The organism is Mesorhizobium sp. B2-3-14 (assembly GCF_006442175.1).
Taxonomy (GTDB): Bacteria; Pseudomonadota; Alphaproteobacteria; order Rhizobiales; family Rhizobiaceae; genus Mesorhizobium; species Mesorhizobium australicum.
In genome coordinates this window covers 1-115343 of record NZ_VFVP01000002.1, presented here as the reverse complement: position 1 = coordinate 115343, position 115343 = coordinate 1, and the positions used below count along the sequence as shown (strand labels likewise).

Here is a 115343-nt window from a genome sequence, read left to right as displayed (position 1 = left end):
TTTCCAACCGCATGATCTCGGCTTACCGGCTGAAGCAAGGTGCCGCGAACATGAAGAAATACGCCGACATCTTCGCCCGCGCCGACCAGCAGTTCGGCGTCCAGGCCCCCGTCATCACCGCCTTCTGGGCGCTTGAAACGGATTTCGGCGCCGTGCAGGGCGATTTCCATACGCTGAGCGCATTGGTGACGCTGTCGCATGACTGCCGCCGCCCGCAGCTTTTCCGCCAGCAACTGGTGCCGCTCCTGGAACTGATCGATCGCGGCGTGCTGCCGGCCGACGTCACCGGCGCCTGGGCCGGCGAGATTGGCCAGACGCAGATCCTGCCATCCGACTATCTCGCGCGGGGCATCGATGGCGACGGCGACGGCAAAATCGATCTGCGCGGCTCCGTGCCCGACGTGATCATGACCACGGGCAACAAGGTGCTGTCGCGCGGCTGGAAGCGGGACGAACCCTGGATCCAGGAAGTGCGTGTGCCCGAGGAGATGCCGTGGGACCAGACCGGGCGCACCAACAAATTGCCGCTGACACAGTGGGCGCAGTGGGGCGTCACCAACCCCGACGGCTCGCCGCTGGCCGACAAGGGGCTGAAGGCCGGCCTGGCGCTGCCCATGGGCCGCAAGGGCCCGGCCTTCCTCACCTACGAGAATTTCGACGTCTATCTCGAATGGAACCAGTCCTTCACCTACGCGCTGACCGCGGCCAATCTCGCCGCGCGGCTGGCGGGCGCGCCGCCGCTTGACCCGCGCAATCCCGAGCCCGGCCTCAACAATGAGCAGATGAAAGAACTGCAGACCAAGCTCGAAGCCAGGGGCTACGACGTCGGCACCGTCGACGGCATTTTGGGCACCAACACCCGTGAAGCCATCCGCAAGGAGCAGATGCGCCTCGGCATGCCGGTCGATGGCTGGCCGACGCCGGAGCTGTTGGGAAAATTGTGAAGAGAGCGAGTAGTGGGTAGTGGGTAGTGGGTAGTGGGTAGTGAGATATAGAGATTCCCTGCTGACTACTCATGACTACTGACTACTCACCCCTTTTTCCTAATCCGCCATCGTCTCCAAACTCGCGAACCCCACCGGCGCGTCGCCCTCGTCGAAGGGCGTCGTGACCTCGACGAAGGTGTCGGGATAGAAGCCGTTGAAGCGGGTCCTGAGCGACAGCGAGTAAGCGCCGATATGGCCGATCTCGATCCAGTCGCCGGTGTCGACGGTTTCCGGCAGCCAGAACGGCCGCGACAGGATGTCGACGGAATCGCAGGTCGCGCCGCAGACCTTGAACGGCACGATGTTCTTCTCATCGCCATTGCGCGTACGGATCGCCGGATCGGGAATGAACCGCGCCGGCAGCGTGATCTTGCCGGTCCACGAATCCGACAGCGACGCCCAGATACCGTCATTGATGTAGAGCCGCTTGCCCTTGCGCAGCAGCACGCGCACGATCAGCGACAGGCAGCGCGCCACGATCACCCTGCCTGGCTCGGCCACCAACGGCATCTGGTCGAACTGATATTCCTTCAGGTCGCCGGAGAGCCGCGACATGATCTGGCCGAGCGACGGCATTTCGATCTGCTTGCGGTTGGGATCATGGCCATATTCGGCCGGGAAACCGCCGCCGACATCGAGCCCGGCAATGTCGAAGGTCAGCCGGTTGCGCACCCAGTCGGCCGAGGCCAGCGCCCGCTCATAGGTGTCGGGATCCTCGATCTGGCTGCCGACATGGAAACACAGGCCGACCTTGTAGCCGGTGCGGTTCAGCCGCTCGGCGAGTTCGACCGCATAGGCAGGCCCGGCGCCGAATTTCTTGGACAACTCGTAGGCGGCATGGCCCTTTGTCTGCACACGAACGAAGACGCTGACCGCGCCCGGGTCGATATCGAGCGCCCGCACCACGCGGGTCAGCTTGGTGATCTCGTCCTCATGGTCGAGCGAGATGACGCGAATGCCGTATTTCTCCAAAGCCAGCTTGATGTCCGACTGCGCCTTGACCGGATGCATGTAGAGCATCTCCGCATCGGGCGAGACGGCGCGCACGGCGGCGAACTCGCCTGGTGAAGCGACGTCGAAGGCGGTGACGCCGGCCTCGACCAGCGTCTTCAGCACGATCTGCTCGCCATTGGTCTTGACCGCGTAGGCGGTCTTGCCGGGGAACATGCCCATGAACTGCTTCGCATCCGCCTTCAAGACCTGCGGGCGAAAGCAGTAGACCGGGTCGTCCGGGCGAAGCGCCAGTGCAGCCTCGCTTGCATTCTCGAATCGCTGCATGGACGAATCCTCGACTTCAGCTCGCACAATTAATCCAAGCTAGCGGCTAGCGCATGACCCCGAAAGTTAATTTCGACTTCGGAAGGGATCATGCGCCAGGGATGAGCCTTGCAAGCGTCCTTTGCGCATCTCTGGAGGCGCGCGGCGCTGCAACGAAAACAATTCTGTGTCTCGTGCTCCTGACGGCACGGCACTGGCCTTTGCCGAAAGGCTTGGCTGCCGGTCGGGTTTCGGGTGGCCCTTGCCCCCGGACCAGATATGGCTTCCGCCTGTCGGCTGGCATTCCGGCTGTCTGGAGAGGATTCATATGGCAGTGACCGCTGCATCTGCGCCACGCGGACCGATGACGCTCAGGGACTGGGGGCAATTGCTGCTGCTCGGCGCCATCTGGGGCGGCTCGTTCTTCTTCGCCCGCATCGCGGTGGCGGAGCTTCAACCGCTGGTGCTGGTGCTGTTTCGCGTCGCCATCGCGGCGATAGCCCTGCAGCTCTATCTCGGCTTGCGCGGACCGTCCTTCCGCGCCGCTCTGCCGCATGCCGGCCTGTTCTTCCTACTGGCCTTCACCAACAATGTCGTCCCGTTCTCGCTGATCTTTGCCGGTCAAACCCAATTGGGGGCCGGCGTCGCTTCCGTCCTCAATGCCACGACGCCGTTCTGGACGCTGCTCCTGGCCAATGCGTTGACATCAGATGAAAAGCTGTCCTGGAACAAGCTCGCCGGCATTGGGCTCGGTGTCGCCGGCACCGCTGTGATGATCGGTCCCGGCCTGCTGGCGGGGCTCGGCGGCCCTGTCTGGGCCAAATTCGCGCTGATCGGCGCCTCGCTGTCCTACGGTATCGCGCTGATGGTCGCCCGCCGTTTCAAGGGCGTGCCCTCGCCAGTCGTCGCCACCGGGCAGTTGACGGCTTCGACCATCATCATGATCCCGATCGTGCTCTTCGCCCATGGCCCGGCCGGCCTGTTCTCCGCCTCGGCGCCGGTGTGGGCGGCGGTGTTGGCGCTGGCGCTTCTTTCGACGGCCTTCGCCTACATCCTCTACTTCAACCTCGTCGCCTCGGCCGGGGCAACCAACGCCTCGCTGGTCACGCTGATCGTGCCGGCCAGTGCCATGCTGCTCGGCTTTCTTTTCCTTGGCGAGCGGCTGGAATCGTTTGAGATCGGCGGTGTGGTGCTGATCGGACTTGGTCTTCTGACAATCGACGGGCGAGTGTTCGGACGGCGTTAGAGCTCGGCATGTGCAATCGCGAAAGTCGAAGGCGACTTTTGCGAGGGTAGCGCTGCCATGACACAGCATCGACACGCCACCGCCATAATTTATTCACAGGCATGAAGCGGGTTTTTGCCAAGGAGTTTCAACGGCTAACGGCGAAACCGAAGTCGCAAAATCCACAATCACGTCGCAATGCAGCACATTTTCCGCTTGCCTGTGGCACAAATGAACCTAGACTCCAGGGCATAGCTCTTTAAGAGGAGGCTATGTCATGGGACTTACGAGGCCAATCAACGCATTGATGATTTGTGCTGCGTTTGCTTTCATCGGCGCCCTCATTATGGGCGTCCTTCCCTGAACCCGCCAAGACGGGGAAGACCAGCACCAAATAGTCCAACCGATTCGAAAGGCCGGGTTTTTACCCGGCCTTTTGCTTACCCGACTGACCCTCAGGCAGCAGCGGAGCCCGCCACCTCATGCGAGCGGATGCCGATCATATGGCAGACCGCGAAGACGAGGTCGGCCCGGTTCATTGTGTAGAAGTGGAAATCGCCCACGCCGCGCTCGACCAGGTCCAGCACCTGTTCGGCGGCCACGGCGGATGCCACCAGCGCATGCGTCTGAGGGTCGTTCTGCAGGCCGTCGAAACGCTCGGCCAGCCATGCCGGCACCAGCGCGCCGCAGCGCGCCGAGAAATTGGCGACCTGGGTGAAATTGTGCACCGGCAGGATGCCGGGAACGATCGGGATGTAGATGCCGGCGCGGCGCGCGCGCTCGACGTAACGCTCGTAGAGATCGTTGTCGAAGAAGAACTGGGTGATCGCCCGCGTCGCGCCGTTGTCCACCTTGCGCTTCAGCATGTCGATGTCGGTGGCGAAGTCAGGGCTTTCCGGATGCTTTTCCGGATAGGCCGAAACCGAGATGTCGAAATCGCCGGCGTGCTTCAGCGCCCCGACCAGCTCGGAGCCGTTGGCGTAGCCGTCCGGATGCGGTCGGTAGGCGGCGCCGACGCCTTCCGCCGGATCGCCGCGCAAGGCGACGAAGCGTTTCACCCCCATGTCGGTGAATTCCTGGATCACGGCGTCGACCTGATGGCGAGCGGCGTCGACGCAAGTCATGTGCGCGGCCGGCGTCAGGCTGGTCTCCTTCAGGATACGGCCGATGGTGCGCGCCGTGCGCTCACGCGTCGAACCGCCGGCGCCATAGGTCACCGAGACGAATTTCGGCTGCAGCGGCTCGAGCCTTGTGACCGTATCCCACAGTCTTGCCTCCATCTCGTCGTTCTTCGGCGGGAAGAACTCGAACGAAACCCTGACCTTGTCGCCGATATCGGGCCGGCGGGAAAAACGAAACTGGTTCATCAGGCGATTTCCCCTATCGAGCTCACTCTGGTCTGCTGGCTGGCATTGGCAGGATCGGCGATCAGCAGGCGCCGGTCGCGGCCAAGCCAAAGCTTGACGGTGAGCCTGGCCTCGTTGCCGCCGCGCGGTTCGAACTCCTGGGCATCCTCGAGATCGAGGCCGGCTTCGGAGAACCACTCTCCGATCTGCCGGTCGGAAAAGCCCAGCCGCATATGCGCATGCTCGTCGCGCAGGAATTCCAGTGTGTGCGGCGCGAAATCGACGATGACGAGACGGCCGGCCGGCCGAAGCAGCCGCGCCGCCTCATGGATGGCGCGGGCCGGGTCGTCGAGATAGTGCAGCACCTGGTGGATGGTGACGAGATCGAAGGCATCGCGCTCGACCGGCGGCGAAAAGATATCGCCCTGCCGCACCTGCGCGTTCGAAACGCCGGCCTTGTCGAGATTGGCGCGCGCCACGGTCAGCATCTCTCGCGACATGTCGATGCCGACCCCCCGCCGGTAGAGCGGCGAGAAGATTTCGAGCAGCCGCCCGGTGCCGGTGCCAAGGTCGAGCATGGACTGGAACGGCCGCTTGCCGACCAGCTTCAGCATCGCGGCCTCCACCGCACGGTCGGGCACATGCAGCGAGCGGATATGATCCCAGCTTGCGGCGTTCTGCGAAAAGTACGCGGTGGCGCGGTCCTGGCGCTTGCGCTTGACCGAGGTCAGTCGCTCCAGATCACGCTCGACCTGCGGATCGGCGCCGCGAATGCCGGCAACCAGCCTCATCACGAAGTCTCGCGCCGAATCGGCGTCCGACAGGCGGAAGAACGCCCACGACCCTTCCTGGTAGCGGCCGATCAGCCCCGCCTCGAGCAGCAGCTTCAGGTGGCGCGAGACACGCGGCTGCGACTGGCCGAGAATTTCGGTAAGGTCGGAAACGGTGAGGTCGCCACGCGACAACAATGCCAATATGCGCAGGCGGCTGGATTCGGCCGCCGCCTTCAGCGTATCCACCATGGTGTCGAGCGAGACATGCATCAGCGTATTCTCTTTGAAAAGATATAAACATATGTTTATGTCGAATTCGGCGACCTTGCAAGCGCTATGTCGCTTCCGGACCAGAAAATGCCGCATGCGTGATTTCCCGGTCCGGATCAGCCCGAAACGTCTAGCGGTTTTGAGACAATGGCATGCACCAGCACAGAGACAGGCAATGACCGAACCGCGTGAGATGTTCGAGGCTCGCGAAGGCGAGCAGAGACTGGACCAGGATCCGGCCTTGATGCCGCCGGACGCCGGCATCGTCTTCATCGGCCGTATTGCCTCGCCGTGGATCACCCGGGATAGCTGCCCGAAGAACATGCGCGCCGCGCGCGAGGCGGGACAGCCCGCGGTGCTGGCCATCGATGCGCCCTATCGTGCGGGCCTGCGCGGGCTGGAGCGCGCCAGCCACGTCGTCATCCTGTCCTGGCTGCATCACGCGCCGCGGAATCTGATTGTGCAGAAACCCCGCCATGCGGCTGAAGCGAAAGGCGTATTCGGCCTGCGCTCCCCTGCCCGGCCGAACCCAATCGGCCTGCACATAGCCAAGCTCGTCGGATTGGACATCGGCACTGGGCGCGTCGACTTCGACGCCATTGACGTGCTCGACGGCACGCCGGTCATCGACATCAAACCATATTTCGCCTCGACCGATGCCATTGCCGAGGCGACCGTTGAGGGGCGCGGGGAGCAATGACCGCGCCCACCGGCCGCCGCCGCGCCATCGCCAAGGCTTTGACAGCACTTCTGCCGCTGGCGCCTTATGCCGACATGGAGAAGATCCGCACCGACGCCGGCTCGGTCCATATGAAAACCTTGCCGCCGACGATCGCGGTATGGCTGGCGACGATCGCCCACATCCGCCACATGCACACCGATTACGAAAAGCTGCTGGCCGAGGGCTATGACCGCGACTCCGCCCGTTTCTTCGTCATCGACCAAACCAACACCATGCTCACGCGCTGGCGCGCCACGCGCCTGCTCGACGCCGACGACGAGGAGGAATGAGGCCACTGCCGGGGAGATGGCGCTCTGCGTTTTGTTCAAAAAGATTCCCCCTCGCCTCTGGAAAATCACGGAACAGGCCGTATATGCCCGAAAGCGGAGAAGCCTCCGCTTCCATCCAGAAATTGCGCCCCGCAGGGGCAAGGATTCCACACATGACATCAAAGGTTTGGTTCATCACCGGATCGTCGAAAGGCTTTGGCCGCGTCTGGGCCGAGGCCGCACTGGCGCGTGGCGACCGCGTTGCAGCGACCGCCCGCGACACCGCCACGCTCGCCGATCTCGTCGATAGATACGGCGACAACATCGCCGCCATAAAGCTCGACGTCACCGACAAGAAAGCCGTCGATGCCGCTGTCGCCGAGGCGCACAAGCGCTTTGGCCGGCTCGACGTCGTCATCAACAATGCCGGCTACGGCCATTTCGGCGCCATCGAGGAAGTCAGCGAACAGGAAGCCCGCGACCAGATCGAGACCAATGTGTTCGGCGCGCTGTGGGTTACCCAGGCTGTCCTGCCGATCATGCGGGCGCAGCGCTCCGGCCACATCATCCAGATCTCGTCGATCGGCGGCGTCAATGCCTTTGCCTCGCTCGGCCTCTACCATGCCTCGAAATGGGCGCTGGAAGCCTTCAGCCAGTCGCTCAGCATCGAGGTCGCGGAATTCGGCATTCATGTCACGCTGGTCGAGCCGGGCGGCTTCTCCACCGACTGGTCGGGAGCATCGGCCAAGGTCTCCAAGCCGATCGAGGCCTATGCGCCCGCCCGCGCCAAGATGGCCGAGCGCCGCGCCAACTCGGTTGCTGGCGATCCCGAGGCGACCGGACCGGCGATGCTGGCCATCGTCGATGCGGCAGAGCCGCCGCTGAGGGTGTTCTTCGGCGATGGCGGCCTGCCGATGATACGCCAGGAATACGCCAACCGCCTCGCCACCTGGGACAAGTGGGACCACGTCTCCGTCATGGCGCAAGGCGTCAACAAGAACCGCAAGGGCTGACGCCGACCGTAATAGCTACGCCGCCTGCTGGGCGGCGTAGCTATGCCTTGTAAATCCATTGCTCCGGCACACGCACCGAAATCTCTTCGCCGACCCTGACCACGCCGGGTTTTTCAACCCAGGCGACAAGGCCACGCAGCCGCTTCGCCGTCTGCGGGAAGAGCAGTGCGGCTGCATCGCGATCCGATGCATGGACATGCGTGGCGATGGATTGCCCGGCGACCCGGCACGGCTTGTTCTGCGCGTCGATTTTGATCGTCACGCCCCCTTCGAAGAACATCAGTGAGCCGGCCGGCAGCATCGACAGATGTGGCACACCCTCGATCAGCATATTGGCGCCGATCCATTCCGGCTTGATCTCCTTCAGGCCCATGCGCTCGGCGACGATCGAAAGCTCGTCCGCGGCAACCAGCGACAATTGCCGCTCGTTGCGCATCTCCGTGCCGCGCGGATACCAAGGCTCGCGCCCACCGGAACGCCGCGTCATTCCGGAATGGAAGTCATTCGCGATTCCGTCGAAGCCAAGATCCAATTCCTCGACGGCTTTCGTCTCGAAATGATCGGACGGAGCGGCATAGAGCGCCACTGCCTTTGCCGTCAGCTTGCGGCCCGGGACGATGTCGATCGTGGGCTCGGCAGTTGGAAAAAGTTCTAGGTTTGTTTCCTGCATGCTGCTGGTCTAGAGGCCTCGGACAATGCGGTCCAGTCGAAAGCGCTGATGATCCGATCACTGCGTTTGATGCCGATCACGACGTTATTACCGGAAATGCCGTCATGTTGCAGCGAGCGCATCCCATTGCCGCCGCGCCGCCTATATATATTCGGCGCCAGTCGGGAGGAGGAGGTTCGGCATGCAGGTTGGACACGCCATCGCAGCGCTCTGGCTGTTCTGGGTGGTATCCTGGATCGTCGCTGCATCCTGGGCCGATCCAGCCCAAAAGCGCGCCACCATCGGAGCGGAGGCCCGCTATCGCGTCTTCTGGCTGGCCGGCACCGTCCTGCTGTTCGTTCCGGCGCACAGCTATCAAGGCAGGCTGAGATTGTGGACGCCGACCCTTGCCGAAGCCTGGGTCTGCGTTGCCCTGATCGCGGTCGGCATCGGCTTCGCATGGTGGGCACGCATCCATCTCGGGCGGTTGTGGTCCGCCACAGTCACAGCCAAGGCGGATCATCGCGTGGTCGACACCGGCCCCTATCGCCTGGTCCGGCATCCGATCTACACCGGGCTGCTGCTGGCTGTGGTTGCCACCATGGCGGCAAAGGGCACGGTCTGGGGCATTGCAGGTACGGCCCTGCTCATCATCGGCGTCGTCATCAAGGCGAGGCTGGAGGAGCGTTTCCTGCGCGACGAACTCGGACCCGCCTATGACGATTACGCCAGGCGGGTGCCGATGCTGGTTCCCTTCACGCCGGCCTAGCGCGGCATCACCTCAGAGCATTCTCAGCAGCGCGCCACCGATCGAATATCCCGCACCGAAGGCGCAGATCAGGCCGTGATCGCCCGGTTTCATGTCGGCATGGTTCTCCGACAGCGCGATGATGGCTCCCGCGCCGGCGGTGTTGCCCAGTCGTTCCAGCACCATCGGCGCGCGGTCATGGCCGACATCGTGGCCGAACGCCAGTTTCAGGATCATCGCATTCATGCGCGCATTGGCCTGGTGCAGCCAGAAGCGCCGCACCGCTTGCGGCGTCAGCCCGTGTTCGGCGAGGAATTCGACGATGAATTTGTGCCCGGCGACGGTGACTTCCTTGAACACCTTGTTGCCGACCTGCTTGATGAGGTTGCCTTCCAGGTCGATCCTGTAGGGATCATCCTGGGCGGTACGGGTATGATAGCCGAGATTGGTGCGGATGTTGTTCGACATCTGCGTCCATATGCGCGTGTCCAGCACCTCGAAGCGGCCCGGCCGCCTCTCACCCTGGGCCAGCCCCTCCACCACCATCGACACCGAAGCGTCCCCGAAGATGAAATGCGTCTGCCGGTCGCGGAAATTGAGATGGCCGGTGATGATTTCCGGCGTCGTCACCAGGATGCGCTTGTGCGCGCCCGAGCGCACCAGATTGACCGCCATGTGCAGCGCAGCCGCGGCCGACGAACAGCCAAGCCCCATGTCGAAGCCCGCGCCCCTCGTGCCCAGCGCCTCCTGCATTTCGATGGCGATCGCCGGATATGGCCTCTGCTGATGCGAGGACGAGCAGATCACCAGATCGATGTCCGAGGCCTCGACCCCGGCGTGCTCGATCGCCTTCCGAGCCGAAGCGATGCCGAATTCCGCCTGCAGCGAGAGCGCGTCGTCCGGACGCGCCGGAATGCGCGGCGCCATGCGGGTGGGGTCGAGAATGCCTTCACGCTCGACCACGTGGCGGGACTTCACACCTGAAGCATGAACGATGAAGTCGGCATCCGATTTCTGCAGCAGCGTCTCGCCGGTATCCTGGCGCCGCGCGTTCTCGGTGTCGACCCAGGCATTGAAGCTGGCGACCAGTTCCTCATTCGTGATGACAGGCTTGGGAATTTCAGCGCCGATGCCGCTGATGATGACGCGATGCATGTTTAAGTCCGTCCATCCGCGGGCGTTGCGGCTTGATGTGGGCGCCGAAACGTTCCGGCGCAACATTTTTCTCACTCGGCCGGTTTACGCCGGCTTAAACCAAGGTTTAGGCCGGCTTAAACCAAGGTTTTTCGCCAGCCTATCCCGCCCCCTTGGCGACGATGAAAATGCGGGGGAAACGCAGCAGCACCTTGCCATCGGCGGTCTTCGGATAGGCCTTGGCGATCTTGGCCGTGTAGCTGTCGAGGAACAGCTTGCGCTCATCCGCGTCCAGCGGATCGAGGAAGGGCTTCAGCCCTGTCGACTTCACCCACTCGACGATCGCCTCGGCATCGGCCAGCGGATGGTTGTAGATGGTGTGCCAGATGTCGAGCCGAGCCGAGAGCGGCGACAGCAGGTCGTAGTAGAACGACACCGGCGGCAGCGGCGCACGGGCCGCATCCCTGATCTTTGCCGCGAAAGGCGCTTCGGCGGCGGTCTCCCGCATCAGGCGATGCGAATCCTCGGCCATATTGTCGGGCATCTGGACGGCTAGCGCGCCGCCGGGGGCCAGAAAACCCATCAGGCGCTGGAACACCGCCGGATGCTCCGGCAGCCACTGGAAGACGGCGTTGGCGAAGATCACGTTGACCGGCTCGACCGGCTGCCATGTCGACGCATCGGCGAGGTCGAAGCTAACATTGGGCAGCCGCGCCCTCGCCTTCTCGATCATGTCGGGAGACGTGTCGAAGCCGCTCACTTGCGCATCCGGCCAGCGCTCGACCAGCAGTTCGGTCGAATTGCCCGGCCCGCAGCCGATATCGACAACCCGGCGCGGGAAGTCGACCGGAATCAGTGCCGCCAAGTCGCGCGCGGGCCGCGTGCGCTCGTCCTCGAATTTCAGATATTGGGCGGCGGACCAGTCAGCCATCCGGGCTCCTCATGTCAGCTTGAGAATTCGCCGCCCGGTGCCCCTTACCGCGTCAGCCTCTTGTAGGTCATGCGGTGCGGGTTGACGGCTTCGGGTCCGAGCCGGCGGATCTTGTCCTGCTCGTAATCCTCGAAATTGCCCTCGAACCATTCGACGTGGCTGTCGCCCTCGAAGGCGAGGATGTGCGTCGCCAGACGGTCGAGGAACATGCGATCGTGCGAGATGATGACCGCGCAGCCGCCGAAATTTTCCAGCGCGTCTTCGAGTGCCGCCAGCGTTTCCGTATCGAGATCGTTGGTCGGTTCGTCGAGCAGCAGAACATTGCCGCCGGTCTTCAGCATCTTGGCCAGGTGCACACGGTTGCGCTGACCGCCGGAGAGGTTGCCGACCTTCTGCTGCTGGTCGCCGCCGCGGAAGTTGAAGGACGCGCAATAAGCGCGGGTGTTGGCCTCGAACTTGCCGAGCTTGACCACTTCGGCGCCGCCCGAGATTTCTTCCCACACGGTCTTTGACGGATCGAGCGCGTCGCGGCTCTGGTCGACATAGCCGAGCTTGACCGTCTCGCCGACGCGGACAGAACCCGCATCCGGCTTTTCCTGGCCGGTGATCATGCGGAACAATGTCGTCTTGCCGGCGCCGTTCGGGCCGATGACGCCGACAATGCCACCCGGCGGCAGCTTGAATTCGAGGCCTTCGATCAACAGCGTGTCGCCGAAGCCTTTCGACAGGCCCTCGACCTCGATGACCACGTTGCCGAGCCGCTCGCCATGCGGGATGACGATCTGCGTATCCGTCGGCCGCCGCTTGTCGGCTGCATCGAGCAGATCCTGGAACGCCTGGATACGCGCCTTGGACTTGGTCTGGCGAGCCTTCGGGCTCGACTGGATCCACTCGCGCTCGCGGCCGATGGCGCGCTGGCGGGCGTCGTCCTCGCGGCCTTCCTGCTTGAGGCGCTTGGCCTTGGCTTCGAGGTACTTGGTGTAGTTGCCCTCATAAGGAATGCCGCGTCCGCGATCGAGTTCGAGAATCCAGCCGGTGACATTGTCGAGGAAGTAGCGGTCGTGGGTGATGATCATCACGGCGCCCGGATAGGCGCGCAGATGCTTTTCCAGCCACGCCGTCGTCTCGGCATCGAGATGGTTGGTCGGCTCGTCGAGCAGCAGAAGATCAGGCTGGCGAAGCAGCAGCTGGCAGAGCGCGACCCGGCGGCGCTCGCCACCCGATAGCTTGGTGACGTTGGCATCCTTGGGCGGGCAGCCCAGCGCTTCCATTGCCATCTCGACCTGCTGTTCGAGATCCCACAGGTTCAGCCGGTCCATCTCGTCCTGGAGCTTGGCCGACTCGTCGGCCGTCTCGTCGGAATAGTTCATCATCAATTCGTTGTAACGCTCGATGATGGCGGTCTTGGCCGCGACACCTTCCATGATGTTTTCGAACACGGTCTTGTCCGGATCAAGCGCCGGCTCCTGCGCCAGGTAGCCGACAGTGGCGCCTTCGGCGAGCCACGCCTCACCGCTCCAGTCCTTGTCGATGCCGGCCATGATCTTGAGGATCGTCGACTTGCCGGCGCCGTTTGGGCCCAGGATGCCGATCTTGGCGTCCGGGTAGAAGGACAGATGAACGTTCTCGAGCACCTTCTTGGTGCCATAGGCCTTGTTGAGGCCGGCCATGTGATAGATGAACTGGCGTGCCACGCGCGCTTTCCCTGAAAAATGACTGGATTTGTCGAATTGAATGGAGGTTGGCCGCTATGTAGGCGATGCGGCGCCGAACGGCAATCGCTTTTGCCATATCAGGCCAACCACACGGACAAGTGTGCACCGACAGCCAGGTTTTCAACCGGTCGATGGCGCGCGGAAATCTCCGGTTAACCCTTCCACGTCAAAACAGGATCGGAGTGGAATCGCTGGCTGGCCGCGATTTCGAACAGAGAGCGGATCGACGGCATTGCTGAACAGTTTCCTGCTCCTTGCCGAAGCGATCGTCTACTTCAGCGTCATGGTGACGCTTTTCCGCTTCCGCAAGCGCATCGGCCTGGGCGTCTTCATCTGCGCACTCGGCGTCATGCATTTCCTGGAAACCTATCTCGCCAGCGTCTTCTACGTCGCGCTGCCGTTCGGCATGGTCTCGCCGGGCTCGGCGGTGCTGTTTTCGGGCAAGCTGGTGATGCTCCTTCTGCTCTACATGAAGGAGGATGCCGCCACAGTGCGGCAGCCGATCTATGGCCTGCTGCTCGGCAATGCGCTGATGATCGGTCTGGTCCTGCTCCTGCGCCTGCACGCCATCGCTCCGCTTCCCGATGGCCGGCTCCCCGATATCGGCTTCATCGACGAGATGGGCTGGCTGATGGTTTGGGGCACGACGCTGCTGTTCGTCGATGCCATCCTGATCATCCTGCTCTATGAGAAACTTGGACGCGTCCTGCGCAAGGCGCGGTTCGCACGCATCCTGATTTGCGTCGCCTGCGTGCTGACTTTCGATCAGGCGGGGTTCTTCACCGCGCTGCATTTCGTTGCCGGCGCGCCGATCGCGGTCTTCTTCGGCGGCTGGTTCGCCAAGATGGCGGCGGCACTGACCTTCAGCGCCATGCTGGTCGCCTATCTCAAATGGTTCGAGGTCCGGGATGTCCAGATGCCGCGTGGGCTGACCGACATCTTCGAGACCTTGACCTATCGCGAACGCTACGAGGCGCTGGTCGAACATGTCGGCCGCGATGGCCTGACCGGACTGCTGCACAGGGGACGCTTCGATGCCGATGGCGAGGCCGCCGTCCAGTCCAGCCTGCGCACGGCGAGGCCGCTCAGCCTGCTCATCGTCGACGTCGACCACTTCAAGTCGATCAACGATCGTTTCGGCCATGCCGAAGGCGACAAGGTGCTGAAGGCGGTCGCAACCGTACTTTGCGAGGCGGCAGGCGTCGAGGACCAGGTGTTCCGGATCGGCGGCGAGGAATTCGCGATCCTGAGTTCGCGTCCGCATTCCGTCGCCAGGCTCTTCGGCGAAAGCGTCCGCACCGCGCTCAAGGCATCGGCCGCCACCAGCCGGTTCGATTTGACCGTCAGCGCCGGCGTTTCCACCGTCAGCGAAACGACGCAGTGCCTGGCCGACCTGTTCGCGCTCGCCGACCAGCGTCTTTACAAGGCGAAATCGACCGGACGCGACCGCGTCGTCGGTGAACCCGGCGGGCATGAAGCCGACGCCGATATCGCCTGGACCAGGTCCGCGCAGATCTAGCCAAAGTCAGTCCAGACCCAACCTTGTCGCTACGATTTCCCCTGCCGTGCCGGCGCGCTGCTCGTCATGCCACTCATGCAACCCCCGCTGAATGAACACCGCCATGCCAACATAACAGCAGGCACGGCAAGCGAAAGCCCGGCTGGCTGCCTAAATCCGTGCCCGTGCGTTACTGGAACCCGATCGCGTCGACCGTGCCGGTCGGGCAACCGGCCTTGTTGGTCGGCACGGAGGCCAGCAGCAGATCCTTGAGCGAGCTGTTCGGACCGATCGGGCCGGCAAGGCCAAGCGTCAGTTCCCCGATCAGCCGCCGGCCGCTCGACGGATCGATAAGGCAGGACACACGCACCCGGTCCCCTGCTCCCGCGCCGAAGGACTGGTCGAAGGCGCTGCGGATCTGGTCCGCGGTCAGCTTGCCGCCGATATTTTTGGCGAAGAGGTCGCGCACGGGCGAGCTGTTGACCTCACGCATCAAATGAAGGGCGTCGGAAAAATACTCCTGCTGGCTTTTGCCATAGCAGGTGCCGTGCTTGATCCATTCATGCCGTTCCAGCTTCGAGGCGGTGCCCGGCATCACCCTGTCGAGTTCGGCGCGGGTCTCGGCATCGAGGTTGACCGGTGGCAGGTCCTGCCAGTGAGCCGGATTGTCATTGGCCTTGTCGCTGGCAGTAGCCTGGCAATAGAAATTGCCGTTCGGCTGCGGCCACAGGCCGTGCAGCGTGAAATTGGTGGCGTCGAATTCGCCAGGGCTTTGCGCCTTGCATTCGGTCTTGTTCGACTTGGTCTCGCAGAAGGCCGGCTGCCAGCTCAGCGCGAAAACATATTCGGGTTTTCCCGAGGCCGCCGGCTTGCCTTGCCCGCCCGGTGCCGCCGGCGCGGTCACCGCACTGCTGCCCGAGAGATGGCCGCAGCTGACCTTCACCCAACGGCGCTCGGGATCGGCGCCCGGCACCAGGATGAGGTAGTGGGTCGGAGCGTCCTTGTTGCCGGCCAGCAATTGATAGGTCTTGCCCGCATCGGTCGAGACATTGCCGGGGTTCTTGGCGTTCTTGATCGCCTGCGTCGCGGGACAGGCAGCGTCGGCCACGAAGGTGCCGCTCATCTTGACGTCGGCATGCGCCGCGCCTGCCAGCGACCCCGCCAGCAAGGCCAATCCGAAAACAACAGCAATGCGCATGGAGAATCCCCTGCTGGAAAGTGGGCGACAGACTGAAACTGTCTCCATGTCAGAATTGCGATATTTTGCGGGCTCGTGGCAAGAAAGATCGTCGCGGAAAAGCCGGCAGGCCCGATTGACGCAAATCAGGCGCCGGCGCACACGTTGGACATTGCAAGGGCGGAACCAGGGGGAGGCCAGCCGGCATGCCATTCAGCCAGCAGCGCGTGGTCCGCTCGCCGACCGGCGCCGACCTCAATCTGTTCATCCGGCAGGCCGACAGCTCTCCGCGTGCGGTGGTCCAGATCAATCATGGCCTGGCCGAGCATGCCGGGCGCTACGACCGCTTCGCCGGTTTCCTGGCCGCTCGGGGTTTCCATGTCTATGTCCATGATCACCGTGGCCATGGGACGACCAGGGCGCCCGACGCGCCGCTCGGCAGATTCGCCGACAAGGACGGCCCGGCCAAGGTGATCGCCGATGTCGACGCCATCCGCGATCTTATCGCCCGCGAACAGCCTGACCTGCCGGTGATCCTTTTCGGCCACTCGATGGGCGCGTCCGTGGCGCTGAACTACTTGTTACGGCACTCGAATCGGATCCATGCCGCCGCCATCTGGAACGGCAATTTCTCGCAAGGCCTGCTCGGCCAGGTGGCGCTCGGCATCCTGGCCTGGGAACGGATGCGGCTGGGCTCCGATGTCCCGTCGCGCCTGCTGCCGAAACTCACCTTCCAGGCCTGGGGCAAGGCGGTCCTCGACCATCGCACCTTGTTCGACTGGCTTTCGCGCGACGAGGCGGAGGTCGCGAAATACATCGCCGATCCGCTCTGCGGCTGGGATGCCTCCATATCGATGTGGCGCGATGTGGTTGCCATGGCGCTGAACGGCGGCAAGGATGCGGCCTTTGCCGGCATCCGGCGCGACCTTCCCGTCGCCATCGTTGGCGGCGAGAAAGACCCTGCCTCGGACTATGGCAAGGGCATCACCCATCTCGCGAACCGCATGCGCAAGATGGGCTTTTCTAATCTGGTTTCGAAGGTTTACCCCGGCACCCGCCACGAGGGCCTGAACGAGGTGAACCGGGATACCGTCATGGACGATTTCGCCAACTGGGCGGACGCTGTCCTGAAAGCCTGACGGTTTGGCCCATCGCAAGAACCGTGACAGCCGCCGCCGGGCTTGATAGAGGCTCTGCTTTCGCAGCGATCAGGATGATTGCAGCAACCACGGTGATTTATGGCCGAACCCCCGCTGAAAGGCGTCCGCGTCGTCGAACTCGCCCGCATTCTTGCCGGGCCCTGGGCCGGGCAGTTGCTTGCCGATCTCGGCGCCGATGTCATCAAGGTCGAGAGCCCGGACGGCGGCGACGACACCCGCAAATGGGGTCCGCCCTTCGTCATGAGCCACGACGGCGAGAACCTGTCGGCCGCCTATTACCATTCCTGCAATCGCGGCAAGCGCTCCATCGCCATCGACTTCTCGACGCCCAAAGGCGCCGAGACGGTGCGCCGGCTGGTCGCGACGGCGGATGTGCTGATCGAGAACTTCAAGCTCGGCGGCCTGAAGAAATACGGGCTCGACCATGGCAGCCTGAAGGAAATCAACCCTCGCCTCGTCTACTGCTCGATCACCGGTTTCGGTCAGGATGGGCCTTATGCGCCTCGCGCGGGCTACGATTTCATTATCCAGGCCATGGCCGGCATGATGTCGATTACCGGCGAGCCCGGCCGCGAGCCGCAGAAAGCCGGCGTCGCCATCTCGGATATCTTCACCGGCCTCTATTCGGTCATCGCCATCCAGGCAGCACTTCGCCATGCCGAACAGACCGGCGAAGGCCAGCACATCGACATGGCGCTGTTCGACACCCAGATCTCGGCGCTCGGCAACCAGAACCTCAATTATCTCGTTTCCGGCAAGTCGCCGGTGCAGATGGGCAATGCCCATATGAACATTGCCCCCTACGAAGTGCTTCCGGTCAGGGACGGCCACATCATCCTGGCTGTCGGCAATGACGGCCAGTTCGCCAAATTCTGCGCCGCGGTCGGGCTGGGCGATTTGCCGGCCAATCCCGATTTCACCACCAATCCGGCCCGCGTCGCCAATCGCGTGGAACTTCGCGCACGCATCATCGAGGCGCTGAAGATTTTTGATCGCGATCCGCTGCTGGCGAAGCTCGAAGCCGCCAGCGTGCCGGCAAGCCCGATCAACACGATCGGCCAGATGTTCGACGACCCGCAGACCATTGCCCGCGGCATGCGGCTCGACCTCGACGACGGCCATGGCAACCGCCTGCCATCGGTGCGCGCGCCGATGGTGATGTCGGGCACACCGCTTACTTATGAACGCCCCTCGCCGCGCCTTGGCGAGCACACTGACGAAATCCTTGCCGAACTGGAGAAGTCTGGGAAATGAAGACCGGTGGACAACTGATCGTCGACGCCCTCGAAGCCAATGGCACCGACCGTATGTTCTGCGTGCCGGGCGAATCCTACCTTGCGGTGCTTGACGCGCTGCATGATTCCTCGATCCGCACCATCGTCTGCCGCCAGGAAGGCGGTGCTGCCATGATGGCCGACTGCCAGGGCCGGCTGACCGGCAAGCCCGGCATCTGCTTCGTCACCCGCGGACCCGGCGCCACCAACGCTTCGGCCGGCATCCACATCGCCATGCAGGATTCGGTTCCCCTCATCCTGTTCATCGGCCAGGTCGCCAGCCACGCCAAGGAGCGCGAGGCGTTCCAGGAAGTGGACTATGTCAGGTTCTTCGGCGACATCGCCAAATGGGTGGTCGAGATCGACGACGCCTCGCGCATCCCCGAATTCGTCACGCGCGCCTTTGCCGTGGCGACGTCGGGCCGCCCCGGCCCGGTCGTCATATCGCTGCCTGAGGATATGCTGACCAGCGTCGTCGACGCGCCGGAAGCACTTCCGCACACGCCGGTCGAAACCTATCCCGGCGAGGCCGAACTCGACGCACTGGAAATGCTGCTTGCCGGCGCGAAGCGTCCCTTCGTCATTCTTGGCGGCACGCGCTGGAACGCGGACGCGGTGGCGCGGATGCATGAGATCGCCGAGGCCTGGTCGCTTCCTGTCGGCTGTTCCTTCCGCCGCCAGATGCTGTTCGACCATCTTCATCCAAACTATGCCGGCGATGTCGGCATCGGCATCAATCCGAAGCTGGCGACGGCTATCAAGCAGGCCGACGTCGTTCTCTTGATCGGCGGGCGCATGGGCGAGATGCCCTCTTCCGACTACACGCTGCTGAAGAGCCCCTACCCCGACCAGGCCCTGGTGCATGTCCATGCCGATGCCGGCGAACTCGGCCGCGTCTACCGTCCGACCCTGGCGATCAATGCTTCGCCAGCGGCCTTCGTCGAGGCTTTCACCAAGCGCATGCCGGCCGGAACGCCATCATGGGCGGCCGAAACAGCCAAGCTGCATACCGCCTATCTCGACTGGTCGACTCCGCCTGAAAACGGTCCCGGCCCGGTCCAGATGGGACCTATCATGAACTACCTGGAAAAAGTGCTGCCGGACGATGCCATCCTCACCAATGGCGCCGGAAATTACGCAACCTGGGTACACCGCTTCCATCGCTTCCGCCGCTTCGCCACGCAAGGAGCGCCGACGTCGGGCTCGATGGGCTACGGCACGCCGGCGGCGGTCGCCGCCAAGGCGCTTTATCCGGAGCGCACAGTGGTCGCCTTCGCCGGCGACGGCTGCTTCCTGATGAACGGCCAGGAATTCGCCACCGCCGTGCAGTACGACCTGCCGATCGTCGTCATTCTCGTCAATAACGGTATTTACGGCACCATCCGCATGCACCAGGAACGCGAATATCCCGGCCGCGTCGTCGGCACCGATCTGAAGAACCCTGATTTTGCAGCACTTGCCCGCGCCTATGGCGGCCATGGCGAGACGGTGGAGAAGACAGCTGATTTCGCGCCTGCCTTCGAGCGCGCGCGAACCAGCGGCAAACCGGCGATCGTCGAGATCAGGCTCGATCCCGAAGCGATCACCCCGACCCGGACGATGACGCAGATACGCGACAGGGCTTAAGGGCCGGCAGAACAGAGGGCGGCGCTGTCCCGCCAGGCTTCAAGCGTTAGCCGCGCTTCGGGCTCTACATCGCCTTTTCGATCTGGCCGCGAATCTCGCCGTCCTTGTTGGCCGCCGTGTGCACATTGACGTAATACTTGCCGGCCTCGAGGTCAGCGGCCTGCGCATCGGTCAGCGTCGCCGATCCCTTGATCGGGCTCTTGAGCTTGCCTTTGAACGGGATCACCGGAGGCGCATTCTCGCCCGCCGCCGCCGGGCCGTGAATGTGCGCCGCTGTCGCCGGGCCGCTGAGGCCGGAATACTTCACGTTCCAGCTGAGCTTCTTCTTGGTGGTATCGAAGGTGAGAGTGGCCGTCCCCTTGCCCTTCGTGGTGACGGCTGGGCTCTGCTGGCCGCCATCGAGGGTCGCCTTGTATTTTACCATCTCGGCCATGGCCGGTGATGCGAACAGGAAAGCGGTGGAAATGGCGAGCGCCGATAGCGCCGGCAGGAAGGAGTGAGCGCGCATGAAGGACCTCCGATTGACAAAAGCGTGCGTCGCGGCTCCCCGACGCGCGCATGCTTCAATGCAACGGCTGGACGGCGCAATGTATCCCCGCACACGGTTTTGTGATTGGAGCGCATGGAAAAGGGGCGGTCGCCCGCCCCTTTGATCGTCAGACCCGGTCTCAGGCGCTGTTGATCGCGCCTGCGAGGCCTACTTGACCGCCTTGTCGGTGATGGCGGTGGTATAGGCGCCTTTCGGCTCCTTGGTGATGATCTTCTGGTCGAGCAGCGCCTTGGCGGTGCGTTCGTAGGTCGCCGGGTCGAGCTTGCCGTCGGCATTGTCGATCAGCTTGGCAACTTCGCTCATCATCCGCTTCTGGTGATTCTCGTCCTGGCCGCCGCCGTCCATGACGATGCTTGCGGCTTCGTCATTGTTGTCGACCGCGTATTTCCAGCCCTTCATCGAGGCGCGCACGAACCGCACCATCTTGTCCTCGAAGGCCGGATCCTTGAGCTTGTCTTCCGAGGCATAGAGGCCGTCCTCAAGCAGGTCGTTGCCCATGGCCGAGTAGTTGAACACGGTCAGCTGTTCGGGCTTATAGCCGGCGTCGATCAGCTGCCAGTACTCATTGTAGGTCATGACCGAGATGCAATCGGCCTGCTTCTGGATCAGCGGCTGCACGTCAAAGCTCTGCTTCAGCACGGTGACGCCATCGGGGCCACCCTCCGTCTTGAGGCCAAGCTTGTTCATCCACGCGTAGAACGGATATTCGTTGCCGAAGAACCAGACGCCGAGCGTATGACCCTTGAAGTCGGCTTCGGTCTTGATCGGGCCGTCCTTCGGGCAGACCAGCTCCATGCCGGCCTTCTTGAACGGCTGGGCGATGTTGACCAGCGGCACGCCCTTCTCGCGCGCGGCGAGCGCGCCGCCCATCCAGTCGACGATGACGTCGGCACCGCCGCCCGCGATCACTTGCTCGGGGGCGATGTCGGGGCCGCCTGGCTTGATGTCGACGTCGAGGCCTTCAGCCTCATAGAAACCCTTGGCCTTGGCGACATAGTAGCCGGCAAACTGCGCCTGCGTGACCCATTTCAGCTGCAAGGTCACCTTGTCGGCGGCCATCGCCTGGAACGCGGCCAGCGACATCGCGCCGGCCAGAACTGGAATAATAAGTCTTTTCATTTTTTACCCTCTGAAGTTAGTGCCCAAACCCACCGCCCCTATCCACCACGGACAGAGGGATGCCAAAACGTGACGGCCCTTTCGACAAGGGCGACCACGCCATAAAAGACCGAACCCGCAAGTGCTGCAACTGCGATTTCGGCCCAGACCATGTCGATGTTCATCCGCCCGACCTCGGTCGAAATGCGGAAGCCCATGCCGACGACGGGCGTGCCGAAGAACTCGGCGACGATGGCGCCAATCAGCGCCAGCGTCGAATTGATCTTCAGCGCGTTGAAGATGAAGGGAGCGGCGGCCGGCAGCCTGAGCTTGACGAGGGTCGGCCAGTAGCCCGACGCATAGGTGCGCATCAGGTCGCGCTCCATATGGCCGGACGCGGCGAGCCCGGCGACCGTATTCACCAGCATCGGGAAGAAGGTCATGATGATGACCACCGCCGCCTTGGATTGCCAGTCGAAGCCGAACCACATGACCATGATCGGCGCCACGCCGATGATCGGCAGCGCCGAGACCATATTGCCGATCGGCAGAAGTCCACGCCGCAGATACGGTACGCGGTCGGCGAGAACAGCGGTGATGAAGCCAGCGCCGCTGCCCACCACATAACCGAAGAGCACCGCCTTGAAGATGGTTTGCCGGACATCGGCGCCGAGCACCGGCAGCGAGCTGACGATGCGCGCGCCGATGGCGCTCGGCGGCGGCAGCAGGATGAAAGGGATGCCGGCGCCGCGTGTGACGGCTTCCCAGATGATCAGGATCCAGGCGCCGAAGATAGCGGGGATGACCAGACGCAGTGCGGTCCGGACCCATCCTGCCTTCGGCCGCAATCCCGAAAGCACCGCTACACAACGCCAGCCAAGCAGCCAGGCAGCCGCGAGCAGAAGAAAATACGGCGCCAGCGCCGTCCCTTCGAAACCTGCAATGCCCGAAATCAGCAGCCAGGCGACGAGATGGGCGCCTATGAAGAGCACCACGGCCTCCACTAGGGGCGTAATCCTGACCATGGAGATCAGCGCCGCCAGCACGGCCACGCCAAGCACCAAGCCCTTCATTCCGAGATAGGGGTAGTCGATACTGGCCGTCGGATCGGCAAGCGCTGCCGCTTCCGGCTTCGACATGGCGCCGAGCGCAATCGCGATCAGGCACAGCACGATCGCCAGCACGGCCTGCCAGGAAGGTTTCAGCCAGTTCATGCTGGCCTCCCACCCATGGCGCGGTCAACGACGCGGCCGGCGATGCCAACCACCATCACCAGCAGCGCCGCCACGATGGAGCCGGCGACCAGTGCTGACCAGATGTCGATCGACTGGCTGTAATAGGCGCCCGCCAACAGCTTGGCGCCGATGCCGGCGACCGCGCCTGTCGGCAGTTCGCCCACGATGGCGCCTACTAGGCTTGCCGCCACCGCGACCTTCATCGAGGTGAACAGGAACGGCACCGAGGCCGGCACACGCAGTTTCCAGAAGGTCTGCGCGCGGCTGGCATTGTAGGTGTGCATCAGGTCAAGATGCATGATCTCGGGCGAGCGCAGGCCCTTCACCATGCCGACCGTCACCGGGAAGAACGACAGATAGGTCGAAATCATCGCCTTCGGGATCAGTCCGGTAATGCCGATCGCCGCCAGCACCACGATGATCATCGGCGCCACCGCCAGGATCGGAATCGTCTGCGAGGCGATGATCCATGGCATCAGGCTGCGGTCGAGCGTCGCGACATGGACGATGCCGACGGCGATGACGATGCCGAGTGCTGTGCCGAAGGCGAAGCCGAGCAGCGTCGAGGACAGCGTAACCCAGGCGTTGTAGACGAGGCTGCGGTTCGAGGTGATGGGCCGCAGAAAAGTGTTCTCGAAGAAATTCACCGCCACCTGATGCGGCGCCGGCAGCGTTGGCTTGGGCTGCGACAGCGTCTTGCCGATGAGTTCGCCGAACGTGGAGGTTTCGTTGGCACGCCGGTCGAGATCGCGCTGGAACGGCGCGTTGAGGATAACGGCGAAGACGTACCAGAGCACGACCACGCCCAGAAGGATGGAGGTTACGGGGATGATCTTGGAGCGGAAGCTATCCATGGGCGAAGTCTCCTCCTCTCCCCCACGAGGAGAGGGTAGCCGGAGCGAAGCGAAGGCCGACCACCTTCGCCTTCGTCATCCTAGGGCGGAGCAACGCGAAGCGTCGCGCAGACCCTAGGATCCATTCCGTGACGTTGGCCGAGGGGTATAAGCGGTCGAGAGTGTTCGCCTTCGAACGCACGGCGTAAGGTGCATCGGTCTGCACCGCTGCGGAACGTTGAGGTAACGGCATGGATCCTAGGGTCTGCGCCGCGTCGCTTCGCTCCTTGCTCCGCCCTAGGATGACGAAGTCGCGATGGACCGCGCGCTTGTCGCTCCCCTCAATCATCATAACTATGCCCTGCCCTCAACCCATCGCGCACCCGCGCGGCGATCGCCAGAAACTCCGGCGTCTCGCGGATGTCGAGCGGCCGCTCTTTCGGCAGCGTCGATTCGATGATGTCGCTGACCCGGCCCGGGCGCGGCGACATGACGACGATGCGCGTCGACAGGTAGACGGCTTCCGGAATGGAGTGGGTGACGAAGCAGATGGTCTTGTTCGTCCGTCCCCATAGTTGCAGCAATTGCTCGTTGAGGTGATCGCGCACGATCTCATCCAGCGCGCCGAACGGCTCGTCCATCAGCAACAGGTCGGCATCGAAGGCCAGCGCACGCGCGATCGAGGCGCGCTGCTGCATGCCGCCGGAAAGCTGCCAGGGGTATTTCTTCTCGAAGCCACTGAGGTTGACGAGGTCGAGCGTGCGCTTGATCCGCTCCGCCTGCTCGGTCTTGGACAGGCCCATGATTTCCAGCGGCAGCCCGACATTGCGCTCGATGGTGCGCCAGGGAAACAGGGCGGCGGCCTGGAAGACATAGCCGTAGGCACGTCTCTCGCGCGCCTGTTCCGGCGTCATGCCATTGACCGAGATCGTCCCCGAAGTGGGCTTTTCCAGATCGGCGATGACGCGCAGCAAAGTAGTCTTGCCGCAACCCGAAGGCCCGATGAAGGAGACGAACTCACCCTTGCCGATGGTCAGGTCGACATTGGACAGCGCCTGTACCGGCCCGTCATTGGTCTGGAAGGTGAGGCCCAGTTTGCTTGCCGAAACGACGGCTGGCGAAGGTCCCGTCATCGGTTGCTGCCTGCCTTCCGCCGCACGAAACCGATTGCTTTTATCGTGATGTTGTTTTCCACTCGACCCGTCCCATTGGCCCCAGTCCTGCTGAGTTTGTCCCGCTCGGTCGACGCCCGGAGTTTCCCCGATGTCGCCTAAACCGACTTGTCATCTTATCCGCCCTGAAAGCACTTATGAAGGCAAGCAGGGCCTGACCTACTTCGCCGGCATCGCCACCGAGTCGGTCGGCTCCTCCGGCATCTGCATGCACGTGCTCACCATGCCGCCCGGTGCCCGCGCCAAGGCGCATCTGCACGAGAACCATGAAACGGCGATCTACGTGCTCTCCGGCGAGGTCCATACCTGGTATGGCGACCGGCTGGAGCATCACATCGTCGTCAAGGCCGGCGACCTCTTCTACATTCCCGCAGGCGTGCCGCATTTGCCGGCCAATCTGAGCAATGCGCCGTCCTCGGCCGTCATCGCCCGCACCGATCCCAACGAACAGGAAAGCGTCGTCCTGCTGCCGGAACTGGACGCGCTCGTCGCCTGAGGGTGGTATTGGCGGGTTCGCCGGCCGAGGCTCAATAGCTCCAGGTCCGCGCTGCCCCTCATCTGCCTCCCGGCATCTTCTCCCCGTAGAGAGACGGGGAGAAGGACGCCGTCGCGAAGGATTCCGCCAATCGCCAGCGTTGGCAAAAAGAGCGCCGAGGTTGCGCTCAGCCATCTTCTCCCCATCACTATACGGGAAGAAGATGCCGGCAGGCAGATGAGGGGCGGCGCCGACCTCGGCAATCATCTGCACCGAGACACTTCCCCGTATACGCTGCCGTCCTCGTCGGCGATCACCAATTTCTTGGCATTCTTGGCGCTGTGCTTGATCGTGAAGGTGGCCGGCGACTTTCCCTCCTCGCCTTCGGCTTCGCACTCTGCCTTGACCGTCAGCGAACCATCGGCCTCACCGTGTTTGCCGGTGAAGGCGCAGGCACTGGTCGCGGTGATAAAATCGGTGTCGGTCAGCAGCAGCATGTCTTCGGCATAGACCTTCTGGCCGTTCTTGTTGATGCAGCCGGACTTATTGCCATAGGGCTTGGACAGGTCGATGCCAGCCGCCGAGGCGGAGCCGGCTGCCAGAACAACAACGGCGGTGAGATAGAGCCCCGCGCACCTCACCTCAAACACCCGTCGCCGGAATGCCCGTCCGCTCGACCTTGCGTGGCGCGGTGATCTCCTTCCAGGTCGACAGCGCCCGATTGACGGCCGCGTTCGGTTCGCGGCCGACGAACTCACCATGGCCAGGCTTCGCCTTGACCTCGGCCTCCTCGACCGACAGCTCGCCGCGCGAGAACACGAAGCGCGGCAGGCCGGTCACTTCGACCCCTTCGAAGACGTTGTAGTCGATGACGGATTGCTGCTTCTTGGCGGAAATCTTCTTCTTGCGCTGGGGGTCCCAGACGATGATGTCGGCATCCGCGCCTTCGACGATCGCGCCCTTCTTCGGATACATGTTGAGGATCTTGGCGATGTTGGTCGAGGTCACGGCGACAAACTCGTTCATCGTCAGCCGGCCGGTATTGACGCCCCTGGTCCACAGCACCGGCAACCGGTCCTCAAGGCCACCCGTGCCGTTGGGGATCTTGGTGAAATTGCCGACGCCGAAGCGCTTCTGGTCGGTGGTGAAGGCGCAATGGTCGGTCGCCACCACTTGCAGCGAACCGGCCTGCAGGCCGGCCCATAGCGAATCCTGGTGCAGTTTGTTGCGGAAGGGTGGGCTCATCACGCGGCGCGCCGCATGGTCCCAGTCCTTGTCGAAGTACTCGCTCTCGTCCAGCGTCAGGTGCTGGATCAGCGGCTCGCCGAACACCCGCATGCCTTTCTGGCGTGCCCGGCGGATCGCCTCGTGGCTCTGTTCGCACGAGACATGCACGACATAGAGCGGCACGCCCGCCATGTCGGCGATCATGATGGCGCGGTTGGTCGCCTCGCCTTCCACTTCCGGCGGGCGCGAATAGGCATGTCCCTCGGGGCCATTATTGCCGGCGGCAAGCAGCTTCTGCGACAGGGCCGCGACCACGTCGCCATTCTCGGCATGCACCAGCGGCAGCGCGCCGAGGTCGGCACAGCGCTGGAACGACGCGTACATCTCGTCGTCGTCGACCATCAGCGCGCCCTTGTACGCCATGAAGTGCTTGAACGAGGTGATGCCCTTGTCGACCACGGTGGCCATCTCTTCGAACACCTGCTTGCCCCACCAGGTGATCGCCATGTGGAACGAATAATCGCAGGAGGCCCTCGAGGTCTTGTTGTCCCACATCTGCAGGGCTTCGAGCAGCGATTGCTGCGGCGCCGGCAGGCAGAAGTCGACCACCATGGTGGTGCCGCCGGCCAAGGCCGCACGCGTGCCGGATTCGAAATCATCGGCCGAATAGGTGCCCATGAACGGCATTTCGAGATGGGTGTGCGGGTCGATGCCGCCCGGCATCACATAGCAGCCGGTGGCGTCGTACTCATGGTCGCCATGCAGGTCCGAGCCGATGGCGACGATCTTGCCGTGCTGCATCAGCACGTCGGCCTTCCAGGTTCGGTCGGCGGTGACGATGGAGCCGTTCTTGATGACTTTGGTCATTTTGCTGTTCCCCTGTTCTTTCGCGCTTCTTTGCGAGCTGCGTTGCGAGGTGATTGGTCTAGTCGGTCATTCAGGCGGTCCCGATCATCGTCGATTCTTTTGCCGACAGCGCGTAGTCCCGCGCCAACTCGAAGAAACTGGTTGATCTGGCGTGCCCTTCGGCATCAGGCCTGACAACATTGATCGAAACGCCCTTCTCATATTTCCCATTCAAAAACGATACAGCGTCTTCGTATTTCCCTTCGTCCAGCAAAGACAGAACCTTCGTTGTCGAAAGCATCCCAAACGGGTCCTGATCTATCTTTTCAGCCAGAACGTCTGAGAAAGGTCTCGAAGAGAGATCTCGCATAGCTGACAACCCCTCGGATATTGCAAACTGCACAAAATCAGAGGCCATCTTCTCCGGAGCACCGCAGTCAACGATTGTCTCTGCGAGGGTCGGTGCTTCGCAAGTAAACGTACCCCACTTCCTAAACGACAACGGCTCTGTCTCGTTGTCCTTAGCTCCGATAATATTCCATAGAAGCGGGTCCAGCGTCATTGGCTTGGCCTGCAAAAGAAATTGCAGCCTGCGCGTCGGCCAGAGGAGAACGCATTCCGCGCAGATGAACCAAGGGCCATCCTGCCTCGAAATCGAACTCCAATACTTTCGCCATCCCTTTCCATTGATCGCGGACCGTAGCCCGGCCTCCCAAGCCTTTCCATAAGCCTTGCGCTGCCGATCATCGTCCCGGATGCCCAAGGGCTCACTCCACGATCCCCGCCGTTTCCACCACCGCATGGAACAGCACATCGGCGCCGGCCGCTGCCCATTCCTTGGTGATCTCTTCCGCCTCATTGTGGCTCAACCCATCCACGCAAGGGCACATCACCATGGCGGTCGGTGCGACGCGGTTGATCCAGCAGGCGTCGTGGCCTGCACCCGAGACGATGTTGCGGTGCGTGTAGCCAAGCCGCTCGGCCGCATCGCGGATCGCCTTGACGCAGCCCTTGTCGAAGGTGACCGGATCGAAAGCGCCGACCTGCTCGATCTTGTACTGGATGTCGAGCGCGTCGCAGATCGTGTCGATGCCTTCGCGGATGCGGCCATCCATGGCGTCGAGCACTTCCTTTTCCGGCGAGCGTATGTCGATGGTGAAGACGGTGCGCCCGGCGATGATGTTGCGCGAGTTGGGATAGACCTCCATGTGGCCGACCGCGCCGACGGCGTCGGGCTGGTAGTCCATGGCGATCTCGTGGACCAATTCGATCACCCGCGCCATGCCGAGCCCGGCATTGCGGCGCTTGGGCATCGGCGTCGAGCCGGTATGCGCCTCCTTGCCGGTCAGCGTCACCTGCAGCCATTTCAGGCCCTGGCCATGGGTGACGACACCGATGTCGATGTCCTCGTCCTCGAGGATCGGGCCCTGCTCGATATGCAGTTCGAAGAAGGCGTGGATCTTGCGATCACCGACCCTCTCGGCGCCCTTCCAGCCGATGCGCTCCAGTTCCTCGCCGAATTTCTTGCCGTTCTTGTCCGTGTGCTCGTAGACATCGGCCTGGTCGAGCACGCCGGCGAACACACCGGAGGCCATCATCGCCGGCGCGAAGCGCGCGCCCTCCTCGTTGGTCCAGTTGGTGACGACGATCGGATGTTTGGTCTTGATGTCGAGATCATTGAGCGAGCGCACAATCTCCAGGCCGCCCAGAACGCCGAGAACGCCGTCATATTTGCCGCCGGTCGGCTGCGTATCGAGATGGCTGCCGACATAGACCGGAGGCAGGCTGGGGTCGGTGCCTTCGCGGCGGGCAAACATGGTGCCCATCTCGTCGACGCCCATTTCGAGCCCCGCCGCGTCGCACCAGCGCTTGAACAGGTGCCGTCCCTCGCCATCCTCGTCGGTCACGGTCTGGCGATTATTGCCGCCGGCGATGCCGGGGCCGATCTTCGCCATCTCCATCAGCGAATCCCACAAACGGTCTGAATTGATTCGCAAATTCTCACCGGGTGCGGCCATTCAAAACCTCATCAATTGCGGGGCGTCCCCCTCCCCCTCGAGGGAGAGGGATATCGGCGCCCAGTTCTTCAATCGATCATCCTAAGCACTTCACGCACACGGTCGATCAGTTCGTTGATCTGGCCCTTGGTGATGATCAGCGGCGGCGACAGTGCGATGATGTCGCCGGTGGTGCGGATCAGCGCGCCGCGCTCGAACGCCTTGACGAAGGCCGAGAAGGCCCGCTTTGTCGGACTGCCGGCGATCGGCGCCAGTTCGATCGCACCGATCAGGCCGATGTTCCTGATGTCGATGACATGCGGTTCGCCCTTCAGCGAATGCAGTGCATCTTCCCAGTAAGGCGCCAATTCGTCGCCGCGCGTCAGCAGGCCCTCTTCCTTGTAGGTGTCGAGCGTGCCGAGTGCAGCCGCACAGGCGATCGGGTTGCCCGAATAGGTGTAGCCGTGGAAGAACTCGATCATGTGCTCGGGGCCGGTCATGAAGGCGTCGTGGATTTCCTTCTTCACGAACACCGCGCCCATCGGGATGACGCCGTTGGAGACGCCCTTGGCGGTGGTCATGATGTCGGGCGTGACGCCGAAATAGTCGGCCGCGAACGGCGCACCGAGACGGCCGAAACCGGTGATGACCTCGTCGAAGATCAACAGGATGCCGTGCTTGGTGCAGATTTCGCGCAGCTTCTCGAGATAGCCCTTCGGCGGCAGAATGACGCCCGTGGAACCCGCGACCGGCTCGACGATGACGGCGGCGATGGTCGAGGCGTCATGCAGGGCGACGATACGCTCAAGCTCGTTGGCGAGCTCCGCGCCATACTCCGGCACGCCTTTGGAGAAGGCGTTCTTCTCCGGCAGATGCGTGTGCGGCATGTGGTCGACGCCGCCCAGCAACGTGCCGAACATCTTGCGGTTGGTGACGATGCCGCCGACCGAGATGCCGCCGAAATTGACGCCGTGATAACCGCGCTCGCGGCCGATGAGGCGGGTGCGCGACCCTTCGCCCTTCACGCGATGATAGGCGATCGCCATCTTCAACGCCGTTTCGACCGATTCCGAACCGGAATTGGTGAAGAACACATGGTCCATGCCCTTGGGCGCGAGGTCGACCAGGCGGTTCGCCAGTTCGAACACGATCGGATGACCCATCTGGAAGGCGGGTGCATAGTCGAGTTCGGCGGCCTGGTGCTGGATCGCCTCGGTGATCTTGGGGCGGCAATGGCCGGCGTTGACGCACCACAGGCCGGCGGTGCCGTCCAATACCTTGCGGCCATCGCTGGTCGTGTAATGCATGTCCTTGGCGGACACGAACATGCGCGGCGCCTGCTTGAACTGCCGGTTTGCCGTGAACGGCATCCAGAATGCGCTGAGATCGTTCGGCGTGACTTTCAGCCGGTTGGACATGACCAAGACTTCCCCTTGTAACCTGTTTCGCTGCGTCCAACGCTTGGTCTTTGCCGCGCTTTCATGCTACGCAAATTTTGACCGATTGGACAAACGTTTAGCACCGCCATGTCGGCGGTCAATGGATTACTAGCGGAAATGCGGCTCCTGAAGTGCGTTCCACAGCTTAGGGAAAAACTGGTCCAGAGAATTGGTCCAGATGACCTTGAATGCGAGATTTGGCAATACGAGGGTCCGCAACGGTGACCGCGAGCACGCAAGCCCCTCGCCGCACCCGCATCCAGCAGGAAAAGCGCGAACTGATCCTGGAGGCCGCGCTCGAAGTGTTTTCCACCAACGGCTTCCGCGGTTCGACCATCGACCAGATCGCCGAAGCCGCCGGCATGTCGAAGCCGAACCTGCTCTACTATTTCCGCCGCAAGGAAGACATTCACGAGACATTGATGGAACGGCTGCTCGAAACCTGGCTGGCGCCGCTGCGGGAACTCGACGACATCGGCGATCCGATGACTGAACTCAGGAGTTACATCAGGCGCAAGCTGGAAATGGCGCGCGACTTTCCGCGCGAGAGCCGCCTGTTCGCCAACGAGATCCTGCAAGGCGCGCCGCGCATCATGCCGCTGCTGGCGGGCGAGTTGAAGACGCTGGTCGACGAGAAAGCCGCCGTCATCAAGGGCTGGATGCGCGCCGGCAAGATCGCCCGGACCGATCCCTGGCATCTGATCTTCTCGATCTGGGCGACGACGCAGCATTACGCCGATTTCGATGTCCAGGTCCGCGCCGTGCTGGGGCCAAACCGTGGCGGCGACGGCCGCTTCGAGGACGCTGCCCGCTTCCTGGAGCAATTGTTCCTCGATGGGCTGAAGCCGAAAGGGTAACAGGCGAAATCATGTCTAGATTGGCCGAAGCGCACATTGGCTTCGTCATTCTAGGGCGAAGCAAGGAGCGAAGCGACGCGGCGCAGACCCTAGAATCCATGCCGCGACACATGAGCGCCGCTACGGTCCAGAATTCTGCTCGGCTGCACTATACTGTCAAGGTAACGGCATGGATCCTCGGGTCTGCGCGTCCGCTTCGCTTCCGCTCCGCCCGTGGATGACGAAGTTGAGAGCGCGCCGGCAGATAACTTCACGCGCTGCGCCGTTCGGCCGGCATCGCCTCCAGCAATCTTTGAAGTTTGGAGATCGAGTTCTGCTCGGCGAGCGGCGTGTAGACGATCAGCCGCATGTCCGAGCCGTCGTCGATCGACAGGCTCATATGCTCGAAGGCCATCAAGCCCACCATGGGATGCCGGACATGCTTCACGCCGGTTAGCCTGCGCGCCACGTCGCGCCGGGGCCACCAGTCACGGAACTCGGGACTTGAACTCATCATCAGCGCGATCAGCCGTTCGAAATCCAGATCGCCGACATATTTGGCGCTTTCGGCACGAAACGAAGCAAGCACCACGCGGGCGAGTTCTTCCCAGTCGACCAGCAGGCGGCGATGGTGCGGGTTGGTGAACACCATGTGGACGATGTTTCTGCTATCGCCCTCGAGCAAGCCATAGTCGCCGAACACCGCCACGGCCGCGTCGTTCCAGGCAAGAACGTCCCAACGACGGCCGACGACATAGGCGGGCTGCAGCACCAGGCTTTGCAGCATGTGCAACAGCGTAGCGTCGACCTTTTCAGGTGCCGCCACACGACGCTCCGGCTGCTGGCGGCCGGCCAGGATGAACAGATGCCGCTTCTCGACGGCGTCGAGGCGCAAAGCCTCGCAGAGCGCCGCCAGCACTTCCACCGAGGGCCGCACGTCCCTGCCCTGCTCAAGCCAGGTGTACCAGGTGGTGCCGACACCGGCGATCATCGCCACTTCCTCCCGCCGCAGACCCGGCGTGCGCCGTCGCGGACCTGTCGCGATGCCGGTGGCCGATGGCGCCAGCCTTTCCCGGCGCGACCGCAGGAAGGCGCCGAGTTCGCGCCGGCGGCTCTCGTCGGCTGATCGGGTGGAGGCAACGGGAGCGTTCATACCGGCTATTATAGCAGTATTGATACCAGGATAAAGTTTGAACTGTTTGACATAGGCGAAGCGCTCCATCTTGCGTTCAGAGCAACAACAGGAGGCTCTGAACATGGAATTGAAAGACAAGACCATCCTCATCACCGGCTCGACCGACGGCGTCGGCCGCGTGGTGGCGCAAAGGCTGGGTACCGCCGGCGCACGGGTGCTGGTGCATGGCCGCGATGCCACACGCGGCGACGCCACTATCGCCGCCATCGAAGCCGCCGGCGGCAAGGCCGAGTTTTTCGCGGCCGATCTCGCTTCGCTGGCGCAGGTACGACGCCTCGCCGAAGCCGTGCGCGCCAGCACGAGCCGCCTCGACATCCTCATCAACAACGCCGGCGTCGGCACCGCTGGCGACAAACGACAGACAAGCGCCGATGGCTACGAGTTGCGCTTTGCCGTCAATTATCTCGCCGGCTTCCTGCTGACCTCGGAGCTTCTGCCGCTGCTGAAGGCGAGCGCCCCGGCACGCATCGTCAATGTCGCGTCCGCCGGCCAGCAGGCGATCGATTTCGGCGACGTCATGCTGACCCGCGGCTACAGCGGCGTGCGCGCCTATTGCCAGAGCAAGCTGGCGCAGATCCTGTTCACCGTCGATCTGGCCGGACAGTTGAAAGGCAGCGGCGTCACCGTCAACGCGCTGCATCCGGCGAGCTACATGAACACCACCATGGTCCGCCAGGCGGGCGTCACGCCATGGAGTTCGGTCGAGACCGGCGCCGAGGCTATCCTGAATCTCGCCACCTCGCCCGCGCTCGAAGGGCGCAGTGGCCTCTATTTCGATGGCCTGCGCGAATCCCGCGCCGATGCCCAGGCCTACGATGCCAAGGAAAGACAACAATTGCGAAGCCTGAGCCTCGACCTCGTCGGGCTGGCTTTCCCTGAAACGAAGGAACAGCATTCATGACCAACAGAACCGAACACACGGTGATCATCGGCGGCTCATCCGGCATCGGCCTGGCGACGGCGCGCAAACTGCTCGGCCCGGGCATGAAGGTCACGATCACCGGGCGCAACCAGGACAAGCTCGTCGGCGCCTGGAAAAGCCTTGGCGGAGCGGCCGACAAGGCGGCCTTCGACGCTTCGAAACCAGATGAAGTCCGCCAATTCTTCGAGCGCGTCGGCCCGTTCGACCATCTCGTTCTGGCGGCGAGCGGTGGCAAGGGCCTCGGCCCGTTCCAGACCCTCGATCTCACCGATATCGCCGGAGGCGTCGACGAGAAAGTGCGGCCTCAACTCTCCTGCCTGCAGGCCGCCTTGCCGACGCTGAACAAATCGGGGTCGGTCACCTTCATCTCGGCGGTATCGGCCCAGCTCGCCACGCCGGGCGTCGCCGGCATCGGCGCCATCAATGGCATGCTCCTGACCGTGGTGCCGATCCTGGCCATCGAGCTGAAGCCGCTGCGCGTCAACGTCGTGGCGCCGGGTGTCATCGACACGCCATGGTGGGATTTTCTGCCGGGCGAGCAGCGACAAGCCGTGTTTGCCGACTATGCCGGCAAGACCCCGGTAGGGCGCATCGGCCGTGCCGAGGACGTCGCCTCGGCGATAGCCTTCCTCGTCTCCAACGGCTTCATGACCGGCCAGGTACTGACCTGCGACGGCGGCCTGCGGTTCGCGGCGTAAAACCTTGGAGAGTTAAAGCGATTGCGCGATCAGCGACAAAAACCCTCCGCTCAGTGCGACATTGCCGACGAAGCCATTGATGCGGGATGCACGCTCCGGACCCTGATGATCCCAGAAATTGTGGAACATCGGCGTCGCCACGATCAGGAACAGCACCAGCACCACGCAGGCAATCGCGGTCCAGAGGCCGACCATCACCAGCACTCCCGCGATGATCTGCAGGACAATGCCCGCCCACAACGCCAGCCCGGCCTGGGGCACGCCACGCGCGGCCACCAACCTGGTCAGGAAATCCGCGTTTTGGATGTTGCGCAAGCCGGCGAAGACAAAGGCACCGCCGAGCAGCAGGCGACCGAGAAACAGCAAGGTCGAAGGCAAATCGACAGGCATTGAACTCCCCCTTTGAAACAGTAGGGGCGCCGCCTTTCCCCGGCGGCGCCCCCAACAGATGTCCGGACTGTCAGGCCGCCTTGGCGGCCGGCATCGGATGGATGGCGTGGAACGGAATGCAAAGTCGGTTCCATGTGTTGATCATGCCGATCGCGACGGAGAGCTTGACCAGTTCCTCTTCCGAGAAATGCTCCAGCGTGCGCGCATAGAGTTCGTCCGGCACGCCATCGTTGGCGATCAGCGTCACCGCCTCGGTCCAGGCCAGTCCGGCGCGTTCGCGCTCGGAGAACAGCGGCGATTCCTTCCAGGCGGCGACGAGATAGAGCCGCTGCTCGGTCTCGCCGTCGCGCCTGGCTTCGCGGCTGTGCATCTCCACGCAGAAGGAACAGCCATTGATCTGCGAGGCCCTGAGCTTGATCAGGTGCAGCAGGCTCACCTCCAGTCCACATTCGTCGACCGCCTTGTTGAGTGCCGACACAGCCTTCATGATCTCGGGCGCCTTGGCGAAGAACTGCAGCCTCTGTTTCATCGTCTTTCCTTTCGCATCCTTGGGGAGGTTAATTTAGGCTTGGTTGGTTGAACTGGGTTTCTGCCGCCGTTGATGGCGCTCGACAAAGGCGCAGCTCGCGGCAAACGATCTGGGATCGCCTTCCGCGGCGTAATCCGCCACGATATCGGACAACTTCACCTCGGCGAGCGCTGCCCGGTAGGCGCACTCCGCCTTGAGCATCGCGGCATTGATGCCGCAAGGTTTCACATAGGCGGAGGCATCGATCTTGACCGGACCGTTGCGGCGGATCTCGCCGCAGCGAAAAGCCGGCTCGCGCCCTTCGATGGCCAGCACGATGTCGAGCAGCGTGATGCGTTCGGCAGCCCGCGCCAGCCGGTAGCCGCCGGCGGGACCCGGCACCGATTCCAGAATGCCGGACGCCGTCAGCATGTTGAGGTGCTTCAGCAAATAGCTCGGCGACAGGCCGAAGGATTCCGCCAGCGCCGCGCCCGGCATGGTACTGTTGCCGTCGACGCTCGCCAGTGTCGCCGCGCAGTGGATGGCCGCCTCAACGCCCTCGCCCAGCTTCATAATGCTAGTCTCCAATTCGTAGATACATCATATCCTGGATAAAATTTATCTGCAATAAGAAAATGAAAAGGCGACGCCCGGAGAAGCCGCTTTTGAAAGGTTACCCCTACTCCGCCGCCACCTTGGCCATCGGGTTGTTCGGGTGCGTGGTCCAGTTGGCATAGACCGGCGACACAGGTCTGCCGGTGCGCTGGTCCAACGCGCCGGCCGCAAGCGGCTCCATGGTGATGCAATTGTCCACCGGGCAGACATTGACGCACAGATTGCAGCCGACGCATTCGGCCTCGATCACCTCGAAATGCCTGACGCCGTTGACCATGCTGGTGATCGCCTGGTGCGAGGTGTCCTCGCAGGCGATGTGGCAGCGGCCGCATTTGATGCAGGCATCCTGGTCGATATGCGCCTTGGCGACATAGTTGAGGTTGAGATACTGCCAGTCGGTGACGTTGGGCGTGGCGCGGCCGATAATGTCGTCGAGCGAGCGGTGGCCCTTCTCGTCCATCCAGTTTTCGAGGCCGGCGATCATCTCCTGCACGATCTTGAAGCCGTAGGTCATCGCCGCCGTGCAGACCTGCACATTGCCGGCGCCCAGCGCCATGAATTCGGCGGCGTCCCGCCACGTGGTGATGCCGCCAATGCCGGAGATCGGCAGGCCGCGGGTTTCGGGGTCGCGGGCGATCTCGGCCACCATGTTCATGGCGATCGGCTTCACCGCCGGGCCGCAATAGCCGCCATGCGAACCCTTGCCATCGATGGTCGGCATCGGCGCGAAACTGTCGAGGTCGACGCCGGTGATCGAATTGATGGTGTTGATCAGCGATACCGCGTCGGTGCCGCCGGCATGCGCTGCCCGCGCCGGCTTGCGGATATCGGCGATGTTGGGCGTCAGCTTGGTGATGACGGGCATGCGCGTATATTGCTTGCACCAGCGCACCACCATTTCGATATATTCCGGCACCTGGCCGACGGCCGCGCCCATGCCGCGTTCCGACATGCCGTGCGGACAACCGAAATTGAGCTCGATGCCGTCGGCGCCGGTCTCCTCGACCAGCGGCAGGATCGATTTCCAGCTCTCCTCGACGCAGGGCACCATGATCGAGGCGATCAGCGCACGGTCGGGCCAATCCATCTTGACCTGCTTCATCTCGCGCAGATTGGTCTGCAAATCGCGGTCGGTGATCAGTTCGATGTTGTTGAGGCCGAGCAGGCGCCGGTCGGCACCCCAGATCGCACCATAGCGCGGGCCGTTGACGTTGACCACCGGCGGCCCCTCTTCGCCCAATGTCTTCCAGACCACACCGCCCCAACCTGCCTTGAAAGCGCGGATGACGTTGTAGGCCTTGTCGGTCGGCGGTGCCGAGGCCAGCCAGAACGGATTGGGCGATTTGATGCCGACGAAATTGTTTCTGATGTCAGCCATGACAGGTCCCTTTCAACGGAGACGAAGGAGCATTTCCACGGGTGCAAGACTGCCGCCTTCAAGCGCGGCGGTGAGATTAGCGATCTTGGTGCGGGCATCCTCGCCCATGATCAGGCCGACGCCGGGCGGCGGCTTTTTGCCCTCGGCCTGCGCGGCGGCCATGCGGGCACGCATGGTGGCGAAGAATTCGATGGCGAAAGCGCCGCGCGGGCGCTCGGCGATTACTGAAAAGCCGCAGACGGTGGCGGCGGCTCGATAATCAGCAGGCGTGGCGACGAACGACATGGTCGCGTCGGAGGCCCATGGCAGCGGATAGGTCAGTGCTCCATCCTTGAGCCGCATCACGTCATAGACGGCAAAGACACCGCCGGGCTTCAGCACGCGGGCGGCCTCGCTCATCAGCTTGGCCTTGTCGGGAAGGTTCATGCCGACATGCAGGATCATTGCCGCATCGAAGCTGGCCTTGGCGAACGGCATGTCCAGCGCGCTGCCTTGCACGAAGCGCGTCTTGCCGGCCATTCCCACCCGCTTCGACAGGCTGGTCGCGATATCGACATAGCTTTGGGTCAGGTCGATGCCGGTGACATCGGCGCCGGCATTGTTCGCGGCAAAACGGGCCGGGCCGCCGATGCCCGAACCAATGTCGAGAAGCCGGGCTCCAGGCTTCAGCCCCATCTGATCGATGAGTTCCCTGGTGGCGGCCACGCCGCCAATGTGGAATTCGTCGACCACTGCGAGATCGTCGGCGCTCAGATGGGCAATTTCCACGCCGGTATCGGCAAGCGCGGCCAGAATCCGCTCCTCCAGGCCTGAAATCTCATAGTGACGGGCAATGCCCAGTTCCACCGTGGCCATGATCCTTATCCCTGGGTCAGGCTCCTGTGGATGCTTTCCGCCGCGTCGCGGCCTTGCGCCACGGCCGAAACGGTCAGGTCGTCGCCACCAAAAATGCAGTCGCCGCCGGCCCAGACCTTGGCCAGCGATGTGCGCCCTTCCGCGTCGACCTTGATACGGCCGGCTTCGAGATCGATCGACGCCCCGCTGCCGTTGAGTGCAGCCGGCACGAAACTCTGGCCGATGGCCTTGAACACCTGGTCGGCAACCAGCGTCAGCGTCTCGCCGGTGCCGGCAAGCCGGTCGCCGTCGAGTGCCGTGTATTCGAGTTCGATGGCACTGACCTTGCCGCCTTCGGCAATCACCCGCTTTGGCTGCAGCCAGTGACGGATGGTGACGCCATTGGCGGCGGCCAGGTCCTGTTCGAATTCGGAGGCGTTCATATGCTCCTGGCCGCGCCGGTAGCAGATCGTCACCTCCTCGGCGCCAAGCAGCTTCGACTGCACAGCGGCGTCGATCGCCGTCATGCCGCCGCCGATGACGACGACGCGGCGGCCGACCGGCAATCCGGAGAGGTCGCTGGCCTGGCGCAGTTCGGCAATGAATTCGACCGCATTGGTGACGCCGGCGGCATCCTCGCCATCGGCGCGCAGCGCGTTGACACCGCCAAGCCCCATGCCGAGGAACACCGCATCGTAATTGCGGATCAGGTCGGAGAGCTGGTAATCGCGGCCGAGCGCCTTGCCGTTCTGGATGTCGATGCCGCCGATCGCGGTGACATAGTCGACCTCGGCCTGGGCAAAGTTGTCGACGCTCTTGTAGGCGGCGATGCCATATTCGTTGAGGCCGCCCGCCTTCGGGCGCGCCTCCAGGATGGTCACGTCATGGCCATGGCGGGCGAGCCGGTGCGCCGCGGCAAGACCGGCCGGGCCGGCGCCGACGACGGCTACGGTCTTTCCTGTCGGCTCGGCGCGCGGATAAAATTGCCTGCTCTCGCTCATCGCGACATCGGTGGCGTAGCGCTGCAGGCGACCGATCTGGACCGGCTTGCCTTCCGCAACCTCGCGCACGCAAACCTCCTCGCACAGCGTCTCGGTGGGGCAGACGCGGGCGCACATGCCGCCCAAAATGTTCTGGTCGAAGATGGTCTTGGCCGAGCCGATCGGGTTACCGGTCGAGATCTGGCGGATGAACAGCGGAATGTCGATCGAGGTCGGGCATGCGTTCATGCACGGCGCGTCGTAGCAGAAATAGCAGCGATCGGATTCGACCAGCGCCTCGTGATGATCGAGCGGGGGATGCAGGTCGGAAAAATTATCCGCGTATTGGTCGGGCAGAAGTCGGCCGCCGACAATACCCTCTTTGAACTGGCCTTCTGGCATTCTCAGTTCCCCATGTTTTCGTTTTGGGGAAGGCTAGCACGTTTTATTTTTTTATCAATTGGTCAATTTTTGGCACAAACCGTTGAAAAGACTGGAAGAAAATATGATAATTGTATTCATGTTATGATGACGGTGACACTGGGATAAGGCCGCCACCCCTGCCGTTGCCGTGGATAGACCTGATCTCGTCGGCGACCAATTGCTGCAACGTCCAAAGATTGCGGTCGCGAATGCCGAATTCCTCGAGGTGGCTGACCGTGTTGTAAAGATATTCCGCCCCGGAGCCGACATGGCCGCAGGCGCGCGCCAGCACCCGTGCCACTGTCTCCAGCGGCTGCCCGAGCGAAGTGCCCCTGCCCGTCACCCCGACCCAGAAACCCAGCGCCCGCAGATGCCCTTGCGCCGTACGCACCGGGACCCACCTGACCGAAGCGACGCTCTCATGATCGTCGATCTCGCGCCGCAACAGCCTTTCGATCTGAGCAGCCTTCTCCCCTTCCGGCAAACGGTAGATCACACCATCGCACCGCCCGCCGCGTTCGAGCGCCATCATCAGTCCAGGCTGCGCGACGCTGCCGCGCCAGCGAACCATGTCGATGCAGAACGAGCGGTGCCAGCCATGGGCGGTGGCACGCTGGCGTTCGACGGACTCGAAAGCCGGCTTCCAGATCAGCGAGCCATAGGCGAACACCCATAGCGGCCCCGCATCTGCTTCATCGGCGAGCCGCGCGGAAAGGACCCGGAAATCCTCGTCGCTCAGTTGCGTCCAGCCGCCGCTGGGCCCGGGATCGGCCTCGTCGCGATGGCACAGTGCGACAAGCTCGGCTGTAAGTGACATCTGCCGCATGGAACGACGACCTCCTCCTCGAGGCCAAGCAAAGGCGAAAATCGCAAGACACGCAAGATTGCCAAGAGGGTGCGCCTTGCCGTTCCCGATTTCCAGCCCAGATGTCGGATTTCCGTCGTCAAGATCGTCCTAGGATGGATCGAACGACGATCGGCGCACAAAGGTGAGGAGACCGACCATGCCACAATCCCCGATGCCCTTCTTCTGGTACGAACTGATGACGTCAGACCTCGACGCCGCCGAGGCTTTCTACCCCGCCGTGGTGGGCTGGAAGGCCGAGCCCTTCGATAAGGCCCCAGGCATGCCGCGCTATGTCGTCATGAATGCCGGCGAGCGTGGCGTCGGCGGCCTGATGACGATGCCTCAGGATGCCGCCAAGATGGGCATGCAGCCCGCCTGGCTGGGCTACATCCACGCCAGGGATGTCGACGCGGCAACAGCGTCGCTGGAAAAGGCGGGGGGCGCCGTTCACCGCCAGCCCGACGACATTCCAGGCGTCGGCCGCTTTGCCGTCGTGGCCGATCCGCAAGGCGCGACCTTCATGCTCCTGCAGCCGAACGGCCCCGACCAGCCCGTCGTGCCGGCCAGCACGCCGGGCCATATCGGCTGGCATGAGCTTTATACGAGCGACTGGAAGGCCGCGTTTGACTTCTATTCCAGCCAGTTCGGCTGGGCCAATGCCGGCGAATTCGACATGGGGCCGATGGGCACTTACCAGACCTTTACCGCCGGCCCCGAATCCGGCGGTGGCATCATGAACAAGCCCGAGCAGATTCCGGTGCCGGTCTGGCAGTTCTATTTTAACGTCACCGGCATCGACGCGGCCGCAAAACGCGTCACCGACAATGGCGGCAAGATCCTGATGGGACCGATGGAGGTCCCCGGAGGCAGCTGGGTCGTGCAATGCCAGGATCCGCAAGGCGCGCACTTCGCTTTGATGGCGCCGGTGCGATAAGCGCCCGCGTCAACCGCTGATATCACGCTTGCTGGCGTCGGCTTATTCCGGTGCCAGCACCGCGACCTTGAGGGTCTCTTTCTTGGCACCGCTGAACTGGACGGTGGCTTGGCCGGCCGCGAGCTTGAAGCGCACGCTTTTGCGGATGCCGGGACACGTCTTGACGCCGCTATAGCCGGACGATTTCACGGCTTTGCCGTCCTGGATAACATCGACCCAGGCCTCGCCCGACAGGCTGATCTGGATGGTCCCCTCCGGCGGCACCGCCACACTGGCGACAGCGCCGAATGTGCCTTCCGCAGGTGCGCGTTCGGGCGGCACCGCAAAGCCGGCCTTCTCGGCCGGCACCAGCGCCAGATCCGCGGCCGCCCCTACTGCCAGTGTCGCTCCGGACGGCGTTGAGGGTGCCGTTGCAAACAGCGCCTGTTCGCGCGTCACCGGCCATCTGAAGGCCTCGCAGCCGGCGTCCTCGGCCATGGCTAAACTGGTACTCACAAGGATTGCGAACAGGCTGATGGCGACTTTTTTCATGACAAGGGGACCCACATGTGAAGAGCATCCAAATCGACGCCTACAACCAATACAACCAAACACACAAAAATGCAACCTTTACGAGAACAATATGAAAGGCGGGGAACATTTCCAATCACCAATTGTTGATGGCAGGCCATGGGAAGTGAATGGTCCACTGCCGGGCAATAACCTATGGCCGGTCCGAGAAGCCAAACGGAGTTTTGGATGAAGCTTTTCGATGGCCTTGCCAGATACCAGCCGCAGGCGCTTGGCGTTCTGCGCATCATGACCGCGCTGCAGTTCATCGAGCACGGCACGCAGAAACTGTTCAATTTCCCCGCCAGCGACCACGTAGCCAGTGCGTTGAGCGGACTGCCGCTAGCAGCCGGCATCCTCGAATTCGTCGGTGGCATTCTGCTGGCGCTGGGCCTTTTCACCCGCCCGGTCGCATTCCTTCTGGCCGGCGAAATGGCGATCGCCTATTTCATGGCTCACATGCCGCGCGACTTCTTCCCCGTCAACAACAGCGGCGATTCGGCGATCTCGTTCTGCTTCATCTTCCTCTATCTGGTCTTTGCCGGCGCCGGCGCCTTCGCGCTGGACAACCGCCGTAGCGCGTGAACCCCATGCGGGGGTGGTTCACCCCCGCATCCGTTCGAAATTCGCATCGAACAGCGGCGCCGCCTGGATTCGCGCCGCATGCCGTTTGCCGAGCAACTCGATTTCGAAGCCGTCGCTCTCCTCTGCGATCTCCTTCGGCACATAGCCGACAGCGACCGACTTCTTCGAATGATGGGCATAGCCGCCCGACGTCACCCAGCCGCGCACCGCGCCACCGAACCAGATCGGTTCGTCGCCGATGACATCGGCATCGTCGGCATCGACGATGAAGGCGCGCAGCCGCAACTTGCCGCCCTGTTTGCGCTCGGCCAGAGCCGCCGCCTTGCCGATGAAATCTGCGTCCTTGCCGTAGGCGACGAAACGATCGATGCCGGCTTCCAGCGGCCCATAGATCGGCCGGTATTCGCGCCCCCATGAGCCGTAGTTCTTCTCCAGCCGCAGCGCGTTGAGCGCGCGCGAGCCGAACAGACCGATGCCGAATTCCGCCCCCGCCGCCATCAGCGCCTGATAGGCGGCACGCTGATATTCCGGCGCCACCCAGATCTCGTAGCCGAGATCGCCGGTGTAGCTGACGCGGCCGACCAGGCACGGCGCCATGCCGACATCCATCTTGCCGACGGCCATGAAGGGAAATGCCGCGTTCGATATGTCGGAGCGCGTGGCTTTCGCCAGCACGTCCCTGGCCTTGGGGCCGGCAATCGACAGGCCGGTAAGCTTTTGTCCCAGCGCTTCGATTTGGACCGAGCCATCGTCGGGCAGATGCTGCTCGAACCAGCGCATGTGATATTGCTCGGCAATGCCGGAGCCGGCCAGGAACCAGCCCCCTTCTTCCCGACCTTGGGGGCTGAGATTAGCCAGCGTGAAATCGCCGATCAGCCTGCCGTCGTCCTTCAGCATCGGGGCGAGCGCCATCCGGCCGGGCTTCGGCAGCTTGCAGGCGAGCATCCGGTCGAGCCAGGCCGCGGCCCCCTCGCCCGTCACCTTGTATTTGGCAAAGCTCGATATCTCCGACAAGCCGACGCCAGCGCGAACCGTCGCGACTTCGGCGGCGACATGGCTGAAGTCGCTCGAGCGCCGCCATGAGAACTCGTCCTTGACGCCTTCCGGCGCGTACCAGAGCGGCACTTCCAGCCCGTAGGCGACGCCCCACTGCGCACCCTTGGCCGACAACAGGTCGTAGACGGGCGTCGTCTTTAGCGGCCGCCCGGCCGGCAGTTCCTCGTTGGGGAAGCGGATCGAAAAGCGCCGGGAATAGTTTTCGCGCACCTTGGCGTTGGTGTAGGCCATCGTCGCCCAGTCGCCGTAGCGCGCAACATCCATCGCCCAGATATCGGCGCCGGGATCGCCCTCGATCATCCAGTTGGATAGCGCCAGACCAACGCCACCGCCCTGGCTGAAGCCGGCCATGACGCCGCAGGCGACCCAGAAGCCCGGCAGGCCGCGCACCGGCCCGACCAGCGGGTTGCCGTCGGGCGCGAAAGTGAAGGGCCCATTGATGATCTGCTTGATGCCGGTGTTCTGGAAAGCCGGGAAATGCCGGAAACCGACCTCGAGCGACGGCGCGATGCGGTCGATATCCGGCGCCAGCAATTCATGGCCGAAATTCCACGGCGTCTGGTATTCTGACCATGGTTTGTTGGCTTTCTCATAGGTGCCCATCAGCATGCCGCCGCGCTCCTGGCGCAGATAGAGCTCGCCGTCGAAATCGACCGCATGGATGATTTCGGTGCCGGTTTTCTGGTTCCAGGCGGCAACCTCCGGCATGTCCTCGGTGATCAGGTACATATGCTCCATCGCCAGCACCGGCAGTTCGAGCCCAACCATGCGGCCGACCTCGCGCGCCCACAGGCCGCCGGCATTGACGACATGCTCGGCCACCACCTCGCCCTTGTTGGTGATGACGCGCCACAGCCCGTCGGGACGGCGCACGATATCCTCGACCTTGGTGAAGCGCTCCACCTCGGCGCCGAGTTTTCGTGCCGCCTTGGCATAGGCGTGGGTGACACCGGAGGGATCGAGGTGGCCGTCCTCCTTGTTGCGGACGGCGCCGACGAACTGCTTGGGATCGAGCAGCGGCATCAGTTCGGCCGCCTCTTTCGGGGAGATTTCCTCCAGCTCGATGCCGAGATAACGGCCCTTGCCGACCACCCCGCGCAGCCAGTCGAGCCGCGCCTCGGTGGCCGCAAGAAGCACGCCGCCGGTCAGGTGGACGCCGGTTGCCTGGCCCGACAGCTCCTCGATCTCCTTGTAGAGGTTGATGGTGTATTTCTGCAGCTTGGCGACGTTGGGATCGCCATTGATCGTGTGCATGCCGCCGGCCGCGTGCCAAGTCGAGCCCGAGGTCAGCTCGTCGCGCTCCAGCAGCACGACATCGGTCCAGCCATGACGGGCGAGATGGAACAGCACCGAACATCCGACGACGCCACCGCCGATGACCACGACCTTTGCATGCGATTTCATGGTTTCTTCTCTGATATCAGTTAGTTGGATGGGTGGGATGATTCAAAACGGGACGTTCGTGGCGCATCACGGCTCGCCCTGTCCGATCGCTTCCTTGCGCTTGGCCACATAGGCCTCGAGCGCTTCGCGCACGGCGATGTCCATCACCGGCTCGACATAATCCTCCAGCGCCTTCTTCCACAGTCGCGTCGCGCGCGCGGTCGCGTCGAGGCCGCCGGCCTCCTGCCAGGCTTCGTAATTCTGCCAGTTGGAGAGCATCGGCTGGTAGAAGGCGGTGGCGTAGCGCTCCAGCGTGTGCGGCTCGCCGAAGAAATGGCCGCCGGTCGGCACCGCGCCCAGCGCCTCGACGGCAAGTTCGGCCTCATCGACCACGATCGGGCGCAAAAACTCCATCATGTGCTGGATCATCTCGACGTCGATGATGAATTTCTCGAACGAAGCCGTCAGCCCGCCCTCCTGCCAGCCGGCGGCGTGGTAGACGAGATTGCCATGGCCAAGCACCGCGCCCCACAACGCCATCAGCGTCTCATAGGCGCCTTGCGCGTCGGCGACGTTGGAAGCCGAACCGGGCGTCGTCCGGTATGGCAGGCCATAGCGGCGCGCCAATTGACCCGAAGCAATGTTGGCCTTGGTGTTTTCAGGCGTGCCGAAGGCCGGCGCGCCCGACTTCATGTCGACATTGGAGGTGAAGGCGCCGTACATCACGGGCGCGCCTGGCCGCACCAGCTGCGTCAGCACGACGCCGAACAGCGCCTCGGCATTCTGCTGCGCCAGCGCCCCGGCCAGCGTCACCGGGCTCATCGCTCCCATCAACGTGAACGGTGTCACCGCCACCGACTGGCCGTACTCGGCCATGGTCATCAGCCCCTCGGCCATCATCTCGTCGAAGCGACGCGGCGAGTTGACCGAGATGATGGTGGCAATGCCGGGATCATCAGCCATCTGGGCCAGCGTCATCCCACGCGCGATCGCCATCATCTCGATGCCGTCCAGCGCCCTGCCCCGGCCGATCGCCGAGACATGAAAACTCTTGTCGGTCAGCGTCAGATTGGTGAAGTACGTATCGAGATGGCGTGAGTTGGCCGGCAGTTCGACGGGGGCGCAGACCTGGTTGCCAAGCATGTGGACGCAGTTGAAATGCTGCGCCAGCCTGGTCAGATCAGCATAGTCGCGCAGATTGCCGGCACGGCGGCCCCTCTCCATGTCATGCACATTGGGAGGACCGGCAACCAGCGTGAAATTGATGGTGTTGCCGCCGAGATGGATTGTGTTGGCCGGATTGCGTGGGGTCAGCGTATAGCCGGACCGCGTCGTCTTCAGCGCCTCGTCGATCATGCCTCGATCGACGCGCACATTGGCCGAGGCGTGATCGACCTTGGCGCCGGCCTTCTCGAACAGCGACAGCGCACGCGGGCTCATCACCTCGATGCCGAAATTCTCCAATATGTGCATCGACGCCTGATGGATCGCCTCGATCTGGTCTGGTGACAGCAAGGCCATCGGCGGATAGGGATTGATCACCCGCCTGGGCCGCAGCTGTGCGATGGGCGCTGGCCCCCGGTTGCTGGTGCGCTCGGCGCCGCGCTTGCGTCTTGGTTCGGTCATGCCGGCATCAAAGCTTCGGTAAACCGCGCAAGCTGTCAGAAATGCGCCGTTTACGGGCGTGATTTTAGCCAAGGCGGCATATGCTCAGCACGACTTTATAGAAGGCGACAATTGGCGTCGGAATACAGCTATGGCATTTTCTCACCTGACCGTGCCGACGAGGCGTTAACAGCGGCAGCAAGATTCCCTTTATGATTTCGGCCTATTGCTCATCCAATGCGTAGGTCGAGTTTTAGTAAAATTGTAGCGGTTGGCGTGCTGCTGGCACTTTCGGCCTGCGCCACGGCACCCAGTCACATCAACAATGTCTGCGCCGTCTTCGACCAGAACGATGGCTGGTTCGACAATTGGCAGTCGGGTGCCGAGCGCGCCTCACAGAAATATGGCGTGCCGGTGCCGGTGCTGATGGCGACGGTGCGCAAGGAATCCGGCTTCAAGAGCAACGCCCGGCCGCCGCGCACCAAACTGCTCGGCTTCATTCCGTGGAAACATGTCTCCTCGGCCACCGGCTTCTCGCAGGCGCTGGACGGCACCTGGTCGCAATATCAGCGCGAAACCGGCAACTGGGCGGCGCGGCGCACGAGATTCGCCGACGCCGTCGACTTCGTCGGCTGGTATCATTCCAAGACAGCCGACACATACGGCGTCGCGCGCAACGACACCTACAACCTCTACCTCGCCTATTACCTAGGCTGGACCGCCTATGGCCGCGGCAATCGTGGTGATGCGGGCGTCCAGGGCTACGCACGGGCCACCGACAAGATGGCCCGCGACTATGCTGTTCAGCTGCAGCAATGCGGGAGCTGATGTCCTGTCCGCGCTAGTGCGGCTTTGTCGTGTCCTTCGGTTTTGAATCACCGGTTTCCGACACCTCGTCGCGGACTTCGTGGCGACGGGCCCGCGAAACGGCGTCCGCCTCCTCGGCGGCCTCCCCGATCGCGTCGGCCTCAGCACCTGCCACCTTGCCATGTGGCCGCTTTGGCGGCTCGCCGGCAAAGCCCGGACCTTCGCCATGCGGCGCGTCGTCAGGCACGCCTTCATGGGCGGCATGTTCCCTGTCGAACTTGATCACCGGCTCCATGGTCTTGAGCACGTCGTCGGAGAGCCAGCACAGGCTCATATGGCCATCGCCGAGGTTCTTGACCGGCGGCACCTTGGTCTCGCACAGATTGTCAGGCACCAGCTTCTTGTAGCCGCAGCGTGTCTGGAACGGACAGCCGGACGGCGGGTTCATCGCCGAGGGGATGTCACCTTCCAGCACGATGTGCTTCTTGACCACGCTGGTGTCGGCAATCGGGATCGCCGAGAGCAGCGCCTCGGTATAGGGGTGATAGGGCGGCGCGAAGATCTGGTCTGTCGTGCCTTGCTCGACGATATAGCCGAGATACATGACGACGACGCGGTCGGCGATGTAGCGCACGACCGAGAGATCGTGGCTGATGAACAGCATCGTCGTCTTGTTCTTGCGCTGGATATCCATCAGCAGTTCCGTCACCGCCGCCTGCACCGAGACATCGAGCGCCGAAACCGGCTCGTCGGCCACCACCACCTTGGCGTCGCCGGCGAAGGCTCGCGCCACGCCGATACGCTGCTTCTGGCCGCCGGAAAGCTGGCGCGGCTTGCGGGTTTCGAACGCCCGCGGCAGTTTCACCAGGTCGAGCAGTTCCAGCATGCGCTTGCGCCTGTCGGCAACGGTCTTGCCGACGTTGAATTTTTCCAGCGTCCGGATGATCTGCGACCCGACCGAATGGCTGGGGTTCAGCGTGTCGAACGGGTTCTGGAACACCATCTGGATCGACGACACGGTGTCGACGCTGCGCTTCTCGATGCCGGTCGACTGGATTTCCTTGTTGCCGAGCGTGACGCTGCCGGAGCTGGCGGTTTCCAGCCCGAGCAATACCTTGGCAAGCGTCGACTTTCCGCAGCCGGATTCGCCGACGATGGCCACGGTCTCGGATTCGCGTGCCATGAACGAGATCGTCTCGTTGGCCTTGACGACGCGGCCTTCGCTCGAGCCGAACACCTCGCTGCCGCCAACCTTGTAGTATTTCCGCAGGTCCTCGATCTTGAGTACTGGCGCACCGGGCACGACGCGCTCATTCACCTTCTTGGCGCCGGGCGGCAATGCCTCCCAATCGATCTCGTTGAAGCGCACGCAGCGCGAGAAATGGCCCTCGTGTCCGGCGACTTCGATCATCGGGATTTCGGCGGCGTTGCAGACGCCCTCGACGAAATGGTGGCAGCGCGGGCCGAAATTGCAGCCTTTGGGCCGTTCGTGCGGCAGTGGCAATTGCCCCGGGATCGAGATCAGCGGCCGCGAGTTCTTGTCGGCGCCAGGCAGCGGGATCGAACGGAACAGCCCCTGCGTATAGGGGTGGCGCATCCGGTCGAAGACGTCCTTGATCTTGCCGGTCTCGACCGCCTCGCCCGAATACATCACCGTGATGCGGTCGCAGGTTTCCAGGATGAGGCCGAGATTGTGCGACACGAAGATCATCGAGGTGCCGAACTTCTCGCCCAACCCCTTGACCAGATCGACAATGCCCGCTTCCACGGTTACGTCGAGCGCCGTCGTCGGCTCGTCGAGCAGAAGCAGCGCCGGCTTCGACAGCAGCGCCATGGCGATAACGATGCGCTGCTGCTGGCCGCCGGAAAGCTGGTGCGGGTAGGAGCGCATCATGCGCTCGGGATCGGGAAGCTTGACCGAGCGCACCATTTCGAGCGCCCTGGAGTAGGCCTCTTTCGTCGACACCTTGTCGTGGATCAACGGCACTTCCATCAGCTGCTGGCCGATCTTCATCGCCGGATTGAGGCTGGCCATCGGCTCCTGGTAGATCATGGCGATCTTGTTGCCGCGGATGGCGCGCAGCTCCTCGTCGGAGAGCTCGCCCATGTCCTTGCCCTGGAACTTGATCTTGCCGCCAACGATCTTTCCGATGTTGGAGAGGTCGCGCATGATGCCGAGCGACACGGTCGACTTGCCGCAACCGGATTCGCCGACGATGCCCATCGCCTCACCCGGCATGACCGTGCAGGAAAAGTCCATGACGGCCGGTATCTCGCCCTTGCGGGTGAAGAAGGAGATCGAAAGGTTCTCGATCTCGATGATCGGCTGTGCCGGATTTCGAACTGCCTCGTTCATGGGTCGCTCCAATCCTTATTCTTGGCCAAGTGGGATCTGAGACCCCGCCGTCAATCCTTCATCGATTGCTCACGCAGTGAGTCGGCGAGCAGGTTGAGACCCAGCACGAACGACATCAACGCGATCGTCGGCGGCAGCGCCGGGTGAATAAAGGACCGCAGCAATCGGCTGGCATCCTTGATCGCCGTACCCCAGTCCGGGCTCTCGGGCGCGAGGCCCAGGCCGAAGTAACCCAGCGTGCCGAGCAGTATGGTGGTGTAGCCGATGCGCAGGCAGGCATCGACAATCAGCGGCCCGCGCGCATTGGGCAGGATCTCCCACAGCATGATGTACCAAGGCGATTCACCGCGCGTCTGCGCCGCCGCCACATAGTCGCGGGTCTTGATGTCCATCACCAGGCCGCGCACGATGCGGAACACGCCCGGGCTGGAGGCGAACACCACCGCCACGAAGATGTTTAGCTGGTTGGGATCGATGTGGACGATGTGCAGCGGGTCCCTGTCGAAGACGAGGCCGAGATAGATCCAGCCGCCTATGATCAGTGTCAGGCCGAGCAGGATGTAAATCCGGTCGGGCCGGTTCTTGTAGCGTGTCCAGAACAGCACGCTGAAGAAAATGATCGGAAACAGGAAGAAGACGCCGGCCAGCGCATAGGGGATCGGCGTGTCCATGATGCCCGGCGTCACCAGCAGGTAGAACAAGAGGATCACCGGGAAGGCCAGCACGAGGTTGGCCAGGAACGACAGGATGGAATCGATCTTGCCGCCGTAGTAGCCGGCCGGCAGGCCAAGCGTGATGCCGACCATCAGCGCGAAACCGGTCGCGGCGGGTGCGATGATCAACACGATCTGGCTGCCATAGACCATGCGCGAGAACACGTCGCGGGCGAGCTTGTCGCCGCCGAAGAGGTAGACGAGCCCCGATTGCGGTTCGATGGCGCCCGGCAGCGTGTCCTTCATGATCGGGATCTGGCCGAGCGGATCGAAAGGCGAGATGGTCGAGGCGAAAATCGCCGTGAACAGCCAGAACAGGCAGATGAACACGCCCGCTATGCCGACGCCGCTGTCGAACAACTGGCCGTAGAGCGCCAGCTTCTTCTTGTAGAGAAAGCTCGCACCCATGACGATGGCGAGCGCGGCCCAGACCGGCCAGAAGCGCCAGAGCACTTCGAGGATGATGGTGGAGGCGCCGATATATTGAGCTTGCATGCGCCTTCTCCCTACTGAACGCGGATGCGCGGATTGAGGAATGCATAGCCGACGTCGGAAATGAGCTGGGTGATCAGCACGATGAACACGGAGACCAGCGAACAGCCGAGCAGAAGATCGATGTCGTTGTTGCCGGCGGCCTCGACCAGCGTGTAGCCGAAGCCCTGGTAGCGGAACATCACCTCGACGATGACGACGCCGGTGAGCAGCCAGGGGAACTGCAGCATGATGACGGTGAACGGTGCGATCAAGGCGTTGCGCAGCGCGTGCTTGACCACGACGCTCTTGAAGGAAAGCCCCTTCAGGCGTGCCGTGCGGATATATTGCTGCGTCATCACCTCGACCATCGAGGCGCGTGTCATGCGTGCGATATAGCCGATGCCGTAGATCGCCAGCGTGATCACCGGCAGGGTGAAATTGTAAAAGGTGATGCCCTGGCTCGCGGACGCGGCCGACCCGTTCAGCCAGCCGAGCCACGAAGCGAAGATGACGGTGAAGATGACACCCGACACATATTCAGGCGTCGCCGTCGAGGCGATCGAGGCGATCGACAGCACGCGATCGGTGCGCGACCCCTCCCGCATGCCGGCAAGGATGCCAACCAGCAGCGACACCGGCACCATTACGCCCAGCACGCAGAGCATCAGAATGCCGGTAGCGCCCAGCGCAGGGAACAGCTTGGCCGCGACCGTGGTCTTGAACTTGGTCGAGCAGCCGAAATCACCCTCGATCACGCCGGAGAATGTCGGCACGGCCGGGTCATTGCAGAAGGAGAAGCGCTGCGTGGTCTTTCCGGTCGCCGGATCCGTGATCGGCTGCTTGGGCACGACGCCGAGCCACTGGCCATAGCGAACGAAGAAATTCTGGCGATAGCCGTGATTGACCAGCCAGCTTTCAAGTTGCTCCGCCGATGTGTGCATTTCGGTCTGGCTGATCGCCAGCTTTTTCAGATTGGGTTCGAGATTGACGAGGAAGAAGACGACCAGCGTCAGGCACAGCATCGTGAGCAGTATCGTGCCGATGCGTCTGATGATGAATGAGAACATTGTGCCCCCCTGCCGGCCGGGTTGGGGTCAGATATGGTCAACCCTGTGACGAAAACCCTGTAGCGTCCCGCCGCCGCTGCATCCAATGCAACGGCGACGATCCTGCGAATATGAGGGGCAGGCGCCCCTCATATTCATCAAGCAGCGGTCACGCCTGATCGAGCCAGACCTTGCCGAAATCGTGCTCGTAGGTGGGGTGCATCGAGTGGTTCTTCACCTCGGGCTTGATGTTGATGTAGAGCTTGCGCCAGTAAGGCTGGATGATGATGCCGGAATCCTGCAGCATCTGCTCGATGTCCTTCATCACCACCTTGCGCTTCTCCGCATCGGCGATGCCGAGCGCCTCGTTGACCTTCTTGTCGAAGTCCGGATTGGCATAGGCCGTCTCGTTCCAGGCTTCGCCCGAGCGGTAGGCGATGGCGATGACCTGGATGCCAAGCGGACGCATGTTCCAGTTGGTCTCCGAGAATGGGTACTTCGTCCAGTCGTTCCAGAAGGTCGAGCTCGGCAGCACGGTGCGCTTCACCTTGATGCCGGCCTCGCGCAGCTGGGCCGCGATCGCGTCCGTGGTGTTCTTGTGGTAGTCCTCGTCGTTGCTGATCAGCTCGTGTTCGAAATCGATCACGCCGGCTTCCGTCAGCATCTGCTTGGCCTTGGCGACGTCGCGCTTGATCTTCGGCAGTTCGACATATTCCGGATGGATCGGCGCGACATGGTGGTTTTCGGCCGGCGTGCCGGCATTGCCGTAGCCGAGCTGCAGGACCACCGAATTGTCGACGGCCAGGCACATCGCCTGACGCACCTTCTGGTCGCCATAAGGCTTGGCGTTGACGTTGAAGCGCGACACCACGGTAGCCGCGGTCACCACTTCCGAAGGCGGCGCGCCGACGTCCGCGATGATCTTGACGTAGTCGGCGGTCGTTTCGTGGTTGGTCTGCACTTCGCCCGATTCGAAGGCCGAAACGGTCGCGGCCGGATCGGTGCCGTAGTCGATGAACTCGACGCCGTCGAGGAAGGCTTCGCCTTGCCACCACTTGCCGGTCGTGCGGCGCTTGTAGACCACCTTCTGGCCGACATCATAGGAGACGAGCTCGAACGGACCAGTGCCGATCGGGCAGTTCTTGAAGTTGGCGCCCTTCTCGTCGAAGCTCTTGTGGACGACGAGGCCGGGATAGTCGCACAGGTTCGGGATGATGGCGATGTCGGGCTTCGACAGCTTCAGTTTGACGGTCATGTCGTCGACCTTGACGATCGACCCTTCGCGCAACTTCTTGGTCTTTTCGTCGACGAGGCTGCCGAGACGTCCAGGCATCGAGTTGCCTTCGGCTGATTTGTCGGCCCAGCGGGTGAAATTGTAGATCACGTCATCGGCGGTGAACTTGTCGCCATTGTTCCATTCGACGCCAGGCCGCACATGCAGCGTGTACTCGGTGGCGTCGTCGTTGATGTCCCAGCTTGCCAGCAGATATGGAGCGAATGTGTACTCCTTGGTGTATTTCACCAGCGGCTCGAGCGCCTGGCGCTCGGCGTTGGAAATCTCGGACCAGTCGGCGGTACGCGGATCCTTGGGATCCTTGACCGACATCGCCACTTTCAGCACGCCGCCCTTCTTGCCCTGGACGTCCTCGGCCTTGGCCGGGGTCGGAGCGGCAAGGCCGAGCAGGCCGTAGGCCATGGCGGTCGAGGCACCGAAGACGCTGGCGAGCGCGAGGAATTCGCGGCGATCGACTTTGCCCGACTTGGCTTCTTCGGCCATCGCCAGGATGTGATCCGGAACGCTGTCGCCGTTGCTCTTATAGATTGTCATGACTAACTCCCATTGTTGGCTTTCCGCCGATTAACATTCCGCATCCGGGCCATGATGTCAAAGACGGCATGGATTGGGAACATGTTAGCGAATGTGCAACTTTGGAAGGGGGGCAGTTCGCGTGATAGCGACAGTCTTGGCGCAAAATTGCTAGTGCGCCCAGATTTCGCCAAAATCTCTTCGGGCAATTAAATTGAGACATTCGCACTGGTTACGACAGCGCCAGTTGCGGCCAGGATGAAGGCCAGGCCCTCAATATTCCTTCTCGTAGAAGATGCCGCCCTTGGCTTCGCCGGCGTCCGTCGCCTCGCCGCGCAATTTGACGCCGCGCCCGACATTGAGATCGATGGTCGCCTTGCCGGAACCCGGCTTGTCGCCCTTCTGGATGGTCACATAGGTGCGGTCGTTCAGGTACTTGCCGGCCGAGACCGCCGTGCCGCCCTTATCATCGGTGGTCACGTCGAGGTCGTCAACGCCGATGGCGCTGCGCAGGTTTTCCAGAAGCGACGTCGAACCGCCGACGCCGGCCAATTGTCCGGCGGCCTCGGCCAGCTGTGCGATCTGCAGCGGCGACAGGTTCGACATCGACCGCCCGAAGATCAGCTGCGCCAGCACCTCGTCCTCCGGCAGCGCAGGCACCGAACTGAAGGTGAATTTGGGATTGGTCGCCTCGCCCGACACCACGATGGTGACGGTCGCGCCGGTCGTGGTCGTCGTCGCCGTCAGATTGAGGTAAGGCACCAGCGAACCCGAGAACCCGACCGTGCCTTCGGTGAAGGTCAGCCGCTTGCCAAGGATCGACAGCCGGCCGCGCTGCAAGGTGAAGGTGCCGACGGCTTGCGGCGACGAGGCCGGGCCGGTTAGCTTGAGCGAGCCACCGAATTCGGCGTCGACACCCCTGCCCTGGATGAAGATCTGGTTCGGCGCGTTGACCGTGACGTCGAGTGCAAGGCCGCTGCCACCGCTCTTGCCGCTGGTCGTGGCCGGGCGCAGCGCCTTGTCCTGCGCCCTGACCGGACCCGGCGCATTCTTGTGCTTGACGTCGAGCGCCGAGAGCGAGCCCGGCAATTTGTCCGGGACCGTGATGACGGTCTTGGCCAGGTTGACGGTTCCGGCAATCGCCGGTGCCGAAGTCAGCGGCCCCCTGATCGTCAGGTCGCCGCCAAGGTTGGCGGTCACCACGCGACCGTCCGTATAACGACCGTCCGTGAGCTTGATCGACAGGTCGGCCGGGAACCCTTGCGCCGGATTGATGCCGACCGTGCCACTGGCCGAAAGGCTGCCGCGCGTCGACAGTGTACCGGTCAGCCGGTTGATCCTGGCGACGTCGTTGCCGATCGAGACATCGAGGGCGATGTCGTTGACTGCGAGACCCGAATTGGCATCGACCAGGCGTGCGCCGGACGCCCTCACCGTACCACCGATGACAGGCGATTTCGCCGGACCACGCACCTGGACATTGACGTTGGCGTTGCCGGTCAGCGACAAGCCCTGCGCGGCAAGTTTCTCGCTGAGAAGGCCGAATGGCACCGCACCGTTGAAGTCGAGCGCCAGCGCCGGGGTGCCCACCGTCGTCACCGTGCCGCCGCCCTTGAGTCCAAGGCCGGCCCCGTCGCTGATATTGGCGTTGAAGGCCAGCTTGTTGCCGGCAAAGGTGCCGGACGAAGAAACGCTCACCGCGCCGACGCCCGCGCCACGGGTCTGCGATGTCTGCACGCCGGCCGCGTCTATGTTGAAGGCAACCGCGGGGCTCGCCGGTGCGCCCGTCACCTTCACCGTGCCGGAAATGGAACCCGCGGCATCGAGCCCGGGCGAAAAACTGTTGGCGAGCGACATCGGCACGCGTGCCAGCACCGCATTGATGTCGAGCGCCTGCCCGACCTTGCCGGTCACCGTCGCGGTGCCGCCGCCAAGGTTGAGCACCAGCCTGTCCAACGTCGTCGTGCCATTGGCGATGCTGACGGTCGAGGCCTGGGCGATGGCCGCCTTGATGCCCTGGACGGTCGCCTGGCCTGAAGCAAGCTCGATGGTGGTCGTCCCGTTGGCTACCTTCACCCGGCCTGCCGCCTGCGCCGGAATGCCCTTGACCGTCGCTCCACCGGAAAAGCCGGTCCAGTCGCCATCGCGCTTCAAATCGACATCGATGCCGCTGATCACCGTACCGCCCGAGGTGACGGTGTCGGCGCGGATCTTGCCTGAAATCACGGGAGCGGCGAGATAATTGGCGATCAGCGCATCGACCGAGACGGCCTTCGCCTGCAGGTCGCCGCGTATGATCGAGTCGGTCGTCGCCTTGATGGCGACCTGCGGCGCCGCGCCATTCCTGGAGAAGGCGATCGTGCCGCGAACGTCGCCTTCGGCCTTTTCCAGTGCCAGTGCGGCAAGCGGCCCGATGTCGGGGAGGTCGAGCGAAATGATGCCTTCAGGCACGAACTTGTCGTCCAGCGCCAGATCGCCCGAGATTCGGTTCTTGCCCAGCGACAGCAGCAGGCCGTTGATGGCGCTCTTGCCGTTCGCCGTTGCCAGCACGGCACTCCCCTGCAGCGCCTGCCCGGCGACATTGCCAGTGAGTTGGACATTGGCCGCCGGATTGGCGGCATCGGCCTTGCCGGTAGCCGTGAGCTTCAATCCGGTGATCTCGCGCGATGCCACCGACAGTCTGTCGCTGTTGACTGTAAGCGACAGGTCGGGCGCCATGGCCGGCCCTTGCGCGCTCAGCGCGAAGGCGATGGCGCCCGTGGCATCCTTCGACAATGGCGAGATGTCGCTCAGCGCCCCCCTGATATCGGCGGTCACTTTGTTGTCGGCAAGGCTTGCCTGTCCGTCGGCGCTCAGCGCGCCAGAAGTCAGCTTCAATCCACCGATGTGGAGATTGCCGTTGGGTTCGCGCTTCAGCATGGCGCTTATCTGGGCGCGGTCGCCAAGCATGCCGCGCGCCGCCGCCGGCAAGGCCGACGATGGCGCATCCGCCTTCAGGTTGAGATCGATGGCACCGTCACGCAGCGATACCTGGCCGGCCACCTGGCTGCTCAGCGCATCGCTTTTCAGCGAGCCGCTGTCGATAGCCACAGTGTCGGCGCTCAGCCGGGCGCTGAGCGCGGCCGTGACCTTGCCGGCGATAAGCGGCGCGATCGTTGGATTGTCGAGCCCAACCTTGTCCACCGATACCGTTCCGGAAACCGGCCCGGCGCGATTCCGGAGATCGAATGCGTCCGAGTGCAGTGCGAGGGTCAGTCCGTCCACCCTCGCCGGGCTGGTGACGACCGAGGGCAGGATCACGGAAAGGTCCAGTCGGGCATGCGTGCTTTCGCCCGCGATTTTAGCCGATACTGATCGGACCTCGATCTTGACGGGGCTCTCGGCGCTGCCGACCGTCAGCGGCAGGCTGGGACCCGACGAGGTCAGATCGATCGCAAAATCGCTCGCCCCGTTCGGATTGATGGTGCCTGTGGCCTGCCCAGAGACCTTGTCGCCGGACAGGGTTGCATGGTCGAGGGCGACGCCGCCGGCGATCGTGTAGCTGCCGGCCGCATCGACGGCGAGCGGTCCGAGCCCTGCCTGGCGGGTCTGGCTGGTCTCGGCACCGGCCAGTTTCGCGTTGAACCGGATATCGGGAGCTGCCGGCGCTCCGCTCACTTCGGCGATACCGTCAAGCGTTCCCGTGGCATCCAGGCCAGGCGAAAACGCATTGGCAAGCGCTGCCGGCAAGGCGGAGACCTGCGCCGCCAGATCGAGCGTCTCGCCAGCGCTGCCCGACAGCGCCACCTTGCCGCCGCCAATATCGAGCGCCAGCTTCTCGATCTTGGCCGTACCGTCGGCGATGGTCAGAGCCGACGGTTCGGCAATCGCCGTCTTGATGCCGCGAACGGTGGCGTCGCCCGAGGCGATCTCGACGCTGGTGGTGCCCTCGGCGATCTTCACCCGGCCGGCAGCGGTCGCAGGAATGCCTGCTATGGTCGCGCCACCAGTGAAATCGGTCCAGTCGCCGTCGCGCTTGAGGTCGACGCCGATGCTGCTGATTTCCGTGTTTCCCGAAGTGACCGCATCGGCCTTGATGGTGCCCGAGATCGCCGGCGCCTTGAGATAATTGGCGACGAGCGCATTGATGGCGATCGCTTTGGCCGTCACCTCGCCACGCGCGACCGACGTGCTTTTGGCATCGATGGCAATGGACGGTGCATCGCCGTCCTTGGCGAACAGGATGGTGCCGTTGATGTCGCCGGTCACCGCCTGGCCGGCGAGCGCGGCCAACTGGTCGATGGCAGGTGCGGCGAGCGTCAGCGTGCCCAGGGGCATGAACTTGTCGTCGAGCGCCAGGTCGCCTGAGACCTTGTTGTCGCCCAGCGACACCAGGAAGCCATTGATCGAACGCTTGCCCTCGCTGGTCACCAGGGCCGCCTTAATGTCGAGCGGCTGGTCGTTGACGGCGCCGGTCAGCGAGACGTTGGCGGAAGGGTTCGTTATGTCGGCCTTGCCGCTCGCGCTCAGCTTGATGGCCTTCACCGTGCGGCCCGAAGCGGTCAGGCTCTCGCTGTTGGCGCTAACGGTGAAATCCGGCGCGGTCATCGCGCCGCTTGCCGACAGCGCGAAATCGACCCCGCCGGCAACCGGCACGCCGACCGTCGGCGACAACACCGAAACGTCGCCCAATTTGCCCTTGATGTCGGCCTGGATGTCAGTGCCTTGCATGCTGGCCGTACCGCTGGCGCTGAGCGATCCTGAAGTGAGTTCGATGGAATTCGCGGCGAAAGATCCCTGCGGATCGCGCGATGCCGTGGCCGAGAACTTCACCCGCCCGCCGAGCACCGAGGCGATCTGCTGGGGAAACGCGGTCGCCACGGCATCGGCATTCATTTTGAGCTGCATCGACATGTCGGCGAGTGCCACTGTCGCCGTCAGCGAGGCATTGACCGCATCGGAGCGCAGCGTACCCTGATCGATGGCAATAACGGCGTCCTTGCTGATCGAACCGGCCAGATCGACATCGACCTTGCCGGTGATCAGCGGCGCCAACGTCGCCACGTCGGTGTTCAGGCCGCCCGCCTCCAGCTTGACGGCAACCGGGCCGGCGCGGTTCTGGATATCGAAACCATCGGAATGGATCTGCGCCGCCAGATCGTCCAGCCGCGTGCCGCCGGCGACGATCGAAACGAAGGAGGCGCCGATGTCGACGATCGGCGCCTTGCCGTCGCCGAAGGCGCGCGCGGTGGCGTTCTTGATCGCCAGCGTGATCGGCTGCGCCTTGCTGCCGACGCTGATCACCACGGGCGGGCCCTTGGCGGCGAGTTCGACCGACAGGTCGCTGGCGCCGGCAGGATCGGCAATGCCGGACGCGGTGCCGTGTACCGCATCGCTCTCGATGCTGGCCCGGTCGATGCTGATGCCGCCGACCGACGTGGCGGTGCCCGCGACATCGAAGTTGGTCTTGCCGGCAAACAACGGCTTCAGGTTTTCCGGCAGGAAGCGGGCAAAATCGCCGTCGCCCTTTGCCTCGACATGATTGCCCTTGTCGGTGAGCTGGTGACGGCCGGTGAGCTGGGTGACGATCCGATGGTCGACGAGGAAGGTGCCGACACCGCTCCAGTTGGCAAGCGGCCCACTGCCCGAAACCACGATATCTACTGGTGGCGCATCCGGCAGCTTGAGCAGGTTGGCAATGATGCCGCCGGCCGGCTCCGACGCCTTGAGGTCGAGGTCCAGCTTGTTATCGGCGGGTGCGAAATGGATCTTGGCGTCGACATTGCCCTGTTTGCCGTCGTGACGGGTGACATTGAGCACCGTCTGGACCGCCAGTGGCGCGGCATCGGCCTTGAGCATTCCCTTGGCCGCGAGCTCGGCGATGCCGCTGCCGGCCAGTTGCTGGCCAAGCGCGATTTCCGGCAGCTCGATCTGCTTGATGTCGATGGAGACCGGCAGCGTCGTCGTGCCGCTCTGCGCGGGCGGCTGCGTACCGGCCACCGGCAGGCGTGCCAGTTCGACGCGATCGGCGGCGATGCGATCGGCGCTGAAGCTTTTGGACAGAAGTGCCGTCGGCGACCAGTCGACGGCCACCTTGCGCGCCACCAGCCAGGCGCCCTCACGGTCCTCAAGCACGACATGGTCGACGCTGAGATTACCCGACCAGATGCCGTTGATGCCGCTGACGGTGACCTTGCGGTCGTCGCTTGAAGCCAGCCGCGAAATGATGCCGGCGAGGTTGTCGCGCCCGCGCTCGGTCTTGGTCAGCACGACCAGCGCGCCGATCGCACCCGCGACCACGATCAGCAGCGTGTAAAGGACAATGCGAAGGATGCGCCAGACCGTTTTCATCGTCAGAACGCCTGTCCGATGCCGGCATAGATGCCGAAATGCGGATCACCTGGGTCGCGGTTGAGCGGCACGGCCGCATCGATGCGCAGCGGCCCGAACGGCGTGACGTAGCGCAGGCCGACACCGGCGCCGACCTTGACGTCGGAGAAGTTGGGAACCGACTTGGTCGACACGGTGCCGGCATCGACGAACGGCACGATGCCGATCGTGTCGGTGACGGCGATGCGCATCTCGACCGAAGTCTCGAAGAAGGACAGGCCGCCGATCGGCTGGCCGGTGAAGTCCTTCGGGCCGATGCCCTGATAGGCATAGCCGCGCACCGAGCCGCCGCCGCCGGAATAAAAACGCCGGTCGGCCGGGACGTTCTGCAGCCCGGTACCGACGATCGAGCCTACGGCGACCCGTTCGGCCAGCACGAATTTCGAGGCCGTGTCCAGCGACTGATAGGCCGACCCTTCGCCCTTCAGCTTGAGGAAGGCCGCACCGCTCAAAATGTCGTAGCTCGGCTCGGCATAGGCCAGCAAACGGAAGCCGGTGGTCGGGTTGAGCCGGCTGTCTCTGTTGTCATAGACATACTGCAGCGGAACGCTGGCGATCAGGTATTTGTGCTTGCCGAAGGCGTCGTGAATGCGCGAATAATCGAGCGCGACCTCGGCTGACACGGTCTGCTTCCTGTCGAGTTCATAAGACAGGCCGGTGCTGCCCTTGACCGAGAAATGGTCGTAGGCGTCGGGATGTTCCAGCACCGTCTTGACGCTGGCGAAGAACTTCGACGCCGGCCCGATGACGCCGGGTTTCTCGAACATGATGCCGGCATTGTAGTTCAGTTCGGACAGATTGTTGCTGCCGATGCCGCTGATGGCACCGTCGATGCGCAGCTTCTCGGCACGGCCAAACAGGTTGCGATGGCCCCAGTAGCCCTCCAGGCCAAGCCCCTCGGTGTTCGAGAAGGTGCCGCCCAGCCCGAAATAACGCGGCTTGCGCTCGCTGACCTGGACGCCGATCGGGATGTTGCCGTCCGCGTCGAGCTTGTCGGCTTCCTTGAAGGTGACACTGTTGAACACCTCCAGCGCCAGCAGCCTGTCGCGCGCGTCGCTGATCTCCTGCGGCGAGTACTGCTTGCCGCGCTTCAGCCCGGTCATGTATTCGGTGAAGTCGCGGTCGACCTTCTCGGTGCCTTCCACCGTGGTCGCGCCATAGCCGGCTACCGGGCCGGCCGCGACCGTCAGCGACACGTCGAGCGTCGAGGTGGCATGGTCGGCGACGATCTGCCGGCCGGTCACCTTGGCCAGCGGCCTGCCCTGCTCCTTCAGCGTCCGCACGATCAGCGCCTCGGCCTTGAGCACAGCGCCCGATCCGGCGTCGCCGCCTGCTATCAGCCCATAATCGGCGCTCATCAGCCCCGCCGCGTCGCCTTCCAGCCTGATGTTGCCGAGCGTGAATTTGGGGCCGGCCGAGATGGTGATCGCCACCGGAATGGGCTGTGGCCCCTTGAATTCGGCGTCCGGCGGCAATTCGTCGAGCGGCTTGCCGTCGATGGTGACGGTGACGACGCCTTCATAACGGGCATCGGCATAAAGGGCGGCGACCAGCTGTTCACGGTCGCTGCGTGCCTTGGCCATCAGCCCGAGCGAGCCCGAAACCGGCCGGTCCTCGTCGCCTTTCAACGCCGAGGCGTTTTCGAGCTTCTTGACCAGGTCCTTGTCGGCATCGGGCGCGGAGATGGTCACCGCATAGCGCAGGGGATCGACAATGTCGGCGTCCTCGTCGCTGGACGATCCCCACAGCTTGATGCCGAAAAGCTCGAACGCGGCCGCGGGCCTCGATTCGCAAAGCAGCGCCATCGAGCACATCATGGCCAAAAGCAGGGCGCGCGGAAGCACGCGCCCTGGCGCGATCCCTCCTGACATCTGCTCTTCATACGCCGGCATTAAGACAACCTAGTTCGTAAAACTAAAATTGGAATGAAGTTCTGAAGCGCTCGTAAAGGGGCCACAATCCAATTGTCTGAAATAGGACGGGCTTGGAATTCACACCTTCTGCGTTTCCGCAAGAAAGCGTGATCCCCTTTCCCATGGAGGTTACTGTCCGCATACCGGTCCTTGGCCGGAAAATAAACCGTTGGCAGGCGGCACCTGCCGCGTTCGCGCGTTGACAAGCCCGACTGAAGCTTGATCATGCCCGGACGTCTGCAATTGTCTGGAGGGTGTAATGGCAATGCGCGCGGCTCGTGGTCTGTCGATTCTCGTCCTTTTTTTCCTTGCCTGGGGTAGCGTCGCGCAAGCGGCCGAGGCCCGGCGGATCGCGACGACGGACAATTCCGATTATTTCGGCTTCGATCTCCGGTCCGACCAGAACGTCACGCTCGACCAGTGCAAGACGACATGCCTCGGCGATCCGGCCTGCCGCGCCTTCACCTACAACACCAAGGCAAAATGGTGCTTTCTCAAATCCGACTATAACCAGTTGAAATCCTTCACCGGCGCGGTCGCCGGCAAGGTCGTCAACATGGACGGCGATCCCGACATCGGCGCGCCGCCGGAACTCGCCTTCTTTCCCAACTGGATGGCCGACCAGGCCCAGCAATACCGCAACAAGGTGCTCGGCCCGGCCTTCGACAAGCCGACAGAGGGCATGGCGGCGCTGACCAATGCCGCCGAACAGGCCGTGTTGACCGGCGACCATCGCTCCGCCATGCAGAAATACGAGGCCGCGGTCTCGGTCATGCCTGACGATGGCCAGCTCTGGCTCAAGCTGGCGCGCGAAACGCTGGCCGTGCAGCCTGCGGCCAACACCTCCGAAGCCTCGACTTTGCCGGCAAACGGCACGTCGGCCGCCTTCAACGCCTATAAGCTGCTGCGCACCACCAAGACGCGCGCCGAAGTGCTGGCGCTGCTCGGCAACGGTCTCGACAAGCGCGATCTCTACCGGCCGGCGCTGCAGGCCTATGAGGCCAGCCTTGCGCTGGAAAGCTCGCCCGCGGTCCAGGCCGACTATGCCGATCTGAAAGCCCGCAAAGGATTCCGCGTTGTCGATCACAGCATCGATGCCGACACCAGCGCGCCGCGCATCTGCGCGCAATTCTCCGAGGAACTGGTCAAGACCGGCGTCGACTACGCGCAGTTCGTCACCGTCGACAACGCGCCGCCCAAGGGCGTCGAGGCCAAGGACAAGCAGATCTGCGTCGAGGGCCTGGAGCATGGCCAGCATTACGACGTCACCTTCCGCGCCGGCCTGCCGGCGGCGATCGGCGAAGTGACCGCCGCCCCCGTGGTGCTGTCGATCTACGTACAGGACCGCGCGCCGTCCGCCCGCTTCACCGGCGACAGCTTCGTGCTGCCGGCCGGCGCGCGCCGCGGCATCCCGGTCGTCACCGTCAACATGAACGCCGCCGAAATGAAGCTCTACCGCATCGGCGACCGTTCGCTGGCGCAGCTTCTGTCGGGCTACCAGTTCCTGCACCAGCTCGACGGCTATGACATCTCCAACATTTCCGAGCAGATGGGCGCACCGGTCTGGCAGGGCCAGCTCGACATCGGCAACGACCTCAACAAGGAAGTCACCACCTCCTTCCCCGTCGACGAAGCGCTGCCGCAGCGCAAGCCCGGCGTCTATGTGCTGACCGCGCAGCCCGTCAACGACAAGAGTGACGACTACGGTTCGCTGGCCACGCAGTGGTTCGTCGTCTCCGACATCGGCCTGTCGACCTATACCGGCCAGGACGGGCTCAATGTCTTTGCCCGTTCGCTGGGCAGCGCCAAGCCGATTGCCGGCGCCGAACTGACGCTGGTTGCCAGGAACAACGAGGTTCTCGGCACCGCGACGTCGGATGCCGACGGCCACGCCGTTTTCAACCCCGGCCTGACGCGCGGTGACGGCGGCATGGTGCCGGCCGTGCTGATGGCCAAGCAGGGCGATAATGACTTCGTCTTCCTCGACATGGCCAAGGCCGGCTTCGACCTGTCCGACCGTGGCGTCACCGGACGCGCGGCACCAGGCGCGCTCGACGTCTATGCCTGGACCGAGCGCGGCATCTACCGCGCCGGCGAGGACGTCCATGTCGCCGCCCTTGCCCGCGATGGTGCGAGCAAGGCGGTCGAGAACCTGCCGCTGACCTTCATCTTCTCGCGCCCCGATGGCGTCGAGGACCGCCGCATCGTCAGTGACGGCGCCTCGGCCGGCGGCCATGCCGTCGACCTGCCGCTCGAACCCAACGCCATGCGCGGCACATGGTCGGTGTCGATCCACACCGATCCCAAGCAGCCGGCGGTGGCCAGCCAGATGTTCCTGGTCGAGGACTTCGTGCCGGATCGCATCGAATTCGACATGAAAGCCGACAAGCAGGAGATTGCGCGGGGCGAAACCGCCAACATCGACATTGACGGCCGCTTCCTCTATGGCGCGCCGGCGGCGGGCCTTGCGCTGGAAGGGGAGTTGACGCTGTCGACCTCTCGTGACTGGGACCGCTTTCCCAACTTTTCCTTCGGCCTCGCCGACGAGCAGTCGGCGGAGCCGACGGTCACGCCGCTCACCGACCTGCCGGTGGTCGGCGATGACGGCAAGGCGACCTTCCCTGTTACCGTCGACCAGTTGCCCTCGACCACCAAGTTGGTCGACGGCAAGGTGACGGTGCGCATGCGCGAAACCGGCGGCCGCGCCATCGAGCGCTCGCTCAACATCGGCATCCGCCCGCAAGGCCATATGATCGGCATCCGACCGGACTTCGCCGATGGCGAAGTGCCGCAGGGCGGCACCGCCAAGTTCAGCCTGATCGCCGTCGATCCCAACGGCAAGCGCGAGGCGCTGAAAGGCGCGCAATGGACACTGGTCAAGGTCGAACGCAATTACCAGTGGTACCGCTCCAACAACTCCTGGAACTACGAGCCGGTCTCCTTCACCAAGTCGATTTCCAACGGCCAGGTCGACCTCGGCGCCGACGGCGACGCCACCGTCTCCGTGCCGGTCGATTGGGGCCAGTACCGGCTCGAGGTCGAGACATCCGATCCCGAGGGGCCGGCGACCAGCTACGAGTTCGACGCCGGCTGGTATGTCGCCTCGACGACCACCGAAACGCCTGATGGCCTTGAGATCGCGCTCGACAAGGACAATTATGCCACGGGCGAAGTGGCGAAGCTGAAAATCTCGCCGCATTTTGCCGGCGAACTTCTGATCAACATCGGTTCCGACAAGCTGTTGAAGACCATCACGGCGACCGTACCGGCAGGCGGCGGCACCGTCGATATCCCCGTCGGTGACGATTGGGGTGCCGGCGCCTACGTCACGGCAACCCTGTTCCGGCCGGGCGATGCGCAGGAAACGCGCATGCCGGCCCGCGCCATCGGCGTGAAGTGGCTGACGGTCGATCCGGGCGCCAAGAAGCTCGCCATCACGCTGACGCCGCCCGACAAGACCGTGCCGCGCCAGCAGCTGTCGATCCCGGTTTCCGTGGCCGGAGTGCAGCCGGGCACGAACGCCTATGTCATGGTTGCCGCCGTCGATGTCGGCATCCTCAATTTGACCAACTACAAGGCGCCGGATCCGGAGAACTGGTTCTTCGGCCAGCGCATGCTCGGCATGGAGATCCGCGACATCTACGGCCGCCTGATCGATGGCTCGCTGGGCACCACCGGCAAGCTCCGGACCGGCGGCGACGGCGCCAACATGCAGGCGCAGGGCAGCCCGCCCACCGAAAAGCTGGTCGCCTTCTTCTCCGGCATCGTCCAGCTCGATGCCGACGGCAAGGCGCGGATCGACTTCGATATCCCGCAGTTCAACGGCACCGTGCGCGTCATGGCCGTCGCCTGGACCAAGGAAGCGGTCGGCCATGCCCAGGCGGACGTGATCGTGCGCGATCCCATAGTGATTACCGCCGGCCTGCCGCGCTTCCTGGCGCCTGGCGACAACGCCGTCATGCGCCTCGACGTGGCCGACACCGACGGCCCGGCCGGCGACTACGCGCTGTCGATCGATACGACGGGCGACCTGTCGACGGGCGACAAGCCCCTGCCCCAGAAGCTGACGCTCGCCCAGGGCAAGCGCCAGACGCTGACCGTGCCGCTGATCGCCAGGACAGCGGGCAATGCCTCGCTCACCATCAAGCTGGCGCACGCCGACGGCACCAAGGTCGAGCAGACGCTCTATGTGCCGGTGCGCCCGGCGCAATTGCCGGTCACCACGCGCCTTGTGGTCGACCTCAAGGGCAATGGCGGCGCGCTGCGCGTCGACAAGGAACTCTTGGCGGCCAGCCTGCTCGACGGCGCTTCGGTCAGTGTCGGCGTTTCGCAGGCGGCAGCCTTCGACGTGCCCTCGCTGCTGATGACACTTGATCGCTACCCCTATGGCTGCGCCGAGCAGACCACCAGCCGCGCCATGCCGCTTCTCTACGTCAACGAGATGGCATCCGGCGTCGGCATGGAAAGCGACCCTGACCTGCACGGCCGCGTCCAGGACGCAATCTACAAGGTCCTGAGCTACCAGTCATCGAGCGGCAGCTTCGGCCTGTGGGGTCCGGGCTCCGGCGATCTGTGGCTCGACGCCTATGTCAGCGAATTCCTGACCAGGGCGCGGGAGCAGAAATACGACGTGCCGGCTCTGGCGATGAACCAGGCCCTCAACAACCTGCAGAACTCGCTCGGCTACGACCAGAGCGTACAGGACCGCGGCAGCGAGATCGCCTACGCCCTTTATGTGCTCGCCCGCAACAAGAAGGCCTCGATCGGCGATCTGCGCTATTACGCCGACACCCAGCTCGAAGCCTTCTCGAGCCCGATGGCCGTTGCCCAATTGGCGGCGAGCCTGGCGCTCTACGGCGACACGCAGCGTTCGGAGGCGACGTTCAAGACCGCGCTGCAGCTCGCCAAGTCGAGCACGGACTACGACTGGTACCGCTCCGACTACGGTTCGGCGTTGCGTGACGGCGCGGCGATGCTGTCGCTGGCGGCGGAATCGAAGCCGGTATCGACCATCGTGCCCGAGCTGATCAAACTGGTGACCAGGGAACGCGCCGAAGCCCGCTGGACCAGCACCCAGGACGATTCCTGGATGCTGCTGGCGGCGCGCGCGCTGAAGGAGGGCAACGACTCCATCGCGCTCACCGTCAATGGCGCGCCGCATTCCGGCGGCTATTCCAACCAGGTCAACGGCTCCGAGCTTATCGACAGCCCGCTCGAAATCGCCAACACCGGCGAGACCCCGCTGCAGGCCGTCGTCACCACCGTGGCGTCGCCGATCCAGCCCTTGCCGGCCGGCGGTGACGGCTTCACCATCAGCCGCACCTACTACAAGCTCGACGGCACTGAAGCCAATGTGACCGAGGCAACCCAGAACGAACGCTATGTCGTCGTGCTCAAGGTCACCGAGCAGAACAGCTGGCCGTCGCGCCTGCTGGTCACCGACCTGTTGCCGGCCGGCTTCGAGATCGACAATCCAGGCCTGGTCTCCAGCGCCCAGTTGACGAACTTCTCCTGGCTGGCACAGACCGACGCCGCGCATCTGGAATTCCGCGACGATCGCTTCGTCGCGGCATTCAACCCGGCCGATGGCGACCACGACCACAATCTGACGCTTGCCTATGTCGTGCGCGCCGTGACGCCGGGCACCTACGCCCATCCGGCGGCAACGGTGGAGGACATGTACCGCCCGCAATATTCGGCCCGTACAGCTACCGGCATGATGGAGATCAAGGCACCGTAAGGTGCCTTGGCGGAAATGAACGTGAGGTTCGCGCCGCCCCTCATTGCCCTGCCGGGCATTTCTCCCCGTATAGAGACGGGGAGAAAGAAGCCTGCACCAAAGCTTTCGCCAGCTTTAAACGTCGCAGGAAAGGCGCCAATGCATGCCACAGCTCCCTTCTCCCCGTCACTAAACGGGGAGAAGGTGGCGGCAGCCGGATGAGGGGCGGCGCCATGCTTTCCAAGAAACTCCTCCGTCGCGCTGCCATCGCAGTTGCCTCCCTTGCCGCCTTCTTCACGATTGCCGCCGCCACCCTCTGGCAACTCGACCGCGCCTTCCCGCCCCCGCTTCCTGAAAGGCTCACCGTCTCCACCGAAGTCCAGGACCGCGACGGCCAGCTGTTGCGCGCCTTTGCCACGCCGGACGGCTACTGGCGGCTGGAAACCCGGCTCGACCAGGTCGACAAGCAGTTCGTCGACATGCTGGTCACCTATGAGGACAAGCGCTTCTGGGACCATGACGGGGTCGACGTGCTGGCGCTGGCGCGCGCCGCCGGCCAGTTCGCAACCAGCGGCCACATCGTCTCCGGCGGCTCGACCCTGTCGATGCAGCTTGCCCGCCTGATCGAGCCACGCGAGAGCCGCAGCCTCGGCTCCAAGCTCAAGCAGATGCTGCGCGCCGTCCAGATCGAGCGGCGGTTGTCGAAGCGCGAGATCCTCGAACGCTATCTCACACTGGCGCCCTATGGCGGCAATCTGGAGGGCGTGCGCGCCGCTTCGCTCGCCTATTTCGGCAAGGAGCCAAATCGGCTCACCGTTTCCGAAGCCGCGCTTCTGGTGGCCCTCCCGCAACTACCGGAAAAACGCCGCCCTGACCGCAACCTGCAGATCGCCCACGCAGCTCGCGACCGTGTGCTCACCCGCATGGTCTCATCAGGCCTGATCGGCGAACGCGAGGCGGCACGCGCGGCGCTTGACGATGTGTTGGGCCTGCGCCGGCGCTTGCCGGCGCTCGCCCCGCATGCCTCTTACGCGATGCTGCCCAAGGCCGTCCCCGGCCAGCCGCTCAAGCTGACGATTCGCAAAAGCGTTCAGCAAGGACTGGAACAGGTGGCCCGCGACGCCGCCACCAGGCTCGGGCCGCGTCTGTCGGTCGCCATGGTGCTGGCCGATGCCCGCACCGGCGACATTCTGGGCGAAGTCGGCTCGGCCAATTTCTTCGATTCCAGCCGTTCCGGCTGGATCGACATGACCAAGGTCGTGCGCTCGCCCGGCTCGACGCTGAAGCCGTTCATCTATGGCCTCGCCTTCGAACAGGGACTGGTGGCGCAGGAGACGCTGATCGAGGACAGCCCGGTCGATTTCAGCGGCTACAGACCCAAGAATTTCGACATGGGCTATCAGGGCGATGTCTCGATCCGCCAGGCGCTGCAATTGTCGCTCAACGTCCCGGCGATCCGGGTGCTCGACGCGGTCGGTCCGGCGCGGCTGACGGCGCGCTTCCGCCAGGCGGGCGTCAACCCAATCCTGCCGGTCAATGAGGCGCCGGGGCTGGCCATCGGGCTTGGTGGCGTCGGCGTCACGCTGCGCGACCTCGTCCAGCTCTATACGGGGCTCGCCAATGGCGGCAAGACGCACTCGCTGCGCGACGGCACCGAACCGGCCAATGCCGTGAGTTCGACCACCACCATCCTCAGCGACCAGGCCAATTGGCAGATCATCGACATCCTCTCCGGAGTAAAACCGCCGGAAGGTGCCTTGCAGCGCGGCATCGCCTACAAGACCGGAACCTCCTACGGCTACCGCGACGCCTGGTCGGTGGGCTTCGATGGCCGCTATGTGCTGGGCGTCTGGGTCGGCAGGCCCGATGCCGGCGCGGTGCCGGGCCTCTCCGGCTATGTCTCGGCCGCCCCGATCCTGTTCGAAGGCTTTGTCCGCTCGGGCCTCGCCACCGTACCGCTGCCAGGCAAACCGCCCGGTGCCTTCACACCCAAGCGCGAGGACCTGCCTGTGACGCTCGCCCGCTTCGGCGCCGGCGCGGATGGCCTGGTGCAGGCGACGCCGACCGAACCGGCGCCGAGCATCATCTTCCCGCCGGACGGCGCCCGCGTCGATCTCTCCACCAACTCGGCCGACGCCTCGCCGCTGGTGCTGAAATTGCAAGGCGGCCGCGCCCCGTTCCGCTGGCTGGCCAATGGCAAGCCCCTCATCGGCCTCGACCGCCGCCGCACCGCGACCTGGCTGCCCGACGGCGCGGGCTATTCGACGCTCACCGTCATCGACGCCGCAGGACGGGCTGCCAGTGTGAAGGTCTTCGTCCAGTGAAAGCGATCCTTGAATAGAATGCGCCACGCGATTCAGCGCATTGGCTTTTGTGCGCTGATGATCGCCGGCTCGGCCCTGCCGGCGCCTGCCGATCCCCTCCCCGCGGGTTTCGTTCGCCTCGCCGATGTCGCCCCATCGATCCGCCAGAACATTCGCTACGCCAACGCCGACAATTTTCTGCACCGCAAGGTGAATGGCTATGACGCGCCGGTCTGCATTTTGACCCGGGAGGCCGCCGAGGCACTTTCCAGAGTCCAGCGGGCGATGGCCACCAGAGGCCTGACGCTGGTCGTCTTCGACTGCTATCGCCCTGCCCGCGCCGTTGCCGACATGGGCGAATGGACGGCCGCGGGTGGACCGCCGGACCCGCAATGGTATCCGAAGGTCAAGCGTGGCGATCTCATCGCCAAGGGCTATGTCGGCGAACTGTCCAGTCATTCGCGCGGCTCCACCGTCGATGTTGCCATCGCGCCTGTCGACAGTACCCCCGTGCCGAAACCGGCCTGCGGCGCGATCGATGCCGACACCCTCGATTTCGGCACCGGCTTCGATTGTTTCGACCCGATGAGCGAGACCGCGCATCGCCCGCTCGGCGCCAAAGCTGCGGCAAACCGAAAGCTGCTCGTCGATGCCATGCGTGCTGGCGGGTTCAAGAACTACGCGCGCGAATGGTGGCATTTTGCGCTGGCCCGGGAGCCATTTCAAAAGCAGCGCTTCGATTTCCCGGTGACCGCTGAGTAACCTGCCCAACCACCCTTGCCCAACCAGCCTTGCCCGGCAACCGCGCATCCCTAGATAGGCCGGATGGTGGGCCGACTCCGGCGCGGAGCGACCGCGAGGAAAATATTTCTCATAACAGCGACAAGTCGTCGAAGATTTTCTTCAGGAGAACAAAAAAGGCAACATTCAATGCATCTTATTTCTATCAATTCGCTAGATTTGGCGCGGGTTCAACGGAGGCAGAAATGACCAAACCTCATTTCAGGAAACTGCTCGGCGCACTGGTCGCCACATCTATCCAGTTCGGCACGCTCGGTTTCGCGTTTGCCGACACCACCATTCTCAATGTGTCCTACGATCCGACGCGCGAGCTCTACAAGGCCTATGACGAGGCCTTCGCCGCGCATTGGAAGGCGGAGACCGGCGAGACGGTGACCATCCAGCAGTCGCATGGCGGATCGGGTGCCCAGGCCCGCGCGGTGATCGATGGCCTCGACGCCGATGTGGTGACGCTGGCGCTCGAAGGCGACATCAACGCCATCGTCTCCAAGTCAAAGAAGATCAATCCAGACTGGCGCACCAAATTCGAAAACAATTCGGCGCCCTACACTTCGACGATCATCTTCCTTGTCCGCAAGGGCAATCCCAAGGGCATCCACGACTGGAACGACCTCGTCAAGGACGGCGTCCAGGTGATCACGCCCAACCCCAAAACCTCGGGCGGCGCACGCTGGAACTATCTCGCGGCCTGGGCCTATGCCAACGCCAATGATGGCGGCGATGAAGCCAAGACCAAGGACTTCGTCGGCAAGCTCTACGCCAATGCTCCCGTGCTCGACACCGGCGCGCGCGGCTCGACCGTGACCTTCGCGCAAAAAGGCCTGGGTGACGTGCTGATCGCCTGGGAAAACGACGCCTATCTGGCGCTCGACGAGTTCGGCGCCGACAATTTCGACATCGTTTATCCGCCGACCTCCATCCTGGCCGAGCCACCGGTGGCCGTGGTCGACGCCAATGTCGACGCCAAGGGCACACGCAAGGTGGCCGAGGCCTATCTGAGCTACCTCTATTCCAAGGAAGGCCAGACCATCATCGCCAAGAACCATTATAGGCCGTCCAAGCCCGAACTGGTTCCGCCCGAGGATCTCGCCAAGCTGCCGCCGATCAAGCTGATCACCATCGACGATCCGCTTTTCGGCGGCTGGAAGAAAGCGCAGCCTTATCATTTCGGCGACGGTGGTATATTCGACCAGATCTACAAGCCGGCCCAGTGAGCTAAACCTAGATCGGGACGACATGACCACAGCACCCGCGCGGGCGGGGTGGCGGTTCAGACAGCCGAGCGTCATTCCGGGTTTCGGATTGACGCTCGGCTTCTCGCTTGCCTACCTCACCCTCATCATCCTCATCCCCCTATCCGGGCTGATCTGGCGTTCGGCCGCTCTCGGCTGGGTCGATTTCTGGGCCATCGCCACCGATCGCCGCACGATCAACGCCCTTCGAATCAGCTTCGGCACGGCGTTCATCGCGGCTGTCGTCAATGTCGTCTTCGGCACGCTCGTCGCCTGGGTGCTGGTGCGCTACCGTTTTCCGGGCCGCCGCATCGTCGACGCCATGGTCGACCTGCCCTTCGCCCTGCCGACGGCTGTGGCCGGCATCGCGCTGACCACGCTCTACGCGCCGAATGGCTGGATCGGCAAATTGCTGATGCCGCTCGGCATCAAGGTCGCCTACACGCCGCTCGGCATCGTCATTGCGCTGATCTTCATCGGCCTGCCCTTCGTCGTGCGAACCGTGCAGCCGATCATGGAAGAGATCGACAAGGAAGTGGAGGAAGCCGCCGCCACCCTCGGCGCCAGCCGCTTCCAGATCATCACCCGCGTGCTCTTTCCCGGCCTGGCGCCGGCCATCATCACGGGCTTCTCGCTGGCCTTCGCGCGCGGCGTCGGCGAATACGGCTCGGTCATCTTCATCGCCGGCAACCTGCCCTACAAATCCGAGATCGCGCCGCTTCTGATCGTCATCCGGCTCGAGGAATACAATTACCCGGCGGCGACCGCGATCGCCGCGATCATGCTGGCGCTGTCGTTCCTCATGCTGTTGATCGTCAATCTGGTGCAGACATGGAGCCGCAAGCGCTATGGCTGATCCCGAGATCAAATCCTACGAACCGTATCATGAGAGCCGCTCGGCGGCGGTGACCGAGAGCCGGCCGGCACGCGCCGTGCTGATGGCCATAGTCTTCGTCTTTCTCGCCGTCTTCCTGCTGCTGCCGCTGATCATCGTTTTCAAGGAAGCTTTCGCCAAAGGCGTTGGCACCTACCTGCAATCGCTAAGCGATGCCGACACGCGTTCGGCGATCCGCCTGACCTTGCTGGTGGCCGCGATCTCGGTCCCGCTCAACATCGTCTTCGGCATCTCGGCCGCCTGGGCGATCGCCAAGTTCGAGTTCAAGGGCAAGGCCTTCCTGACCACGCTTATCGACCTGCCCTTCTCAGTCTCGCCGGTCATTTCGGGTCTGGTCTACGTGCTTCTCTTCGGTGCTCAAGGGTTGCTCGGCGAGTGGCTGAAGGCACATGGCATCCAGATCCTGTTCGCCGTGCCGGGCATTGTGCTGGCCACCGTCTTCGTCACCTTCCCCTTCGTCGCCCGCGAACTGATTCCGCTCATGCAGGAACAGGGCAATGGCGACGAGGAGGCGGCGCTGTCGCTTGGCGCCAATGGCTGGCAGGCCTTCTGGTACGTGACCTTGCCTAACGTCAAATGGGGCCTGCTCTACGGCGTCCTCCTGTGCAATGCGCGCGCCATGGGCGAGTTCGGCGCGGTTTCGGTGGTGTCGGGCCACATACGCGGCCTGACCAACACCATGCCGCTGCATGTCGAAATCCTCTACAACGAGTACAACGCCGTCGGCGCCTTCGCCGTCGCTTCCTTGCTTGCCGGGCTGGCGCTCGTCACGCTGGTCTTGAAAACACTGCTCGAGATGCGCTACGGCGCCGAACTCGCCGCGACGCGCGGACATTAGAAGGTTCATTGCATGGAAGTTCGCGTTGCCAACGTGCGCAAGGAGTTCGAGCGGTTTCCGGCGCTCCACGATGTCTCGCTCGACATCAAGTCGGGCGAACTGATCGCGCTGCTCGGGCCGTCCGGCTCCGGCAAGACGACGCTGCTCAGGCTGATCGCCGGGCTGGAACGCCCGACGCGTGGGAAAATCTTCTTTGGTGACGAGGACGCTTCGCAGAAATCGATCCAGGAGCGCAACGTCGGCTTCGTCTTCCAGCACTACGCGCTGTTCCGCCACATGACGGTGGCCGACAATATCGGCTTCGGCCTCAAGGTGCGGCACGGGCCGACGCGGCCGCCGGCCGCCGAAATCCGCCGCCGCGCCTCCGAGCTTCTCGATCTTGTCCAGCTTTCAGGGCTGGAGAAGCGCTATCCGGCGCAGCTTTCGGGCGGCCAGCGCCAGCGTGTGGCGCTCGCCCGCGCCATGGCCATCGAACCCAAGGTGCTGCTGCTCGACGAGCCGTTCGGCGCGCTCGATGCGCAGGTGCGCCGGGAACTGCGTCGCTGGCTGCGCGAAATCCATGACCGCACCGGCCACACCACCGTCTTCGTGACCCACGACCAGGAAGAGGCTTTGGAGCTTGCCGACCGCGTCGTGGTGATGAGCCAGGGCCGCATCGAACAGGTCGGCACCGCCGACGACATCTACGACACGCCGAACTCGCCTTTCGTCTACGGCTTCATCGGAGAATCGAGCTCCCTTCCCGTCAAGGTCGAGAATGGCGAGATCTGGCTGGCCGACCGTCCGATCGGATTGTCGGCCCCGCATGCGCCCGAGGGCGACGCGATGCTCTACTTCCGGCCGCATGACGTCGAATTGCTGGACGGCTGCAGCGGCTGCATCGCCGGCACCGTGGCCGCCAGCCGCCGCGTCGCCGGCACAAGGCGCGTCGAGCTCGAGATCGGCGGCGAACGCCAGCGGGTCGAGATCGAACTGCCGGTCGATCATCCGGCGGCCCAGAAGAGCCGCGTGGCGTTCCGGCCGGGACGCTGGAAGCTGTTTCCGGCTGCGTAGCGAAGGACCGCCGTCAATCCCTATCCCGGTCGAGGGCGGCCGCCTACCCTTTCACCAGGCCTTTCAACGACAGCACCAATGTCATGGGATTTTTCGGGGAAGCCGCAAAGCCATGGCGCTCATAAAAGGCTTTCGCTTCGTCCGATATCGCATGAACAAAAATTCCGCGTATCCCGAGGATCGTCGCGGCTTGACCGGCGCGCAGGACGGCATCTTGCAGAAGCGCTGCACCCAGTCCCTTCCCTTGCCAGCCTGTGTCCACCGCGAGACGCCCGAGCACGACCATTGGAATGGGATCCGGCATGTTGCGCCGAACAATGCCGGGCGCTTCCGCCAGGTCAAGCCCGCCCGAAGACAGGCAGTAGTAGCCGACAACGCGTATGCCTTCCGCGACCACATAAGTACGAGATGCGCCACTGACCTGGTTGGCCCGCGCGCGGCGGCGAAGCCATTGGTCGAGACTTTCCGTTCCGCTTTGGAAAGGTTCGAGATCGTGGTTCTCGGCCAGCGGCGTGGGCGCCGACAGCATCAGTCCTGCCATGGCTTGGGCACGTTCATAAGACGCGCAAAACCTTCCCCGCTTGGCGGTTCATCGAGGATGTCGAGATAGTGCCGGTAACTCTGGGCATCCACCTTGATCAGTGTTTGGTCGAGGAGCGTATCCTCGGCCGCGCGGTAGGCGGCATCGATCATGAAATCGGAACGGGTTTTCCCGCGTAGCTTCGCGGCGCGGTCAATCAGTATGCGCATATCTTCGCGAATGCGCAGATTGACAGGCTTAGCGTGAGTTTCGGCTGCGGCTTTCGCCATGGAGGGCTCCTTTCCTTCACCATAACATGCCGCATACACAATGTGTATCTATTTGTCCTTTCCATTGGGAAAAGGTTGACGTGAACCGAGCTCCAATATGATGCCGCTCAAAAGAAAAACCTAGGATCAGCCTGTCTGGGAAACGGTTTTCTAGCAACGAGTGCCAAGCCCTGAATCTATGCCTCGCCGTCCCTTTGTACCCTCGCTATGCTCGAACGATAAAACATTACATCCGGAGCCATTTCATGAAGCGATTTTTCCTCGGCGTTGCCGCCGCAGCCGGCCTCATCCTCGCATCCTCCCAGGCCTGGTCGGCCGACAAGCTGCTCAATGCCTCCTATGACGTCGGCCGCGAACTGTTCGTGCAGGTCAACAAGGCCTTTATCGCCAAGCATCCGGGCGTCAGCGTCGACCAGTCCCATGCCGGCACCTCGGCGCAGGCGCGCGCCATCGCCGAAGGCCTCGGGGCCGACGTCGTCACCTTCAACCAGGTCACCGATGTCGACTTCCTGGTCAAGAAGGGCCTCGTCTCGACCGACTGGCAGAAGGATTTTCCAGACAACGCCTCGCCCTTCTATTCGCTGCCTTCGTTTCTCGTCCGCGCGGGCAATCCAAAGCACATCAAGGACTGGAGCGACCTGGTGCGCGACGACGTGCAGGTAATCTTCCCCAATCCGAAGACGTCGGGCAATGCGCGCTACACCTATCTGGCGGCCACCGCCTACGCCAAGGAAGCCTTCAAGGGCGACGACGCCAAGGTGAAGGAGTTCATCACCAAGCTGTTCAACAACGTGCCGATCTTCGACACCGGCGGGCGCGCCGCGACAACCACCTTCGTGCAGCGCGAGATCGGCGACGTGCTGATCACCTTCGAATCCGAGACGCGCGGCATCCGCAAGGAATATGGCGACGACAAGTTCGAGCAGGTCACCCCTTCGGTCAGCCTGCTGGCGGAATTCCCGGTGGCGATCGTCGACAAGGTCGCCGACGAACACGGCACGCGCGACCTCGCCAAGAGCTATCTCGACTTCCTCTATACGCCCGAGGGCCAGGGCATCGCCGCCGAGAATGGCCTGCGCGCACGCGACGCGGCTGTCGCGGCCAAATACAAGGCCGATTTTCCGGACGTGCGCCTGCTGACGGTGGAAGACGTCTTCGGCGGTTGGGACAAGGTCCAAAAAGAGCATTTCGCCGCCGGCGGCCTGCTCGACCAAGCTTATGGCAGCCGGTAAAGTTTCAGCGGTCCGATAGAAAGATCAGGAGAGCCGGCCCCGGGGCCGGCTTTTCTTGTTTAGGCAGACGATAGGGCAATCCGGCGCCTTCGTGCAAAACGTTACAAACAATCAACGCGTTTGTGCCAAACATGCCTTTCCAATGGCTTGTTTTCGCGAAACGGCAGGGTGTGGAAGCAATGCCGTCATCATTTGCACACAAACAGCCGCCAGATGCGGGGTGGTTGGGGCTTCAACGGGTTGACTCGGGCATGCTGACGAAAAAAGGCAAATACGGCCTCAAGGCCCTCGTGCATCTTTCCAATCTTCCGGTTGGCCAATTGGCCTTCGTCAACGACATCGCCGTCGCCAACAACATCCCGAAGAAATTCCTCGATGCCATACTGGGCGAATTGCGCAACGCCGGCTTCGTCCAGAGCCGCAAGGGCAAGGAAGGTGGCTATCGCCTCGCCCGCCCCGCTTCCGAGATCAAGATCGGCCATGTCGTGCGCGTGCTGGACGGTCCGCTGGCGCCGATACCTTGCGCCAGCCGCACGCAGTACCAGCGCTGCGAGGATTGCGACGAAGCGACCTGCCAGGTCCGGCACATGATGCTGGAAGTGCGCCAGGCGATCGCCGAGGTGCTGGACAACCGCAGCCTCGCCGCCATGCGCGATGCCGACAACGACGATTTTCCGGTCGAGTTGACATCCCAGATCTAGAGCCGGGCGAATGAGGCTGTCGAGGTTCACGAAATCCCGAAAAGTCCCCCGCAAGCCATCGGCAGCCAGCTTCCGCACCGAGATCATCGCCGACGTCTTTGTCCCCGAATGTGCCGAGGACGTGCGGTTCTTCAGCCGCAAGCAGCTTAACGCCGGCAAGCTCCGCCGCTTCTCCACCAGGGATCTTCGCGAAAGCCTGGCCGCCCTCTTCTACCTGGCGGTCGCGGCGGTGCTGCCGGTGCGCTGGTGGTCGCCGATCTGCGATTGGGCGTCGCGGTTTCGCCTGAAGCGTCATATGCGCAAGGATTTCCCCGGATATGCCGCCGCAACCCGCGCGGTGCTCGGCAGCGACATCGATGCGCGCAAGCTGTTCGAGGCATTGCTCGCGGCGCGCCATCGCCGCCGCATGCAGCTTGCCGCGCATCTGGTCGCCCGTCGCTGGACGCCGGCGATCCGGCTGGAAGGGCTTGAGGACTTGCAGGCCGCTTTGCAACGCGGCCATGGCGCGATCCTCTGGTGCGATCAGTTCACCGCCCAGACAATGATCGGCAAGCGCGCCATGCATGAGGCCGGCATCGAAGCGCATCAGGTCAGCGTCAACACGCATGGCGTTTCCGAGACGGCATTCGGCCAGCGCTTTCTCAATCCGCCAATGGTTCGTGTCGAGAACCGGTTCCTGAAAAGCCGGATCGTCTTCGACCGTGACGACGCCTATCAGGTCACCATCCGCATTCAGAAGATGCTGAGGCAGAACGGCGTCGTGATGATGACCAACACAATCCACGCCGGCTCGACCTTCACCGAAACCGCGCTTGGCGAAAGCGGCTGGACGCACCTTGCCTCGGCACCGGCGAATTTCGCCGCGCGCGGCAAGACGGCCCTGTTTGCGATGTCGACCTTCGAGGTCGTTCCCTTCCGGGAATATCGCGCCGTCTTGAGCCCCGAGCTGGTGCCGGCGGCACCGGCGCTCCAGGCAGCGGACACAGTCAGGGACGGCGCCAAGAACATGGCCCTGCAGGCACGCTACATCCTGCTCAAACGCGACCGCCTGCTGCAGGCGCTGAAAGAGTGCCCCGAGCAGATGATGTCCTGGTCGCGCCATGAGCGGTTGACGGAAGCCCAGGACGGCATCGGCATCAGCGCCGAAGAAGGCTCATGACGGGCGTATCAAGCGCATTGCCTGGGCGACGAGTTCGTCGACCGGCCGTGTCGCGTCGAGCGTCAATGCCCGCTCGTCTTGCCCCGGCGGCTCGAGGATGGCGAACTGGCTGTCAACCAGGCTTGCCGGCATGAAATGGCCCTTGCGGTTGCCAACGCGCCGCCGCGCGGTGGCGGGATCGATCTCCAGATAGAGGAAGACGATATCAGGGCAAAAACCGCGCAGGCGCTCGCGATAACCGCGCTTCAGCGCCGAGCAGGCGGCGACCACACCTTGCCGCTTGCCGATCGATGCCTGGATCTGCTCGCCGATCGCGTCGAGCCAGCCTTCGCGCAGTTGATCGGTGAGCGGCTCGCCGCGTGCCATGCGGGCGACGTTTTCGGGCGGATGCAGCCTGTCGCCCTCGATGAAGACGGCATCCAGTGCGGTGGCCAGCGCGATGCCGACGGCTGACTTGCCGCAGCCGGCAACACCCATCACCACGATGGCCGGAGGCGCCAAACCGGAAGCGCCCGTCGGCGCCTGCGCTGCGTTTTCGTCCACCGTCAGCGGCTCGCCGGCGCGCGGCCATAAAGCAGGAGCATGGCGACGATGACGACGCCATAGATGATCTGCCGTCCCGCCTCCGGCATCTGCATGACCGAGAGGATGGATTGCAACAGCGTGATCAGGATCACGCCGGCGACGGTGCCGAGATAGGAGCCGCGCCCGCCCAGGATCGAGGTACCGCCCAGCACCACGGCTGCGATCGACGGTAGCAGATACGCATCGCCCATCGACTGCGCCGCCTTGGAGGCGTAGCCGGCCAGCAGCACGCCGCCGAAGGCGGAAAGCCCTCCGGAGACGGCGAAGGCGATCATCACCACGCGTCTCGTGTCGATGCCGGAGAGATAGGCGGCACGCTCGCGGTTGCCGATGCCATAGACCGCGCGGCCGAAGCCGGTTCGCGTCAGCACGAACACCATCGCGATCCCTATAAACGCCCAGATGATGACGGCGTTGGGGACGCCCGGAATGGTGAAGCCGGTGGCCAGGTAGCGCATGGCGCCGGTCGCCGAATCCTGTGGCGAGAAGCCGCCGGTATAGACCACCATCAGCCCTTGCGCGACGGCATTGGTGGCGAGCGTGATGATCATTGAGGGAATGCGCAAATAGGCCACGCCGATGCCGTTGACGATGCCGATCAGCACGCCGCAGAAGATGCCGAACGGGATCGCCAGCACCACCCCGGCCGGACCGTAGGCGGCCGCCGCGCAGGCCATCATCGCGCCCGCCGCCACCGACCACGGCACCGACAGGTCGATCTGGCCGAGCAGGATGACCAGCATCATGCCGGTGGCGATGACGCCGAGGAACGAGGCCACCTTGAGCTGCTGCAGGAGATATTCAGGCGACAGGAAGCTGCGTGAATAGAGACTGCCGACCAACAGCAGCACCACGATGCAGGCAAAGGCGGTCAGCACCGCCGGGTCGGCGCGGCGGATGAATTTCGGCATGCGGCCGGCAATGCCGCCCAACGTCGTCTCGCTCACAGGAACCACTCCAGCCGGTTGCGGACCCGAAAAAGGGCGAAGGCGCCGAGGCTGACGGCGACCAGCAGGATAACGCCCTGGAACAGCGGCTGCCAGAGCGGATCGAAGTCGAACACGAACAACAGGTCGCCAATGGTGCGGAAGGCAAGGGCGCCGAAGATGGCGCCGATAGCGCTTCCCTTGCCGCCGAACAGCGACACACCACCCAGCACGACCGCCGCGATCGAGAACAACGTGTAGGAGTTGCCGCTCGCGTACGCAGCCTCGCCCGTATAGGTGAAGAAGGTGAGGAACAGCCCGCCGATCGCGGCCAGCAGCCCGGCCAGCGTATAGGCGGCGAACTTGCCGCGCCTTATCGGCACGCCGGACATGTAGGCAGCCGTTTCGGAAGAGCCGGCCGCGTAGGCGGCACGGCCAAGGATCGAGCGGCTGAACGGCACCCAGATCACCAGCACGATGGCGAGCAGCACCACCAGGCTCGCCGGCACAAAGCCGAACACGCGGCCGGTCAGCGCGTCGGCCAGGTCCTCATTGACCGAACCGCCCGGGAAAGGTCGCAACAACAGTCCGATGCCGTAGTAGACAGCCCCGGTGGCGATGGTGGCGACGATCGGCTGCAGCCGCCCATAGATGACGATGGCGCCGTTGACGGCGCCGCACAGAAGGCCCGCCACAAGCACGGCGATGACGCCGAGCGTGGTCTGCAACGGCGTGCCTACCACCAGCCAGGAGGCCAGGCAGTTGGTGAGCAGGAAGATCATGCCCACGGACAGGTCGATGCCGGAGGTGATGACGACCAGCGTCTGCGCCATGGCGACGAAGGCAAGCAGCACGCCCTTGTTCGCCGCCGTCTGCACGACATTGGCGGTGAAGCCCGCCGGGTGGTTCGAGGTGTAGATGACGAACATGACGATGAAGATGCCGAGCGCCAGCAACGTTCCGCGCTGCTCGGCCAGCCAGTAGCGCCAGTCTTTCACACGCTTGCTCCCAGGCCCACCGGGCTCTCCTCGCCATGGATGTTGAGCGCGCTCGCGATCAGCGCCCGCTCGGTGATCTCGCCGCCGACCAGCTCGCGCTTGACGGCGCCGTCATAGAGCACCAGGACCCGGTCGCAGCAGCCGATCAGCTCGTCATAGTCGGTCGAATAGAACAGGATCGCCGCGCCCGCATCCGCCAGCTTGCGCATCAGCTGATAGATCTCCTGTTTGGTGCCGACATCGATGCCGCGTGTCGGGTCGTTGAGCAGGATGATGCGCGGCTGGCGCATCAGCCATTTGGCGATCACCACCTTCTGCTGGTTGCCGCCCGACAGCGCGCCGACCGGAATGTCGAGGCCGGCCGTCTTGATCGCCAGCAGGCCGACCATGTCGTCGATCAGCCGCTGTTCGGCGGCGCGATCGATGATGCCGCCTTTCGACAGCCGATCGAGCGCGGCGAAAGACAGGTTTTCGCGCACCGTCATCGGCAGCATCAGTCCTTCGGTCTTGCGGTCCTCCGGGATGAGCGCCATGCCGACGCTATCCTCGCGGGCCGCTGCCGGGCTGGTGATCGTCACTGGCTTGCCGTCGATCAGCACCTCGCCGGAGAGGCCGCGCAGCACACCGAAGAAGGCGAGCAGCAATTCGCGCTGGCCCTGGCCGTCCAGCCCGCCGAGGCCGACCACCTCGCCTGCCCCGACTGTCAGCGAGATATCGTGCAGCCGGTCGGCCCAGGACAATTTGCGCGCCTCGAGCCGGGGGGCGGCGCCAGTGGGTGCCGCCGCCGGCTTGGGCGGAAAGATATGGCTGTATTCACGGCCTATCATCAGCTCGACCACCTCGTTGTCGCTCTTCGAGCCGGCCTCGTAGCTGGCGACATTGCGGCCATTGCGGAACACGGTGCAATGATCGGCCAGTTCGGCGATCTCATTCATGCGGTGCGAGATGTAGAGCAGCGCCAGCCCTTCCGAGCGCAGTCGTTTCAAGACGCCGAAGATCTTCGCGACATCCGCCGCCGTCAGCGCCGAGGTCGCTTCGTCGAGGATGAGGATGCGCGGTTTCCTGGCCAGCGCCTTGGCGATCTCCACCATCTGCCGTCGTGACAGCGGCAGGTCCTTGACCAGCGCCAGCGGATGGATGTCACCGGCACCCGCGCGCGCCAGCGCGTCCTCGGCGATGCGCCGCTGCGCCTTGCGGTCGATCATGCCGAAGCGTTTGGGCGGATCGGAAATGACGATGTTGTCGGCGACGCTGAGTTCGGGGATCAGCGACAGTTCCTGGAAGATGCAGACGATGCCGGCCTTGTTCGCCGCACCCGGCGACGCGAAGGTCACCTCGCGCCCGTCCAGCATCATGTGGCCCTCGTCGGGCGCCACGACACCGGCCATGACCTTGATCAGCGTCGACTTGCCGGCCCCGTTTTCACCGAGAATGGCGTGGATGCTGCCGGCCTCGACCGTCAGTTCGGCCTTTTCCAGCGCCCGCACGCCGCCATAGCGCTTGGACATGCCTTCCATGCGAAAGAGTGGAGCCGCACCGTCCATCAACCCTCCCAGGGCGATTGTGGGATTGCAGGCTGGCGCCGCGGGATCAGCCGCGGCGCCAGACGATAGAAAGCGACTACTGGTTTTCCTTGGTCTGCCCCATGATTTCCTGGGCGCTGAAATTGATGCCGCAGGTCGGGAAGGAATTGCCGACGAAGAAATTGTCGGACTCCTTCGGGAAGTAATCCGTGCCTTCCTTCATGTCCGGATCCGTGGCGACGGCCAGAGGCAGCTTCACCTCCTGCGGCACCACTTCGCCTTCGAGTGCCGCGATCGCCGTCTTGATGGCGACGGCGACCTGGGCCGGGCCCGAGCCGGCGGAGGTGCACTTCAGGCCATCGGCCGAATGCGCCGCGCAGAACTTGCGGAAGCCGTTTTCGGTCTCGCCGCCGAACGGCACGAACGGATGCTTGGCGTCCATCATCGCCTGCACGATGCCGGTGTCGCCGCCCTGGCCGGTGATGCCGTCGAACGGACCGTTGGTGGCGATCGCATCGGCGGTCACTTTCTGCGCCACGCCGTCATCCCATTTGCCGGCGACTTCGGTCACATCCCACTTCTTGCCGGAGGCGTCGAACACCTCATGGATGCCGTTGTGGCGATCGGTGTCGACGGAGGTGCCGGCGACGCCGCGCACTTCCAGGATCTTGCCGCCATTCGGGATCTTGGCGACCAGCCACTTGGCCCACAATTCGCCAAGTCCCTTCTGGTCGACATTGACGTTGATAGCGTCCTTGGTGTCGAGAATATTGTCGAAGGCGACCAGCACGATGCCGGCTTCCTTGGCGCGTTTGATGACCGGGCCGAAGGCGGTCGGGTTCTGCGCGTCGGTGACGATGGCGTCATAGCCGGAATCGATGAAGTTGTTGATCGCCGAAATCTGCGCCGGCACGTCCTCGCCCGTCGAGACGACCTTGAATTCCTTGATCTTTGCCTTCACGTCGGGCTGCGACGCATAGGCCTTGGCCGTCTGCACCATCTGGATGCGCCAGGTGTTGGCGATATAGCCATTGGCGAAGGCGATGCGGAACGGACCTTCCTTCTTCGGAAATTTGAAGAACTTGGTGTTCGCGTCCCAGGGCGCGAAACAGTCGGCCTGGGCGGCGGGACCGGAGACGATCTCCGGGCCGGCAGCCATGGCCGCCGAATTGAGCATGACGAATGCGCTGGCAGCAACGATGCCGCCGACAAGTGACTTGATCATCGATAATCCTCCCGATTGCAGTTCCGATTTGTCGGTTCAATTTTTATGCGATTTCGCGCTCCCGGCTGGCACCTCCCGCCTTACCCAGTCACGCCTGCCAGATGCCGAAGACCTCGGCGATCCCTCCCCTTGCCGTCTCCTTCGGTTGGGAAAAGGCTATCATATTATACATAATAAACAAGCATGAGCTGTTGCTTATGTATAATAAACAGGCCCAACAGTTGAGTGGCGAAGCTCTCCATTGGAAAATGGTAGCGCTACCATGACGTTGTGTAAAGCGTCATTCGCGGGTGTTCTCGAAAGCGTGTTCAGCGGGCTGTGCTCTCGCGGCGCTTGAGCTCGAAGCCAAGGTCGACGACCCGCTGCCGCGGCCTGTCACCCGATATCGCCGCAAGCGCCATGGCCACCGCGCGCCTGCCGATTTCGTAGCGATGGGTGCGGATGCTGGTGATCGAAGGAAACGCCACCTGCATCATGTCGAGATCGTTGAAGCCGACAATGCCGATGGTCTTCGGCACCTCGATCGAGGCACGATGGCATTCGAACAGCACGCCGAGCGCGATGTCGTCATTGTTGCAGAACACGCCGTCGAGCGTCGGCATCTTGGCAAGCGCATCGCGGAAGAGTTCGCGGCCAAGCGGCACGCTGGACAGCACCGGCGTGGTGGTGATCAGGCGCGGGTCCGAGAGCCCGGCCTTCTCCATCGCCACCCGGTAACCAGCCAGGCGCCGCTGCGAGCGCGGGTCCATGCGTGCACCGATGAAGCCGATCCGGCGATACCCGGCCTCTATCAGGTGCTCGGTCGCCGTCCGGCCGCCATCGAGATGCGAGAAGCCGACCATCATGTCCACCGGATCGGGTCCGGTCTCCATCACCTGAACCACCGGGCAACCGGCATTCTCCAGGAGTTTTCGCGAAGCAGGCGTCTGATCGATGCCGGCAATGATGAGCGCGGCCGGGCGTTGCGAACCGAACAGCTGCAGCAACCGCTCTTCCTCCAGTCCGGAATAATGCGTATTGCCGAGCTGGATGCGGAACGGGCTGTCCGACAGGCAGTCATAGATGCCGCGCACCACCTCGGCGAAGACGTTGTTGGTCAGCGAAGGCACCAGTACGCCGAACACTTCGGCGCGCGCCGAGGCCAATGCACGCGCATTGGGGTCCGGCACATAGCCGAGTTCGTCGACAGCGGCCTGGATCTGACGGCGCAGTTCCTCGGAAACACGTGCCGGGTCGCGCAGTGCGCGTGAAACGGTGATGGCGCCGACGCCGGCCTTGCGTGCCACATCCGACAGGGTTGGGCGGCCACCGCCCCGGCGCGAACGCGGCTTGATCACGGTCTTGGCCCATGCGCATGGCCATCGAAGCACGCCCGCAATGCGATCTTTCCAGCTGTCGCCATCTCACCGGCCTGTTGCCGCACCCATCCGCCCTGGCGTCGCGCAGTGACTGCCTGTTGTCAAGCCGAGCCACCAAGTGGCCGTGCTTGGCCTTCCTCAGGCGGCTACGGCAGCTCTGTGCCTTGCCTTCCACATGAACAGCCCGATCGCCAATATGTTAAGCAGGTTCCAGGCGATGCCGTTCAGGAAAGCGGCGGCATAGGAGCCGGTCAGGTCGTAGATCCAGCCCGACATCCAGCCGCCGATCGCCATGCCGAAAATCGTCGCCATCATCACGATGCCGATGCGCTGGCCGGCCTCCTTGGCGGGCAGGTATTCGCGCACGATGATCGCATAGCAAGGCACGATGCCGCCTTGCGACAAGCCGAAGACCAGCGACACGACATAGAGCGAGGCGAGCCCGTCGAACGGGATATAGAACAGCAGCGACAGGCATTGCAGCACGGAGCCGATAAGCAAGGTTTTGACACCGCCGATGCGGTCGGCGACAAAGCCCGAGGCGAGCCGGCTGACGACGCCCGCGGCCATCATGATCGACAGCATGTCGGCGCCATGCGCCATGCCGTAGCCAAGATCCATGCAATAGGCGACGATGTGCACTTGCGGCATCGACATCGCCACGCAGCAGCCCAGTCCCGCGACGACCAGCAGCATCTGCATCGCGGCCGGAGACATCGGCATCGGCTGCACGGGCCGGCTTCCGGCCGAGCCGGCGGCTGCCGCTTCCGGAGCGCCGCGGCGCAGCAAAAGCACCAGCGGCACCATGGTGACCAGGCAAAAGACGCCGATGGCGGCATAGGTGAAGCGCCAGCCTTCCGCCTTGATCAGCGTCGGCATGATGGTCGGCCAGATCGCTCCGGCGAGGTAGTTGCCGGCCGCGGCCGCGGTGACGGCGACGCCGCGCCGGCGATTGAACCAGTGCGATATATCGGCGATCAGCGGCCCGAAGATCACCGATGTGCCGAGACCGATCAGCACGCCTTGGGCAAGGGTGAATTGCAGGATCGAGGTCGACAGCGCCGCGAGCAGAAGGCCGGCGGAGAGCGCGATCGAGGAAAACAGCGCCGGAATCCAGTAACCCATGCGGTCGATGGCGCGGCCGACCAGCACATTGCCGGCGGCAAAGCCGACCATGGTCGCGGTGTAAGGCATGGATGCCGCGGCGCGGTCGACGCCGAACTCGGCCTGTACCGCCGGCAGCACCACGACAACGGCCCACATGCCGACCGCACCGATCGTCGCCAGCAGCATCGAGATGGCCAGGCGCATCCAGGCGTAGGAACTGTCGATACCGGGGCTGGGCCGGCCCAAGTCGGTTCGTGACAAAGGCGTTTCCTGTCGGCGGCCTCAACCGCTGCTGTTTTGGCCACTATCGACGCATTCTCGGCGCACAGCAGCGCCACGGCGGGCAAATCCGTGGCTCCAGGGAGGTACGAGCGCGGGAACCGGCGCCAGCATCTGGAGTTTCCGATCGATAACCCGCAAAGGAGTCCAGCCATGACCGCCACCAAGCAGAAATGGTCGGCCGAGGTGACCGAGCACAGCGATGCTATGGATCTCGAGGACCACGTGTTCGAATCCGACGACGCCAAGAAGATCGCCGCCTCGCTCAAGCGTTCGGCCGAACACAGCCACCGCCGCAAGGCCGAGCCCTTCCAGTCCGCCATGTCGATGCTGAATTTCTACATCAACAGGGCCGGAAAAAACCTGCCCGCGGCTCGCAAGAAGATCCTCGAGGACGCCAAGGACGAATTGCGTGCGGCATTCGGGCGGCCAAAGGAGGATTAGGCTTTCGCCGCCAATGGCTCCCCAAGCTTGTTCCTCACCCCATCAAAAACGAGGTGAGGAACCCGTTTATTACCGCTATCCAGCCGGTCGGCGCCCTATTGTCTGATCTCCGGTTCGACAAGCTTGGCCAGGTTGCGCAGCGACTCCTGCCAGCCGAGATAGCAGGCTTCGGCGGGAATGGCGTCTGGAATGCCGGCTTGTGTGATGTTCACCTCGGTGCCCACGGACACTTTCTTCAGCGTCACGGTCACCTGGATCTCGCCGGGCAGGTTGGGATCGTCGAACCTGTCGGTGTAGCGCAGGAGTTCGCCCGCGACGAGCTCGACATACTCACCGCCAAACGAATGGCTGTCGCCAGTGGTGAAGTTGCGGAACGACATCTTGAAGGTACCGCCGACCTTGCCCTCGAAGTGATGAACCGTGCAGGTGAAGCCGTTCGGCGGAAGCCATTTGGCAAGCGCATCGGCCTCGATGAACGCGCGGTAGACCTTCTCCGGGCTGGTGGTCAGGACGCGGTGCAGACGTACGGTGCTGGGCATGTCGATACTCCTTCGTGGTCTCTGTTCGATGCCCCAAGGACGGGTACCGCACAGCCGATCCGACACAGGCTTTTGAATTTTGTGCGGTCCGGCCCCGAATTGCTTCGAATTCCAAGGCGCGAACACCCGCGCCCAACGGCCGTGTCGCGGAAATCTATCGCGAACGGATGACGTTGTCGGTATTGGCCAGCAGCTTGCGCACGGCATTGCGCGCCGCATCCGGCCGCTGGAGGCGGATGTTCTTTTCGATTGCCTCGTGCATCTTCTGGGCGAGCTGCAAATCGTCGAGCTCCCGGGTCGTGTAGGCAAACAGGTGATCGAAGGCGGATTCGATCAGCACGCCGAGCGGCACCAGCAGATCATTGCCCGAGGCACGCAATATGGCGAGGTGGAAGCGGGTGTCGGCACGGGTCCGTTCCTGCAAGCTTTTCGCCTCTCCCATCTCCCGGCAGGCCTGGCTGATCTCGGCCATCTGCTCGTCGGTGCGCCGCATGGCGGCGAATGCGGTCGCTTCCGGCTCGATGATGTGGCGGAATTCCTGCACCGTCTTCAGGAAAACCTCGCGGTCGGGCGACGTCGCGTACCAGGCGAGCACATCGCGGTCGAGCAGGTTCCAGCGTTCCCTGGGTTCGACCCAGCTGCCGATCTTGGGGCGCGATGCGAGGAGGCTCTTGGCCATCAGCATCTTGATCGCCTCGCGCACCGCCGAGCGGCTGACGCTGAACGTCTCCGACCATTTGGCCTCATTGGGCAGGATGGTGCCGGGCGGATAATCGCCGCGCACGATCCTGAGCCCAATCTCGCTGGCCAGTGATGTGTGCACGCTGGAGCCCGGAATACGTGCCGCGTCGGCTCGCCGAACACCGGCCGGACGATCGGCGGCTGCAGCCTTTTTCGGCGATTTTTCCTTGTTCGGCTTCGCGTCCCGCATGCAGTCCAGAAAGGCCGGTTTAGGGAGGCTGTCAAGCGCGGTGCGGGCGTGGGGCCACAAAGCCGGCCTCTATGCACAACCCAGCCGCGATTCCACCACGCTCAGGCGGTCTTGACGTATTTGCGCCAGCTGTGCTCCGGGCGGAAGCCGAGCATGTCGCGCGCCTTGCGGTTCGACAGCAGCGTCTCGTATTCACCGAGTTCGCCCTTGACCGGCACGTCGGGATAGAACCGCTTCAGGAGTTCGGCGGTCGGCAGATCGGACGAGGTGTCGTCATTGGCGGCATTGAACACCTGGTAGCCCAGCCCATCCTTCTCGACGGCACGCAGCGTGATCTGGCCAAGGTCCCGGGCATCGATGTAGCTCCAGGCGATACGCCTGCGAAAACCAGGATCGGCGAACCATTTCGGAAACAGCGAATACTCATGCGGCTCGATGACGTTGCCGATGCGCAAGGCATAGATATCCGTGCCATTGCGCTGCGCGAAAGCGCGCGCGGTCTTCTCGTTGACGATCTTTGAGAGCGCATAGCTATCCATCGGGTCGACGTCATAGTCCTCGTCGAGCGGGAAATGCGTGGGGTGGCGCGGCTCGTTGGCGAATACCAGGCCGTAGGTCGTCTCGCTGGAAGCGATGATCACCTTGCGAATACCGAGCTTCACCGCCGCCTCGATGACGTTGTAGGTGCCCATTGCATTGATGCGGAACACCTCGTTGTCGGGCGTGATCATGATGCGTGGAATGGCAGCAAAATGCACCACGGCGTCCACTGGCTGCGGGCGTAGCGAGGGGTCGAATTCGTGCAGCCCCATATAGCTAGACAGCGCGTTGAACACCTGGCCGCTGTCGGTGATGTCGGTGATCAGCGTGCGCACCTTGGGATTGTCGAGCGGCCTGGTGTCGATGTTGAGCACCTGGCAACCCTGCTCCACCAGATATTGCACGACGTGGCGCCCAGCCTTGCCGCTGCCGCCGGTGAACATGATCCGCTTCGTCATTTCTGGTCTCCACGAAAGTCCTGGGATTTACGTGTATTGTCAGACAATATTGCTTTCTGCAACCGTCTATGGCTAAAACAGCGGCGACATTATCGATAATCACGCAACAGGACAGACAGCATGAACACGACCGCTACGGGTGAGAAGATCGGCTTTGTCGGCCTTGGATTGATGGGGCACGGCATCGCCAAGAACATCGTCGACAAGGGATATTCCCTGACCTTCCTCGGCCGCAAGAACCGCAAACCGGCGGAGGATCTTCTCGGCCGAGGCGCTCGTGAGGCATCGACTTCCCGCGATGTGGCGGCGGCATCCGATATCGTCTTCATCTGCGTCACCGGTTCGCGCGAGGTGGAGGCTATCATTCGCGGTCCCGATGGCCTCAAGGAGGGTTTGAAGAAGGGGGCGGTCGTCGTCGACTGCTCGACATCGGATCCGGTCTCGACCGTGGCACTTGCCGCGGAACTCAAGGCGCTCGGCGTCGACTATGTCGACGCGCCGCTCAGCCGCACGCCGAAGGAAGCCTGGGAAGGCACGCTCGACGCCATGGTCGGCGCGCCCGATGCCGTCTTTGCCAGGGTCAAGCCGGTGATCGACACCTGGGCCGGCCGCATCGTGCATATCGGCGATACCGGAGACGGCCACCGCATGAAGCTGCTCAACAATTTCATCTCGCTGGGCTACGCCGCCCTTTATTCCGAGGCCTTGGCACTGGCGGAGAAGGTCGGCATCTCGCCGCCGCGTTTCGACAGCGTCATCCGCAATGGCCGCATGGATTGCGGCTTCTATCAGACCTTCATGCGCTGGACGCTGGAAGGCGACCGCGACGCCCACAAATTCACCATCGCCAATGCCTTCAAGGACCTGACCTATCTGGAATCGATGGCGGGGGCGGCGGGCATCGCCAATCCGCTCGGCAACGCCACCAAGAACGCCTTCGCCGGCGCTCACGCAACCGGCCCGGCCGAGCAGTTCGTGCCGATGCTGGCCACGCACATCGCCAAGGTCAATGGCATCGACCTGATGCCGACGAAGGATGGAAGGAAGCAGACGATCTGAGACCCGGACGGTCGGCTGGCCTTAGCGCCGGCCCCTTCCGATCCCCTCATCGGTGTCGGCAAGCAGCTTGTGCACGGCGTTGCGCGCCGCGGCTGGCCGCTGCAGGCGGATGCTTTTCTCGATCGCCTCGTGCAGTTTCTGTGCCCGCCGTTGATCGCCGACCTGGCGTGTGGTGAAGATGAAGAGATGGTCGAGCGCCGATTCGATCAACACGCCGAGCGGCACCAGAAGGTCGTTGCCCGAGGCCCGCAGGATGGCGAGGTGGAAGCGCGTGTCGGCACGGATGCGCTCGGGCAGGTTGGCCGCCTCGCCCATCTCCCGGCAGGCCAGGCTGATCTCGGCCATCTGCTCGTCGCTGCGCCGTATTGCGGCAAAGGCGGATGCTTCCGGTTCGATGATGTGGCGGAACTCCTGCACGGTGCGAAGGAACGCTTCGCGATCCGGCGCGGTCGCGTACCAGGCCAGCACGTCGCGGTCGAGCAGGTTCCAGCGCTCCTTCGGCTCGACCCAACTCCCGATCTTTGGCCGCGACGCCAGAAGGCTCTTGGCCATCAGCATCTTGATCGCCTCGCGCACCGCCGAACGGCTGACATTGAAGGTTTCGGCCCATTTGGCCTCATTGGGCAGGATGCTGCCAGGCGGATAGTCGCCGCGCACGATCCTGAGGCCAATCTCGCTGGCGAGCGAGGCATGGACGCTGGACCCGGGAAAGTGCGCCGCATCCACCCTGCGCATGGCTGCCGGGTCGTGGCTGGCTTGCGCCTTGGCCCGGCCGGCTTTTTTCTTTGCCTTCTCGTCCGGCATCCACGTTCCAATAGGTCGGCCGCCAGTCACCCGGATTGATCCAAACCCGCGCGGCGCACCGATCCCGTTGCCGAAAATCCAAACCACTGACGCGTCAAAGCCGGGCTCCGATAGCCCCAACCAAGGCGTCCTGTTGAAGAATTGGAGGAAACGGGGCGCTCGTTGGCGAGCGCCCCGAAATCGCGGCCTATTTCTGGATGCAGGTGTCGACCGTGTCCTTGGTGCATTCGTCGAGACCGGTGAAGACCGGATCGTCAACCTTCTTGCCTTCGACCAGGTCGATCATCACCGATGGTGCCTTGTAGCCCATTTCGAAGGGCCGCTGGCCGACCAGCGCGGTGACAAGGCCGTCCCTGGCGATGGCCACCTCGTCGCCGATCGTGTCGGCGGCGCCGATGACGAAGTCGTTCTTGGCCAGCCGGTCCTTGAGCGGTCCGACCAGGTCGCGGTAGGGCTGCGGCGCGCCGAACAGCGGCCAGCCGCCCATGATGCCGAACGCGTCGAGCTTGGGATTGGCGGCGAGGATGTCGGTCATCGCCTGAACGCCCTTGGCTCCGTCGTCATTGGTGAATACCGGGCAGCCGGCGACTTCCGTCCAGCCGCCTTCGCCGGCAAGTGCCGTGAGGCCTTCCTTGCCCGTCAGCGCGTCGCGCATGCCTTGCGCGCGACGCAAGATGTTGTCGGCCGCCGGATTGCCCTCGATGGTGCAGATCGTGCCACCATTCGGCTTGGCCTTCTTGATGTACTCGCCGATTTTCTTGCCCATCAGGTAGTTGTCGGTGCCGAGATAGGTCTTGCGCAGTGCCGCGTCTTCCTTGGCGAGGTCGGCGTCGACGGTCATGATCGGGATCGACGGATTGGCGCTCTTGATCGTCTGTGCGATCAGTGGCGCGTTGGACGGCGAGATCGCCATCGCCACCGTGTCGGCCTTGCTCAGCATATCCTGCACGATCTGCGCCTCGCCGGCCTCGTCGGAAGTCGATGCCGGACCGGTGTAGAAGCATTCATATTCCGAGCTGGCGTTTTCCTTGTTCCATTTCTCGCAGCCCTGGTGGATGGCTTCGAAGAATGGATTGTCGAGACCTTTCACCACGATGACGAGCTGCTTCTTGGCCAAAGCCGGCCCGGCGCCCAACGCCATGGCGGCGACGGCGGCGAGCAATACTGTTTTCCTCATGTCAGTCCTCCCTTTGCAACCAGACGGACACGGCGTGCCCGCCACACAAACCAGCCGGGATGCGAGATGACTGAGACGCATGCGCCCATTCAAACCGGCCAGGCCGATAAGCATTTTCAGATACGACCCTCCCAGCGACGACGCTGCACGATCGCCAAAACCTTCCTGCCGTTGGCGCCGCCGATGGCGTCGTCAAAGCCGGCATGTCTTCCTCCGACGCTCAACTAATAACGGCTTGCCGCCAACGTCAATGCTATTTGTCCTACAAAACTGATTTTTCAAATTCCGCACGGCACTATTCGTCTGACAATTGCCCGTTCGACAATTGACGCCCGCGATGCCATTCGCGTAAATGACCGCATCGCTGCCCCCGGGAGGAGCTGGGGAAAGCCAATGGAAGCTGTCGCCTGTCCGCGTGCGGATGGGCCAGGCATGGGAGGCAAAGACGGGTGGCGGTTCTCGAACTCACCAACATCTCGAAGCATTTCGGCGCCATCCAGGCGGTCAACGACGTGTCGCTGTCGATCGAGCCCGGGGAGGTCGTGGGCCTGATGGGCGACAACGGCGCCGGCAAGTCGACGCTGGTCAAGATGATCGCGGGCAATTTCCGCCCGAGCCATGGCACGATGCGCATGGACGACAAGGAACTCATCCTGCACAAGCCGGTCGAGGCCCGCCAGCACGGCATCGAGATCGTCCACCAGGACCTGGCGCTCTGCAACAATCTGACGGCGGCGGCCAATGTCTATCTCGGCCGCGAACTGCGCCGTGGCGTCGGCCCGTTCCGCATCCTTGACTATGCGGCGATGTACAAGCGCGCCGGCCATATCTTCGCCGAGCTGAAATCCGAGACGCGCCCGCGCGATCTCGTCAAGCAGATGTCGGGCGGACAGCGCCAGGCCGTGGCGATCGCCCGCACCATGCTGTCGCAGGCCAAGATCGTGCTGATGGACGAGCCGACGGCGGCGATCTCGGTGCGGCAGGTCGCCGAAGTGCTCAACCTCATCCGCAATTTGCGTAACCAGGGCATCGCCGTGGTGCTGATCAGCCACCGCATGCCCGACGTCTTCGACGTCGCGGACCGCGTCATCGTGATGCGGCGCGGCAGGAAGGTCGCCGACAAGGCGATCGCGTCGAGCTCGCCCGAGGAAGTCACCGGGCTGATCACCGGCGCCATCGAGCAGGCGGCGTGAGAGCGATAAAACCGGGTTTCATTGCGCTGGCGCGTTTCGCTACCGGCAGGAAAGGTCGATAATGGCAGTCACCCTTGACCAGACGATCGCGCAGAAGCAGCACACTTTGCTATCGCGCCTGTTCTCAAGCCAGACTTTCTGGGTGGTGGTCGCCGTCATCCTGGCCTGCATCTTCCTGTCCTTCGCCACCGATGCCTTCGCCACCTCGAAGAACCTCTACAACATCACCCGCAACATCACCTTCGTCGCCATCGTGGCGCTCGGCATGACCTTCGTCATCATCACCGGTGGCATCGACCTGTCGGTCGGCTCTGTGCTGTGCCTGTGCTCGATGGTGCTGGCCGTCACCATGCATGCCGGCTATTCGATCGAGATCGGCATTCTGGCCTCGATCGCCACCGCGCTCGTCATCGGCGCCTTCAACGGCATTTTTATCGCCTATCTGGGCTTTCCGCCCTTCGTGGTGACGCTCGGCATGCTGTCGATCGCCCGCAGCCTCGCCATGGTCGCCTCCAACAACACCGTCGTCTTCCAGTTCGGCCCGGACCACGACAAGCTTCTGGCACTCGGCGGCGGCGCCTGGGTGTTCGGCATCGCCAATCCGGTGCTCTACACGATCCTTTTGGCCCTGATCACCGGTTTTGTCCTGCGCTGGACGAAGTTCGGCCGGCATATCTTTGCCATTGGCGGCAACGAGCACGCCGCGACGCTGACCGGCGTGCCGGTGCGCCAGATCAAGGTCGCCGTCTACATGATCTCCGCGCTGTCGGCCGGCATTGCCGGCATCATCGAAACCGGCTGGCTCGGCGCTGTCACCACCAATCTCGGCAACGGCATGGAACTGCAAGTGATCGCCGCCACCGTCATCGGTGGCGCCAATTTGGCCGGCGGCGTCGGCACCGCCTTTGGCGCCATCGTCGGTGCTGCCCTCATCGAGGTGATCCGCAACAGCCTTGGCTTGCTCGGCATCAACGCCTTCTGGCAAGGCACCTTCATCGGCGGCGCCATCCTGCTCGCGGTTCTGTTCGACCGTATCCGCAATTTCAGGCGCAGCGACTGAGAGCTCTTCGCCATCGAGGCGCTATTCATTCTGATCCTATCGCTCAGTCTGAAAATCGGCTGAAGCCGACCTCCATTGGTAGCGGCCAACAGCCGGTGCCTTGACGGATACCGAAAACCGGCCGCACAATCCTCCCTGCAAGCGAAGGGAGGCCAGTCGCTTGCGGGAGGATATGCCATGACGGAAGCGATCAGGCTCTACTGGGGCCGGTTCGGACATGTTTCTGTCCTGAATGTCGCGAGCGACTTCGTCACCCATGCCCATGTCGAGGCACATCTGATCATCTGGCTCGAAGGCACCGCCGGCGAGATGACCATCGGCCGCGAGACGGTCCGCCTCGGCCCTCGCACCGCCGCCGGCATCAATTCCTTCCAGCCCCACAGCCATGTCCTGGCGCAAAACGGGACGCCCGGTCTGTTTCTCGCCTTCTACATCGATCCCGACTGGGCCCGCCGCAGGCGCGACCTGCCATCCAGCGCGCCGCTGTTTTCGCGGGCGGCGATCGCGCTCGAGCCTTGGCTGCACCAGGCGGCCGCCAGCCTGCTCGACCATCTCACCGACAATGAGAGCGTCGACGATGTCGCCAATTACGAGATCGAGCGCTTCATCGACTCGGTGCTCGATGCCGCCGACGCGTCGGCGCCGCAGGAAGCGCGCGGCCGCATAAACACCGTGCAGGATTTCCGCGTTCGCAAGGCGATCCAGCTGATGAAGGCCAATGTCTGCGAACGCATCTCCTTCGACGACGTTGCCCGCGCCGTTGGCCTTTCGCGGCCGCATTTCTTCGCCTTGTTCAAGGAACAGACCAACCTGACGCCCAATGTCTATTGGAACACGCTGCGCATGGAGGAAGCGGTGCGGCAGTTGCAATGGTCGCGCGAGCCGCTGATCTCGGTCGCCTGCAATCTCGGCTTCACCACGCAAGGCAATTTCTCGCGCTTCTTCCGTGACCATGTCGGCGTGCCGCCGACGCTCTACCGCGAGGCCGCGCGGGCAATGGCCTGAGCCGGCAGCCATCTGTTTTTCAGACTGGTTGATAGATGCTCAAGACGCATTGATAAGCGCTGTGCGCGCTAGCGCCCTACCCTTGCCGCAACGAAATTCGCAAGGGAACATCTTATGCCCAAAGTCACCATTTCCAGCGTGATCGACGCACCGGTCGAAAAGGTTTGGGCGCGCATACGCGACTTCAACGGGTTGCCGGATTGGCATCCACGCATGGTCGAGAGCCATATCGAAGACGGCAAGGATGCCAGCACGATCGGCTGCGTGCGCAACTTCCAGCTGGCCAGCGGTGCCCGCCTGCGCGAAAAACTGCTCGACTTCTCCGATGACAATTTCCTCGTCAGCTATTCCATCCTGGAAACGCCGCAGCCCCTCACCAACCACAAGGCGACGCTGCAGCTCAGGCGCGTCACCGACGGCGACCGCACCTATGCCGAATGGACCGCCAGCTTCGACGCAGCACCCGAAGAAGCCGACAAGCTGGCCGAGGGCATGGGCGCCAATGTCTTCCAGGGCGGCTTCAACGCCCTGAAGAGCCATTTCGCCGAGCAAGGCTGAGCCAAACCACGGGAGCGCGCCATGGCGCTGGCATTGCAGACATTCTCGACCGTGAAGGACGCCAATGCGGCGCTGACGGTCGCTGGCAGCCGCTATCTCGGCGGCGGCACGCTTGTGGTTCGAGCCGCCAATGAAGGCGATATCTCCGTCTCCACTCTTGTCCGCGCCTCCGACCCGGCCCTGTCGGGCATCGCCCTGTCCGGCGGCAAGGTGCGCATCGGCGCTTCGGTGACAATGGCGGAGATCGCCCGCCATCCGGAACTCGGTACCCTCGCCAAGGCCGCGCGCGCCGTCGGCGGCCCGGCGATCCGCAACATGGCGACCATCGGCGGCAATCTGTTCTCGCCGGCGCCCTATGGCGATTTCGCCGTGGCCCTGCTGGCGCTCGACGCAACGGTCGCTGCCGATGACGGCGAAAGCCCTATCGAGACCTTCCTGGCCGCACGGGACGACAGCCGCGCCATCGTCACGTCGGTGGGTTTCACGCTTCCGAAGCCCGACAGCTTCCGCTTCCTCAAAGTGTCGCGGGTCAAGCCCAAGGGGGTCTCGGTGCTGAGCATCGCCATCGTTCTGGAACAGGCTGGAGACGGGACCGTGTCCTCGGCGCGGGTCGCGCTCGGCTGCATGGCCGATCGGCCGATGCGTGCCAAGGCAGCGGAAAAAGCGCTGCTCGGGAGGACGCTCGACCCGGATGGCATCGCACCGGCGCTGGCCGCCGCGGCTGAAGGCATCTCGCCCATCACCGACCCGATCGCCAGCGCCTGGTATCGCGCCGAGGTGCTGCCGGTGCATCTCGGCCGGCTGCTGCTGACCGAATAAAACCCGTGGGAGGGCGCGCGTCTGTCCGCTCCTCGGGCAGGCGCGCAAGGAGGAAGAATGGCAAAGGTCCCGGTTCAATTCACGCTCAACGGCTCCGAAAAAGCCGAATTCATAGAAAGCGGCACGACGCTGCTCAATGCCTTGCGCGACAAGGTCGGCGACACCTCGCCGAAGGGCGGCTGCCACCAAGGCACGTGCGGCGCCTGCTCCGTCATCATCGACGGCGAGTTGAGGCTCTCCTGCCTGACGCTGGCCGAGACCTGCAACGGTGCAACGATCACGACCACATCGGGCCTCGCCGAAGGCGGCGTGCTGCACCCGCTGCAGCGCGCCTTCCTCGACACATTCGCCAGCCAATGCGGTTTTTGCACGCCGGGCATGATCATGGCCGCCAAGGTGCTGCTCGACCACACGCCCAATCCCAGCCGCGAGGATGTCGTCGAGGCGCTGTCCGGGAACGTCTGCCGCTGCACCGGCTACGAGCCGATCATCCAGGCGGTGCTGACCGCCGCCCGCGCCAATTCGCAGAACGCGGCCTAGAGCCGGATGATTTCAGGTCGAACAGACCTGAAATCCGAATCCGGCTCTAAATCAAAGAGATAGAGCATGATGTCGCCCGAAAACCGCTTTACACTTTTCGGCATCATGCTCTGAGGGACCAAAGAAATGGAATTGCGCAAGAGCTACTTCGCCGATGTCCGCAAGGACGATCTGCATGAGATCGGCCAGGCGCGGCCACGCTCGGATTCGCCAGGCCACGTCACCGGCAAGACCGCCTATTTCGCCGACCGCAACTTTCCCGGCATGCTGCATTTGAAGATGGTGCGCAGCCCTCATCACCATGCCCGCATCCGCTCGATCGACACGTCGGAGGCCGAAAAACATCCGGGCGTGGTCAAGGTGCTGACGGCCAGGGACGTGCCGCACAATGTCTACACGATCCTGATCCTGATCCAGGTCGGACCGGAAGACGAGACGGTCCTGGCCGACGGCAAGGTGCGCTGGAAGGGCGAGGCCGTGGTGGCGGTGCTGGCCGATACCGAGCGTGCCGCCCAGGAAGCCGCCGCCAAGGTCAAGGTCGATTATGAAGTGCTGCCCGCCGTGTTCGACATGGAGGAAGCGCTGAAGCCCGGCGCGCCGATCGTCAACGAGTATCACGGCCAGAACTATTACCTCTATGACAGCGGCGCGTGCCGCAAGGTGCGCTTCGGCGATGTCGAGGCGGGCTTTGCCGAGGCCGATCACGTGCTGGAGCAAAGCTATCAGTCCTCGCCCATCGAGCACGCGCCGACCGAGACCACCGGTTGCGTGGTGGCGCCCGAGGGCAATGACCGCTTCACCTGCTACACCAACACGCAGGCGATGTTCTTCACCCTCGACAACACCTCGATCATCCTGCAGATGCCGGGCAGCAAGCTGCATTTTGTCGGCGGCACGGTCGGCGGCGGTTTCGGCGGCAAGGTCGATGTCATTGTCGAACCGATCGCCATCCTCGGCGCAAAACTAACCGGGCGACCAGTCTGTTTTATCTACAGCCGCGAGGAGGAGATGCAGATCTCCTCGCCCCGCGCGGCCGAAAAAGTCGTCATCAAGGACGGCGTCATGAACGATGGCCGCATCGTCGCACGGAAGGTCACCGGCTACACCGATGCCGGTGCCTACTCCCGCCACTCGCCCTATGGCGCGCAGAAGGGCGCCGGGCACTATCCCGGTCCCTACACCATCCCCAACGTCTGGATCGACACCTACTGCGTCTACACCAATCGCACGCCGTCGTCGGCCATGCGCGGCTTCGGCGTCACCATCGGCGATTTCGCGCTGGAGGTGCAGATGGACAAGCTGGCGCGGCTGATCGGCATGGATCCACTCGAATTCCGCTTCGTCAACGCCTATCGCGACGGCGACATGAAGGCGCATCGCCAGCCGACCGAGGGCGCGGCACTCATCGAATGCATGCAGGAAGCCTCGCGCGCCGCCCACTGGCCGGTGGCGGAGAAATACATGGCGATGTCCTCCTACAAGAACGGAGCTTGAGATGGCGATCAGGCGTGGACGCGGCGTCGCCGCGATCAACTATCCCACTGGCATGAACCTTGGCGGCGACCCGACCCAGGCGCTGGTGCATTCGACCCCGACCGGCAATTTCATGGTCACGCTTTCCAGCGTCGATCTCGGCCAGGGCATGAAGCAGATCATGGCTCAGATCTGCGCCGAGACGATCGGCGTGCCGACCGACCGCGTCGTCGTCGACACCGCCGACACCGACACCGGCCCGCACTGCATGGGCACCTTCGCCTCGCGCGGCACCCACCGCGCCGGCAACGCGGTCATCCAGGCCGCCAGGGAAGCCCGCCAGGTGATGCTTGAAGTGGCGGCCGAGGAACTGGAGGTGAATGCCTCTGACCTCGAAACCGACGGCCAGGGCAACATACTGGTCAAGGGCGCGCCGCAGAGATCGATCTCGATCTTCGATGTCGCCCTGTCGGCGCATTTCAAGCGCGGCCGCTCGATCTCAGGCCGCGGCATGTTTTTGATCCCGCGCTCCTATCCGGAGAAGGAAACCGGCGCGATGAAGCCGTCGACCTGTTACGCGCATGCCTGCACGGTGGCCGAGGTCGAAGTCGACGACGAAACCGGCGAGGTCACGGTGCTGACGGTCAAGAACGTCTTCGAGATCGGCCGCGCGTTGAACCCCAAAATGGTCGAGCAGCAGCTGGTCGGCGGCTCCTGGATGGGCATCAGCCATGCGCTCTACGAGACGACGGAACCCTATTATCCCAACCGCGACCATGGCGGCACCGACTTCAACCAGTATCTGATGCCTGGCCCCGGCGACCTCGCCGAAACCGAAATCATCGTGCTGGAGCGGCCCTCGGCAGATGGCCCCTATGGCGCCAAGGGACCGGGCGAAATGTGCGCCAACCCGCAAATACCGGCGGTCGCCAACGCCGTCTTCGACGCGGTCGGCGTGCGTATCGACACGCTGCCGATCACGCCGGAACGCATTTTGCGCGCGCTCAAGGCGCAAGCCGCGAACTGAGGACCGACATGCCCGAGGTAAACGCCGAAACGCTCGCGACCTCGCCGGAGGCGGTGGCCGAGCGCCTCGCCGCCTCGCGCTATCTGGCCGACGACAGCCTCGCCACCGCCATCTTTCTGGCGATCCGGCTGGGCAAGCCGCTGCTTCTCGAAGGCGCGCCGGGCGTCGGCAAGACGGAAGCCGCCAAGGCGATCGCCGAGTTGCTCGGCCGCGATCTGGTGCGCCTGCAATGCTACGAAGGCATCGACGCCGCGCATGCGCTTTATGAGTGGAACTATCAGCGCCAACTGCTCGCCATCCGCCATGCCGGCGAGCACGAGATCGACATCTATGACGACCGTTTCCTGATTGCCCGGCCGCTGCTGCAGGTGCTGAAGGCGCCGCAGCAGCGAGTTTTGCTGGTCGACGAGATCGATCGCTCGGATCATGAATTCGAAGCGCTGCTGCTGGAATTCCTGTCCGATTTCCAGATCAGCATTCCCGAGCGCGGCACCATCCGTGCCGCCGCACAGCCGATCGTCATCCTGACCTCGAACCGCACCCGTGAACTGGCCGAGGCGCTGCGCCGCCGCTGCGTCTATCACTGGATCGGCTACCCCGACGCCGAACGCGAGGCCGCCATCATCATGCTGCGTGCTGGCGATGTCGCGGAGGCTACCGCGCGCGCGGTGGCGGCCGCCGTGCAGACCATTCGCGCCCGTCCGCTCGCCAAGCCGCCCGGCATCGCCGAGGCCGTCGAATGGGCCAATGCCGCGACGATCCTGGAAAAGGGCGGCAGCCCATGGCCGGAAGCCTTCCGCCGCGCCATCGGCGTGTTGATCAAGGACGAGGAAGACCTCTCCTACATCGCCCCCGAGCTTGGCCGCATCGTCGAGGAGGCGCTGGCGTGAGCCGGGACGTCAACGATCCCTTCTCCCCGTTCACGGGGAGAAGGTGTCCCGAAGGGGCGGATGAGGGGCGGCGCCACGATGGCCAGAAGTCGGCGCTGCCCCTCACCTGCCTGCCGGCATCCTCTCCCCGTAAACGGGGCGAGGAGAGCGTACCTCCCGCCGCCACGCCCTTCCTTGGCTTCGGCCAACTGCTGCGCCGCTACGGCTTTATAATCGCCCCCGAACAAGTCTCCGGCTTCATGCAGGCGGTAACCTTGCTTGGCCCCCGCTCGATGGCCGACATCCGCGAGGCAGCGCTGGCCACCCTGGCGCCGCCACCTGACCGCCGTGAAGAATTCGAGGCGCATTTCCAAAGCCATTTTTACGGCAACACATCAGCCGTGGTGGAAGACGACAGCGACGAGGAAACCCGCGTCAAGGATGATGGCGGCGCCGACGACGAGCGGATCGAAGCCGAGCAGCGACAGGAAGGCGGCGAGCTATCCTCGGCGATCGAACAGTTGAGCAGCCGCGACTTCCAGCGCGACGACGACAGGCTGGCTATCTTTCGCCGCCAACTGTCGAGCGCCCTGCCCGCGCGCCGCTCCTTCCGCACGGTGCGCACTCATTCGCGCGGCAAGCTCGACCTGCGCCGCTCGCTCAGGGAAATCGTCAGCGCCGATGGCGATGTCCCCTCACCCTTGTTGCGCCGCCGCCAGACCGTGCCGCGCAAACTGCTGATCCTGATCGATGTGTCCGGCTCGATGAAACTGCACACGTCGGATTATTTGAAGCTCGCGCATGCCGCCGTGCAAGGCGCTGACCGGGCAGAAATCTTCACCTTCGGCACGCGCCTAAACCGCATCACGTCAGCGCTGCGGATCCGCGACAGGGACCAGGCGTTGGCGCGAGCGGCAGCCCAGGTCGACGACTGGGACGGCGGCACCCGCATGGGGCCAACGCTGCGTGCCTTCCTCTCCGTGCCGCGTTTTTCAGCCTTCGCACGTGGTGCGGCAGTGATCATCCTGTCCGACGCGCTGGAGCGCGGCGGCCATGCCGAACTGGAGACGGCGATGCGCCGGCTGAGCGCCCGCGCGTTCCGGCTGTCGTTGGCGACACCTTTGGCCGGCGACCCGCGCTTCCAGCCGGCAACGGCGGCACTTCGCGCCATCCTGCCCGACCTCGACGATCTGGTCGACGGCTCGTCGCTCGCTGGCCTCACCGATTTCATCCTGTCGCTCGCCCGCCCTGCTCCACGGGCGGCGACAATCTGGAAAAGGGTATCGTGATGCAGAAAGCCATCGACGCGCATTTCCACATCTGGCGCCAGCAGGACCAGCCCTGGCTGGTCGGGCCGATGGTGCCGCGCATCTTCGGCCCCTACGAGCCGATCCGCCGCGACTATCCGATCGAGGAGTTTCTCGCCGACCAGCAGGGTTCCGGCGTCGAGAAAGCGGTCTACGTCCAGACCAACTGGGCGAAGGAGGATTTCGAGAAGGAAGTCGCCTTCCTGCAGAAAACGGCTGACGAAACCGGCTGGCCGCACGCCATCGTCGGCTACACCGACATGACGGTGGACGATATCAGACCCCAGATCGACCGCTTGAAAAAATATCCGCTGCTGCGCGGCGTGCGCATGCAGTTGCATTGGCACGAGACCCCGGCCTTCCGCTTCGCCACTGGCCCCGATCAGGTGATCGATCCCAGAGTACGAGCCAATGTGGCGCGGCTGAAGGATTATGACCTGTCCTTCGACCTGCAGCTCTTTCCCGCCCAGATGAAAGACGGGTTGACGCTGGTCGGAGAAAATCCAGAGACCAATTTCATCCTCACCCACGCCGGCATGCTGACCGGCATGGATCAGGAAACCACCGAAGACTGGAAGGCTGGGCTGCGCACGCTGTCGGCGGCGCCGAACGTCTACGCCAAGCTGTCTGGCCTCGGCACCTTCGTCCACCGCAACGACCCGGCGCTGATCGCCTATATCGTCGACAACGCGATCGAGATATTGGGCGCGGATCACCTGATGTTCGGTTCCAACTTCCCCATCGAGAAGTTGTGGACGAGCCACGCCGAACTGATCAAGGCCCACCGCGCGGCTGTAGCGAAGCACGGTCCGGCGGCCGAGGCTGATATCTTCTGGAATACGGCGGAGCGGATCTACCGGCCGGCTTGACCGCCAGGGAGTTCGCCGCGCCATTGGCGCGGCGATGCCCTGGCAAGTCCTTACTGCGTCGGCAGCATGCCTTCGACGTCGCTTGCCGCGTCGGTGAGCGCTTCCGTGGGCGTCGCCGACTGGTCGACGATCCGCGACAGATTGTCGACGATGGTCTGCGTCACCTTCACACCGTTGGTGCCCGGGAAGGCATACCACGGAACCATCAGCGGCATCTGGCTGAGCCCGGCCTGGAACAGCGGGTTCTTCTTGTAGAAGTCGCCGAGATATTCCGGCGATTTCGCCGCGAGTTCATTGTTGGGGACATAGCCGGTGCCGGGCACGACGACCGACGCGCCATAAGGGCCGGCGGCGAATTTCGCGAATTTCCAGGCGGCGTCCTGCTTGGCGGAATCCTTGGTCAGGATGACCACGGCATTGCCGCCGGTCGGCAGATGGCCGTTGGCCGGATCGATCAGCGGGATCTTGGCCGTCCGCAGCGTGAACTTGTCGCCGACGTTCTTGATGGTGTTGACCAGCGCGCCGGTGGTCTGGAACTCGAAGCCAACCTTGCCGGCCGCGAACGCCTGCTCGCCAGCCGGCTTGGTGAAGACCGGCATGCCGCCCTCCTTCACCATCCGCTGCAGGATCTCGACTGCCTTCTCGCCCTCCGGCCCGTTGAAGGCGACCTTGCTTTCGTCCTCGTTCAGCATCTTGCCACCGGCGCCGAACAGCAGCGCCGAAAACATCCAGTCATCGCCCTGCCAGCGGAAGTCGATGCCGTCGACGCCATTGCCGAGCGCCTTGATCTTGCCGCCGAGCGCGATGACCTCGTCCCAGGTCTTGGGCGGATTGTCCGGATCACCGCCGGCGGCCTTCACCAGGTCGGCGTTGTAGTACATGATCGGGTTCGAAGTGGCGAAGGCGAGGCCGACCTGCTTGCCGTTGACCTGCGCCAGCTTCAGGATCGTGTCGGAGAAGCCGAGCTCAGCCATGTTGCCTTCCTTCTTGACCAGCGGGCCAAGATCGACGGCGACGTCGCGTTCGTTGAGCATGCGCAGACGGTTGAGACCGATGAAGGTGATGTCGGGCATTTCGTCGGTGCCGGCCTGGCGAAGGATGGTCTGGATGCCTTCCTCATAAGTGGCGGACGGGCTGGCGAACTGGATCTTGATGTCGGGATTTTCTTCCATGAACTTCTTCGAGATCGTGTCCATCACGTTCTTGAAGAAGCCGGGCATCGGATAATGGACCGTCAGCGTCGTGTCGGCATAGGCCGGAAGGGCTGTCGCCAGCGACACCGCCGCCGCGGCAAAAATCCTGGAGATATGCTTCATTGCCTCGTTGCTCCTTGTTGGCCCGGTCAGCCTTTGAGACCGGTCATGGTGATGCCTTCGACGAAGCGCTTCTGTGCGAACAGGAAGGCAACGACGAGTGGAAGGGTGATGATCAGCGTGGCGGCCATCAGCGCGCCGTAGTCGTCGCCGGCCTCGGCGGCGCGGAAATACATCAGGCCGAGTGGCGGCGTGGCGTAGGCCTGCTTGCTGACGACGATCAGCGGCCAGTAGAGATCGTTCCAGTGGGCGACCACCGAGAAGATCGCGAAGGCAGTGACCGCCGGCCACGCATTGGGGACGATGACTCGCGCGACGATCCCGAGCTCGGACATGCCGTCGAGCCTTGCCGCGTGGATGAGGTCGTCGGGCATGGCGCGGAAGAACTGCAGGAACATGAAGATCGCGAACACCGAGATGGTGAACGGCGCCACCAGCGAGGTGTAGCTGTTGAGCAGCGACATCCTGTCGAAGGCGACATAGAGCGGCAGCGCCGTGGCATGGATCGGTACCAGCAGGCCGAGCATGACCAGCACCATCATCAGCCGCGCGGCACGGAATTTCAGCTTGGCCATGGCGTAGGCGCAGGGAATCGCGACCAGCACCTGGAAGAAGAAGATCAGGCCGCACACGACGACGCCGTTCCACAGCAGCGTTGCCATCGGCACCTTGCTCAGCGCCTTGGCGAAATTCTCGGCGAAGTAGAAATGCTGGGGGACGAGCGACAGCGACGAGGTAAAGATGTCGCTCTGCGTCTTGCCCGCGGTCGAGATCATGAAGATGTAAGGCGCGAGGATCATCAATGCGCCCAGCGAAAGCAGCGCGAAACGGATGATGCGGCCGGCAGGCAGGCTGGTCATGTGTAATGCACCCGCCGGTCGAGTACGCGGTATTGGAGAAGCATCAGCACGACCAGGATCGCAAGGAAGACGACGGTCATTGCCGAGGCATAGCCGACGCGCAGGTAGACGAAGCCTTCCTGGTAGATGGTGAACAGCAGCACTTCGGAGGCCTTGTTGGGCCCGCCATCGGTCAGCATCTTCACGGTTTCGAAGACCTTCACCGCATTGGTGATGCTGATCGTGACGACGAACAGCGTCGTCGGCCCGAGCATCGGCCAGGTGACCAGGAAAAACCGGTCGAGCGCCGATTTCGCGCCATCGACGTGAGCAGCGGCGTAGAGCTCGCGCGGGATCGCCGTCAGGCCAGCCAGGAACAGCACCATGTTGAAGCCGACCGACTGCCAGACGCCGATGATCGACAGGCTGTAGAGCACGGTGCTGGAGGCGCCGAGCCAGTTCGGGCCAGGAATGCCGACCAGCGCAAGCAGCGCGTTGAGTGGCCCGATGGTCGGGTGGAAGAGATATTGCCAGACTGTCGCCATGGCGACGATCAGCGATGCGACCGGCAGGAAATAGACGGTGCGGAAGAAACCGCGCGCCCGAGGTTCGCCTTCGATCAGCAAGGCGACGCCAAGGCCAAGCACGATCGAGACCGGTGCGACGATCGCCGTATAGACCGATGTGTTCCACAGCGATTTGCGGAAGGTGCGGTCGGTCAGGAGATGCGCGTAATTCTCGAAGCCGACCAGGCGGAATTTGCCATAACCGAGTTCGAAATCGGTGAAGCCGAGGAAGATGACGGCGACCACCGGCAGCAGCACGAACAGCAGCAAGAGCACGATCGCCGGGGCCGCCAGCAGCCAGGCGGTGCGGTCCTCGCTGCGCCTGTGGAGGGCCGCGGCGCTCGGGATATTGCCAGCCAGCGCGACGCTAGACATAGGCCGGCTCCTGGCGTGCGGGCGCGGCGCTCGCCGTGCGCAGCCGCTTTCCCTCCGGCCCGAAGACCATGGCATGCTCGGGTGGAAGGAGGATACCCACCGGCATTCCCGCAATCAGGTCCCTCGCCTCGTGCGGCGCCAGCTTGGCGATGACGATGTCGTCGGTCGCATCGAGCCGGCAATGGGCAATGACTTCCGAACCGAGGAATTCGAGGCGCTCGATCCGCCCGGCAAGGCCGCTCCGCCCACTGGGAGACAGTTTGACGAATTCGGGCCGGATGCCGAGGCTGACCGGGCCGTTTGCCACCTTCTCCATCAGGGCCAACCGGATGCCTTCGAAGCTGACACCGCCATTTTCGGCAAGTGCCGGTATGATGTTGATCCTGGGCTGGCCGACGAAACGGGCGACCTCGATATGGGCCGGATCGTTGTAGATCGCCTCGGGCGCGGCGAGTTGCAGCAGATTGCCGCCGATCATCACCGCCACCCGGTCGGCCATCGAAAGTGCCTCGGCCTGGTCATGCGTCACATAGAGCGTCGGCACGCCGGCGCGGCGATGCAGTTCGACGATCTCGCCACGGGCGTGCACCCGCAGATTGGCATCGAGGTTGGAAAGCGGCTCGTCCATCAGGAAGATCGAGGGGCGCCGCACCATGGCGCGCGCCAGGGCGACACGCTGCCGCTGGCCGCCCGACATCTGACCAGGCTTGCGGTCGAGCAGATGATCGATCTTGAGTACCGTCGCCATATCGCGGACATCCCGCGAAATGCCGGCGCGGATTTCTTTCTGGCCCGGCAATGCGGAGCCGACCAGCGGCAGGCGCTGCGTCCGGCTCAGCCGCTTCATGGCCAAAGGAACCGCGATGTTCTGGCCGGCCGTCAGATGCGGGTAGAGCGCGTAAGACTGGAACACCATGGCGATGTTGCGATCCGCCGCGGCGACCGCCGACATGTCCTTGCCAGCAACGAAGATCTCGCCGCTGTCGGCATGATCAAGCCCGGCAAGAATGCGCAGCAAGGTGCTCTTGCCGCAGCCCGAGGGACCGACCAGGGCGATGAACTCGCCCGCTTCGACATCGAGGCTGACGCCGTTCAGAACGGCATTGCCACCAAAGGATTTGTTCAAGCCGCGAAGCGAGAGCGCGCTCATGACGCGACCTTCCTGCGGACCTTGTGCGCCTCGTGCGGGTAGACTTCCTCGACCACGTCATCGAGGACGTGGACGGTCATGCCGGGAACAGCGACGATCTCGCTGGTGACCGTGTCGTCGAATTCATGCACGACGGCGCCGAGCAGCCGCTCGCCCGGCATGTCGCGCTCCATGTCGCCGACGACAAAGGCGGCCGACGGACCCCAGACCAGCGCGGTGTTTTCGTATTTGCCTTGCCATGCCCGGTGCAGGTGACCGCTGGCGAAAAGCGCCACATCATGGGCACCGATGAGATCGTAGAGACGCTGCCGCTGTGCCGGGCGGACGCTCCAGTAACCGGTGTCATCTTCGCCGGGCGCGTCGATGAACAGCGGCTTGTGGGCGAAGAGCGCGACACGCCGGCCGCCACGGCTTTCCAGCGCCGCACGCAGCCATTCGAACTGGGCCTCTTCCTCGGCATCATCAAAGCCCATCAGCAGGCTGTCGAGACCGATAAATCGCCAGTTTCCGGCGTCCTCCGTCCAATAATCAGGACCAACCAGCCGGCGCCAGCGGTCCAGGCGTTCCGCATTGACCGGCTGCAACGAACCGGGGAGATGGCCGACATCGTGATTGCCGGGCACCAGCAGCATCGGGACCGAGATTTCCCGCATCAGCTCCATGCAGAAGCCGATGTCGTCGTCCTTGTCGGCGCCGTCGACGCTGAGATCGCCGGTGTGGATGACGAGATCGGCGCCGCTTTGCGCGATCCAGGCGGCCAGCGGCTGCCAATTGCCGTTGAAATGCGGCTTGGTCGGGCTGAAATGGGTATCGGTGATCTGGACGATTTTCATGCCGGCTCCACTGCGAGAGCCGGCTGCCGGGAACCCACCGGCGCGACTTCGCGTGGGTCTCCTTAGTGCCGTTACATGTCACTTCCTTAACAGGCAGGGGACAAATGTTCCCCGCCATGCCGATAGGCTGGCTGACGGCTAGCTTTTCACCTCGAATTGCGGATCGACCGGGATCTGCATGGCCGTGACCAGATGATTGGTCTGCCCGGCGAGCCCGATGATCGACACCAACTCGCCGTGCTGCGCGTCTGTCATGCCCTTGGCGCGCGCCGCCGCCGTGTGCGAATGCACGCAGTAGGAGCAGCCATTGGCGGTCGAAACCGCGATGTAGATCATCTCCTTGGTCAGCGGATCGATGGCGCTGTCGGCGACCATCACGACCTTCAACTGCTCCCAGATCCGCTTCAGCGCCGCCGGATCATTGGCCAGCCCGCGCCAGAAATTGTTGACGAAATCCGATTTGCGCGTCGCCCTGATGTCGTCGAACACCGCCTTCACCGCCGGGATTTTTTCCACCTCGGCATCGCTCAGCAGTCTTGTGGTGGCCATGGCATTTCCTTTCGTTGGATCGGCGGATCAGGTCGTTGATTCAGGTCTCGAGCAAAGGCGGCTAACCGGCTTTTCTGATTCAGTTTTCGATGCGCAAAAGCGTTTGCAGATTTGCCGAAGCACTAAACTTCGTCATCCCTGGGCGAAGCAGGCGCGAAGCGCCGTCGCGGAGACCCTGGGATCCATTCCGTGACGTCTATCGAAGTGTGCAGCAGAGCGAAATTCCGCACCGTAGCAGCGCTTCCGAGCCCCGGCATGGATCCTCGGGTCTGCGCCGCGTCGCTGCGCTCCTTGCTCCGCCCGTGGATGACGAAATGGCGGATGAAGCGGCTAACCTCCGGTGTTCCATCCAACGGTGCGATCATCCGCCTTCCCCGCCCCCTAGTGCACCGCCGCGTACATGATCTTCTCCTCCGTGGCCTCCGCCGGAGAAAACTCCTCGACGATGCGGCCTTGCCGGCATACGAGTATCCGATCCGACAGGTTCATGATCTCCGGCAAATAGGATGAGATCACCACCACGGCCAATCCCTCGTCGGCCAGCCGGTTGATGATCTGGTGGATCTCCGCGATGGCGCCGACATCGACGCCGCGCGTCGGTTCGTCGAAAATGACGATGCGCGGCTGCTGCACCAGCCCCTTGCCGATCACCACCTTCTGCTGGTTGCCACCGGAGAGTTCGACCACGCGCGCATTGTCGTTGATCGCCCTGATGTTGAGCGTCTTCGTCCATTCGGCCGATAGCACGTGCATCTCCTGCTGGTTGATCACCCAGGCCTTTTCACGGCCGGCCGCCAGCAGGCCACCAAACAGGTTCTCGGCGATGCTCATCGTCTCGAAGATGCCTTCGCTCTTGCGGTCCTCGGTGACATAGACGATGCCGTCCGCCACCGCTTCGCTCGGCACGAGATAGCGCACCGGCCTGTCGTCGAGTTCGATTGTACCACCGCGCAAAAAATCGCGCTTGTAGATGCCCGACACGATCTTGAAGGTCTCGGTGCGGCCGGAGCCGATCAGGCCGAACACGCCGGTGATCTGGCCCTCGAATATCGAGAAGGAGTTGTTGCGCACGACATTGCTCATCGAAATGTCCTGCACCGACAGCACTCTCCGGCCCGCCTTGCGCAGCTTGGCTTCGTCGCGCTGGCGGTAGATCTGCCCCGACAAAGTGCGCCCGACCATGGCGGCGACGATCCTGTCGCGGTCGAAGGCCGGCGTGTCGTCGGTGATGACCAGCTCGCCGTCGCGCAGGATGGTGATGCGGTCGGCAATCATCAATGCCTCTTCCAGCGCGTGGCTGATGAAGACGATCGAGACACCGTTCGCCTTCAGCCGCCGGATCAGCGCGAAGAAATGCCGTTTTTCCTCCGGAGTCAGCGTCGCCGTCGGCTCGTCGAAGATGATGATCTCGGCATTGTGGTGCACGGCGCGCGCGATCTCGACCATCTGCCGCTTGGCGGCACCAAGTGTGGCCACCATCGCGTTCGGATCGACGGGAAAATTCAGCGACTGCAGGAACTGCTGTGCTGAAATATACGTGCCGCGCAGCCGGTTGAGGAATTTTTCAGCACCGAGATAGAGGTTCTGCGCCACCGTCATCGACGGCACCAGGCTGGTCTCCTGGAACACCATGGCGATGCCGGCCTCGAGTGCGGCATGCGGCGAAGCGTAGGCGATCTCCCGGCCCTTGTGGAACATCCTGCCGGATGTGGCATCGACGACGCCAGCGATGATCTTGGTTAGTGTCGATTTACCCGCGCCGTTCTCGCCGAGCAGTGCGTGGATTTCGCCTTTGCGCAGTTCGAAGCTGACGTTCTTGACTGCCGGAACGCCGCGATAATTCTTGGTGACGTTTTCGAGGCGAATAATTGGTTCCATCAGAAACCTCCCGAGGCGAGGTCGACGGCCAGCACGCAATCGCCACCCCTGGAAGCAACGAACAGCTGGCCGCCCTTTTCCACCACGCTGCAAATGCCGTGGCGTGTGCCGTTGGCGCGGCTGTGCAGGCTGAATTGCGGCTGCATGTTTTGATCGAGCTTGACCACCAGCCCGTAGGAACGGCTCGGCGACCACGGCTTGTGGATGCCCATGGTTCTGATGCCGCCGCATTGCAGCGGTTCGAGGAAGCTGCGGCTGGATGCCATCGCCGGCGCGATCCAGTAAGCCGGCGGCACCTGGTCGATCATGTCCTGGCGGTAGTGCGTTTCCTGCAGCACGAATTCAATCAGCCGGTTGCGTGGCGCGAACAAGGTCAGCCACGCCCCGCCATCGCCGGCCGGCGACAGCCGAGCGGGATAGCCGGGAAGATGCGTCATCACGGTCGAACGGTTGCCGGTCGCACCGTCGAAGCGGACAAGCTGATGGCGCCAGCTTTCGCTGACCAGCACATCGCCGCCGATGGGGCGGAGCCCGTAGGGAAAGGCGAGGTCGCCGGCTATCTTGCGGAACTCGCCGCCTGCCGCGTTTCGCTTCCAAAGCGAACCGGATGCGCCCTTCTTCATCAGATCGGCGGCCCATTGCGATGGCGCATGCTCGGTCGACCCGTTGGCCAACCACAAAGTGCCGTCCTCGGCATAGGCAAGAGCGGTGATGCAGCTGACACCGGCCGGCAGCGACACTTCCTTGCCCGATATCAGCAGCCTGCCCCTTTCGAGCCCCACCGTCAGTTGGCCCGATGGCGACAGAGCCAGCGCCGTGATTGGGGAAGGAAAGGTCTCGACTACCTTCGGCTCAGTTCCGGCGGCAAGCGAATAGATGGCGTTGCCGCTGGAGGCCAGCAGCCCGCCATCGGCAACCAGCAGATTGTCCGGTTCGGTCAATCCGACAAAAGCCGGCGCCTCATCCAGCCGCGTATTCGGGCGAAAGGCGCCGTCGAGCGGCGGGATCGTCACCGCCTTGCCGCGAAACATATCCAGGATTGGGTCGAGGATCATGGCTGCGCTCCCCAATACGAGGCGGAGCTGGTCCAGTTCGGGTCGGCGCCGGAAACCTTGTAGCGGCCGATGCGGTTGTTGAGGATGCCGCCGACGAAGAGATATCCCTTGTGCTCGCGTATCGAGGTGACCATCGGGTGCGCGCCGCCCGTCAAGTCGCCCATCGCCTCCACGATGCCGCCCTTCTCGTTGAATTTCACCACGCCGCCGGTGTTGATGTTGGGGAACAGCCATTCGTCCTGCGGCAGCCGGCGCGTCATGCGCTTGCGCATGTCGGGGTGGCGCAGCGACAGGTCGAAGCTCGGCGTGCGCATGCCCAGCCACGCCATCCAGTAATTGCCGTCCGACGCGCGGTTGATGTTGTCGGGATAGCCCGGCATGTCGCGAATGACGCATTCGGCGGTGCCCGACTTCGGCCCTTCCAGCCAATAGCGATGCACCCGGCAGGCCCAGCTTTCGGCGAAGAACAGCGACTTGCCGTCATGCGCCATGCAGACACCATTGGTGTAACGGTAGCCGTCGAGCAGCGTCCTTGTCGACCCATCCCTGGGATCGTAGACCAGGAGGCGGCCGGTGGCGCGGTTCTCGATCGAGTCCAGCGCCCAGTCATGCGCGTCATAGCGCTTGGTCGAGTCCGTAAAATAGATGCGGCCGTCCGGCGCGATATCGCAATCATTGGGATCGCGCAGCCGCGCGTCGTCGACGATCGAGGTCCAGGAGCGCGACGTCTCGGCCGACAGCCTTTTGACCGCGCGATCCGGAGAGACGGAATAGAGCCCCATCGCGCCGACGCAGCTGATCAGATTGCCCCCTTTGTCAAAGGCCAAGCCCAGCGGAAAACCGCCAATATGGGCAAACACCTCCGACCTGACATAATCCGGCGCGAAGAAGCGAACGATCTCGCCATGGCGCGTGCCGCAATAGAGATTGTCGTCGCGGTCGAGGATGACGTCTTCCGGCCCTTCCAGTTCGCCGAGCCCGATATGGTCGGCCGCCGACAGCCGGTTGTCGAGCGCGTAAGGCGTGCCCGAGCCCGGCACCGCGGACTGGGTTTCGCCCATCCTGAGATAAACCGGCGCGACATAGACCTCGTTCAGCACCTTGTGGCGGTTCTTGAGCCAGCGAATGTCGATGGTCACCGCCACCGCCAGCATGATGCCGAGCACCATCTGGTTGGTACCGGTGCCATAGCCCAGCCGGATCAGCCCGTTGGTCATGGTCAGCACGATGATGGCGCCCATCAGCCCCTTGATGACCGAGCCGCGCCCGCCGCCGAGGCTGACGCCGCCGACCACCGCCGCCGTCAGCGCCATGATCTCGAGGTTGAGGCCGGTGCCTGGCCCCGCCCCGCTCAGGCGGCAGGCGATGAGAAAGCCGCCGATCGAGGCGCAGAAGCCGGAAAAGACATAGGTCATGAACACGGTACGGCGCACCCGGATGCCGGCATTGTGCGCCGAACGCCGGGAGCCGCCAACTGCCAGCACGTGCCAGCCCGGCCGCGAGCGCGTCAGCGCGATGTGGGTGACGATGGCGAGGATGATCGCCAGCCACACCGAGACCGACAGGCCCCAGAAAGTGCTGTCGCCGATGAAATCGAGCACGTCTGATGTAGCGGTCGAAAGCTGCACATCGGCGGCATAGGTGGTGACCAGGATATCGAACAGCGCCCGCCCGAAGATGAAGGTCACCAGCGTGGTGAGGAAGGCCCGCAGCCTGAGATAGCCGACAAGATAGCCGTTGATCGCGCCGAACACCAACCCGGTGGCGAGCGAGGCGGCCAGCGCCAGCCAGATCGACTGTTCGAGGATAAAGAAGACATAGACGGCGGAAAAGCAGGACAGCGCGAAGATCGAACCGACCGAGAGATCGATGCCGCCGCCCAGCATCACCACCGTCATGCCGGTGACGACCATCGAAAACTCGCCGAGCTGGCGGGTCGATTCCTGCAGGGAAGAGAGCTTGAAGAAGCCTGGAATGATCGAGCCGAAAGTCGCCAATGTCACCACCAGCGCCAGGAAGGGAATGGCGTTGTCGGTCCAGCGCTTGGTCAGGATCTCGCCGACAAGATGGTCGGGCACGAGATTGTAGCGCCAGGACTGGAGGCGTTCGCGAAAGCTCATCGGGTCACTGCTGCCAAGTCTGGGGCCACAAGAGAAAGAGGTGGTCGGACAATCCGGCCACCTCGTCGATATCGGTTGCAGACGATCAGCTTACTTCGCCGCTGCTTCGGCCTGCAGCGCCTTCAGGTCCCAGCAGCTGTCGGGCTTGAGGTCGGCCTTGGTCGTCGCCTTCTCCAGCGTGTAGATGTAGGTGTGGGAGGTGCCGGCCGGCTGGCCGCTCTGCAGCAGGAATTTGATGATGGCGTTCATGTCGCCCGATTGGCGGGCAAGATCGGTCATCACCACGGCGCCGTAGGTGCCGTCGTTCAGCTTGTCGCAATCGGCCGCCTTTTCGCCGCCGCCTGTGGTGACCAAAAACACCTTGCCGTCGAGCTTGGCGTCGCGGATCGCGGCCGACGCGCCGGTGGCATCGCCATCCCAGAAGTCGATGATCGAGCAGATGTCCGGGTTCTGCTGCAGCATGGTAGTGGTCACATTGCGCGAGGTCGTCGCATCCCAGTTGGAATCGGGCTTGGCCACGACCTTGAAGTCGGGATGCTTGTCCAGCACCTTCATGATGCCGGCATATTGGTAAAGGCTGGAGGAGTTGGCCTGGTCGCCCTGCACCAGCCCGATCTTCTTGGACGAGTTCTCGCCGCAGCCCTTGATCGCGGCTTCCGCCTCGAGCTGGCCGAGCCGGTCCCAGTCGCTGCCGACGAAAGCATCGGCGGGAAAATTCGCCGGATTGTCGACCAGGATCACATAGGTGCCGGCGGCCTGCGCCTTCTTCATAAGCTTGGAATAGGAGTTGAGGTCCGGCGCATGGATGATCAGCACATCAGGTCTGGTGTCGGACGAGATCGCGTCGGTGATCGCCTGCGCGCCGGCATCGACGACCCAGTTGGGATCGCGCGTTTCGAACGTGCCGCCCCAGGCTTCGACCTCCTTCTTCAGATAATGCGCCCAGCCCTGCGCCAGGTCGAAGCCCATCGCCAGCGGCACCAGCATGACGCGCTTGCCTTTCAGCGCTTGTGCATAGGCAGCGGGGCCTGGATCGTCGGCGGCAAAGGTCGGCGCCACGAAGGCGGTGACGGCCAGCGCCGTGGCCGCCGCCATGAGTGTTCTGATCAGTTTCATGTCTCATCCTCTGGTTCGGTTTTCATTGCCGGCCGATCGTCCCGATCGGACCGGGTACCCCAGAGCAAGATGGGCTAGCCCATCTGCTCTAAATGTCACCTTGTTGCGCGGTCTGTTCGTCGCGCGGATTGATGATGCCGTCGACGATGATGGCGCCGAGCAGGATCGCCGCCTTGATCAGGTTCTGGTAGAGCAGCGGAATGTCGATGATGGTCATGGCGTTGAGCAGGATGCCGATCAGCGCGGCGCCGACCAGCACATTGCGC

Annotated in this window: 99 protein-coding genes and 1 pseudogene (1 of these 100 running past the window's edge); 40 read left to right on the top strand and 60 right to left on the bottom strand. The window is 63.5% G+C overall.

What is annotated here, in order from left to right; genetic code table 11:
• A protein-coding gene (locus FJ950_RS05180) for a lytic murein transglycosylase (RefSeq protein WP_140615604.1) crosses the window boundary here: on the top strand, positions 1 to 944 show its 3' portion. 235 nt of this gene lie to the left of the window's left edge; 944 of the gene's 1179 nt are visible here — the last part of the coding sequence; the start codon falls outside the window, past its left edge; it ends in the stop codon at positions 942 to 944.
• A 99-nt stretch (positions 945 to 1043) separates the two neighbouring features.
• Here the strand turns inward: FJ950_RS05180 and FJ950_RS05175 are convergent, their stop codons facing one another.
• The gene (locus FJ950_RS05175) at positions 1044 to 2264 is read right to left on the bottom strand and encodes an alanine racemase (RefSeq protein ID WP_140615602.1); all 1221 of its coding nucleotides are present in this window, start codon (positions 2262 to 2264) and stop codon (positions 1044 to 1046) included.
• A gap of 307 nt (positions 2265 to 2571) precedes the next feature.
• Between FJ950_RS05175 and FJ950_RS05170 the strand changes: the two genes are divergently transcribed.
• Entirely contained in the window at positions 2572 to 3489 is a 918-nt protein-coding gene (locus FJ950_RS05170; protein WP_140615600.1) for a DMT family transporter, read from the top strand.
• Between the two features lie 434 nt (positions 3490 to 3923).
• On the opposite strand, the gene metF is transcribed toward FJ950_RS05170, so the two are convergent.
• Both metF and FJ950_RS05160 read right to left on the bottom strand, forming a co-directional pair.
• Positions 3924 to 4835 carry a methylenetetrahydrofolate reductase [NAD(P)H] gene (gene metF, locus FJ950_RS05165; protein WP_140615598.1) on the bottom strand — a complete coding sequence of 304 codons (912 nt, stop codon included), beginning with the start codon at positions 4833 to 4835 and terminating at the stop codon, positions 3924 to 3926.
• Entirely contained in the window at positions 4835 to 5857 is a 1023-nt protein-coding gene (locus tag FJ950_RS05160) for a metalloregulator ArsR/SmtB family transcription factor (protein WP_140615596.1), read from the bottom strand. The genes metF and FJ950_RS05160 overlap by 1 nt, the downstream gene beginning before the upstream one ends.
• 175 nt (positions 5858 to 6032) lie before the next feature.
• Here FJ950_RS05160 and tsaA point away from each other — a divergent pair, with 175 nt between their 5' ends.
• From tsaA to FJ950_RS05145, 3 genes are all read left to right on the top strand, one after another.
• Positions 6033 to 6557 (top strand): tRNA (N6-threonylcarbamoyladenosine(37)-N6)-methyltransferase TrmO, encoded by a 525-nt coding sequence (tsaA, locus tag FJ950_RS05155; RefSeq protein WP_140615594.1) that lies wholly within the window; start codon positions 6033 to 6035, stop codon positions 6555 to 6557.
• Positions 6554 to 6868 (top strand): DUF2293 domain-containing protein, encoded by a 315-nt coding sequence (locus FJ950_RS05150; RefSeq protein WP_140615592.1) that lies wholly within the window; start codon positions 6554 to 6556, stop codon positions 6866 to 6868. Before tsaA ends, FJ950_RS05150 begins: the two co-directional genes overlap by 4 nt.
• 152 nt (positions 6869 to 7020) lie before the next feature.
• On the top strand, positions 7021 to 7860 hold the full coding sequence (locus FJ950_RS05145; RefSeq protein ID WP_140615590.1) for an SDR family oxidoreductase: 840 nt from the start codon (positions 7021 to 7023) through the stop codon (positions 7858 to 7860).
• A gap of 40 nt (positions 7861 to 7900) precedes the next feature.
• Here the strand turns inward: FJ950_RS05145 and FJ950_RS05140 are convergent, their stop codons facing one another.
• Positions 7901 to 8530, bottom strand: coding sequence for an MOSC domain-containing protein (locus FJ950_RS05140; protein WP_140615588.1), 630 nt, complete (start codon positions 8528 to 8530; stop codon positions 7901 to 7903).
• A 181-nt stretch (positions 8531 to 8711) separates the two neighbouring features.
• On the opposite strand from FJ950_RS05140, the gene FJ950_RS05135 reads away from it, so the two are divergent.
• Positions 8712 to 9278, top strand: coding sequence for an isoprenylcysteine carboxylmethyltransferase family protein (locus FJ950_RS05135; RefSeq protein WP_140615586.1), 567 nt, complete (start codon positions 8712 to 8714; stop codon positions 9276 to 9278).
• A gap of 12 nt (positions 9279 to 9290) precedes the next feature.
• Here FJ950_RS05135 and FJ950_RS05130 read toward each other — a convergent pair whose 3' ends face one another.
• The 3 genes from FJ950_RS05130 to ettA form a co-directional block, all read right to left on the bottom strand.
• Positions 9291 to 10412 (bottom strand): beta-ketoacyl-ACP synthase III, encoded by a 1122-nt coding sequence (locus FJ950_RS05130; protein ID WP_140615584.1) that lies wholly within the window; start codon positions 10410 to 10412, stop codon positions 9291 to 9293.
• 139 nt (positions 10413 to 10551) lie between these two features.
• A complete protein-coding gene (gene tam / locus FJ950_RS05125; RefSeq protein WP_140615582.1) occupies positions 10552 to 11322 on the bottom strand; it encodes a trans-aconitate 2-methyltransferase in 771 nt (256 codons plus the stop codon).
• Between the two features lie 44 nt (positions 11323 to 11366).
• The gene (gene ettA / locus FJ950_RS05120) at positions 11367 to 13016 is read right to left on the bottom strand and encodes an energy-dependent translational throttle protein EttA (RefSeq protein ID WP_015317172.1); all 1650 of its coding nucleotides are present in this window, start codon (positions 13014 to 13016) and stop codon (positions 11367 to 11369) included.
• Positions 13017 to 13269: 253 nt separating this feature from the next.
• Here ettA and FJ950_RS05115 point away from each other — a divergent pair, with 253 nt between their 5' ends.
• Complete coding sequence (locus FJ950_RS05115) at positions 13270 to 14556, top strand: GGDEF domain-containing protein (RefSeq protein ID WP_140615580.1); 1287 nt, start codon at positions 13270 to 13272, stop codon at positions 14554 to 14556.
• A 169-nt stretch (positions 14557 to 14725) separates the two neighbouring features.
• On the opposite strand, the gene FJ950_RS05110 is transcribed toward FJ950_RS05115, so the two are convergent.
• A complete protein-coding gene (locus FJ950_RS05110) occupies positions 14726 to 15733 on the bottom strand; it encodes a ribonuclease (protein WP_140615578.1) in 1008 nt (335 codons plus the stop codon).
• 185 nt (positions 15734 to 15918) lie between these two features.
• Here FJ950_RS05110 and FJ950_RS05105 point away from each other — a divergent pair, with 185 nt between their 5' ends.
• The 3 genes from FJ950_RS05105 to FJ950_RS05095 all read left to right on the top strand — a co-directional run bounded on the left by FJ950_RS05105 (position 15919) and on the right by FJ950_RS05095 (position 19772).
• On the top strand, positions 15919 to 16851 hold the full coding sequence (locus FJ950_RS05105) for an alpha/beta hydrolase (protein WP_140615576.1): 933 nt from the start codon (positions 15919 to 15921) through the stop codon (positions 16849 to 16851).
• Between the two features lie 99 nt (positions 16852 to 16950).
• Positions 16951 to 18126: a CaiB/BaiF CoA-transferase family protein gene (locus tag FJ950_RS05100; RefSeq protein WP_140615574.1), complete on the top strand. Its 1176-nt coding sequence runs from the start codon at positions 16951 to 16953 to the stop codon at positions 18124 to 18126.
• Entirely contained in the window at positions 18123 to 19772 is a 1650-nt protein-coding gene (locus FJ950_RS05095; protein ID WP_140615572.1) for a thiamine pyrophosphate-binding protein, read from the top strand. Before FJ950_RS05100 ends, FJ950_RS05095 begins: the two co-directional genes overlap by 4 nt.
• A 64-nt stretch (positions 19773 to 19836) precedes the next feature.
• Here the strand turns inward: FJ950_RS05095 and FJ950_RS05090 are convergent, their stop codons facing one another.
• From FJ950_RS05090 to FJ950_RS05070, 5 genes are all read right to left on the bottom strand, one after another.
• Positions 19837 to 20280 carry a CHRD domain-containing protein gene (locus FJ950_RS05090; protein WP_015317166.1) on the bottom strand — a complete coding sequence of 148 codons (444 nt, stop codon included), beginning with the start codon at positions 20278 to 20280 and terminating at the stop codon, positions 19837 to 19839.
• 189 nt (positions 20281 to 20469) lie between these two features.
• Positions 20470 to 21441 (bottom strand): ABC transporter substrate-binding protein, encoded by a 972-nt coding sequence (locus FJ950_RS05085; RefSeq protein WP_015317165.1) that lies wholly within the window; start codon positions 21439 to 21441, stop codon positions 20470 to 20472.
• 38 nt (positions 21442 to 21479) lie between these two features.
• On the bottom strand, positions 21480 to 22634 hold the full coding sequence (locus tag FJ950_RS05080) for an ABC transporter permease (protein ID WP_140615570.1): 1155 nt from the start codon (positions 22632 to 22634) through the stop codon (positions 21480 to 21482).
• Positions 22631 to 23509, bottom strand: a complete 879-nt coding sequence (locus FJ950_RS05075) for an ABC transporter permease (protein ID WP_140615568.1) — start codon at positions 23507 to 23509, stop codon at positions 22631 to 22633. The genes FJ950_RS05080 and FJ950_RS05075 overlap by 4 nt, the downstream gene beginning before the upstream one ends.
• Before the next feature lie 320 nt (positions 23510 to 23829).
• Positions 23830 to 24621, bottom strand: coding sequence for an ABC transporter ATP-binding protein (locus tag FJ950_RS05070; RefSeq protein WP_015317161.1), 792 nt, complete (start codon positions 24619 to 24621; stop codon positions 23830 to 23832).
• A gap of 130 nt (positions 24622 to 24751) precedes the next feature.
• Here FJ950_RS05070 and FJ950_RS05065 point away from each other — a divergent pair, with 130 nt between their 5' ends.
• The gene (locus tag FJ950_RS05065; RefSeq protein ID WP_015317160.1) at positions 24752 to 25156 is read left to right on the top strand and encodes a cupin domain-containing protein; all 405 of its coding nucleotides are present in this window, start codon (positions 24752 to 24754) and stop codon (positions 25154 to 25156) included.
• 242 nt (positions 25157 to 25398) lie between these two features.
• Here the strand turns inward: FJ950_RS05065 and FJ950_RS05060 are convergent, their stop codons facing one another.
• The 5 genes from FJ950_RS05060 to FJ950_RS05040 form a co-directional block, all read right to left on the bottom strand.
• Positions 25399 to 25785, bottom strand: a complete 387-nt coding sequence (locus FJ950_RS05060; RefSeq protein ID WP_015317159.1) for a hypothetical protein — start codon at positions 25783 to 25785, stop codon at positions 25399 to 25401.
• On the bottom strand, positions 25778 to 27229 hold the full coding sequence (gene hydA, locus FJ950_RS05055; protein WP_140615566.1) for a dihydropyrimidinase: 1452 nt from the start codon (positions 27227 to 27229) through the stop codon (positions 25778 to 25780). Before hydA ends, FJ950_RS05060 begins: the two co-directional genes overlap by 8 nt.
• Positions 27230 to 27299: 70 nt before the next feature.
• Positions 27300 to 27770, bottom strand: a complete 471-nt coding sequence (locus FJ950_RS05050; RefSeq protein ID WP_140615564.1) for a hypothetical protein — start codon at positions 27768 to 27770, stop codon at positions 27300 to 27302.
• A gap of 205 nt (positions 27771 to 27975) precedes the next feature.
• Complete coding sequence (locus FJ950_RS05045) at positions 27976 to 29226, bottom strand: Zn-dependent hydrolase (RefSeq protein ID WP_140615562.1); 1251 nt, start codon at positions 29224 to 29226, stop codon at positions 27976 to 27978.
• Positions 29227 to 29294: 68 nt separating this feature from the next.
• Positions 29295 to 30623: an aspartate aminotransferase family protein gene (locus FJ950_RS05040; RefSeq protein ID WP_140615560.1), complete on the bottom strand. Its 1329-nt coding sequence runs from the start codon at positions 30621 to 30623 to the stop codon at positions 29295 to 29297.
• Positions 30624 to 30865: 242 nt separating this feature from the next.
• Here FJ950_RS05040 and FJ950_RS05035 point away from each other — a divergent pair, with 242 nt between their 5' ends.
• Positions 30866 to 31501 (top strand): TetR family transcriptional regulator C-terminal domain-containing protein, encoded by a 636-nt coding sequence (locus FJ950_RS05035; protein ID WP_140615558.1) that lies wholly within the window; start codon positions 30866 to 30868, stop codon positions 31499 to 31501.
• 250 nt (positions 31502 to 31751) lie between these two features.
• Here FJ950_RS05035 and FJ950_RS05030 read toward each other — a convergent pair whose 3' ends face one another.
• Positions 31752 to 32633 (bottom strand): helix-turn-helix transcriptional regulator, encoded by an 882-nt coding sequence (locus tag FJ950_RS05030; protein ID WP_140615556.1) that lies wholly within the window; start codon positions 32631 to 32633, stop codon positions 31752 to 31754.
• A gap of 103 nt (positions 32634 to 32736) precedes the next feature.
• Between FJ950_RS05030 and FJ950_RS05025 the strand changes: the two genes are divergently transcribed.
• Positions 32737 to 33576, top strand: a complete 840-nt coding sequence (locus FJ950_RS05025) for an SDR family NAD(P)-dependent oxidoreductase (RefSeq protein WP_140615554.1) — start codon at positions 32737 to 32739, stop codon at positions 33574 to 33576.
• Positions 33573 to 34295 carry an SDR family oxidoreductase gene (locus FJ950_RS05020; RefSeq protein WP_140615552.1) on the top strand — a complete coding sequence of 241 codons (723 nt, stop codon included), beginning with the start codon at positions 33573 to 33575 and terminating at the stop codon, positions 34293 to 34295. Before FJ950_RS05025 ends, FJ950_RS05020 begins: the two co-directional genes overlap by 4 nt.
• A gap of 12 nt (positions 34296 to 34307) precedes the next feature.
• Here the strand turns inward: FJ950_RS05020 and FJ950_RS05015 are convergent, their stop codons facing one another.
• From FJ950_RS05015 to FJ950_RS04985, 7 genes are all read right to left on the bottom strand, one after another.
• The gene (locus FJ950_RS05015) at positions 34308 to 34685 is read right to left on the bottom strand and encodes a DoxX family protein (RefSeq protein WP_140615550.1); all 378 of its coding nucleotides are present in this window, start codon (positions 34683 to 34685) and stop codon (positions 34308 to 34310) included.
• A gap of 70 nt (positions 34686 to 34755) precedes the next feature.
• Entirely contained in the window at positions 34756 to 35214 is a 459-nt protein-coding gene (locus tag FJ950_RS05010; protein ID WP_140615548.1) for a carboxymuconolactone decarboxylase family protein, read from the bottom strand.
• Positions 35215 to 35247: 33 nt separating this feature from the next.
• A complete protein-coding gene (locus FJ950_RS05005; RefSeq protein WP_140615546.1) occupies positions 35248 to 35766 on the bottom strand; it encodes an Rrf2 family transcriptional regulator in 519 nt (172 codons plus the stop codon).
• Positions 35767 to 35872: 106 nt separating this feature from the next.
• On the bottom strand, positions 35873 to 37186 hold the full coding sequence (gene preA, locus FJ950_RS05000; protein ID WP_140615544.1) for an NAD-dependent dihydropyrimidine dehydrogenase subunit PreA: 1314 nt from the start codon (positions 37184 to 37186) through the stop codon (positions 35873 to 35875).
• 12 nt (positions 37187 to 37198) lie between these two features.
• Positions 37199 to 38041: a methyltransferase domain-containing protein gene (locus tag FJ950_RS04995; RefSeq protein WP_140615542.1), complete on the bottom strand. Its 843-nt coding sequence runs from the start codon at positions 38039 to 38041 to the stop codon at positions 37199 to 37201.
• Positions 38042 to 38046: 5 nt separating this feature from the next.
• Entirely contained in the window at positions 38047 to 39402 is a 1356-nt protein-coding gene (locus tag FJ950_RS04990) for an NAD(P)-dependent oxidoreductase (protein ID WP_015317145.1), read from the bottom strand.
• Positions 39403 to 39523: 121 nt separating this feature from the next.
• Complete coding sequence (locus FJ950_RS04985; protein ID WP_140615540.1) at positions 39524 to 40249, bottom strand: gamma-glutamylcyclotransferase; 726 nt, start codon at positions 40247 to 40249, stop codon at positions 39524 to 39526.
• Positions 40250 to 40427: 178 nt separating this feature from the next.
• Here FJ950_RS04985 and FJ950_RS04980 point away from each other — a divergent pair, with 178 nt between their 5' ends.
• The gene (locus tag FJ950_RS04980) at positions 40428 to 41204 is read left to right on the top strand and encodes a VOC family protein (RefSeq protein ID WP_140615538.1); all 777 of its coding nucleotides are present in this window, start codon (positions 40428 to 40430) and stop codon (positions 41202 to 41204) included.
• Between the two features lie 42 nt (positions 41205 to 41246).
• Here FJ950_RS04980 and FJ950_RS04975 read toward each other — a convergent pair whose 3' ends face one another.
• Complete coding sequence (locus tag FJ950_RS04975; RefSeq protein ID WP_140615536.1) at positions 41247 to 41735, bottom strand: hypothetical protein; 489 nt, start codon at positions 41733 to 41735, stop codon at positions 41247 to 41249.
• A 207-nt stretch (positions 41736 to 41942) separates the two neighbouring features.
• Between FJ950_RS04975 and FJ950_RS04970 the strand changes: the two genes are divergently transcribed.
• Positions 41943 to 42338 carry a DoxX family protein gene (locus FJ950_RS04970; protein ID WP_140615534.1) on the top strand — a complete coding sequence of 132 codons (396 nt, stop codon included), beginning with the start codon at positions 41943 to 41945 and terminating at the stop codon, positions 42336 to 42338.
• A gap of 18 nt (positions 42339 to 42356) precedes the next feature.
• On the opposite strand, the gene FJ950_RS04965 is transcribed toward FJ950_RS04970, so the two are convergent.
• Entirely contained in the window at positions 42357 to 44798 is a 2442-nt protein-coding gene (locus FJ950_RS04965) for an FAD-dependent oxidoreductase (protein WP_140615532.1), read from the bottom strand.
• A 66-nt stretch (positions 44799 to 44864) separates the two neighbouring features.
• A complete protein-coding gene (locus FJ950_RS04960) occupies positions 44865 to 46403 on the bottom strand; it encodes a trimethylamine methyltransferase family protein (RefSeq protein ID WP_140615530.1) in 1539 nt (512 codons plus the stop codon).
• Between the two features lie 216 nt (positions 46404 to 46619).
• Here FJ950_RS04960 and FJ950_RS04955 point away from each other — a divergent pair, with 216 nt between their 5' ends.
• Positions 46620 to 47210: a transglycosylase SLT domain-containing protein gene (locus FJ950_RS04955; RefSeq protein ID WP_015317138.1), complete on the top strand. Its 591-nt coding sequence runs from the start codon at positions 46620 to 46622 to the stop codon at positions 47208 to 47210.
• Positions 47211 to 47223: 13 nt separating this feature from the next.
• On the opposite strand, the gene FJ950_RS04950 is transcribed toward FJ950_RS04955, so the two are convergent.
• The 6 genes from FJ950_RS04950 to FJ950_RS04925 all read right to left on the bottom strand — a co-directional run bounded on the left by FJ950_RS04950 (position 47224) and on the right by FJ950_RS04925 (position 61846).
• Complete coding sequence (locus FJ950_RS04950; protein ID WP_015317137.1) at positions 47224 to 49545, bottom strand: ABC transporter ATP-binding protein; 2322 nt, start codon at positions 49543 to 49545, stop codon at positions 47224 to 47226.
• Positions 49546 to 49595: 50 nt separating this feature from the next.
• The gene (locus FJ950_RS04945; RefSeq protein WP_015317136.1) at positions 49596 to 50753 is read right to left on the bottom strand and encodes an ABC transporter permease; all 1158 of its coding nucleotides are present in this window, start codon (positions 50751 to 50753) and stop codon (positions 49596 to 49598) included.
• An 11-nt stretch (positions 50754 to 50764) separates the two neighbouring features.
• A complete protein-coding gene (locus FJ950_RS04940; protein ID WP_015317135.1) occupies positions 50765 to 51799 on the bottom strand; it encodes an ABC transporter permease in 1035 nt (344 codons plus the stop codon).
• 148 nt (positions 51800 to 51947) lie between these two features.
• Positions 51948 to 53606 carry an ABC transporter substrate-binding protein gene (locus tag FJ950_RS04935; protein WP_015317134.1) on the bottom strand — a complete coding sequence of 553 codons (1659 nt, stop codon included), beginning with the start codon at positions 53604 to 53606 and terminating at the stop codon, positions 51948 to 51950.
• 252 nt (positions 53607 to 53858) lie between these two features.
• Complete coding sequence (locus FJ950_RS04930) at positions 53859 to 59915, bottom strand: translocation/assembly module TamB domain-containing protein (protein ID WP_140615528.1); 6057 nt, start codon at positions 59913 to 59915, stop codon at positions 53859 to 53861.
• Positions 59916 to 59917: 2 nt separating this feature from the next.
• Complete coding sequence (locus FJ950_RS04925) at positions 59918 to 61846, bottom strand: autotransporter assembly complex family protein (RefSeq protein WP_015317132.1); 1929 nt, start codon at positions 61844 to 61846, stop codon at positions 59918 to 59920.
• Positions 61847 to 62126: 280 nt separating this feature from the next.
• Here FJ950_RS04925 and FJ950_RS04920 point away from each other — a divergent pair, with 280 nt between their 5' ends.
• The 7 genes from FJ950_RS04920 to FJ950_RS04885 all read left to right on the top strand — a co-directional run bounded on the left by FJ950_RS04920 (position 62127) and on the right by FJ950_RS04885 (position 74708).
• Positions 62127 to 67607 (top strand): alpha-2-macroglobulin family protein, encoded by a 5481-nt coding sequence (locus tag FJ950_RS04920; RefSeq protein WP_140615526.1) that lies wholly within the window; start codon positions 62127 to 62129, stop codon positions 67605 to 67607.
• 212 nt (positions 67608 to 67819) lie between these two features.
• A complete protein-coding gene (pbpC, locus tag FJ950_RS04910) occupies positions 67820 to 69910 on the top strand; it encodes a penicillin-binding protein 1C (RefSeq protein WP_246671938.1) in 2091 nt (696 codons plus the stop codon).
• A gap of 18 nt (positions 69911 to 69928) precedes the next feature.
• Positions 69929 to 70651: a M15 family metallopeptidase gene (locus FJ950_RS04905; protein ID WP_140615522.1), complete on the top strand. Its 723-nt coding sequence runs from the start codon at positions 69929 to 69931 to the stop codon at positions 70649 to 70651.
• Positions 70652 to 70875: 224 nt separating this feature from the next.
• On the top strand, positions 70876 to 71904 hold the full coding sequence (locus FJ950_RS04900; protein WP_015317128.1) for a sulfate ABC transporter substrate-binding protein: 1029 nt from the start codon (positions 70876 to 70878) through the stop codon (positions 71902 to 71904).
• A gap of 22 nt (positions 71905 to 71926) precedes the next feature.
• Positions 71927 to 72778 carry a sulfate ABC transporter permease subunit CysT gene (gene cysT, locus FJ950_RS04895; RefSeq protein WP_140615520.1) on the top strand — a complete coding sequence of 284 codons (852 nt, stop codon included), beginning with the start codon at positions 71927 to 71929 and terminating at the stop codon, positions 72776 to 72778.
• The gene (gene cysW / locus FJ950_RS04890) at positions 72771 to 73655 is read left to right on the top strand and encodes a sulfate ABC transporter permease subunit CysW (protein ID WP_015317126.1); all 885 of its coding nucleotides are present in this window, start codon (positions 72771 to 72773) and stop codon (positions 73653 to 73655) included. The genes cysT and cysW overlap by 8 nt, the downstream gene beginning before the upstream one ends.
• Positions 73656 to 73667: 12 nt before the next feature.
• A complete protein-coding gene (locus FJ950_RS04885) occupies positions 73668 to 74708 on the top strand; it encodes a sulfate/molybdate ABC transporter ATP-binding protein (RefSeq protein WP_140615518.1) in 1041 nt (346 codons plus the stop codon).
• A 43-nt stretch (positions 74709 to 74751) separates the two neighbouring features.
• Here FJ950_RS04885 and FJ950_RS04880 read toward each other — a convergent pair whose 3' ends face one another.
• Entirely contained in the window at positions 74752 to 75237 is a 486-nt protein-coding gene (locus FJ950_RS04880) for a GNAT family N-acetyltransferase (protein WP_140616484.1), read from the bottom strand.
• On the bottom strand, positions 75237 to 75518 hold the full coding sequence (locus FJ950_RS04875; protein ID WP_140615516.1) for a DUF1778 domain-containing protein: 282 nt from the start codon (positions 75516 to 75518) through the stop codon (positions 75237 to 75239). The genes FJ950_RS04880 and FJ950_RS04875 overlap by 1 nt, the downstream gene beginning before the upstream one ends.
• 245 nt (positions 75519 to 75763) lie before the next feature.
• On the opposite strand from FJ950_RS04875, the gene FJ950_RS04870 reads away from it, so the two are divergent.
• The 3 genes from FJ950_RS04870 (at position 75764) to FJ950_RS04860 (ending at position 78610) form a co-directional block, all read left to right on the top strand.
• Positions 75764 to 76750, top strand: a complete 987-nt coding sequence (locus FJ950_RS04870; protein ID WP_140615514.1) for a sulfate ABC transporter substrate-binding protein — start codon at positions 75764 to 75766, stop codon at positions 76748 to 76750.
• A 251-nt stretch (positions 76751 to 77001) separates the two neighbouring features.
• Positions 77002 to 77451: an Rrf2 family transcriptional regulator gene (locus FJ950_RS04865; protein WP_023769580.1), complete on the top strand. Its 450-nt coding sequence runs from the start codon at positions 77002 to 77004 to the stop codon at positions 77449 to 77451.
• Between the two features lie 10 nt (positions 77452 to 77461).
• Positions 77462 to 78610: a hypothetical protein gene (locus FJ950_RS04860; RefSeq protein ID WP_140615512.1), complete on the top strand. Its 1149-nt coding sequence runs from the start codon at positions 77462 to 77464 to the stop codon at positions 78608 to 78610.
• On the opposite strand, the gene FJ950_RS04855 is transcribed toward FJ950_RS04860, so the two are convergent.
• From FJ950_RS04855 to FJ950_RS04825, 7 genes are all read right to left on the bottom strand, one after another.
• Positions 78605 to 79153: a gluconokinase gene (locus FJ950_RS04855; RefSeq protein ID WP_015317119.1), complete on the bottom strand. Its 549-nt coding sequence runs from the start codon at positions 79151 to 79153 to the stop codon at positions 78605 to 78607. The two genes, FJ950_RS04860 and FJ950_RS04855, sit on opposite strands and share 6 nt — an antisense overlap.
• Before the next feature lie 2 nt (positions 79154 to 79155).
• Positions 79156 to 80142: an ABC transporter permease gene (locus FJ950_RS04850; RefSeq protein ID WP_140615510.1), complete on the bottom strand. Its 987-nt coding sequence runs from the start codon at positions 80140 to 80142 to the stop codon at positions 79156 to 79158.
• The gene (locus FJ950_RS04845; protein WP_015317117.1) at positions 80139 to 81119 is read right to left on the bottom strand and encodes an ABC transporter permease; all 981 of its coding nucleotides are present in this window, start codon (positions 81117 to 81119) and stop codon (positions 80139 to 80141) included. The genes FJ950_RS04850 and FJ950_RS04845 overlap by 4 nt, the downstream gene beginning before the upstream one ends.
• Positions 81116 to 82663: a sugar ABC transporter ATP-binding protein gene (locus tag FJ950_RS04840; RefSeq protein WP_140615508.1), complete on the bottom strand. Its 1548-nt coding sequence runs from the start codon at positions 82661 to 82663 to the stop codon at positions 81116 to 81118. The genes FJ950_RS04845 and FJ950_RS04840 overlap by 4 nt, the downstream gene beginning before the upstream one ends.
• Before the next feature lie 76 nt (positions 82664 to 82739).
• Positions 82740 to 83867 (bottom strand): sugar ABC transporter substrate-binding protein, encoded by a 1128-nt coding sequence (locus tag FJ950_RS04835; protein WP_015317115.1) that lies wholly within the window; start codon positions 83865 to 83867, stop codon positions 82740 to 82742.
• A gap of 308 nt (positions 83868 to 84175) precedes the next feature.
• Positions 84176 to 85204: a LacI family DNA-binding transcriptional regulator gene (locus FJ950_RS04830; protein ID WP_015317114.1), complete on the bottom strand. Its 1029-nt coding sequence runs from the start codon at positions 85202 to 85204 to the stop codon at positions 84176 to 84178.
• Between the two features lie 159 nt (positions 85205 to 85363).
• On the bottom strand, positions 85364 to 86593 hold the full coding sequence (locus tag FJ950_RS04825) for an MFS transporter (RefSeq protein ID WP_140615506.1): 1230 nt from the start codon (positions 86591 to 86593) through the stop codon (positions 85364 to 85366).
• A 171-nt stretch (positions 86594 to 86764) separates the two neighbouring features.
• Here FJ950_RS04825 and FJ950_RS04820 point away from each other — a divergent pair, with 171 nt between their 5' ends.
• Positions 86765 to 87055 (top strand): DUF3175 domain-containing protein, encoded by a 291-nt coding sequence (locus FJ950_RS04820; RefSeq protein ID WP_015317112.1) that lies wholly within the window; start codon positions 86765 to 86767, stop codon positions 87053 to 87055.
• A 95-nt stretch (positions 87056 to 87150) separates the two neighbouring features.
• Here FJ950_RS04820 and FJ950_RS04815 read toward each other — a convergent pair whose 3' ends face one another.
• The 3 genes from FJ950_RS04815 to FJ950_RS04805 form a co-directional block, all read right to left on the bottom strand.
• Positions 87151 to 87594: an SRPBCC family protein gene (locus FJ950_RS04815; protein WP_015317111.1), complete on the bottom strand. Its 444-nt coding sequence runs from the start codon at positions 87592 to 87594 to the stop codon at positions 87151 to 87153.
• Between the two features lie 154 nt (positions 87595 to 87748).
• A complete protein-coding gene (locus FJ950_RS04810; RefSeq protein ID WP_140615504.1) occupies positions 87749 to 88525 on the bottom strand; it encodes a FadR/GntR family transcriptional regulator in 777 nt (258 codons plus the stop codon).
• Positions 88526 to 88626: 101 nt separating this feature from the next.
• Complete coding sequence (locus tag FJ950_RS04805; protein ID WP_140615502.1) at positions 88627 to 89523, bottom strand: NAD(P)-dependent oxidoreductase; 897 nt, start codon at positions 89521 to 89523, stop codon at positions 88627 to 88629.
• 120 nt (positions 89524 to 89643) lie between these two features.
• Between FJ950_RS04805 and FJ950_RS04800 the strand changes: the two genes are divergently transcribed.
• Positions 89644 to 90582, top strand: coding sequence for an NAD(P)-dependent oxidoreductase (locus FJ950_RS04800; protein ID WP_140615500.1), 939 nt, complete (start codon positions 89644 to 89646; stop codon positions 90580 to 90582).
• A 21-nt stretch (positions 90583 to 90603) separates the two neighbouring features.
• Here FJ950_RS04800 and FJ950_RS04795 read toward each other — a convergent pair whose 3' ends face one another.
• Together FJ950_RS04795 and FJ950_RS04790 are read right to left on the bottom strand one after the other, a co-directional pair.
• Positions 90604 to 91386 carry a FadR/GntR family transcriptional regulator gene (locus FJ950_RS04795; protein WP_140615498.1) on the bottom strand — a complete coding sequence of 261 codons (783 nt, stop codon included), beginning with the start codon at positions 91384 to 91386 and terminating at the stop codon, positions 90604 to 90606.
• A gap of 187 nt (positions 91387 to 91573) precedes the next feature.
• Complete coding sequence (locus FJ950_RS04790) at positions 91574 to 92563, bottom strand: sugar-binding protein (protein WP_140615496.1); 990 nt, start codon at positions 92561 to 92563, stop codon at positions 91574 to 91576.
• Between the two features lie 449 nt (positions 92564 to 93012).
• Here FJ950_RS04790 and FJ950_RS04785 point away from each other — a divergent pair, with 449 nt between their 5' ends.
• From FJ950_RS04785 to FJ950_RS04735, 11 genes are all read left to right on the top strand, one after another.
• Entirely contained in the window at positions 93013 to 93756 is a 744-nt protein-coding gene (locus tag FJ950_RS04785; RefSeq protein WP_140615494.1) for an ATP-binding cassette domain-containing protein, read from the top strand.
• A gap of 61 nt (positions 93757 to 93817) precedes the next feature.
• Complete coding sequence (locus tag FJ950_RS04780; RefSeq protein WP_140615492.1) at positions 93818 to 94816, top strand: ABC transporter permease; 999 nt, start codon at positions 93818 to 93820, stop codon at positions 94814 to 94816.
• Between the two features lie 177 nt (positions 94817 to 94993).
• A complete protein-coding gene (locus FJ950_RS04775; RefSeq protein WP_140615490.1) occupies positions 94994 to 95821 on the top strand; it encodes an AraC family transcriptional regulator in 828 nt (275 codons plus the stop codon).
• A 114-nt stretch (positions 95822 to 95935) separates the two neighbouring features.
• Positions 95936 to 96379, top strand: a complete 444-nt coding sequence (locus FJ950_RS04770; protein ID WP_140615488.1) for an SRPBCC family protein — start codon at positions 95936 to 95938, stop codon at positions 96377 to 96379.
• Between the two features lie 21 nt (positions 96380 to 96400).
• Positions 96401 to 97198, top strand: a complete 798-nt coding sequence (locus FJ950_RS04765) for an FAD binding domain-containing protein (RefSeq protein WP_140615486.1) — start codon at positions 96401 to 96403, stop codon at positions 97196 to 97198.
• A gap of 57 nt (positions 97199 to 97255) precedes the next feature.
• The gene (locus FJ950_RS04760; protein WP_140615484.1) at positions 97256 to 97738 is read left to right on the top strand and encodes a (2Fe-2S)-binding protein; all 483 of its coding nucleotides are present in this window, start codon (positions 97256 to 97258) and stop codon (positions 97736 to 97738) included.
• Between the two features lie 126 nt (positions 97739 to 97864).
• Complete coding sequence (locus FJ950_RS30060; protein WP_140615482.1) at positions 97865 to 99232, top strand: xanthine dehydrogenase family protein molybdopterin-binding subunit; 1368 nt, start codon at positions 97865 to 97867, stop codon at positions 99230 to 99232.
• A gap of 1 nt (position 99233) precedes the next feature.
• Positions 99234 to 100238 carry a molybdopterin cofactor-binding domain-containing protein gene (locus tag FJ950_RS30055; RefSeq protein ID WP_015317098.1) on the top strand — a complete coding sequence of 335 codons (1005 nt, stop codon included), beginning with the start codon at positions 99234 to 99236 and terminating at the stop codon, positions 100236 to 100238.
• 8 nt (positions 100239 to 100246) lie between these two features.
• Complete coding sequence (locus tag FJ950_RS04745) at positions 100247 to 101128, top strand: MoxR family ATPase (protein ID WP_140615480.1); 882 nt, start codon at positions 100247 to 100249, stop codon at positions 101126 to 101128.
• The gene (locus tag FJ950_RS04740) at positions 101125 to 102396 is read left to right on the top strand and encodes a VWA domain-containing protein (RefSeq protein WP_224588163.1); all 1272 of its coding nucleotides are present in this window, start codon (positions 101125 to 101127) and stop codon (positions 102394 to 102396) included. Before FJ950_RS04745 ends, FJ950_RS04740 begins: the two co-directional genes overlap by 4 nt.
• The gene (locus FJ950_RS04735) at positions 102396 to 103283 is read left to right on the top strand and encodes an amidohydrolase (protein ID WP_181171117.1); all 888 of its coding nucleotides are present in this window, start codon (positions 102396 to 102398) and stop codon (positions 103281 to 103283) included. The genes FJ950_RS04740 and FJ950_RS04735 overlap by 1 nt, the downstream gene beginning before the upstream one ends.
• Positions 103284 to 103333: 50 nt before the next feature.
• Here FJ950_RS04735 and FJ950_RS04730 read toward each other — a convergent pair whose 3' ends face one another.
• The 11 genes and pseudogenes from FJ950_RS04730 to FJ950_RS29740 all read right to left on the bottom strand — a co-directional run.
• Entirely contained in the window at positions 103334 to 104599 is a 1266-nt protein-coding gene (locus FJ950_RS04730) for an ABC transporter substrate-binding protein (protein WP_140615476.1), read from the bottom strand.
• Between the two features lie 26 nt (positions 104600 to 104625).
• Positions 104626 to 105456: a carbohydrate ABC transporter permease gene (locus FJ950_RS04725; RefSeq protein WP_140615474.1), complete on the bottom strand. Its 831-nt coding sequence runs from the start codon at positions 105454 to 105456 to the stop codon at positions 104626 to 104628.
• Entirely contained in the window at positions 105453 to 106376 is a 924-nt protein-coding gene (locus FJ950_RS04720; protein WP_015317092.1) for a sugar ABC transporter permease, read from the bottom strand. Before FJ950_RS04720 ends, FJ950_RS04725 begins: the two co-directional genes overlap by 4 nt.
• Positions 106369 to 107526, bottom strand: coding sequence for an ABC transporter ATP-binding protein (locus tag FJ950_RS04715; RefSeq protein WP_140615472.1), 1158 nt, complete (start codon positions 107524 to 107526; stop codon positions 106369 to 106371). The genes FJ950_RS04720 and FJ950_RS04715 overlap by 8 nt, the downstream gene beginning before the upstream one ends.
• The gene (locus FJ950_RS04710) at positions 107523 to 108359 is read right to left on the bottom strand and encodes a metallophosphoesterase (protein ID WP_140615470.1); all 837 of its coding nucleotides are present in this window, start codon (positions 108357 to 108359) and stop codon (positions 107523 to 107525) included. Before FJ950_RS04710 ends, FJ950_RS04715 begins: the two co-directional genes overlap by 4 nt.
• A gap of 138 nt (positions 108360 to 108497) precedes the next feature.
• Positions 108498 to 108908: a carboxymuconolactone decarboxylase family protein gene (locus FJ950_RS04705; RefSeq protein WP_140615468.1), complete on the bottom strand. Its 411-nt coding sequence runs from the start codon at positions 108906 to 108908 to the stop codon at positions 108498 to 108500.
• 381 nt (positions 108909 to 109289) lie between these two features.
• On the bottom strand, positions 109290 to 110786 hold the full coding sequence (locus FJ950_RS04700) for a sugar ABC transporter ATP-binding protein (protein ID WP_140615466.1): 1497 nt from the start codon (positions 110784 to 110786) through the stop codon (positions 109290 to 109292).
• Positions 110786 to 111841, bottom strand: a complete 1056-nt coding sequence (locus FJ950_RS04695) for a hypothetical protein (protein WP_140615464.1) — start codon at positions 111839 to 111841, stop codon at positions 110786 to 110788. The genes FJ950_RS04700 and FJ950_RS04695 overlap by 1 nt, the downstream gene beginning before the upstream one ends.
• Positions 111838 to 113961, bottom strand: a complete 2124-nt coding sequence (locus tag FJ950_RS04690; RefSeq protein WP_140615462.1) for an SMP-30/gluconolactonase/LRE family protein — start codon at positions 113959 to 113961, stop codon at positions 111838 to 111840. Before FJ950_RS04690 ends, FJ950_RS04695 begins: the two co-directional genes overlap by 4 nt.
• Positions 113962 to 114051: 90 nt before the next feature.
• Positions 114052 to 115077, bottom strand: a complete 1026-nt coding sequence (locus FJ950_RS04685) for a sugar ABC transporter substrate-binding protein (protein ID WP_015317085.1) — start codon at positions 115075 to 115077, stop codon at positions 114052 to 114054.
• Positions 115078 to 115165: 88 nt separating this feature from the next.
• Positions 115166 to 115343: pseudogene (locus FJ950_RS29740) on the bottom strand (ABC transporter permease); the annotation flags it as partial.

What these genes read in the sequence shown, in the direction of transcription:
- FJ950_RS05020 (WP_140615552.1), top strand. Translation starts at nt 33,573, where the DNA reads ATGACCAACAGAACCGAACACACGGTGATCATCGGCGGCTCATCCGGC.
- FJ950_RS04970 (WP_140615534.1), top strand. Translation starts at nt 41,943, where the DNA reads ATGAAGCTTTTCGATGGCCTTGCCAGATACCAGCCGCAGGCGCTTGGC.
- FJ950_RS04765 (WP_140615486.1), top strand. Translation starts at nt 96,401, where the DNA reads ATGGCGCTGGCATTGCAGACATTCTCGACCGTGAAGGACGCCAATGCG.
- FJ950_RS04795 (WP_140615498.1), bottom strand. Translation starts at nt 91,386, where the DNA reads ATGCCGGACGAGAAGGCAAAGAAAAAAGCCGGCCGGGCCAAGGCGCAA.
- FJ950_RS04815 (WP_015317111.1), bottom strand. Translation starts at nt 87,594, where the DNA reads ATGCCCAGCACCGTACGTCTGCACCGCGTCCTGACCACCAGCCCGGAG.
- FJ950_RS04775 (WP_140615490.1), top strand. Translation starts at nt 94,994, where the DNA reads ATGACGGAAGCGATCAGGCTCTACTGGGGCCGGTTCGGACATGTTTCT.
- FJ950_RS04945 (WP_015317136.1), bottom strand. Translation starts at nt 50,753, where the DNA reads ATGCAAGCTCAATATATCGGCGCCTCCACCATCATCCTCGAAGTGCTC.
- FJ950_RS04685 (WP_015317085.1), bottom strand. Translation starts at nt 115,077, where the DNA reads ATGAAACTGATCAGAACACTCATGGCGGCGGCCACGGCGCTGGCCGTC.
- tsaA (WP_140615594.1), top strand. Translation starts at nt 6,033, where the DNA reads ATGACCGAACCGCGTGAGATGTTCGAGGCTCGCGAAGGCGAGCAGAGA.
- FJ950_RS05090 (WP_015317166.1), bottom strand. Translation starts at nt 20,280, where the DNA reads ATGCGCGCTCACTCCTTCCTGCCGGCGCTATCGGCGCTCGCCATTTCC.
- FJ950_RS04870 (WP_140615514.1), top strand. Translation starts at nt 75,764, where the DNA reads ATGAAGCGATTTTTCCTCGGCGTTGCCGCCGCAGCCGGCCTCATCCTC.
- FJ950_RS04930 (WP_140615528.1), bottom strand. Translation starts at nt 59,915, where the DNA reads ATGAAAACGGTCTGGCGCATCCTTCGCATTGTCCTTTACACGCTGCTG.
- FJ950_RS05140 (WP_140615588.1), bottom strand. Translation starts at nt 8,530, where the DNA reads ATGCAGGAAACAAACCTAGAACTTTTTCCAACTGCCGAGCCCACGATC.
- FJ950_RS04900 (WP_015317128.1), top strand. Translation starts at nt 70,876, where the DNA reads ATGACCAAACCTCATTTCAGGAAACTGCTCGGCGCACTGGTCGCCACA.
- FJ950_RS04925 (WP_015317132.1), bottom strand. Translation starts at nt 61,846, where the DNA reads ATGCCGGCGTATGAAGAGCAGATGTCAGGAGGGATCGCGCCAGGGCGC.
- FJ950_RS04960 (WP_140615530.1), bottom strand. Translation starts at nt 46,403, where the DNA reads ATGACCGAACCAAGACGCAAGCGCGGCGCCGAGCGCACCAGCAACCGG.
- FJ950_RS04735 (WP_181171117.1), top strand. Translation starts at nt 102,396, where the DNA reads ATGCAGAAAGCCATCGACGCGCATTTCCACATCTGGCGCCAGCAGGAC.
- FJ950_RS04690 (WP_140615462.1), bottom strand. Translation starts at nt 113,961, where the DNA reads ATGAGCTTTCGCGAACGCCTCCAGTCCTGGCGCTACAATCTCGTGCCC.
- FJ950_RS04760 (WP_140615484.1), top strand. Translation starts at nt 97,256, where the DNA reads ATGGCAAAGGTCCCGGTTCAATTCACGCTCAACGGCTCCGAAAAAGCC.
- FJ950_RS05065 (WP_015317160.1), top strand. Translation starts at nt 24,752, where the DNA reads ATGTCGCCTAAACCGACTTGTCATCTTATCCGCCCTGAAAGCACTTAT.
- cysT (WP_140615520.1), top strand. Translation starts at nt 71,927, where the DNA reads ATGACCACAGCACCCGCGCGGGCGGGGTGGCGGTTCAGACAGCCGAGC.
- FJ950_RS04715 (WP_140615472.1), bottom strand. Translation starts at nt 107,526, where the DNA reads ATGAGCGCGCTCTCGCTTCGCGGCTTGAACAAATCCTTTGGTGGCAAT.
- FJ950_RS04955 (WP_015317138.1), top strand. Translation starts at nt 46,620, where the DNA reads ATGCGTAGGTCGAGTTTTAGTAAAATTGTAGCGGTTGGCGTGCTGCTG.
- FJ950_RS05085 (WP_015317165.1), bottom strand. Translation starts at nt 21,441, where the DNA reads ATGAAAAGACTTATTATTCCAGTTCTGGCCGGCGCGATGTCGCTGGCC.
- FJ950_RS05150 (WP_140615592.1), top strand. Translation starts at nt 6,554, where the DNA reads ATGACCGCGCCCACCGGCCGCCGCCGCGCCATCGCCAAGGCTTTGACA.
- FJ950_RS04835 (WP_015317115.1), bottom strand. Translation starts at nt 83,867, where the DNA reads ATGATCAAGTCACTTGTCGGCGGCATCGTTGCTGCCAGCGCATTCGTC.
- FJ950_RS04805 (WP_140615502.1), bottom strand. Translation starts at nt 89,523, where the DNA reads ATGACGAAGCGGATCATGTTCACCGGCGGCAGCGGCAAGGCTGGGCGC.
- FJ950_RS04860 (WP_140615512.1), top strand. Translation starts at nt 77,462, where the DNA reads ATGAGGCTGTCGAGGTTCACGAAATCCCGAAAAGTCCCCCGCAAGCCA.
- FJ950_RS04710 (WP_140615470.1), bottom strand. Translation starts at nt 108,359, where the DNA reads ATGAAAATCGTCCAGATCACCGATACCCATTTCAGCCCGACCAAGCCG.
- metF (WP_140615598.1), bottom strand. Translation starts at nt 4,835, where the DNA reads ATGAACCAGTTTCGTTTTTCCCGCCGGCCCGATATCGGCGACAAGGTC.
- pbpC (WP_246671938.1), top strand. Translation starts at nt 67,820, where the DNA reads ATGCTTTCCAAGAAACTCCTCCGTCGCGCTGCCATCGCAGTTGCCTCC.
- FJ950_RS05105 (WP_140615576.1), top strand. Translation starts at nt 15,919, where the DNA reads ATGCCATTCAGCCAGCAGCGCGTGGTCCGCTCGCCGACCGGCGCCGAC.
- FJ950_RS04980 (WP_140615538.1), top strand. Translation starts at nt 40,428, where the DNA reads ATGCCACAATCCCCGATGCCCTTCTTCTGGTACGAACTGATGACGTCA.
- FJ950_RS04985 (WP_140615540.1), bottom strand. Translation starts at nt 40,249, where the DNA reads ATGCGGCAGATGTCACTTACAGCCGAGCTTGTCGCACTGTGCCATCGC.
- FJ950_RS04720 (WP_015317092.1), bottom strand. Translation starts at nt 106,376, where the DNA reads ATGTCTAGCGTCGCGCTGGCTGGCAATATCCCGAGCGCCGCGGCCCTC.
- FJ950_RS04730 (WP_140615476.1), bottom strand. Translation starts at nt 104,599, where the DNA reads ATGAAGCATATCTCCAGGATTTTTGCCGCGGCGGCGGTGTCGCTGGCG.
- cysW (WP_015317126.1), top strand. Translation starts at nt 72,771, where the DNA reads ATGGCTGATCCCGAGATCAAATCCTACGAACCGTATCATGAGAGCCGC.
- FJ950_RS05175 (WP_140615602.1), bottom strand. Translation starts at nt 2,264, where the DNA reads ATGCAGCGATTCGAGAATGCAAGCGAGGCTGCACTGGCGCTTCGCCCG.
- FJ950_RS05080 (WP_140615570.1), bottom strand. Translation starts at nt 22,634, where the DNA reads ATGAACTGGCTGAAACCTTCCTGGCAGGCCGTGCTGGCGATCGTGCTG.
- FJ950_RS05030 (WP_140615556.1), bottom strand. Translation starts at nt 32,633, where the DNA reads ATGAACGCTCCCGTTGCCTCCACCCGATCAGCCGACGAGAGCCGCCGG.
- FJ950_RS05145 (WP_140615590.1), top strand. Translation starts at nt 7,021, where the DNA reads ATGACATCAAAGGTTTGGTTCATCACCGGATCGTCGAAAGGCTTTGGC.
- FJ950_RS04800 (WP_140615500.1), top strand. Translation starts at nt 89,644, where the DNA reads ATGAACACGACCGCTACGGGTGAGAAGATCGGCTTTGTCGGCCTTGGA.
- FJ950_RS04770 (WP_140615488.1), top strand. Translation starts at nt 95,936, where the DNA reads ATGCCCAAAGTCACCATTTCCAGCGTGATCGACGCACCGGTCGAAAAG.
- FJ950_RS04865 (WP_023769580.1), top strand. Translation starts at nt 77,002, where the DNA reads ATGCTGACGAAAAAAGGCAAATACGGCCTCAAGGCCCTCGTGCATCTT.
- FJ950_RS05040 (WP_140615560.1), bottom strand. Translation starts at nt 30,623, where the DNA reads ATGTCCAACCGGCTGAAAGTCACGCCGAACGATCTCAGCGCATTCTGG.
- FJ950_RS04935 (WP_015317134.1), bottom strand. Translation starts at nt 53,606, where the DNA reads ATGACAATCTATAAGAGCAACGGCGACAGCGTTCCGGATCACATCCTG.
- FJ950_RS04880 (WP_140616484.1), bottom strand. Translation starts at nt 75,237, where the DNA reads ATGCTGTCGGCGCCCACGCCGCTGGCCGAGAACCACGATCTCGAACCT.
- FJ950_RS05100 (WP_140615574.1), top strand. Translation starts at nt 16,951, where the DNA reads ATGGCCGAACCCCCGCTGAAAGGCGTCCGCGTCGTCGAACTCGCCCGC.
- FJ950_RS04820 (WP_015317112.1), top strand. Translation starts at nt 86,765, where the DNA reads ATGACCGCCACCAAGCAGAAATGGTCGGCCGAGGTGACCGAGCACAGC.
- FJ950_RS04745 (WP_140615480.1), top strand. Translation starts at nt 100,247, where the DNA reads ATGCCCGAGGTAAACGCCGAAACGCTCGCGACCTCGCCGGAGGCGGTG.
- FJ950_RS04905 (WP_140615522.1), top strand. Translation starts at nt 69,929, where the DNA reads ATGCGCCACGCGATTCAGCGCATTGGCTTTTGTGCGCTGATGATCGCC.
- FJ950_RS05005 (WP_140615546.1), bottom strand. Translation starts at nt 35,766, where the DNA reads ATGAAGCTGGGCGAGGGCGTTGAGGCGGCCATCCACTGCGCGGCGACA.
- FJ950_RS04695 (WP_140615464.1), bottom strand. Translation starts at nt 111,841, where the DNA reads ATGATCCTCGACCCAATCCTGGATATGTTTCGCGGCAAGGCGGTGACG.
- FJ950_RS04885 (WP_140615518.1), top strand. Translation starts at nt 73,668, where the DNA reads ATGGAAGTTCGCGTTGCCAACGTGCGCAAGGAGTTCGAGCGGTTTCCG.
- FJ950_RS04840 (WP_140615508.1), bottom strand. Translation starts at nt 82,663, where the DNA reads ATGGACGGTGCGGCTCCACTCTTTCGCATGGAAGGCATGTCCAAGCGC.
- FJ950_RS30055 (WP_015317098.1), top strand. Translation starts at nt 99,234, where the DNA reads ATGGCGATCAGGCGTGGACGCGGCGTCGCCGCGATCAACTATCCCACT.
- FJ950_RS04705 (WP_140615468.1), bottom strand. Translation starts at nt 108,908, where the DNA reads ATGGCCACCACAAGACTGCTGAGCGATGCCGAGGTGGAAAAAATCCCG.
- FJ950_RS04995 (WP_140615542.1), bottom strand. Translation starts at nt 38,041, where the DNA reads ATGGCCACGGTGGAACTGGGCATTGCCCGTCACTATGAGATTTCAGGC.
- tam (WP_140615582.1), bottom strand. Translation starts at nt 11,322, where the DNA reads ATGGCTGACTGGTCCGCCGCCCAATATCTGAAATTCGAGGACGAGCGC.
- FJ950_RS04700 (WP_140615466.1), bottom strand. Translation starts at nt 110,786, where the DNA reads ATGGAACCAATTATTCGCCTCGAAAACGTCACCAAGAATTATCGCGGC.
- FJ950_RS05135 (WP_140615586.1), top strand. Translation starts at nt 8,712, where the DNA reads ATGCAGGTTGGACACGCCATCGCAGCGCTCTGGCTGTTCTGGGTGGTA.
- FJ950_RS05015 (WP_140615550.1), bottom strand. Translation starts at nt 34,685, where the DNA reads ATGCCTGTCGATTTGCCTTCGACCTTGCTGTTTCTCGGTCGCCTGCTG.
- FJ950_RS05075 (WP_140615568.1), bottom strand. Translation starts at nt 23,509, where the DNA reads ATGGATAGCTTCCGCTCCAAGATCATCCCCGTAACCTCCATCCTTCTG.
- FJ950_RS05110 (WP_140615578.1), bottom strand. Translation starts at nt 15,733, where the DNA reads ATGCGCATTGCTGTTGTTTTCGGATTGGCCTTGCTGGCGGGGTCGCTG.
- FJ950_RS04875 (WP_140615516.1), bottom strand. Translation starts at nt 75,518, where the DNA reads ATGGCGAAAGCCGCAGCCGAAACTCACGCTAAGCCTGTCAATCTGCGC.
- preA (WP_140615544.1), bottom strand. Translation starts at nt 37,186, where the DNA reads ATGGCTGACATCAGAAACAATTTCGTCGGCATCAAATCGCCCAATCCG.
- hydA (WP_140615566.1), bottom strand. Translation starts at nt 27,229, where the DNA reads ATGACCAAAGTCATCAAGAACGGCTCCATCGTCACCGCCGACCGAACC.
- FJ950_RS05095 (WP_140615572.1), top strand. Translation starts at nt 18,123, where the DNA reads ATGAAGACCGGTGGACAACTGATCGTCGACGCCCTCGAAGCCAATGGC.
- FJ950_RS05160 (WP_140615596.1), bottom strand. Translation starts at nt 5,857, where the DNA reads ATGCATGTCTCGCTCGACACCATGGTGGATACGCTGAAGGCGGCGGCC.
- FJ950_RS04790 (WP_140615496.1), bottom strand. Translation starts at nt 92,563, where the DNA reads ATGAGGAAAACAGTATTGCTCGCCGCCGTCGCCGCCATGGCGTTGGGC.
- FJ950_RS05010 (WP_140615548.1), bottom strand. Translation starts at nt 35,214, where the DNA reads ATGAAACAGAGGCTGCAGTTCTTCGCCAAGGCGCCCGAGATCATGAAG.
- FJ950_RS05070 (WP_015317161.1), bottom strand. Translation starts at nt 24,621, where the DNA reads ATGACGGGACCTTCGCCAGCCGTCGTTTCGGCAAGCAAACTGGGCCTC.
- FJ950_RS04990 (WP_015317145.1), bottom strand. Translation starts at nt 39,402, where the DNA reads ATGCCAGAAGGCCAGTTCAAAGAGGGTATTGTCGGCGGCCGACTTCTG.
- FJ950_RS04975 (WP_140615536.1), bottom strand. Translation starts at nt 41,735, where the DNA reads ATGAAAAAAGTCGCCATCAGCCTGTTCGCAATCCTTGTGAGTACCAGT.
- FJ950_RS05025 (WP_140615554.1), top strand. Translation starts at nt 32,737, where the DNA reads ATGGAATTGAAAGACAAGACCATCCTCATCACCGGCTCGACCGACGGC.
- FJ950_RS04725 (WP_140615474.1), bottom strand. Translation starts at nt 105,456, where the DNA reads ATGACCAGCCTGCCTGCCGGCCGCATCATCCGTTTCGCGCTGCTTTCG.
- FJ950_RS04810 (WP_140615504.1), bottom strand. Translation starts at nt 88,525, where the DNA reads ATGCGGGACGCGAAGCCGAACAAGGAAAAATCGCCGAAAAAGGCTGCA.
- FJ950_RS04920 (WP_140615526.1), top strand. Translation starts at nt 62,127, where the DNA reads ATGGCAATGCGCGCGGCTCGTGGTCTGTCGATTCTCGTCCTTTTTTTC.
- FJ950_RS04780 (WP_140615492.1), top strand. Translation starts at nt 93,818, where the DNA reads ATGGCAGTCACCCTTGACCAGACGATCGCGCAGAAGCAGCACACTTTG.
- FJ950_RS05050 (WP_140615564.1), bottom strand. Translation starts at nt 27,770, where the DNA reads ATGACGCTGGACCCGCTTCTATGGAATATTATCGGAGCTAAGGACAAC.
- FJ950_RS30060 (WP_140615482.1), top strand. Translation starts at nt 97,865, where the DNA reads ATGGAATTGCGCAAGAGCTACTTCGCCGATGTCCGCAAGGACGATCTG.
- FJ950_RS04965 (WP_140615532.1), bottom strand. Translation starts at nt 44,798, where the DNA reads ATGAAATCGCATGCAAAGGTCGTGGTCATCGGCGGTGGCGTCGTCGGA.
- FJ950_RS05045 (WP_140615562.1), bottom strand. Translation starts at nt 29,226, where the DNA reads ATGGCCGCACCCGGTGAGAATTTGCGAATCAATTCAGACCGTTTGTGG.
- FJ950_RS04950 (WP_015317137.1), bottom strand. Translation starts at nt 49,545, where the DNA reads ATGAACGAGGCAGTTCGAAATCCGGCACAGCCGATCATCGAGATCGAG.
- FJ950_RS05130 (WP_140615584.1), bottom strand. Translation starts at nt 10,412, where the DNA reads ATGCATCGCGTCATCATCAGCGGCATCGGCGCTGAAATTCCCAAGCCT.
- FJ950_RS05170 (WP_140615600.1), top strand. Translation starts at nt 2,572, where the DNA reads ATGGCAGTGACCGCTGCATCTGCGCCACGCGGACCGATGACGCTCAGG.
- FJ950_RS04940 (WP_015317135.1), bottom strand. Translation starts at nt 51,799, where the DNA reads ATGTTCTCATTCATCATCAGACGCATCGGCACGATACTGCTCACGATG.